The organism is Pseudomonas poae, from assembly GCF_001439785.1.
GTDB classification, from domain to species: domain Bacteria; phylum Pseudomonadota; class Gammaproteobacteria; order Pseudomonadales; family Pseudomonadaceae; genus Aquipseudomonas; species Aquipseudomonas poae.
In genome coordinates this window covers 230686-346028 of record NZ_JYLI01000001.1, presented here as the reverse complement: position 1 = coordinate 346028, position 115343 = coordinate 230686, and the positions used below count along the sequence as shown (strand labels likewise).

74 protein-coding genes and 1 pseudogene (1 of these 75 running past the window's edge) are annotated in these 115343 nt (G+C 62.2%); 30 read left to right on the top strand and 45 right to left on the bottom strand.

Translation table 11 applies throughout. The features are described 5' to 3' along the window. A protein-coding gene (locus tag TU75_RS01170) for an MATE family efflux transporter (protein ID WP_060547979.1) crosses the window boundary here: on the top strand, nt 1-456 show its 3' portion. 900 nt of this gene lie to the left of the window's left edge; the window shows 456 of its 1356 coding nt (coding positions 901-1356); its start codon lies beyond the left edge, outside the window; the stop codon is at nt 454-456. 40 nt (nt 457-496) lie between these two features. Here TU75_RS01170 and TU75_RS01165 read toward each other — a convergent pair whose 3' ends face one another. Together TU75_RS01165 and TU75_RS01160 are read right to left on the bottom strand one after the other, a co-directional pair. Beyond that, nucleotides 497-862 (bottom strand): type II toxin-antitoxin system HicB family antitoxin, encoded by a 366-nt coding sequence (locus tag TU75_RS01165; protein WP_060547978.1) that lies wholly within the window; start codon nt 860-862, stop codon nt 497-499. Further along, a complete protein-coding gene (locus TU75_RS01160) occupies nt 859-1110 on the bottom strand; it encodes a type II toxin-antitoxin system HicA family toxin (protein WP_015372254.1) in 252 nt (83 codons plus the stop codon). Before TU75_RS01160 ends, TU75_RS01165 begins: the two co-directional genes overlap by 4 nt. 210 nt (nt 1111-1320) lie before the next feature. On the opposite strand from TU75_RS01160, the gene TU75_RS01155 reads away from it, so the two are divergent. Continuing rightward, nucleotides 1321-15354: a non-ribosomal peptide synthase/polyketide synthase gene (locus TU75_RS01155; protein WP_060547977.1), complete on the top strand. Its 14034-nt coding sequence runs from the start codon at nt 1321-1323 to the stop codon at nt 15352-15354. Between the two features lie 3 nt (nt 15355-15357). Continuing rightward, nucleotides 15358-25845, top strand: a complete 10488-nt coding sequence (locus tag TU75_RS01150; protein ID WP_060547976.1) for an amino acid adenylation domain-containing protein — start codon at nt 15358-15360, stop codon at nt 25843-25845. Nucleotides 25846-26209: 364 nt separating this feature from the next. On the opposite strand, the gene TU75_RS01145 is transcribed toward TU75_RS01150, so the two are convergent. Continuing rightward, on the bottom strand, nt 26210-28642 hold the full coding sequence (locus TU75_RS01145) for a TonB-dependent siderophore receptor (protein ID WP_197676836.1): 2433 nt from the start codon (nt 28640-28642) through the stop codon (nt 26210-26212). Nucleotides 28643-28752: 110 nt separating this feature from the next. After that, nucleotides 28753-30405 carry a cyclic peptide export ABC transporter gene (locus TU75_RS01140; protein WP_060547974.1) on the bottom strand — a complete coding sequence of 551 codons (1653 nt, stop codon included), beginning with the start codon at nt 30403-30405 and terminating at the stop codon, nt 28753-28755. A 202-nt stretch (nt 30406-30607) separates the two neighbouring features. Between TU75_RS01140 and TU75_RS01135 the strand changes: the two genes are divergently transcribed. Continuing rightward, nucleotides 30608-31438 (top strand): formyl transferase, encoded by an 831-nt coding sequence (locus TU75_RS01135; protein WP_060548033.1) that lies wholly within the window; start codon nt 30608-30610, stop codon nt 31436-31438. A 289-nt stretch (nt 31439-31727) separates the two neighbouring features. Here TU75_RS01135 and pvdO read toward each other — a convergent pair whose 3' ends face one another. From pvdO to pvdM, 3 genes are read right to left on the bottom strand one after another with little or no spacing between them, the layout of a single operon-like run. Further along, a complete protein-coding gene (pvdO, locus tag TU75_RS01130; protein ID WP_060547973.1) occupies nt 31728-32600 on the bottom strand; it encodes a dihydropyoverdine dehydrogenase in 873 nt (290 codons plus the stop codon). A gap of 30 nt (nt 32601-32630) precedes the next feature. Continuing rightward, on the bottom strand, nt 32631-33899 hold the full coding sequence (gene pvdN / locus TU75_RS01125; RefSeq protein WP_060547972.1) for a pyoverdine-tailoring periplasmic protein PvdN: 1269 nt from the start codon (nt 33897-33899) through the stop codon (nt 32631-32633). A gap of 20 nt (nt 33900-33919) precedes the next feature. Next, nucleotides 33920-35269: a pyoverdine-tailoring dipeptidase-like protein PvdM gene (gene pvdM / locus TU75_RS01120; protein WP_060547971.1), complete on the bottom strand. Its 1350-nt coding sequence runs from the start codon at nt 35267-35269 to the stop codon at nt 33920-33922. A 142-nt stretch (nt 35270-35411) separates the two neighbouring features. Here pvdM and pvdP point away from each other — a divergent pair, with 142 nt between their 5' ends. Then, nucleotides 35412-37040 (top strand): pyoverdine maturation tyrosinase PvdP, encoded by a 1629-nt coding sequence (gene pvdP / locus TU75_RS01115; RefSeq protein ID WP_060547970.1) that lies wholly within the window; start codon nt 35412-35414, stop codon nt 37038-37040. Nucleotides 37041-37043: 3 nt separating this feature from the next. On the opposite strand, the gene TU75_RS01110 is transcribed toward pvdP, so the two are convergent. Next, complete coding sequence (locus TU75_RS01110; RefSeq protein WP_003236401.1) at nt 37044-37991, bottom strand: DUF1853 family protein; 948 nt, start codon at nt 37989-37991, stop codon at nt 37044-37046. Nucleotides 37992-38133: 142 nt separating this feature from the next. Between TU75_RS01110 and TU75_RS01105 the strand changes: the two genes are divergently transcribed. The 8 genes from TU75_RS01105 (at nt 38134) to TU75_RS01070 (ending at nt 46417) form a co-directional block, all read left to right on the top strand. Continuing rightward, nucleotides 38134-39024 carry an NAD(+) kinase gene (locus TU75_RS01105; RefSeq protein ID WP_003217892.1) on the top strand — a complete coding sequence of 297 codons (891 nt, stop codon included), beginning with the start codon at nt 38134-38136 and terminating at the stop codon, nt 39022-39024. Continuing rightward, the gene (locus tag TU75_RS01100; protein WP_060547969.1) at nt 39024-39995 is read left to right on the top strand and encodes a metallophosphoesterase; all 972 of its coding nucleotides are present in this window, start codon (nt 39024-39026) and stop codon (nt 39993-39995) included. Before TU75_RS01105 ends, TU75_RS01100 begins: the two co-directional genes overlap by 1 nt. Next, nucleotides 39992-40861 carry a rhomboid family intramembrane serine protease gene (locus tag TU75_RS01095; protein WP_003236397.1) on the top strand — a complete coding sequence of 290 codons (870 nt, stop codon included), beginning with the start codon at nt 39992-39994 and terminating at the stop codon, nt 40859-40861. The genes TU75_RS01100 and TU75_RS01095 overlap by 4 nt, the downstream gene beginning before the upstream one ends. Nucleotides 40862-40874: 13 nt before the next feature. Next, the gene (locus TU75_RS01090) at nt 40875-41135 is read left to right on the top strand and encodes a YeaC family protein (protein ID WP_060547968.1); all 261 of its coding nucleotides are present in this window, start codon (nt 40875-40877) and stop codon (nt 41133-41135) included. Beyond that, on the top strand, nt 41132-41962 hold the full coding sequence (locus TU75_RS01085) for a DUF2797 domain-containing protein (RefSeq protein WP_003236393.1): 831 nt from the start codon (nt 41132-41134) through the stop codon (nt 41960-41962). The genes TU75_RS01090 and TU75_RS01085 overlap by 4 nt, the downstream gene beginning before the upstream one ends. Nucleotides 41963-41975: 13 nt before the next feature. After that, nucleotides 41976-44633 (top strand): aminopeptidase N, encoded by a 2658-nt coding sequence (pepN, locus tag TU75_RS01080; RefSeq protein WP_060547967.1) that lies wholly within the window; start codon nt 41976-41978, stop codon nt 44631-44633. Nucleotides 44634-44680: 47 nt separating this feature from the next. Beyond that, nucleotides 44681-45787, top strand: coding sequence for a cell division protein ZapE (gene zapE / locus TU75_RS01075; RefSeq protein WP_060547966.1), 1107 nt, complete (start codon nt 44681-44683; stop codon nt 45785-45787). 138 nt (nt 45788-45925) lie between these two features. After that, nucleotides 45926-46417: a GNAT family N-acetyltransferase gene (locus TU75_RS01070; RefSeq protein ID WP_003236386.1), complete on the top strand. Its 492-nt coding sequence runs from the start codon at nt 45926-45928 to the stop codon at nt 46415-46417. A gap of 101 nt (nt 46418-46518) precedes the next feature. Here the strand turns inward: TU75_RS01070 and TU75_RS01065 are convergent, their stop codons facing one another. The 4 genes from TU75_RS01065 to TU75_RS27605 form a co-directional block, all read right to left on the bottom strand. After that, nucleotides 46519-46728: a hypothetical protein gene (locus TU75_RS01065; protein ID WP_060547965.1), complete on the bottom strand. Its 210-nt coding sequence runs from the start codon at nt 46726-46728 to the stop codon at nt 46519-46521. 145 nt (nt 46729-46873) lie between these two features. Next, complete coding sequence (locus tag TU75_RS01060; RefSeq protein ID WP_060547964.1) at nt 46874-49111, bottom strand: TonB-dependent siderophore receptor; 2238 nt, start codon at nt 49109-49111, stop codon at nt 46874-46876. Between the two features lie 121 nt (nt 49112-49232). Continuing rightward, nucleotides 49233-50975: a phosphoethanolamine transferase CptA gene (locus tag TU75_RS01055; RefSeq protein ID WP_060547963.1), complete on the bottom strand. Its 1743-nt coding sequence runs from the start codon at nt 50973-50975 to the stop codon at nt 49233-49235. Nucleotides 50976-51128: 153 nt separating this feature from the next. Next, entirely contained in the window at nt 51129-51305 is a 177-nt protein-coding gene (locus TU75_RS27605) for a DUF6026 family protein (protein ID WP_256094252.1), read from the bottom strand. 268 nt (nt 51306-51573) lie between these two features. Between TU75_RS27605 and gnd the strand changes: the two genes are divergently transcribed. Genes gnd through TU75_RS01040 form a run of 3 tightly spaced genes read left to right on the top strand, consistent with a single transcriptional unit; the run spans nt 51574 to nt 54907 of the window. Continuing rightward, nucleotides 51574-52557 carry a phosphogluconate dehydrogenase (NAD(+)-dependent, decarboxylating) gene (gnd, locus tag TU75_RS01050; RefSeq protein WP_003236376.1) on the top strand — a complete coding sequence of 328 codons (984 nt, stop codon included), beginning with the start codon at nt 51574-51576 and terminating at the stop codon, nt 52555-52557. Then, on the top strand, nt 52554-54077 hold the full coding sequence (gene zwf / locus TU75_RS01045) for a glucose-6-phosphate dehydrogenase (protein ID WP_003236374.1): 1524 nt from the start codon (nt 52554-52556) through the stop codon (nt 54075-54077). The genes gnd and zwf overlap by 4 nt, the downstream gene beginning before the upstream one ends. Beyond that, entirely contained in the window at nt 54074-54907 is an 834-nt protein-coding gene (locus TU75_RS01040) for a Cof-type HAD-IIB family hydrolase (RefSeq protein WP_060547962.1), read from the top strand. Before zwf ends, TU75_RS01040 begins: the two co-directional genes overlap by 4 nt. Nucleotides 54908-54961: 54 nt before the next feature. On the opposite strand, the gene TU75_RS01035 is transcribed toward TU75_RS01040, so the two are convergent. Next, entirely contained in the window at nt 54962-55222 is a 261-nt protein-coding gene (locus tag TU75_RS01035; RefSeq protein ID WP_003236370.1) for a hypothetical protein, read from the bottom strand. A 277-nt stretch (nt 55223-55499) separates the two neighbouring features. Here TU75_RS01035 and TU75_RS01030 point away from each other — a divergent pair, with 277 nt between their 5' ends. Then, the gene (locus tag TU75_RS01030) at nt 55500-56825 is read left to right on the top strand and encodes a sigma-54 dependent transcriptional regulator (RefSeq protein WP_060547961.1); all 1326 of its coding nucleotides are present in this window, start codon (nt 55500-55502) and stop codon (nt 56823-56825) included. A gap of 240 nt (nt 56826-57065) precedes the next feature. Here TU75_RS01030 and TU75_RS01025 read toward each other — a convergent pair whose 3' ends face one another. From TU75_RS01025 to TU75_RS00995, 7 genes are all read right to left on the bottom strand, one after another. Continuing rightward, a complete protein-coding gene (locus TU75_RS01025) occupies nt 57066-58376 on the bottom strand; it encodes a hypothetical protein (protein ID WP_015372235.1) in 1311 nt (436 codons plus the stop codon). A 52-nt stretch (nt 58377-58428) separates the two neighbouring features. Then, nucleotides 58429-59178, bottom strand: a complete 750-nt coding sequence (locus TU75_RS01020; protein WP_060547960.1) for a hypothetical protein — start codon at nt 59176-59178, stop codon at nt 58429-58431. Between the two features lie 37 nt (nt 59179-59215). Beyond that, entirely contained in the window at nt 59216-59893 is a 678-nt protein-coding gene (locus TU75_RS01015; protein WP_060547959.1) for a C39 family peptidase, read from the bottom strand. A 61-nt stretch (nt 59894-59954) separates the two neighbouring features. Further along, nucleotides 59955-60638, bottom strand: coding sequence for a hypothetical protein (locus TU75_RS01010; protein ID WP_003236359.1), 684 nt, complete (start codon nt 60636-60638; stop codon nt 59955-59957). A 67-nt stretch (nt 60639-60705) separates the two neighbouring features. Beyond that, nucleotides 60706-61272, bottom strand: a complete 567-nt coding sequence (locus tag TU75_RS01005) for a hypothetical protein (protein WP_060547958.1) — start codon at nt 61270-61272, stop codon at nt 60706-60708. Further along, on the bottom strand, nt 61269-61724 hold the full coding sequence (locus TU75_RS01000) for a hypothetical protein (RefSeq protein WP_060547957.1): 456 nt from the start codon (nt 61722-61724) through the stop codon (nt 61269-61271). The genes TU75_RS01005 and TU75_RS01000 overlap by 4 nt, the downstream gene beginning before the upstream one ends. A gap of 319 nt (nt 61725-62043) precedes the next feature. Continuing rightward, nucleotides 62044-63039, bottom strand: a complete 996-nt coding sequence (locus tag TU75_RS00995; RefSeq protein WP_060547956.1) for a FecR family protein — start codon at nt 63037-63039, stop codon at nt 62044-62046. 153 nt (nt 63040-63192) lie between these two features. Between TU75_RS00995 and TU75_RS00990 the strand changes: the two genes are divergently transcribed. Then, nucleotides 63193-63462, top strand: coding sequence for a PepSY domain-containing protein (locus TU75_RS00990; protein ID WP_003236351.1), 270 nt, complete (start codon nt 63193-63195; stop codon nt 63460-63462). A gap of 19 nt (nt 63463-63481) precedes the next feature. Here the strand turns inward: TU75_RS00990 and TU75_RS00985 are convergent, their stop codons facing one another. After that, nucleotides 63482-68620 carry a dermonecrotic toxin domain-containing protein gene (locus tag TU75_RS00985; RefSeq protein ID WP_060547955.1) on the bottom strand — a complete coding sequence of 1713 codons (5139 nt, stop codon included), beginning with the start codon at nt 68618-68620 and terminating at the stop codon, nt 63482-63484. A gap of 164 nt (nt 68621-68784) precedes the next feature. Here TU75_RS00985 and TU75_RS00980 point away from each other — a divergent pair, with 164 nt between their 5' ends. Continuing rightward, nucleotides 68785-69822, top strand: coding sequence for an Ldh family oxidoreductase (locus TU75_RS00980; protein WP_003236347.1), 1038 nt, complete (start codon nt 68785-68787; stop codon nt 69820-69822). Nucleotides 69823-69856: 34 nt separating this feature from the next. Here the strand turns inward: TU75_RS00980 and TU75_RS00975 are convergent, their stop codons facing one another. Then, complete coding sequence (locus tag TU75_RS00975) at nt 69857-70177, bottom strand: ElaB/YgaM/YqjD family protein (protein WP_003236346.1); 321 nt, start codon at nt 70175-70177, stop codon at nt 69857-69859. Nucleotides 70178-70340: 163 nt separating this feature from the next. Here TU75_RS00975 and TU75_RS00970 point away from each other — a divergent pair, with 163 nt between their 5' ends. Beyond that, a complete protein-coding gene (locus TU75_RS00970) occupies nt 70341-70595 on the top strand; it encodes a hypothetical protein (protein ID WP_003236345.1) in 255 nt (84 codons plus the stop codon). Here TU75_RS00970 and TU75_RS00965 read toward each other — a convergent pair. Next, nucleotides 70588-71496, bottom strand: a complete 909-nt coding sequence (locus tag TU75_RS00965) for a LysR family transcriptional regulator (RefSeq protein WP_060547954.1) — start codon at nt 71494-71496, stop codon at nt 70588-70590. The two genes, TU75_RS00970 and TU75_RS00965, sit on opposite strands and share 8 nt — an antisense overlap. Nucleotides 71497-71579: 83 nt before the next feature. On the opposite strand from TU75_RS00965, the gene TU75_RS00960 reads away from it, so the two are divergent. Beyond that, nucleotides 71580-72506 (top strand): carbon-nitrogen hydrolase family protein, encoded by a 927-nt coding sequence (locus tag TU75_RS00960; RefSeq protein WP_060547953.1) that lies wholly within the window; start codon nt 71580-71582, stop codon nt 72504-72506. Nucleotides 72507-72575: 69 nt separating this feature from the next. On the opposite strand, the gene TU75_RS00955 is transcribed toward TU75_RS00960, so the two are convergent. The 3 genes from TU75_RS00955 to TU75_RS00945 form a co-directional block, all read right to left on the bottom strand. Beyond that, complete coding sequence (locus TU75_RS00955; protein WP_003236341.1) at nt 72576-73037, bottom strand: LEA/WHy family protein; 462 nt, start codon at nt 73035-73037, stop codon at nt 72576-72578. A gap of 12 nt (nt 73038-73049) precedes the next feature. Next, the gene (locus TU75_RS00950; protein ID WP_060547952.1) at nt 73050-74477 is read right to left on the bottom strand and encodes a nucleobase:cation symporter-2 family protein; all 1428 of its coding nucleotides are present in this window, start codon (nt 74475-74477) and stop codon (nt 73050-73052) included. A 74-nt stretch (nt 74478-74551) separates the two neighbouring features. Then, complete coding sequence (locus TU75_RS00945) at nt 74552-75685, bottom strand: Gfo/Idh/MocA family protein (RefSeq protein WP_060547951.1); 1134 nt, start codon at nt 75683-75685, stop codon at nt 74552-74554. A 314-nt stretch (nt 75686-75999) separates the two neighbouring features. Here TU75_RS00945 and TU75_RS00940 point away from each other — a divergent pair, with 314 nt between their 5' ends. Next, on the top strand, nt 76000-77040 hold the full coding sequence (locus tag TU75_RS00940; protein WP_032871155.1) for a WD40/YVTN/BNR-like repeat-containing protein: 1041 nt from the start codon (nt 76000-76002) through the stop codon (nt 77038-77040). A gap of 15 nt (nt 77041-77055) precedes the next feature. Continuing rightward, nucleotides 77056-79431: an efflux RND transporter permease subunit gene (locus tag TU75_RS00935; protein ID WP_060547950.1), complete on the top strand. Its 2376-nt coding sequence runs from the start codon at nt 77056-77058 to the stop codon at nt 79429-79431. 81 nt (nt 79432-79512) lie between these two features. Here TU75_RS00935 and TU75_RS00930 read toward each other — a convergent pair whose 3' ends face one another. Then, nucleotides 79513-84393, bottom strand: coding sequence for a dermonecrotic toxin domain-containing protein (locus TU75_RS00930; RefSeq protein WP_060547949.1), 4881 nt, complete (start codon nt 84391-84393; stop codon nt 79513-79515). A 141-nt stretch (nt 84394-84534) separates the two neighbouring features. Here TU75_RS00930 and TU75_RS00925 point away from each other — a divergent pair, with 141 nt between their 5' ends. From TU75_RS00925 to TU75_RS00915, 3 genes are all read left to right on the top strand, one after another. Beyond that, nucleotides 84535-84825, top strand: coding sequence for a DUF5629 family protein (locus tag TU75_RS00925; protein ID WP_003236330.1), 291 nt, complete (start codon nt 84535-84537; stop codon nt 84823-84825). Next, complete coding sequence (locus TU75_RS00920) at nt 84812-85987, top strand: lactonase family protein (protein WP_003236328.1); 1176 nt, start codon at nt 84812-84814, stop codon at nt 85985-85987. The genes TU75_RS00925 and TU75_RS00920 overlap by 14 nt, the downstream gene beginning before the upstream one ends. Before the next feature lie 157 nt (nt 85988-86144). Beyond that, the gene (locus TU75_RS00915; protein ID WP_003236326.1) at nt 86145-86324 is read left to right on the top strand and encodes a hypothetical protein; all 180 of its coding nucleotides are present in this window, start codon (nt 86145-86147) and stop codon (nt 86322-86324) included. A gap of 8 nt (nt 86325-86332) precedes the next feature. On the opposite strand, the gene TU75_RS00910 is transcribed toward TU75_RS00915, so the two are convergent. Genes TU75_RS00910 through TU75_RS00900 form a run of 3 tightly spaced genes read right to left on the bottom strand, consistent with a single transcriptional unit; the run spans nt 86333 to nt 91799 of the window. Continuing rightward, nucleotides 86333-86926: a glutathione S-transferase gene (locus TU75_RS00910; RefSeq protein WP_060547948.1), complete on the bottom strand. Its 594-nt coding sequence runs from the start codon at nt 86924-86926 to the stop codon at nt 86333-86335. Then, a complete protein-coding gene (locus TU75_RS00905; protein WP_060547947.1) occupies nt 86923-90561 on the bottom strand; it encodes an AAA family ATPase in 3639 nt (1212 codons plus the stop codon). Before TU75_RS00905 ends, TU75_RS00910 begins: the two co-directional genes overlap by 4 nt. Then, nucleotides 90558-91799, bottom strand: coding sequence for an exonuclease SbcCD subunit D C-terminal domain-containing protein (locus TU75_RS00900; protein ID WP_015372224.1), 1242 nt, complete (start codon nt 91797-91799; stop codon nt 90558-90560). The genes TU75_RS00905 and TU75_RS00900 overlap by 4 nt, the downstream gene beginning before the upstream one ends. A gap of 609 nt (nt 91800-92408) precedes the next feature. Between TU75_RS00900 and TU75_RS27270 the strand changes: the two genes are divergently transcribed. Beyond that, nucleotides 92409-92789 carry a hypothetical protein gene (locus tag TU75_RS27270; protein ID WP_141719232.1) on the top strand — a complete coding sequence of 127 codons (381 nt, stop codon included), beginning with the start codon at nt 92409-92411 and terminating at the stop codon, nt 92787-92789. Nucleotides 92790-92830: 41 nt separating this feature from the next. Here TU75_RS27270 and TU75_RS00890 read toward each other — a convergent pair whose 3' ends face one another. After that, a complete protein-coding gene (locus TU75_RS00890; RefSeq protein WP_060547945.1) occupies nt 92831-93355 on the bottom strand; it encodes a hypothetical protein in 525 nt (174 codons plus the stop codon). 774 nt (nt 93356-94129) lie between these two features. On the opposite strand from TU75_RS00890, the gene TU75_RS27265 reads away from it, so the two are divergent. Continuing rightward, a complete protein-coding gene (locus TU75_RS27265; RefSeq protein WP_141719233.1) occupies nt 94130-94510 on the top strand; it encodes a hypothetical protein in 381 nt (126 codons plus the stop codon). Nucleotides 94511-94555: 45 nt separating this feature from the next. Here TU75_RS27265 and TU75_RS00885 read toward each other — a convergent pair whose 3' ends face one another. The 8 genes from TU75_RS00885 to TU75_RS00850 form a co-directional block, all read right to left on the bottom strand. Further along, complete coding sequence (locus TU75_RS00885) at nt 94556-95080, bottom strand: hypothetical protein (RefSeq protein ID WP_060547944.1); 525 nt, start codon at nt 95078-95080, stop codon at nt 94556-94558. 184 nt (nt 95081-95264) lie between these two features. Further along, nucleotides 95265-96905: a BatD family protein gene (locus TU75_RS00880; protein WP_060547943.1), complete on the bottom strand. Its 1641-nt coding sequence runs from the start codon at nt 96903-96905 to the stop codon at nt 95265-95267. Beyond that, nucleotides 96902-98635, bottom strand: a complete 1734-nt coding sequence (locus TU75_RS00875) for a tetratricopeptide repeat protein (RefSeq protein WP_060547942.1) — start codon at nt 98633-98635, stop codon at nt 96902-96904. The genes TU75_RS00880 and TU75_RS00875 overlap by 4 nt, the downstream gene beginning before the upstream one ends. Beyond that, complete coding sequence (locus TU75_RS00870) at nt 98632-99720, bottom strand: vWA domain-containing protein (RefSeq protein ID WP_003236439.1); 1089 nt, start codon at nt 99718-99720, stop codon at nt 98632-98634. Before TU75_RS00870 ends, TU75_RS00875 begins: the two co-directional genes overlap by 4 nt. Continuing rightward, nucleotides 99713-100207, bottom strand: a complete 495-nt coding sequence (locus TU75_RS00865; protein ID WP_003236440.1) for a DUF4381 domain-containing protein — start codon at nt 100205-100207, stop codon at nt 99713-99715. Before TU75_RS00865 ends, TU75_RS00870 begins: the two co-directional genes overlap by 8 nt. Then, on the bottom strand, nt 100204-101136 hold the full coding sequence (locus TU75_RS00860) for a DUF58 domain-containing protein (protein WP_003236442.1): 933 nt from the start codon (nt 101134-101136) through the stop codon (nt 100204-100206). The genes TU75_RS00865 and TU75_RS00860 overlap by 4 nt, the downstream gene beginning before the upstream one ends. Before the next feature lie 5 nt (nt 101137-101141). Beyond that, on the bottom strand, nt 101142-102101 hold the full coding sequence (locus TU75_RS00855; protein WP_003236444.1) for an AAA family ATPase: 960 nt from the start codon (nt 102099-102101) through the stop codon (nt 101142-101144). A gap of 293 nt (nt 102102-102394) precedes the next feature. Further along, complete coding sequence (locus TU75_RS00850) at nt 102395-102748, bottom strand: hypothetical protein (protein ID WP_003236446.1); 354 nt, start codon at nt 102746-102748, stop codon at nt 102395-102397. A 483-nt stretch (nt 102749-103231) separates the two neighbouring features. On the opposite strand from TU75_RS00850, the gene TU75_RS00845 reads away from it, so the two are divergent. Then, on the top strand, nt 103232-108100 hold the full coding sequence (locus TU75_RS00845; protein WP_003236448.1) for an NAD-glutamate dehydrogenase: 4869 nt from the start codon (nt 103232-103234) through the stop codon (nt 108098-108100). A gap of 136 nt (nt 108101-108236) precedes the next feature. On the opposite strand, the gene TU75_RS00840 is transcribed toward TU75_RS00845, so the two are convergent. From TU75_RS00840 to TU75_RS00830, 3 genes are all read right to left on the bottom strand, one after another. Next, on the bottom strand, nt 108237-108923 hold the full coding sequence (locus tag TU75_RS00840; protein ID WP_060547941.1) for a GntR family transcriptional regulator: 687 nt from the start codon (nt 108921-108923) through the stop codon (nt 108237-108239). Nucleotides 108924-108939: 16 nt separating this feature from the next. Further along, entirely contained in the window at nt 108940-109641 is a 702-nt protein-coding gene (locus tag TU75_RS00835) for a FadR/GntR family transcriptional regulator (protein WP_015372215.1), read from the bottom strand. A 68-nt stretch (nt 109642-109709) separates the two neighbouring features. After that, nucleotides 109710-111020 carry a C4-dicarboxylate transporter DctA gene (locus TU75_RS00830; protein WP_003236454.1) on the bottom strand — a complete coding sequence of 437 codons (1311 nt, stop codon included), beginning with the start codon at nt 111018-111020 and terminating at the stop codon, nt 109710-109712. A gap of 231 nt (nt 111021-111251) precedes the next feature. Here TU75_RS00830 and TU75_RS00825 point away from each other — a divergent pair, with 231 nt between their 5' ends. Then, the gene (locus TU75_RS00825) at nt 111252-111881 is read left to right on the top strand and encodes a DNA-3-methyladenine glycosylase I (protein WP_060547940.1); all 630 of its coding nucleotides are present in this window, start codon (nt 111252-111254) and stop codon (nt 111879-111881) included. 80 nt (nt 111882-111961) lie between these two features. Here the strand turns inward: TU75_RS00825 and TU75_RS00820 are convergent, their stop codons facing one another. The 3 genes and pseudogenes from TU75_RS00820 to TU75_RS00810 form a co-directional block, all read right to left on the bottom strand. Then, entirely contained in the window at nt 111962-112729 is a 768-nt protein-coding gene (locus TU75_RS00820; RefSeq protein ID WP_003236457.1) for an SDR family oxidoreductase, read from the bottom strand. A gap of 22 nt (nt 112730-112751) precedes the next feature. Continuing rightward, nucleotides 112752-113819, bottom strand: coding sequence for a phosphotransferase family protein (locus TU75_RS00815; protein WP_060547939.1), 1068 nt, complete (start codon nt 113817-113819; stop codon nt 112752-112754). A gap of 129 nt (nt 113820-113948) precedes the next feature. After that, nucleotides 113949-114900 (bottom strand): annotated as a pseudogene (locus TU75_RS00810) (2-hydroxyacid dehydrogenase). Between the last annotated feature and the right edge of the window lie 443 nt (nt 114901-115343).

Below are 115343 nucleotides of genomic sequence, written 5' to 3'. Positions count from 1 at the left end.
ATCCTGGGCGCTCAGGCGATTGGCGCTGGGCGTGTGGAGCGCATCGGCCCGATTCTGCGCGCCGGACTGTTGATCAATACCTGCCTGACCGGTGGCCTGATCGTACTGGGTTACGGCCTGTCGCATTGGTTGCTGGGGCTGTTCATCACCGACGACACCGCACGGGTCAATGCCGAACACCTGCTGCACATCATGCTGTGGAGCATCCTGGTGTTCGGTTTCCAGGCCGTGATCGGCGGGATCATGCGCGCCAGCGGCGTGGTGCTGATGCCGGTGGTGATTTCGATTGTCTGCGTGCTGTTCGTCGAGTTGCCGGTGGCGTACCTGCTCAATGCGCACTTCGGCCTCGAAGGCGTGTGGATGGCGTTTCCGGTGACCTACCTGATGATGCTTGCCCTGCAGATCGCCTACTACCGGTTGGTGTGGCGCAACAAGCAGATCAAGCGGTTGATCTGATAAGGGGGTTGCCGCCAGTTCCGGCTGGCGGCCAGGTCAGTCAACCAGTGGCCGGGCAGGGCGCCTTGCCGTGCTGTTGCAGAAACTCGTTCAATGCTTGCCGGGTCAGGTCGTTGAGCGTGACTTTCTTGCGGGTGGCCTCAAGGGCTGCCGCCAGGTGCAGGTCATGCCCGACCCGCACATTGAACGACCCCTTGCAGGGTTTTTCCGGTGTTTGCCCAAGCGCCTGGCAGGTGGCGAGATAATCGTCCACCGCCTCCTGGAACGCCGCGTCCAGCTCGGCGACTGTCTTGCCTTCGTAACTCACCAACGCCTTGATGAACAGGACTTTGCCGAACAGGCAGTTGTCTTCGAGGCTGGCTTCGATAGAGCCGATGTAGCCCTTGTGTTTCAGTTGGTTGTTCACTGAATCAGGTCTCCTGATTTCAATTGTTCGATGATCTGGCGCCGAATGTAATGCTTCAGTTCGTTGCCGGGGTGAGGCTTGTGCAAGGTGATCATTGCCGTCGGGTCGCCGATGTCGAACTTGACGCGGCTTCCAGCCCCTTCCAGTTGTGTGTAACCGAGACGACGCAATAGCGTGACGAGCTCGGGCCAGGTAAAGGCCATGTGCTCGTTGAGCAATTTGGCCAGCAGCTTTTCATTTTTGGACACGGCGATCCTTGCCTGTAACTAAATGTAGTTGCAAAAAGTGGTGTACGTCAATGCTAGCTCGGGTTCGCAATGCTTTCCTGCGATTGATGTAACCCTTGATGACAGCGCGCTGGCGCCTCCGCCTTCCCACGCTAATTTTTCCCTTCGCGGTTCGTTTTATAGGGACGACGTGCCTTTGTGCTTCCCGCCTATTGCTCCGGACCCTTTGAAATGAATGCTGAAGACTCCTTGAAACTTGCTCGCCGGTTTATCGGGTTGCCCCTGGAAAAACGCCAGCTGTTCCTGCAGGCGTTGCAGAAGGAAGGGGTGGATTTTTCCCGGTTTCCAATCCCGGCAGGCGTGGAGGCGCAAGACCGTCAGGCGCTGTCCTACGCGCAGCAGCGCATGTGGTTTCTGTGGCAGTTGGACCCGGCCAGCGGCGCCTACAACCTGCCCGGTGCGGTGCGGCTCAAGGGCGCGCTGAGTGTGCCCGCGATGGAGCAGGCCTTCGCCAGCCTGATCGCGCGCCACGAAACCCTGCGCACGGTGTTCCAGCGTCAGGCCGACGAGCGCCTGCTGCAGGTCGCCGTCGAACCGTCGTTGGTGATTGAACAGTCGGACCTCAGCGGCCTGGCGCCCGCTGCGCGCGAACAGGCGGTCGCCGCGGCGGCCACCGCTCAATCGCTGCTGCCCTTCAATCTGGAAACCGGCCCTTTGCTGCGCGTGCAATTGCTCAGGCTCGACGCCGGGGAGCACGTCCTGCTGCTGACCCTGCACCACATCGTCTCCGATGGCTGGTCGATGAACGTGTTGATCGACGAGTTCATCCGTTTCTACGACGCCCATGAACGCAACGAGACACCGCAACTGTCGGCGCTGCCGATCCAGTACAGCGACTACGCCCTGTGGCAGCGCCGCTGGCTGGAGGCCGGAGAGCAGGCCCGCCAGCTCGATTACTGGCAGGCGCGCCTGGGCGATGAGCACCCGGTGCTGGAATTGCCCACCGATCGCCCGCGCCCGGCGATGCCGAGCTACCAGGGCACACGCCACGCTTTCGCGATTGACCCCGCGCTGGCCACCCAACTGCGCCGCTGCGCACAAACACACAACGTGACCCTGTTCATGCTGTTGCTCGGTGCGTTCAACGTGCTGCTGCATCGCTACACCGGCCAGGGCGACATTCGCGTCGGCGTGCCGATTGCCAACCGTAACCGCAATGAGGTCGAAGGGCTGATCGGCTTCTTCGTCAACACCCAGGTGCTGCGCACCGAGCTGACCGGACAGACACGCATCGGCGAGTTGCTGCAAGGCATCAAGGAGCATGCGCTCGGCGCCCAGGCGCATCAGGAGCTGCCGTTCGAGCGCCTGGTGGAAGCGCTCAAGGTGGAGCGCAGCCTCAGCCACACGCCGCTGTTCCAGGTGATGTACAACCATCAGCCGGTGGTGGCCGATATTGCATCGGTGAGTACCGCTTCGGGCCTGGCGCTGTCCGAGGTGGAATGGCAGGGCCGCACCACCCAGTTCGACCTGAGCCTGGACACCTGGGAAAAGTCCGGCACCCTGCATGCCGCGCTGACCTACGCCAATGATCTGTTCGACGCGCCGACCATCGAGCGCATGGCGCGGCACTGGATCAGCCTGTTGCAGGCCATGGTCAGTGACGGCGAGCAACGTGTCGGCGAATTGCCGATGCTCGATGAGGACGAGCAAAACCTGCTGGTGCAGGCCTGGAACCAGACCGCCGAAGCTTACCCCAGCGAACGCGCGCTGCATCAGTTGATCGCCGAACAGGTGCAGCGCACGCCGCACGCGCCCGCGCTGGTGTTCGGCGCCACCACCTTGACCTATACCGAACTCGACAGCCGCGCCAACCAGTTGGCCAACGCCCTGCGCGAGCGCGGTGTTGGCCCTGATGTGCTGGTGGGCATCTGCGTCGAGCGCTCCGTCGAGATGGTGGTGGGCCTGCTGGCGATCCTCAAGGCTGGTGGCGCGTACGTGCCGCTGGACCCGGAGTATCCGCGCGAGCGCCTGGCCTACATGATCGAAGACAGCGGCGTCGCGCTGCTGCTCACTCAAGATGCCCTGCTGACGTTGCTGCCAACGGACGGCCTGCAGGTCATCGTGCTGGACGCTGCGCTGAGCGGTTTCGACACCTGCAGTACGCAAGCTCCCCAGGTCGACACCGATGCGCTGAACCTTGCCTATGTGATCTACACCTCCGGTTCCACCGGCAAGCCCAAGGGCGCGGGCAACAGCCATCGCGCGCTGGTCAACCGCTTGTGCTGGATGCAACAGGCCTATCGCCTGGACGCCAGTGACGCGGTCCTGCAGAAAACCCCGTTCAGCTTCGACGTCTCGGTGTGGGAATTCTTCTGGCCACTGATGACCGGCGCACGCCTGGTGGTCGCCGCTCCCGGGGAACACCGCGAGCCCGCGCGGCTGATCGAGACCATCGGCCGGCACGCCATTACCACCCTGCATTTCGTACCGTCGATGCTGCAGGCGTTTATCCATGAGCCAGGCGTGCAAGCCTGCGCCAGCCTCAAACGCATCGTGTGCAGCGGCGAAGCCCTGGCGCTGGACGCACAGCGGCAGGTGTTCGCCCGGCTGCCGGCGGCAGCCTTGTACAACCTGTACGGCCCCACCGAAGCCGCCATCGACGTGACCCACTGGACCTGCGTCGACGAGGGCGCCGACAGCGTGCCCATCGGTCGCCCGATTGCCAACCTCGCCACCTACGTGCTCGATGCCCAACTCAACCCGGTGCCTGCTGGCGTGTCCGGTGAGCTGTACCTGGGCGGCATTGGTCTGGCGCGCAGTTACCACCGGCGCCCGGGGTTGACCGCCGAGCGTTTTGTGCCCAGCCCGTTTACCGCAGGCGAGCGCCTGTACCGCACCGGCGACCGCGTGCGCCAGCGTGCCGATGGCGTGATCGACTACCTCGGTCGCCTCGACCATCAGGTCAAGCTGCGCGGTCTGCGCATCGAACTGGGCGAAATCGAAACCCGCCTCCTGCAGCACCCGCAGGTGCGTGAAGCCGTGGTGTTGGTACAAGGCGGCAAACAGCTGGTGGCCTGGCTGGTAGCGGAGGGCGAAGCGCCGACCGATCTCAACACCTGGCTGCTCGGCAGCCTGCCCGACTACATGGTGCCCACCCATTTTGTGCACCTGAGCAAGCTGCCGGTGACCGCCAATGGCAAGCTCGACCGCAAGGCATTGCCGGTGCCGGACGCCACGCCGCAACACGTCTTTGTCCCAGCGGAAAACGCCCTGCAAAAGACCCTGGCGGCGATCTGGGCCGACGTGCTCGGCGTGGAACAGATCGGCCTGGACGACAACTTCTTCGAGCTGGGCGGCGACTCGATCATCTCCATCCAGGTAGTCAGCCGCGCGCGCCAGGCGGGAATTCGCCTCAGCCCGCGCGACCTGTTCCAGTACCAGAGCGTGCGCAGCCTCGCGCTCGTGGCAAGCGTCGCGCCGGTCAGCCTGATTGACCAGGGCCCGGTACAAGGCGAGGTGCGCCTGACCCCGGTGCAGCAGCACTTTTTCGCCCAGGCGATCCCGGCGCGTCACCACTGGAACCAGTCCTTGTTGCTGACCTCGCGCGAAACCCTCGCGCCTGCTCGTCTTGAAGCAGCGCTGACGCAGTTGATCAACCATCACGACGCCTTGCGCCTGCGCTTTGTGCCGCAGGCCGACGGCTGTGCGCAAAGCCACGCAACGCCGGTCGCTGAAGCGGCGCTGTGGCAATCCCAGGCCAACAGCGATGCTGAACTGGCCGCCTTGTGCGATGAAGCCCAGCGCAGTCTCGACCTGGCGCACGGCCCGCTGCTGCGCGCTGCCCTGGTGACCATGGGCGATGGCACCCAGCGGTTGCTGCTGGTGATCCACCACCTGGTGGTGGACGGCGTGTCCTGGCGCATCCTGCTGGAAGACCTGCAACAGGCCTACCGTGATGCCGCGCTGCCGGCCAAAACCAGTGCCTATCAGCACTGGGCACAACATCTGCACGACCATGCGCAAACGCTCAACGAACAACTGCCGTACTGGCAGGCGCAAACCGTCGACACCGAGCTGCCTTGCGACCACCCCGAAGGTGGCCTGCAGAACCGTCTGGGCAGCAAGATCGAAGTACGTCTTGACGCCGAGCACACGCGCCAACTTCTGCAAGACGCCCCGGCTGCCTACCGCACCCAGGTCAACGACCTGCTGCTGACCGCGCTGGCGCGTGTCATCAGCCGTTGGAGCGAGCAACCGGCCGCGTTGATTCAACTGGAAGGCCATGGCCGCGAAGACCTGTTCGATAGCCTCGACCTGAGCCGCACGGTCGGCTGGTTCACCAGCCTGTTTCCGCTGCGGCTGGAGGCGGGCAGTGAGTTCTCCGGCGCGATCAAGGCGGTCAAGGAGCAACTGCGCGCGGTGCCCGACAAAGGCATCGGCTATGGCCTGTTGCGCTACCTGGGCACGCCCGACGCAGGCGCTGCCTTGTCGACCCTGGCCGCGCCGCGCATCACCTTCAATTACCTGGGCCAGTTCGATCGCCAGTTCGATGAGTCGGCACTGTTCGTTCCGGCCAACCAGGGCAGTGGCCAGGCCCAGGACCCCGAGGCGCCGCTGGCCAACTGGTTGACGGTGGAAGGGCAGGTGTACGGCGGTGAACTGGCGTTGCAATGGGGCTTCAGTCGCGAGATGTTCGACGCGGCAACCATCCAGCGTCTGGCGGATGAATACGCCGTCGAACTCAAGGCCTTGATCGCCCATTGCTGTGCGACGCCTGCCGGGCAAGTCACGCCGTCGGACTTCCCGCTGGCGCGCCTCAGCCAGCAGCAGCTGGATGCGTTGCCGGTGCCAGGGCCGGCCATCGCTGACCTGTATCCGTTGTCGCCGATGCAACAGGGCATGCTGTTCCATACGCTCTACGAACCCGAGGCGCAGGCCTACATCAACCAGTTGCGCCTGGATATCGAGGGCCTCGACCTGCTGAAGTTCGGACGTGCCTGGCAGGCTGCGCTGGATCGCCACGACATCCTGCGCAGCAGCTTCCACTGGCTGGGCCTGGACAGTGCCCATCAGTTGGTCCAGCGCCAGGTCGACTTGCAATTACAGGTGATCGAAGACCCGGACGCCGACGTCGATGCGCTGGCCGATGCCGAGCGCGAGCAGGGCTTCGTGCTCGACCGCGCGCCGCTGTTCCGTCTGCTGCTGGTGCGTCGCGCCGGGACCGCCTGGCACTTCATTTTCACCAGCCACCACATCTTGATGGACGGCTGGAGCAACGCCCAACTGCTCGGCGAAGTCATCGCCCATTACGCGGGCCACGTCGTGCCTGCGCCGTTGGGACAGTTCGGCGATTACCTCGGCTGGCTGCAACAGCAGGCGTCGGGCGAAGCGTTCTGGAAAGCCGCCCTTGCGCCTGTGCAGGCACCGACCCTGCTGGCCGATGCGCTGCGTGCGCCGGTGGACGGCGCGGGCATGGCCGACCATCAGGTGGTGCTCGGCAGCGAGTTCACCGTCGCCCTTGGCGCTTTCGCCCGCCAGCACAAAGTGACCCTCAACACCGTACTGCAAGGCGCCTGGAGCCTGTTGCTGCAACGCTACACCGGCCAGGATTGCGTGGTGTTTGGCGCCACGGTCGCCGGGAGGTCCGCGCCGCTGCCGGGCATCGAGCAGCAACTGGGCCTGTTCATCAATACCCTGCCGATCATCAGTGCGGCCTCGCCAGCTCAGTCGACAGGCGCGTGGCTGGGCGAGTTGCAGGCACTCAACCTCAGCCTTCGCGACCACGAACAGGTGCCGCTCTACAACATCCAGGGCTGGGCCGGCCAACAGGGTGGGGCGCTGTTCGACACGCTGCTGGTGTTCGAAAACTTCCCGGTCGCCGAAGCACTCAAGCAGGGCGCGCCTGCCGGCCTGAACTTCGGGCCACTGCACAACCACGAGCGCACCAGCTACCCGCTGACGCTGGGCATCGAACTGGGCGACAGCCTGCGTTTGGAATTGAGCTATGAGCGCGCGCGCTTCAGTGCTGCGCAGGTGGCGCGATTGAGCGCCAACCTGCAGCACCTGCTGGGGCAAATGATGGCTGATGCCGACAGGCCGCTGGGCAGTCTGCAACTGCTGGACGCCAACGCGCAGCGCGAAATGCTCGTCCTCAGCCAGCAGTCCGCTGCAGCGCCGCACCCTCTGCGGGTGCACGAGCGCATCGCCGCCCAGGCCCTGGCCACGCCGTTCGCCCTCGCCGTGCAGGCGGGCAACGAGCGGCTGGACTATGCCGCACTTAATGCGCGGGCCAACCGCCTGGCGCACCGTTTGCTGGAACTGGGCGCAGGTCCGGGACACAGGGTGGGATTGGCGTCGCGGCGCGGCCCACAGCTCATTGTCAGCCTGCTGGCGGTGCTCAAAAGCGGCGCCGCCTATGTACCGTTGGACCCGAGTTACCCGGCCGAGCGTCTGGCCTACATGCTGAGGGACAGTCGTCTGGACCTGTTGCTCAGCGAAACCGGCCTGCTGGCCGAGTTGCCGTTGCCGTCAGGGTTGACGCGCCTGACATTCAGCGCCGGCGGTGATGAGCTGGGCGATTATCCGGCAACCAATCCGCCCAACCATGCGCAGGCCGCCGACCTCGCCTATGTGATCTACACCTCTGGCTCCACTGGTCAGCCCAAGGGCGTGGCCATTGATCACGCCGCCCTCGGTCAGTTCTGCGACAGTGCCCACTGCTACAGCCAGCTGAGTGCAGAAGACCGCGTGCTGCAATTTGCCACGTTCAGCTTCGACGGCTTTGTCGAGCAGTGCTACCCGCCGCTGTGCGCGGGCGCGGCACTGATCATGCGCGGCGACGAGCTCTGGGACGCCGGGCAACTGGCGCGGGAAATCGTCGACCAGGGCGTGACCTTGGCCGACTTGCCCGCCGCTTACTGGTATTTGCTCGCCAAGGAGTGCGCTGCGCAGCGGCGCTCTCTGGGCAACCTGCGCCAAGTGCATGTGGGCGGGGAAGCCATGGCCGTGGAAGGCGTGCGCGCCTGGCATGCGGCCGGGCTGGGCGCTGTGCGCTTGCTCAACACCTACGGGCCGACCGAGGCCACGGTGGTGTCCAGCGTGCATGACTGCCAGTTGACCGACGCCGGCGACGCGTTTGGCGTGCCGATTGGCCGTGCAATTGCGGGCCGTGCGTTATACGTGCTCGACAGCGGTTTCGAGTTGCTCGCCACCGACGGCGTCGGCGAGTTGTGCATCGGTGCACACGCCGGCCTTGCCCAGGGCTATTTCGAGCGTCCGGCGCTGACCGCCGAACGCTTCCTGCCGGACCCGTTTTCCAGTGTCCCCGGTGCGCGGCTCTACCGCAGCGGCGACCTGGCCCGTTACACCGAGGCCGGTGCGCTGGAGTATGTGGGGCGCATCGACCATCAAGTGAAGATTCGCGGTTTCCGGATCGAGATGGGCGAAATCGAGGCCGGCCTGCAAGCCTTGCCGCAGGTGCGTGAAGCGGCCGTGCTGGCCCTGCCGGGCGCGACCGGTGCGCAGCTGGTGGCGTATGTCGTCGCAACCGAGGCACACAGCCTGGACACCCAGGCGCTGGCGGCGACCCTGCGCCGCTCATTGCCGGACTACATGGTGCCCGCGCAGTGGGTGGTCCTCGACGCCTTGCCGCTGAACATCAATGGCAAGCTGGATCGCCGCGCACTGCCGGCACCGGACCTGAACCTGACGCTGCAGGCTTACCGTGCACCGCAAAGCCCGCTGCAACAGCGCTTGGCCGGGATCTGGCAGACCGTGTTGCAGGTTGAACAGGTGGGCCTCGATGACCACTTCTTCGAGCGCGGCGGTCATTCATTACTCGCCACCCAGGTGGTCTCGCGGGTGCGCCACGAACTGGCGCTGGAAGTGCCGTTGCGGGCGTTGTTCGAACAGCCGACGCTGGAAGCCTTCGCCCTGGCCTGCGCCGGCTTGCAGGCCGATACGGCACCGGCTCTGACGGCCGTTGATCGTGATCAACCGCTGGCCCTGTCGTTCGCCCAGGAACGCCAGTGGTTCCTCTGGCAACTGGACACTACCAGCGCCGCCTACCACGTGCCCATTGCGCTGCACCTGCGCGGTCAACTGGATACAGCGGCCCTTGAGCGCGCCCTGCAGTGCCTGGTTCAACGCCACGAGCCACTGCGCACCACCTTTGTGGAGGAGGGCGAGCGTACCTGGCAGATGATTCACCCCTCTTTCGCCATGCCGATCGAACGACAACCCATCGACGCCCAGGCGCTCGAGCAGGCCGTGACGCAGGAAATCCAGCGGCCCTTCGACCTGCGCAACGGCCCGCTGATGCGGGTGAAACTGCTGGAAATCGACGCCGAGCACCAGGTGCTGGTGATCACCCAGCATCACATCATCTCCGACGGCTGGTCGATGCACGTGATGGTGGATGAGCTGGTGGCGCTGTATCAGGGCCAGGCGCAACGGCCGGCGTTGCCGCTCCAGTACGCCGACTATGCGCAGTGGCAGCGCGACTGGATGGCCGCCGGTGAGCAGCAGCGCCAGCTCGATTACTGGTGCGCGACGCTGGGCAGCGAGCATCCGCTGCTGGAACTGCCGCTGGACCACCCGCGCCCGGCGGTGCAAAGCCATCGCGGTGCGCGTCGGCAGATTCACCTGGACACTGCGCTGGTGACCGAACTCAAGGCACTCGCCCAGCGTCAGGACGTGACGCTGTTCATGTTGCTGCTGGCGTCGTTCCAGACCTTGCTGCATCGCTACAGCGGGCAGACCGAGGTGCGCGTCGGGGTGCCGATCGCCAACCGCAACCGCCTGGAAACCGAGCGCCTGATCGGCTTTTTCGTCAACACCCAGGTACTCCAGGCCAACCTGCATGGGCAGATGCCATTCGACCAGTTGCTCGCCCAGGTCAAGCAACGCGCTCTGCAAGCCCAGGCCCATCAGGACCTGCCGTTCGAGCAGTTGGTTGAAGCGCTGCAACCGGCGCGCAGCCTCAGCCATAACCCGCTGTTCCAGGTGATGTTCAATCACCAGGACAACCGGCGCACCGCCCCCCTGCAATTGGCCGGGCTGGACCTGCAGCCGGTGGACTGGGCAGCTCACACCACCCAATTTGACCTCAACCTGGAAACCGAAGAGTCCGCCGATGGCCTGTGGGCTTCGCTGACCTACGCCACCGACCTGTTCCTGCCCGCGACCGTGGAGCGCATGGCCGAGTACTGGCACACCCTGCTGCGTGCGGTGGTGCGCGATGCGTCCCAGGCCCTGGATGAACTGACCCTGCTCAGCGCGCCGCAGTGCCGGCAAATACTCGAAGACTGGAACCGCACGCAGGTCGACTACCCGCGCGAGCGCTGCGTGCACTCGTTGTTCGAGGCACACGCGCTGGCGCAGCCGGACGCGACCGCCGTGCAATTCAACGGCGACGCCTTGAGCTACGGTGAACTCAACCGCCGTGCCAACGGCCTGGCCCATCGCCTGATCGCGGCGGGCGTGGGCCCTGACGTGCTGGTGGCCGTGCATGTCGAGCGTTCGCTTCAGATGGTGGTTGGCCTGCTGGCGATCCTCAAGGCCGGTGGCGCCTATGTACCGTTGGACCCGCAATTCCCCGCCGACCGTCTGGCGTTCATGCTCGACGACAGCCGTGCGCGGGTGCTGCTGACCCAGCCGCCATTGCTCGGACGCCTGCCGCTGCCCGACGGTGTGCAGGTGCTGACGATGGACTGCGCCGAGAGCGCCGAGCACAACCCGCAGGTCGAAGTGGCGCCGCAGCACCTGGCCTACGTGATCTACACCTCCGGCTCCACCGGCAAGCCAAAGGGCGTGATGGTGCCGCATCAGGCGCTGTGCAGCTTTGCCAGCGGCATGGCCGCTACTCTGGAGATCGGACGCGAGGCGCGGATGCTGTCGCTGACGACGTTCTCGTTCGACATTTTTGCCCTGGAGCTTTACGTGCCGTTGACCGTGGGCGCGATGGTGCTGCTCAGCGATCAGGACATGGCCCTCGATCCCGAAGCGATCATCGACATGGCCCACGATCAGGCTGTCACCGTGCTGCAAGCCACTCCGTCCAGCTGGCGCATGCTGCTGGAAAGCCCGCGGGCCCAGTTGCTGAATGGCATTCAGTGCCTGTGCGGCGGTGAAGCACTGCCGGTCGACCTGGCCCAGCGCCTGCTCGATCTGCAAGGCCCGGTGTGGAACCTGTATGGCCCCACTGAAACCACTATCTGGTCGGCGGCGCATCGCCTGACCACCGCGCAGCCTTTTGTCGGGCGGCCGGTGGCCAATACCGCGCTGTTCATTCTCAATGCCGGGCTGACGCCAAGCCCGGTGGGTGCGGCAGGCGAACTGCTGATCGGCGGCGTCGGCCTGGCGCGCGGTTACCACGCGCGGCCGGCACTCACGGCCGAGCGTTTTGTGCCCAACCCCTACGGTGCGCCGGGCGAGCGCCTGTACCGCACCGGCGATTTGGCACGCTACCGCGCCGATGGCGTGGTGGCGTATATCGGTCGGGTCGATCATCAGGTGAAAGTGCGCGGTTTCCGTATCGAACTGGGCGAAATCGAAGCCTGCCTGCGCGAACAGGTCGGTGTGCGCGAGGCCGTGGTGCTGGCCGATAACGATCGCCTGATCGCGTATCTGGTGACCGCCCAACCGCAACCTCAGGCGTCCTATAAAGCCGCCCTGCGTGCACACTTGCCGGACTACATGGTGCCCGCGCAGGTGATGTTTCTCGACTGCCTGCCGCTGACCCCCAACGGCAAGCTCGACCGCAAGGCCCTGCCCAGGGTTGACGCCGCGCTGCCGAGCAAAGGCCATGTGCCGCCGGTCAGCGTGCGCGAGCAGCACGTCGCGGCGATCTGGGCCGAGGTTCTGGGCGTGCCGCAGGTGGGTCTCGACGATCACTTCTTCGAGCTGGGTGGCCATTCGTTGCTGGCCACCCGCGTGGTGTCCCGCGTGCGCCAGGCACTGGCGCTGGAAGTGCCGCTCAAGCGCCTGTTCGAACAGCCGCTGCTGGGTGATTTCGTGCTGGCGCTGGGCGAGGAGGCGGTGCTCGCACCGCCGCTGGTCCCGGTTGACCGCAGCCAGCCGTTGCCATTGTCCTACGCCCAGGAACGCCAGTGGTTCCTCTGGCAACTGGACCCTGACAGCGCCGCCTACCACATCCCCAGCGCCCTGCGTTTGCACGGCCCGCTGGATCTGGCCGCGTTGCAACGCAGTGTCGACACCTTGCTGGCGCGCCATGAAAGCCTGCGCACGCACCTGCGACAAGAGGGCGGCGCGACGGTGCAGGTCATCGAGGACTCGGGCCTGATCGATGTCGAAGTGAGCGACAGCGATGAAGCCCGCTTGAAAGCCGACGTTGCGCAGATCATCGGGCAGCCGTTCGATTTGCGGCAGGGGCCCGTGCTGCGGGTCAGGCTGCTGCGTCTGGCGGCCCATGAGCATGTGTTGGTGCTGGTACAGCACCACATCGTCTCCGATGGCTGGTCGATGCAATTGATGGTCGAGGAACTGGTGCAGATGTACGCCGCGTTCAGCCACGGCCGCACGCCGGACTTGCCAGCTCTGCCGATCCAGTACGCCGACTATGCCGTGTGGCAACGTGACTGGATGCAGGCCGGCGAGAAAGCGCGTCAATTGGCGTACTGGCGCGAGCAACTGGGTGGCTCGCAACCGGTGCTGGAATTGCCGTTCGATTACCTGCGCCCGGCCGTGCAAAGCCACCGTGGCGCGCGCCTGGGCATCGAGTTGCCGGCGCCGCTGCTGGCCGATTTACGCAGCCTGGCGCACAGCTGTGAAGTGACCCTGCCGATGCTGCTGCTGGCGTCTTATCAGGCCTTGCTACACCGCTACAGCGGTCAGGAAGACGTGCGCGTGGGCGTGCCGATTGCCAACCGCAATCGCGTGGAAACCGAAGGGCTGATCGGCTTTTTCGTCAACACCCAGGTACTCAAGGCCGATATCCACGGGCAGATGAGCGTCGAGCACCTGTTGCAGCAAACCCGCCAGCGCGCGCTGGAGGCCCAGGCTCATCAGGACCTGCCGTTCGAGCAACTGGTGGAGGCCTTGCAGCCCGAGCGCAGCCTGAGTCTGAGCCCGCTGTTCCAGGTGCTGTTCAACCATCGCCAGACGTCTGTCGACAGCCATTTGCAACGCCTGGACGATTTGAGTATCGAGGTGTTGAGCTGGGATGAAGACATTGCGCAGTTCGATCTGGCGCTGGACGTTGAAGAAAGCCAGCATGCGCTGCGCGCGTCCCTGAGTTACGCCACCGACCTGTTCGCGCCGGCGACCATCGAGCGCATGGCCGGCCACTGGCAGAACCTGTTGCGGGCGATGGTTGCCGACCGGCAACAGCCTATCGGCGCGCTCAACTTGCTGGATGCGGATGAGCAACAGCATATTCTTGATCTATGGAATCGCACCGACGCCGGCTTCCCGGCTGAGCGGCTGGTGCACGAACTGATCGCCGACCGAGCGCGGGAAGCCCCGCAGGCGGTGGCGGTCAAGTTCGACGCGCAGACCCTGACCTACGGCGAACTCGACAGCCAGGCCAACCGCCTGGCCCATGCCTTGATCGCCCAGGGTATCGGCCCGGAAGTGCGGGTGGCGATTGCCATGCCGCGCAGTGCCGAGATCATGGTGGCGTTCCTCGCGGTAATGAAGGCCGGTGGCGTGTATGTGCCGCTGGATATTGAGTACCCGCGTGACCGATTGCTGTACATGCTGCAGGACAGCCGCGCACAACTGCTGCTGACGCATACCTGTGCGTTGCAGCAGTTGCCGGTTCCTGAGGCGGTCGCGACGCTGGCGATTGATCGCACCGAGGACTGGGCCGGTGACAGCGACACGGCACCGGTTGTCGCGCTGGAGGGCGACAACCTGGCCTATGTCATCTACACCTCGGGTTCCACCGGCATGCCCAAGGGCGTCGCGGTGGCGCACGGCCCTTTGGTGGCGCACATCATCGCCACCGGCGAGCGCTACGAAACCGGCCCGGCCGATTGCGAGTTGCACTTCATGTCGTTCGCCTTCGATGGCTCCCACGAAGGCTGGATGCACCCGCTGATCAATGGCGCCAGCGTGCTGATCCGCGATGACAGCCTGTGGCTGCCCGAATACACCTATCAGCAAATGCATCGCCACAGCGTGACGATGGCGGTGTTCCCGCCGGTGTACCTGCAACAACTGGCCGAGCATGCCGAGCGCGACGGCAATCCACCGGCCGTGCGGGTCTATTGCTTCGGCGGTGATGCCGTGGCGCAAGCCAGCTACGACCTGGCCTGGCGCGCGCTGAAACCCACCTACCTGTTCAACGGCTATGGCCCCACCGAGACCGTGGTCACGCCGCTGCTGTGGAAAGCGCGCCGGGGTGACCCGTGCGGCGCCGTGTATGCGCCAATCGGCACGCTGCTGGGCAATCGCAGCGGCTACGTGCTGGATGCGCAGTTGAACTTGCAGCCCATCGGCGTGGCCGGCGAGCTGTACCTGGGCGGGGAGGGTGTGGCCCGTGGTTACCTGGAGCGCCCGGCCCTCACTGCCGAACGCTTTGTGCCGGATCCGTTCGGCCAGCCCGGCAGTCGCGTCTATCGTAGCGGCGACCTCACCCGAGGGCGCGCCGATGGCGTGGTGGACTACCTCGGCCGTGTCGACCACCAGGTGAAAATCCGCGGTTTCCGTATCGAACTGGGCGAAATCGAAGCGCGCCTGCGCGAGCAGGACAACGTCGGCGAAACCGTGGTGGTCGCCCAGGACGGCCCGACCGGCAAGCAACTGGTGGCCTACGTGGTGGCGGCAGAGGCGGTGGCCGACGAAGCCGCGTGGCGCGATACCCTGCGCCGCGCCTTGAAGGTGCGCTTGCCGGACTACATGGTGCCCGCGCACTTCGTGTTCCTCGCGCAGATGCCGCTGACCCCCAACGGCAAGCTCGACCGCAAGGGCCTGCCCGTGCCGGACGCCAGCCAGATGCAGCAGCGCTACGTGGCGCCGGTCAGCGAACTGGAACAGCAGATCGCTGCCATCTGGGCCGACATTCTGCACCTGCCGCAGGTGGGCCTGAACGACAACTTCTTCGAAGTGGGCGGGCATTCCCTGCTGGCGATCCAGATCACCTCGCGGGTCCAGGCCGAACTGGGCCTGGAAGTGCCGCTGATGGAGCTGTTCCAGACCGAATCGCTGCAGGCCTATGTGCAGGCCGCAGCCACTTTGCGCGCCGGCACCGTGGAAGATTTTGATGACCTTCGTGACTTTTTGAGCGAACTAGAGGCGATTTGACCCATGCTTTCCAACCCTAATATCGACCTGGTTTCGCGCTTTCTTCGCCTGCCGCTGGAACAGCGCCAGCAGTTTTACCAACGTCTGCACAGCCGTGGCATGAGCTTCGCGCAATTGCCGATTGCCTCGATCCGCGAGGACGGTCACAAGCTGCCGTTGTCCTTCGCTCAGGAACGCCAGTGGTTTCTCTGGCAGCTCGACCCACACAGCGCGGCTTACCATATCCCCGGTGCCCTGCGCCTGCATGGGCAGTTGGACCTGGCGGCGTTGCAGCGCAGTTTCGATACGCTGCTGGCCCGTCACGAGAGCTTGCGCACGCAACTGGTCGAAGACGGTGAACACCTGTGGCAACAGGTATTGCCCCAGGCGCGGGTCGAGATCCGGCAGGCGCGTGTCGACGAGTCGCAACTGATGGCGCAGGCGCACGCGCAGGTGGACCTGCCTTTCGATCTGCACCAGGCACCGCTGTTGCGCGTGAGCCTGCTGCAACTGGCCGATGATGAACAGGTGCTGGTGATGGTGCAGCACCACATCGTGTCCGATGGCTGGTCGATGCAACTGATGGTTGAAGAACTCGTGCACTTGTATGCCGCTTACAGTCAGGGGCACACGCCGCAATTGTCCGAGCTGCCGATTCAGTACGCCGACTACGCCCTGTGGCAACGCCGCTGGATGGAAGCCGGGGAAAAGGCGCGCCAGCTGGCCTATTGGCAGAACCTGCTGGCAGGCGAGCAGCCGGTGCTGGAGCTGCCGCTGGACCGCCCGCGCCCGGCGCAGCAAAGCCATCGCGGAGCCAGCTTGCAGGTGCATCTGCCGACGGCGCTGGTCGCCGGCCTCAAGCGGTTGGCGCAGCAGGAGGGCGTCACGCCGTTCATGCTGTTGCTTGCTTCCTTCCAGACCCTGTTGTACCGCTACAGCGGGCAGTCGGACATCCGCATCGGTGTGCCGGTGGCCAACCGCAACCGCCTGGAAACCGAGCGATTGATCGGGTTCTTCGTAAACACCCAGGTGCTCAAGGCCGACCTCGACGGCCAGATGAGCTTTGCGCAACTGCTGCAACAGACCAAGGCACGCGCGCTGGAGGCCCAGGCCCATCAGGACCTGCCGTTCGAGCAACTGGTGGTGGCGTTGCAGCCCGAGCGCAGCCTGAGTCAGAACCCGCTGTTCCAGGTGATGTTCAACCACCAGACCGACGCCCAGCGCGGCCATGAAGCCCGGCAGTTGCCGGGCCTGCGTGTGGCGGAGCTGGACTGGGACAGCCAGACCACCCATTTCGACCTGAGCCTGGATACCCACGAATCGGCCGACGGGCTGTGGGCGGCGTTCACCTATGCCACCGACCTGTTCGACGGCACGACCATCGAGCGCCTGGCGCAACACTGGCAGCACCTGTTGCACGCGGTGGTGGATGCCCCGCGCAGCGTGCTTGCCCAGTTGCCAATGCTGGGCGAGGCGCAGCGGCGCGTGGTGCTTGAGGACTGGAATGCGCCGGCTTGTGGCGTTGCCGCGCAGGCGGTGCACCGGTTGTTCGAAGCCCAGGCCGAGCGACAGCCTGAACGTCAGGCCCTGGCCCTGGATGACCAGGCCCTCAGCTACGGCGAATTGAACCAGCAGGCCAACCGCCTGGCGCATGTGCTCATGGCTCGGGGCGTCGGTCCGCAGGGGCTGGTGGGCATCGCGGTGGAGCGCTCGTTCGCGATGGTGGTGAGCCTGCTGGCGGTGCTCAAGACGGGCGCGGCCTACGTGCCGTTGGACCCCGAGTACCCCCGTGAGCGCCTGCTGCACATGCTGGAGGACAGCGGTGCGAGCCTTGTGCTGACCCAGTCCGGCTTGCGTGAGCGCCTGCCGCTGCCCGAGCGGGTAACCGCCGTGGAAATCGACCTGATCCAGGCGCAGTTGGCGGTGAGTGGCGCTGACAACCCGGCGACCGATGTCGAGCCGCAAAGCCTGGCCTATGTGATCTACACCTCCGGCTCCACCGGCAAGCCCAAGGGCGTTGCCATCAGCCACGGGGCTTTGAGCGAGTTCGCCGGCATCGCCGCCGATTACTCACGGCTGGTGCCCCAGGACCGCGTGTTGCAGTTCGCCACGCTGAACTTCGACGGCTTTGTCGAGCAGCTTTACCCGGCGCTGACCCTCGGTGCCACCGTGGTCTTGCGGGGGCCGCAGCTGTGGGACGGCGCTCAGCTGTATCAGCAGATCATCGAGCAGGGCATCACCCTGGCCGACTTGCCCACGGCCTATTGGAAACTGTTCCTGCAGGATTGCCTGCAAGCGGGCGCGCGTTCCTATGGTGCGTTGCGCCAGATCCATATTGGCGGTGAAGCCATGCCGCTCGACGGCCCACAACTGTGGCAACGCGCGGGCCTGGGCCATGTGCGCCTGCTCAATACCTACGGGCCCACCGAAGCCACGGTGGTTTCGAGTGTGCTGGACTGCACCGACCCCGGCGTTATCAACGGCGTGACCGCAAGCCCGATTGGCCGCGCAGTGCCCGGACGCGGGCTGTACGTGCTCGACCGCGACCTCAACCTGCTGCCCCCTGGCGCCGTGGGCGAACTCTACATCGCCAGCGCCCAGGGGCTGGCCAGTGCCTATCTGAAGCGGCCGGGCCTGACGGCCGAGCGCTTTGTCGCCAACCCGTTCAGCGACGTCGGCGCGCGCCTTTACCGCACCGGCGACCTGGCGCGCTACCGCGCCGACGGGATCGTCGAGTACGTTGGGCGGGTCGACCATCAGGTCAAGGTGCGCGGCTTTCGCATTGAGCTGGGCGAGATCGAAGCCCTGCTGCTGGCCCAACAGAACGTGCGCGAAGCGTTGCTGCTGGCGGCTGACAATCAGCTGCTGGCCTATCTGGTGCCCGCGCAACCGCTGGGCGAAGCCGAACGCGGCGAGACCGGCGCGGCGCTGATGGCCACCTTGCGCGAACACCTGCCCGATTACATGGTGCCGGCGCACCTGATTTTCCTTGAGCGCATGCCACTCAATCCCAACGGCAAGCTGGATCGCCAGGCGTTGCCCAAGCCCGACGCGAGCGCGGCGCAGCAGGACTGGCTGGCACCGGTCACGCCGCTGCAGCAACAGGTGGCGGCGATCTGGGCCGCTATTCTCGGCGCCGAGCATGTGGGCCTGAACCAGCACTTCTTCGAGCTGGGCGGGCATTCGCTGCTGGCGATGCAAGTGGTGTCGCGGATTCGTCACACCCTCGGCCTGGAAGTGCCGCTCAAGGCGCTGTTCGAACACCCTCGGCTGGCTGCATTTGTCGACGCGTTGCACACCCGGGACGCTGCTGTCTCCACGGCGCCGCCGTTGCTGCCGGCAGGGCGCGAGCAGCCCTTGCCGCTGTCCTACGCTCAGGAGCGCCAGTGGTTCCTGTGGCAACTGGAACCGTCGAGCGCTGCGTACCATATCCCCAGCGCCTTGCGCTTGAAAGGGCAGCTGGACATGGCAGCCTTGCAGCGCAGTTTCGACACCCTGCTGGCCCGCCACGAAAGCCTGCGCACGCGCCTGCGCCAGGACCCGGACCGCACGGTTCAAGTGATCGAGCCTCACCTGGCGTTGCCCATCACGCTGGCTGACGTCGATGAAACCCTGCTCCAGGCGCGCGTCGAAGCGTTGATCGCCGAGCCCTTCGACCTGCAGCAGGGCCCGTTGCTGCGTGTGGCGTTGCTGCGCCTGGCCGCTGATGAGCATGTGTTGGTGCTGGTGCAGCATCACATCGTCTCCGACGGCTGGTCGATGCAACTGATGGTCGAGGAACTGGTGCGGCTCTATGCCGCTTACGGCCAGGGCGAGGACCTGCAGTTGCCGACGCTGCCGATCCAGTACGCCGACTATGCCCAGTGGCAGCGCAACTGGATGGAAGCGGGCGAGAAGGAGCGCCAGTTGGCCTACTGGCGCGAGATGCTCGGCGGCGAGCACAGCGTGCTGGAGTTGCCGTTCGATCACCCGCGCCCGGCGGTGCAAAGCCATCAAGGCGCGCGGCTGGCCTTCGAATTGGCGCCGCAGCTGAGCGAAGGCCTCAAGGCCCTGGCGCGGCAGCAGGGCGTGACCCTGTTCATGCTGCTGCTGGCGTCCTTCCAGGCGTTGCTGCATCGCTACAGCGGCCAGGAAGAAATCCGTGTCGGCGTGCCGATTGCCAACCGTAACCGCAGCGAGACCGAGCGCCTGATCGGTTTCTTCGTCAACACCCAGGTGCTCAAGGCCGACCTGCACGGGCAGATGAGCGTCGAGCAACTGGTGCAGCAGACCCGCCAACGTGCGCTGCAGGCCCAGGCCCATCAGGACCTGCCGTTCGAACAACTGGTGGAAGCGCTGCAACCGGAACGCAGCCTGAGCCATAACCCGCTGTTCCAGGTGATGTTCAATCACCAGACCGACGTTGGCCAGGCCCAGGTCCAGCAGCAACTGCCGGGGTTGTTGGTGGAAGGGTTGACATGGGAAAGCAAGACCGCGCATTTCGACCTGGACCTGGATATCCAGGAATCCGCCGAGGGCATCTGGGCCAGCCTTGGCTATGCCACGGACCTGTTCGACGCCGGCACCGTGCAGCGCATGGCGCGGCACTGGCAGAACGTGCTGCAGGGCATGGTCGCCAACCCGCAACAAGCCCTCGGCCAATTGAACCTGCTGGAGGCTGGCGAACAGCAGCAGATCCTCGAACTGTGGGATCACAGCGCTGCAGGCTTCTCGTCCCAACGTCTGGTGCACCAACTGGTCGCCGACCGTGCGCAGGAAACGCCCGATGCCGTGGCGGTGAAGTTCGCTGACGAACAGCTCACCTATGGCGAACTCGACCGCCGCGCCAATCGCCTGGCCCAGGCGTTGATCGCCCGCGGTGTCGGCCCGGAAGTACGGGTGGCGATTGCCATGCCGCGCAGTGCCGAGATCATGGTGGCGTTTCTCGCGGTAATGAAGGCCGGTGGCGCGTATGTGCCGCTGGATATCGAGTACCCGCGTGATCGTCTGCTGTACATGCTGCAGGACAGTCGTTCGCGGTTGCTGCTGACACACTCGTCGGTGCAGCAGCGCCTGCCGATTCCCGAAGGGCTGCAAGCCCTGGCGGTGGACCAGTTGCATGCCTGGTCCGACGACAACCACGCCGCGCCGGATGTTGCACTGCACGGCGACAACCTGGCCTACGTGATCTACACCTCCGGCTCCACCGGCATGCCCAAGGGCGTCGCGGTCGCGCACGGCTCGTTGGTGGCGCACATCATCGCCACCGGCGAGCGCTACGAAACCGGCCCGGCCGACTGTGAACTGCACTTCATGTCGTTCGCCTTCGACGGCTCACATGAGGGCTGGATGCACCCGCTGATCAATGGCGCCAGCGTGCTGATCCGCGATGACAGCCTGTGGCTGCCCGAATACACCTACCAGCAAATGCATCGCCACAGCGTGACGATGGCGGTGTTCCCGCCGGTGTACCTGCAACAACTGGCCGAGCATGCCGAGCGCGACGGCAATCCACCGGCCGTGCGGGTCTATTGCTTCGGCGGTGATGCCGTGGCGCAAGCCAGCTACGACCTGGCCTGGCGCGCGCTGAAACCCACCTACCTGTTCAACGGCTATGGCCCCACCGAGACCGTGGTCACGCCGCTGCTGTGGAAAGCGCGCCGGGGCGACCCGTGCGGCGCCGTGTATGCGCCAATCGGCACGCTGCTGGGCAATCGCAGCGGCTACGTGCTGGACGCGCAACTCAACCTGCAACCCATCGGCGTGGCCGGCGAGCTGTACCTGGGCGGCGAGGGCGTGGCGCGGGGCTACCTGGAGCGTCCGGCACTCACCGCCGAACGCTTTGTGCCGGACCCGTTCGGCCAGCCCGGCAGCCGCGTCTACCGCAGTGGTGACCTGACCCGTGGCCGTCCGGACGGCGTGGTGGACTACCTCGGCCGTGTCGACCATCAGGTTAAAATCCGCGGTTTCCGTATCGAACTGGGCGAAATCGAAGCGCGCCTGCGCGAGCAGCCAAGTGTCGGCGAAACCGTGGTGGTGGCCCATGAAGGCCCGACCGGCAAACAATTGGTGGCCTACGTGGTGCCGCTGGACACGGCTTTGCTGACGGATGCCATCGCCCAATCGAGTGCGCGCGAAGCCTTGCGCAGCGCCCTGAAAACCCGTTTGCCCGACTACATGGTACCGACCCACTTGATGTTCCTCGAACGCATGCCGCTGACCCCCAACGGCAAGCTCGACCGCAAGGGCCTGCCCGTGCCGGATGTGAGTCTGATGCAGCAGGTGTATGTGGCGCCGCAGAGTGAGCTGGAGCGGCAGGTAGCGGCCATCTGGGCCGAGGTGCTGGGCGTGGAGCAAGTCGGCCTGGCCGATCATTTTTTCGAGTCCGGTGGCCACTCGCTGCTGGCGATGCAGGTGATCTCGCGCCTGCGTCATTTGCTGGGTGCAGAGGTGCCCCTCAGAACCCTGTTCGAGCAACCGCGCCTGAAGGGATTTGTCGAGGCGTTGAGCGATCCGCAGGCATCGTTGACGAGCGCGCCGCCGATCCTGCCGGTCAGCCGTCAACAGCCGCTGGCGCTCTCGTATGCCCAGGAACGTCAATGGTTCCTCTGGCAATTGGACCCGCACAGTGCCGCCTATCACGTGCCCAGCACATTGCGTCTGCGTGGTTGGCTGGACCCGCTGGCCTTGCAGCGCAGCTTCGAAACACTGGTGGCCCGGCATGAGAGCCTGCGCACTCAGGTGTATCAGGACGCAGGCCGTGCCGTGCAAGTGGTGCGTGAAGTGGGCGCAGTGGGCATCGTGCAGGCGCCGGCCACCGAAGCTGATTTGCAGCGTCTGGTCGAGGCCGAGACTGCGCGACCTTTCGACCTGCAACAGGGGCCGTTGCTGCGCGTGACGTTATTGCGCCTGGCCGAAGACGACCATGTATTGGTGCTGGTGCAGCATCACATCGTGTCCGATGGCTGGTCGATGCAAGTGATGGTGGATGAGCTGGTGCAGTTATACGCCGCTTATAGCCGGGGCGAGGACCTGCAATTGCCGGCGTTGCCGATTCAGTACGCCGACTATGCGCAGTGGCAGCGTGACTGGATGGCTGCCGGTGAGCGCAATCGCCAACTGGGTTACTGGCAGGCATTGCTGGGTGGCGAACAGCCGGTGCTGGAGCTGCCGATTGATCGACCGCGCCCTGCGGTACAGAGCTTCCGTGGCGCCAGTCTGGAGATCAACCTTGACCCGGCGTTGGTGGCAGGGCTCAACGCCCTGGCCCAGCGGGAAAATGTCACGCTGTTCATCGTCTTGCTCGCCTCGTTTCAGAGCGTGCTGCACCGTTACAGCGGCCAGCAGGACATTCGTGTCGGCGTGCCGATCGCCAATCGAAATCGAGTTGAGACCGAGCGTCTGGTGGGTTTCTTCGTCAATACGCAGGTGCTCAAGGGCGACATCGATGCCCAACTGACGGTCACTCAATTGTTGCAGCAGGCCAGGCGCCGGGCGCTGGATGCCCAGAGCCATCAGGACCTGCCGTTCGAACAACTGGTGGAGGCGCTGCAGCCTGAACGCAGCCTGAGCCATAACCCGCTGTTCCAGGTGATGTTCAATCACCAGAGCCAGGCACGGCTGGCCAGCACTGGCCAGCAACTGCCGGACCTGACCATTGAAGGGCTGGATTGGGGGACAAAGACCGCGCAATTCGACCTGAGCCTCGACACCCAGGAAACCGGCGATGGGCTGGGCGCGATCCTGACTTACGCCACCGACCTGTTCGACGCTGCCACGGCCAAGCGTATGGCGCGCCATTGGCAGAACCTGTTGCAGGCGATGCTGGGTGATCCACACCAGCGGGTCAGTCAATTGACGCTGCTGGAGCCTGTGGAAGAGCAGTTGATGGTCGAACAATGGAACGACACGGCGCAGGATTATCCATTGCAGCGCAGCGTGCAGCAGTTGATCGAAGCGCAGGTCAGCCGTGCACCGGATGCCCAGGCTTTGGTATTTGCCGCAGAGTCGCTGAGCTATGCGCAGATGAATGCTCGCGCCAACCGTCTGGCGCACCGTCTGATACAGCAGGGCGTAGGGCCCGACGTGCTGGTGGGTGTGGCGATGGAGCGTTCCATCGAAATGGTGGTGGCGCTTCTGGCCGTGCTCAAGGCCGGTGGTGCCTATGTGCCGCTTGACCCTGACTACCCGCGCGACCGCCTGGCCCACATGCTGGAGGACAGCCAGGTGCATCTGCTGTTGACCCAGGCGCACTTGATGCAGGCCCTGCCGATCAGTGATCCCGAGCGCTGCTTGCTGGTGGAGCAGGGTGATCGCTGGCTGAGCGACTATGCCGATACCAATCCTGACGTGGCCGTGGACGCTGAAAACCTCGCCTATGTCATTTACACCTCTGGCTCCACCGGCCAGCCGAAGGGCGCGGGTAACCGCCACTGCGCGTTGACCAACCGCTTGCTGTGGATGCAGCAGGCGTACGCGCTCGATGCCGACGATACGGTGCTGCAAAAGACACCGTTCAGCTTCGACGTCTCGGTATGGGAGTTTTTCTGGCCCTTGATGACTGGCGCTCGACTGGTGGTCGCCGCACCTGGCGATCATCGCGACCCGTCACGGCTGGTGGAGCTGATCAATCGGCAACAGGTGACCACCCTGCATTTCGTGCCTTCGATGCTGCAGGCATTCCTCCAGGATCCGCAGGCCGCCAGTTGCCAGGGTTTGCAGCGCATTATCTGCAGTGGCGAAGCGTTGCCTGTGGACGCCCAGCAACAGGTGTTCGCCAAGCTGCCGAACGCTGGCCTGTTCAATCTGTATGGGCCGACGGAAGCTGCCATCGATGTAACCCATTGGACATGTGTGAATGAGCAGCGCGACAGCGTGCCGATTGGTCGGCCAATCGCCAATCTGCGCACGCATGTGCTGGATGCGCTGTTGCAGCCGGTCGCCGCAGGTGTCGCCGGCGAGTTATACCTGGGCGGTGTCGGGCTGGCGCGCAGTTATCATCGACGCCCCGGCCTTACGGCCGAACGCTTCGTGCCGTGCCCGTTCCAGCCTGGCGAGCGGTTGTATCGCACGGGCGACCGGGTGCGCCAGCGTATGGATGGGGTGACCGAGTACATCGGGCGTCTTGATCATCAGGTAAAACTGCGCGGTTTGCGCATCGAGCTGGGTGAGATTGAAGCACGCTTGCTCGAGCATCCGCAGGTGCGCGAGGCGTCGGTGCAGGTCCATGAAGGAAAGTACCTGGTGGGTTATCTGGTGCTGCAGGAATCGACCCAGGCGTGGCGTGATGCCTTGAGCGCTCACTTGCTGGCGCATCTGCCGGACTACATGGTGCCTGCGCAATGGGTGCTGCTGGAGCGGATGCCGCTGAGCCCCAATGGCAAGCTGGACCGCAAGGCCTTGCCCGCGCCGGACGCCAGTGTGCATGAGCGACGTTTCGTGGCTGCGCGCAATCCGCTTGAGCAAACGCTGGTGGCGGTATGGCGCGAGATTCTGGAGGTTGAGCAGGTTGGTGTCGAAGACAATTTCTTTGAGTCGGGCGGGCATTCGTTGTTGGTGTTGATGCTTAAGGAGCGTATTCGCAAGGCGGTCGGCGTGGAGCTGTCGGTAAGTCAGTTGATGCTCCACCCGACGGTCGCAGGGCAGGCGGCGTGCCTTGAGGGAAGTGCCGGGCGGTCTTTGATCGTGAGGCTGAACAGCCAGACTCAGGGAACACCGCTGTACCTGTTCCATCCCAGCTACGGTTCGGTGCATTGCTACAAAGCGATTGCCCTTGCCTTGCGTGAGCAACGGCCCGTGATGGGGGTGATGTGTCGTGCCTTGGCCGAGGAGGGCAGCGAGGTGCCGGCCTGGGCGGCAATGGTTGAGGATTACACGGCGCAATTGTTGAAGGCCCAGCCCGAGGGGCCATTCCGCCTGGCCGGTTGGTCTCTGGGGGGCAACTTGGCGATGGAGGTTGCCTACGGCCTGGAGCAGGCGGGACGGCAAGTGGAATGTGTGGGTTGGATCGACGCTTCGCCGCCGCAGTGGGTCAAGCCGTTTTGGGACACGGCGGTCATGGTTGACGAGCGAGACGTTTCTGCCAATGACCGGCGCGTGGAGTTGCTGGAGGTGATGTTTCCCGAATCATCCCAACACATTCATGCGCAATGGTCAGCGCTGCAACGGGCAGGGGCTGAAGAGGGCGAGCAGTGGACTGAATTCAGCCGCTGGGCAGAGCAGAACCTGGGTGAGCGCTTCCATGAACTCAAGGATGAGTTGCTCGGTGGCCACGAGGCGCAGATATCCTGGGAAGTTGACCGCATTCTCGGCCAGCGCCTGCATGATGCCGACTTCAAGGCGATCAAGGCGCCGATCAGTTGCTGGTGGGCGGCCTTGAGTCGTACCGGGGTGCATCGTCAGTTGATTGAGGCAACCATGCTGGAAGTCACCGGGCAATCAGCAATAGAACGTTCGGTGCTGATCGAGACCAGCCATGATCGGTTGATCGATAACGCCGAGTTCGTTCGCAGCTTCGCCGCCGCGATGGCCTGATGTTGCAGGGGGTGCCCTGACTCCGTTCAGTTAAGGAAAGTGTGTGGGCTTATTGTGGCGAGCGGGCTTGCCCCGCGTTGGGGTGCGAAGCGCCCCCAATCCAGCAAAACGCGGTGTACCTGATACGGCTCAGGGCCTGGTTTTGGGGCTGCTGCGCAGCCCAACGCAGGACAAGCCTGCTCGCCACAGGGAATCTGCGTTTAACTGAACAGCATTAGGGCAAGCCCGCTCGCCACAGAGGCTCCAGTTTGCTGCGTGACAGCGCTAGATCGCAGATTGGGCGTGGCGGCACACACAAAAACGCCCCGGGCCTTGAAGGCTCGGGGCGTTTTAATTCAGACCGTCATCCGTTGATTGATGCGCCTCAGAAGTCCCAGCGGGTGCTGAGCATGAAGTTACGAGGTTCACCATAAGCGGCGGAGTTATAGAAGCCGATGTTGGTGTAGTAGGACTTGTCGAAGACGTTATTGATATTCAACGTGGCCGACACGTTTTTGGTGAATTGATAACGCGCCATCGCGTCCACCAGCCAGTAGGCCTTTTGAGAGAATTCCTCATAGCCGCCACGCGGACTGTTGTAGATATCCTGCCAGCCAACGCTCTGCCAGCGAGCGCCACCGCCGACGGTCAACTTGTCCAGATTGCCCTTGAGTTTGTATGTGGTGTAGAGGCTGACCTGATCTTCCGGTTCGAACGTGGAAATTTTCACGTCCTTGTCGTCACGCACAATCTTGTGGGTGTAACCGCCCTGGAGTTGCCAGCCCGGAGCGATTTCGCCTGACATTTCCAGCTCGTAACCCTTGGTCACGGCCTGGGTGCCCTTGAACGCATAATTCGACGGCGTAGGCTTCAAGTTGTTGTAGTCGTCGTCCGACACGGAACGGTTGTCTTCATGAATCTCGAAGTAGGCGGCGCTGGCGTTCACACGACCATCCAGGAAGTCTGCCTTGATGCCCAGCTCCCAGTTCTGGCCTTCGTCCGGCTCAAGCAGTTTGTCGTTCCTGTCGCGGTTGTAGCTTTCCTGTGGCATGAAAATGTCGGTATAGCTGGCGTAGACCGAGTAGGTATCGTTCAGGTCGTATACCGCACCGACGTAAGGCACAAAACGTCCCGACTCACGGTAGGTCGGGTTATTACCGGTCACCGTGTAGTTGACAACGCGGCCGCCAAGCAACAGCTTGAGGTCGTCGGCGAGGTTCAGGCGGGTAGTCATGTACATGCCGGTCTGGCGTACGGTGTCGTCGATTTTCGATTGCGACTGACCCCAGTCCGGTTCGCGGGCGTTACCGTGCCAGTTGTTGAAGTCGACCAGGTTGGGCGCAAGGTTCCAGTAACCGTTGCCCTTCCACTCCGAGGAGCTGATGGAGCCACCGAATACCAGTTCATGCTCGCGGCCACCCAGGCTGAAGGGGCCGCTCACATACAGGTCGCCCGAGTCACTGACGGTTTCACCGGTGTATTTGCCCGAGGTGAGCTGCGATGTACCGTCCAGAGCCGGGGTATCGCCCTGAATCGAACCCATCAGCGCGTGATAACCGTTGATCTTGTGGTCCAGCTGCAGCTTGGTGACCCAACCTCCACCGAGGTCATGCTCGAGCATGGCGAACGCGGTGCGGGTGTACTGCTCCCAACTGCTCCAGTCGGCGGCGTTGTTGAACGAGCGCTTCACTTTGTTGCGATTACCCTGGGCGTCGATCAGCGGGAAGCTGCCGGACCACGAAGAGCCTTTGGGCAGGCTGTCCTGATAGTCGCCGCCTACCGTCAGCATGGTATCGGGCGACAGGTCGAACTCCATGATGCCGTAGTAGGTCGGGCTTTTGCGCTCATAGCGGTCCATGAACGAGTGTTTGTCCTGATAGGCGGCGACGGCGCGGCCACGCACATTGCCGGTTTCGGTCAGCGGCCCGCTGACGTCCAGTTCGCTGCGGTAGTTGTCCCAGGAACCGGCGCCCAGTGAAGCGTGGCCCTGGAAGTCGGCGGTGGGTTTTTTACGCACCAGGTTGATGGTTGCGCCCAGCGAACCTGCGCCGGTCAACAGGCCGGTGGCACCCTTGAGCACTTCGACGCGGTCGTAGATCGCCATGTCGCTCAGGGTGTTGCCTGCCGAGTAGGCAACGTTGCGCGAGGTGGACGGAATCCCGTCGTACTGGAAGTTATTGATGGAGAACCCCCGGGCGTAGTAATTGCTGCGCTCGGTGTCGAAGGCGGAGACCGTAATGCCCGGCGTGTGGCGCATCACGTCATCCACGTTATTCAGACCGAAGTCATCCATGTGTTGACGGGTGACGACGGTGACCGACTGTGGCGTTTCCTTTGGCGTCAGGACCAGGCGTGTGGAGGTCGCGATGGACCCCGGCGTATAGGAGCCGGTGTTTTCGGTGACGTTGCCGAGCATGTTGCCGGTGACCTGGGTGGGGCTCAGCTCCAGTCCGGTCGCGGTCCCCGCAGCGGTGATGGTCAACGAGTTGCCGCTGAGGCTGTGGGTGGTCGAGGTGCCTGCCAGCAGCGTGGCGATCGCCAACTGCGGCTCCATCTTGCCCTTGACCGCGCGGCTGTTCTTGCCCTGCACATCCCCGGGGCTATACAACACCTGCACATTGGTCTGCCGGCCGAATTCCTGCAGCGCGCTCCCCAGCGGCTGTGCAGGAATATTCAACTCGATCTCCTGGGCCTGTACATAGCCTGCAATCGGCAGCGATACCGCAAGCGCCAGGGCACTCGGAAGAAGGTTGATGTTCAAGGCCCGGCGCATGGATAGCGCTTTGCTCAGGGGGCTGAGACCGAGTCGTGCTGGCATGGATGCTTTCTCTTCTATGTTTTTAAGTGGGCAATTCTAAGTGTTTATTGAGGTCAATTCTCATTACCACTAGTGAGACGTTCCTACTTGGGGAAACCGGAAAATAAAATTCACGCCGGTTCCAGCTCATGCATCACCTGGCCGGCGCGCAGGCGCACCAACTGGTCGGCGATGTCGAAATAGCGATCGTCGTGGCTGATGACGATGATGGTCTTGCCCAGGCGCTTGAGGTCTGGCAGCAGCTCGGTATAGAAAATGCGACGAAAGGCCGGGTCCTGGTCGGCAGCCCACTCGTCGAACACCAGCACCGGGCGTTCTTCGAGCCAGGCGTTTACCAGTGCCAGACGTTTACGCTGGCCGGTGGAGAGGTCGGTGGTGCTGAACACGCCGTCCTTGACGCTGACCTTGTGTGCGATCTCCAGGCGTTCCAGGTATTTGCTGGCGCTGTCCAGCGACTGGGCGGCGCTGCCCTGCACCAGGTCGTCGAACAGGTAATAGTCGGAGAACACCGTAGTGAACAACTGTCGATAGTCGTCGCGTTCGGCGGCGGTCACCGCTTCGCCGTTGAGGCGGATTTCGCCGGCCTGCGGCGGGTAAAGGCCCAGCAGCAGTTTGATCAGGGTGGTCTTGCCGCTGCCGTTCTCGCCGACAATGAACACGATATCGCCTTGCTTGATGCTCAGGTTGATCGGCCCCAGGTGGAACGGCTCGCTGCCTTCGACCGCCGGAGGGCTGTAGCTCACGCCCTTGAGTTCGAGGCTGTTGACCACAGGTTTCGGTGCTTCGCTGTCGTCCATCAGCAGGTGTGGTTCCGGCGACGAGAAGCGCTGCGACAGCTCGCTGATACGGCCGAAGGCAATCTTCGCCTTGCCCACCACCGGCAGGTAGCCCAGCAAATGTTCCAGCGGGCCTTTCATGTACAGCAGCACCAGTACGAAGCCGGTGATCACGGTCGGGTCCGGATTGGGCCTGTACGCCTGCATCGCCAGGGCCAGACCGATGACCACGAAGAACAGCATCGAGCCGAAGGTCTTGGCAAGAATGTAGATATTCACCGACCGCACCTGGATATCGCTGATCAGGTCGGCGGTTTCCTTGATTCGGTGGGTGTTCATGCGAAAGCGCCGTGGACGGTGCATGCGCAGCTCCTTGGCACCGGAAGCGATGGCGTTGTAGTAACGCTGCAACTCATCCTCATGCCCGCGTGCCAGGTCGAAACCCTGGATGCCCTTGCCGCCGGCAATGAACTGCACGGTGCTGCCGATGATGATTGCCACCACCATCATCAAGAACATCGGCACCGACAGGTACGCCAGGTAGCCCAGGCAACCGAGGGTGACCGTGGCGGCGATGGCCAGCGGGGTGAACGCAAAGGAGAAATCGCTGATGGTGTCCACATCATGGGTCAGCACCGGGATCAGGCGGTGGGAGCGATAGCGCTCGATCTGGCCGATGGGCGCGGACAGGACCTTTTCGCCCAGGTCCTTGCGCAGCGCCGCGATGATGCGCTGGCCCACATAGTTGGTGCCGATGTCGGAAATGATCGAGCTGACCAGTGCCACCACGCACAGCGCGGCAAAGGTCATGACCACGCCCTGGGTCATGCCGCCGGCCGAATGCAGGGCGTTGTTGATGGTGGCCAGCAGCAGAGTGATGGCGAGGCCGCCGACCATGCCCAGCGCAACGGACACCGTCACGATGGTGCGAAAGGGCCTGATCAGTGCGAGCAAGCCGTTGAAGGCGCCGCGTTTGGCATCGGTCATAAATACTTCCCGGAAAGTCAAAAAGAGGGGGCTGGGCACACAGACCCTTACCCATGACAAACGAAGCGTCGGGGCAACTATTTAACCCGGTGTGCCAGGCGGTGGACGGCGGCGGATAAATTGCCCGCGGGCTGGTTCGTTCTTGTTCTGTAGGCGCACGCGTAGCGACGCCGTGCGCGGTTTCTTCAGCGAGAGCGAAAACATGACAAAGAAAAATCTGGTGTATGTGTGGTCCCTGCGCAATGCCGCCGCCGACAAGGCCGGGCAGCCGGTGGCCTACAAGGACCACGAACGCTACATGACGTCGGTGCTGGAGTTTCTGGTGGGAGCGCTCAACGACACGCCGCTGGGCCAGGCCTATGACTTGGTGGGCGTGGTGTATGACGATGACGAACACAACCCTCGGGACCAGGCGCTGGTTGCCGATTACGGCTTTGCCTGCACACCGGGCCGCCCGTGGCTGTACCCGGCAGACCTGCGGGTGCAGGGCAAGTGGGTCAACGATCTGCTGCTGAGCGTGCCGTCCACCTACCGCCGTTTACCCCGCGGCAGCGCCGAGCACATCGCCGGCAAGCAGGACTTCGAGCGTCGTCTGCATGACACGCTGGTGGAGTTGAAGGCCGATATCGTGGTGCTCGATGGCTTGCTGGTGATCCTCGATGAACTGGTGCGTCCGGGCGCGCCGTTTGCGCGGCGGATCATGAATATTCATCCGGGTATCACCCGCATTGAGTCGCCGTATGAGCGTCGGGGTGCCTATGCGACGTGGAATGCGTTGCATGGCGCGCGTGGCGAGGCGGTGGTGGATTGGACCACCCGGGAAACCAGGCCTTGTGAACCGCTTTATCTCACCGGGGCCTCGTTTCATTACGTGGATAATGGGATCGACTCAGGGGAGGTGTTTCATGATGTGCTCAAGACGGAGATTTCGCCTGAGGACACTATTCTTGAGCTGCGCTGGAACAACTTTAATAACAGTTTGTTTCCGGCGTTGCAGGAGGGGTTGGCGTTGCTCGCTCAGCGGGCGGGTTGAAAGCAAGAGCGCAGTAAACTGAAGGCTCTGTGGCAAGCCCCAATGCCGTTCAGTTAAGGAAAGTGTGTGGGCTTATTGTGGCGAGCGGGCTTGCCCCGCGTTGGGGGGCGAAGCGCCCCCAATCCAGCAAAACGCGGTGTACCTGATACGGCTCAGCGCCTGATTTTGGGGCTGCTGCGCAGCCCAACGCAGGACAAGCCTGCTCGCCACAGGGATGTGGCGGCCTTTGAAAAAAATGCTTGGATTGGGGGCATCAAGTCAGTTGCCCCCACATTTGGATCTCTATGGATCAAAGCTCCCGCACAACCCTGAAGCCAATCCAGTCCCCTCGCGTCTGCGGGTAAATATTGTTCCGGTTACCCGACCGCGAAAACACCGGGGCCTCGCCCCAGTCATTGCCCCGAATCTGATACCCCTCGCAGTTCGGCTCCACCCACGCGCTGCCATCGGTGGGCGCGCCGATATAGTTGGGGTGTTCGCAATCGGCAACCCGCTCATACACATTGCCATGCATGTCATACAGGCCAAACGCGTTCGGCGGGTAGCTGCCCACCGGTGATGAATAGCTGTAGCCATCCGCTGGGCCATAGGTGTTGGCGTGCTTGGCGATGCTATAGCCCTTGCCTTCGTCGAACGGGAAGGGGAACGGTCCGCTGGAGCCGGCGCGGGCGGCGTATTCACGTTGTGACTCGCTGACCAGGTGGTAACGCTGGCCGGTTTTTTTCGACAGCCAGCTCACGTACTGCCTGATGTCGTCCATGTCCATGCACACCGCTGGCTGGCGCGGGCCCTGTGGGTAGCGCGGCTTGCTGGCGATGCACTCGCGGCCGGGGCGGGTGTCGCCGTCGGCGATCTTCACACCGCTCTGGCGGACGTAGCTGTCCCATTCGCCGGCGGTCACCTGAAAGCGGCTCATGGCGAAAGGCTTGGCGAAGGTCACCTCATGCATCGGACCCTCGTCGGGCTCGCGGCCGACTTCATCGTCCGGGGTGCCCATGGTAAAAGTGCCGACCGGCAACACCACCATTTCCGGACAGTCCTTGCAGTCCTTGAACACCTTGCCCGGTTGCGGCGTTTCGGCCCAGGCCAGGCTGGGCAACAGCGCGCCGCACACGGCGGTCAACGCCAGTAGGTTCAGGGGTTTGAGTCGCGATGGATTCATGTGGGCATCTCGTTCAAAGGGAAAAGGGCATCACACCCGCTGGCTCAGCAGGCTCATGAAACGCTGGATTTCATCCGTGGAATTGAGCAGGCCGGGAGACGTGCGCACCACCGGGCCGGCATCACGCTCCACCGCATCCACCACCACGCGATTTTTCATCAGGTAGGCCGCCACCGCGTCGCTGTCCTGGCCCTTGACCCGGAAGAAAGTGAAGCCGGCTGACAGCGCCGGGCTGCGTGGCGTTACCAGCTCGATCTGCGGATGGGCGAGCAGGCGGGTTTTCAGCTCGGTATTGAGCTCATGAATACGCGCCTGCACCTGCGCCTTGCCCAGTTGCAGGTGCAGCTTGAAGGCTTCATCCGCCGCCCAGCGATGCTCGAAAGCGTGATAGCCGCCGGGCGTCATGCGCGTGGCGAAATTGGTGTCTTCGGAGAAAGTCGCCACCATGGGCGTGACGTATGGGTTATCGCTGTCGCGCGCGCAGACCAGGCCGGTGCCGCGCGGGCCGAACATCCACTTGTGAGTGCCGGCGATGAAGAAATCACAGTGCATGTCGGGAAAGTCCAGGTTCTCGACGCCGAAGCCATGCACCCCGTCGACCACGTACAGCAGCCGGTCCTGGTCGTCGCGGTTACGGTTGTGTTCGTCCACCAGCGTGCCGATTTCGCCGATGGGCAGCTTCACGCCGCTGCCGGACTGCACCCACGTCATGCCGAGCACGCGGGTGTTGGGGCGAATGGCCCGTTTGATATTGCCAAGCACCTCATCCGCCGACACCTGGCTGGCGCGCTTGAACAGCTCGATGCGGCGCACCTGCGTGCCCTCCTTGAGCGTGCGAAAATCCAGCACGCTCTGGGTGGCGTAATACTCATGGACGGTGGTGAGGATCTCCTGGTCCGGCCGCACCTTGATGCCGCCATAGATCATCGCCAGGCCTTCGGAGGTGCTGCCGGTGAGGGCGATCTGCGCCGGCGTGGCCTGCAAATAGCGGCCGGCCCAGTCGCGTACCTGGCCTTCACGCTTCCAGGTTTCCTGCAGGTCCCAGTCCATCGCCAGGCCGGGGTTGCGGTCGATCTGCTGGCGATAGCGCTCGATGGCGTCGCGCACCGGTTTGGGGTGCGAGGTCACCAGGAAGTTGGAGAAATGCAGATAGCTCGGGTCCTGGTCGAACAATTGCTTCAATCCCGTCCAGGGGTCGATTGCCGTGGTGGCCAGCGCCGGGGGCATCAGCGAAGCGCCCAGGGGCAGGCTGGCAGCGAGCAGGCCCGCCTGTTTGAGAAAGGTGCGGCGGTCGGTCATGGGACTTGCTTCGTGGTTGATCAACGGTTGGCCAACGGCTTGGCGGCCTTTTGCACCTGGTCCCATACCCGCAGGAAGTTGCCTCCCCACAGCTTGGCGATATCGGCTTCGGAGTAACCACGCTGGATCAGCTCGGCGGTGACGTTGCGGATTTCGCCGACGTTGTTCCAGCCCTCGATACCGCCGCCGTCGTTGAAGTCCGAAGCAATGCCCACGTGATCGATGCCGATCTTGCGCACGGTGTAGTCGACGGCATCGCCCCAGTCCTTGAGGCTGGCCTTGGGTTCTTCTTCGAGAATGCCGTACAGCCCCTGGGCGTACTGGCCGAACTTCTGCTCGGGCCAGGCAGCGATGATGGCATCGCCCGGCATCAGCGCCATGGCCAGGTTAGGCAAGGGCGGCAGGTCGAAACGCGCGCGCAGAACATTGAGTTTGTCCTGGATGGGCTGGCTCAGCGGACGCAGGTAGGCGGGGAACCCCACCACCTGCACCACGCCGCCACTCTGTTTGATCAGTTGCAATTCTTTGTCGCTGAGGTTGCGCGGGATGTCCACCGACGCCCGTGGCGCCGAGTGCGAAGCCACCATCGGCGTGCGGCTCAAGTGCGCGACCTGCTCCAGCGCCTGGGTCGACATCTGCGACACATCGATAATCACCCCCAGGTCGTTCAGGCGCTGCACCGCTTGCTGGCCGATTGGCGACAGCCCGCCCAGGGCATCGGTGGAGTCATTGAAAAACGGCAGCGGCCGCGACGAATCCGACCAGGCGTTGTTGCCGATGTAGCTGAAGCCGAACATGCGCATGCCGCGCGCGGTCCACAGGTCCAGCTGGTTCAGGTCATCCCCTAGCGGATAGGCGTTGAGCATGCTGATGAAGATCGCGAATTTGCCCTCGCCGTGCAGGCGCCGCAAATCATCCGGGGTGTAGGCGATGCCGACCTGATTGGGAAAGTCACGCACCATGCCGGTGATGATTTGGTAGCGCACCTCCTGCTCGTGGCGGGCCTCTTCGACAAAACCATCGGTGGGCCTGTGTGGTGCGTGGTCGCCGTTCCAGATTTCCGGCCAGCCGAAAATCGTCAGCGCCGCGCCGGAGAGGCGTCCGCGTGCAGCCTTGGCCAGGTCGAACTGCCCGCTGCCATCCTTGTCGGCCTCATTGCCGGCGGTGCCGAAATCCATGGGCACGGTGATGTGGCTGTCGAACGACAACAGGCGGTCCTGCATTTCGTTGGCCTGCCGGATTACCTCCAGCGGGTAGCCGGCATTGCCCTTGAACCAGTGATCCCAGACCAGAAAACCGGCCCCGGCGCCAATGGCCAGGGCCAGCGGCAAGCCGAGATACAGCGCCTTTTTCGAACGTGGTTTTGTCATTGCCATCTCAGTCAGTTGAGGCCTTTGCTATCTGGGAAGGACGAGCCATGGCAGGGGAAATTTAGGCGGGCAGGGCGGGGCGGTAAATTTTGCCGGGCTGCAAACGTTCTAGCTCTGATTAAGCCGTTTCCTAAGGTAGACAATGACGATCTCTCGACGTGGGTTCATCGCAGGCCTGGCGCTGACTGGCGCGGCCGTGCCGGCGGCCTTTTACGCCCATCGCGAGCTGACGCGGGAAGAAGAGTTGCCCATCACCCCCGGCGAAGCCACGGTGGCGTTGGCCGATACTGCCGGCCAGCACCTGGCCAATACCTTGCGCGGGGTGTGGAGCCTGCGCCTGGCAGGCCGTGACGCCGGGCTCAAGGGCCTGCCGCTGCATGGCCTCGAGCTGCTGCTGGATATCGCGCCGCGTGGCCGTGGTCTGCGCGGCTACCTGGACACCGCCGCCAACCTGCGCGCCGAGGGCGAACCGCGCTACCGCGTACTGGGCGACCTGACGGGCGAAGGCACGGTGCTCTACTGGCGCCTGATCGACCGCGACTCTGCCGGCGGCGCCCCCAGCTATGAATTCAGGATGACCCTCGACGAGGTCTGGGCCGACTTCGCCAACGCCGGCAGCAGCACCCTCAGCGGGCAGATCCTCGACCTCGATCGTCCCCTGGCGCTGACCGAGCGCGACAACCGCTTTATCGCCCACAAACAGCTGTTCCCCGAAGCTCGCCAGCGCATCGGCCTCAACCCGACCTTGCTGGCGTGGCTGATCGCGCCCGAACACCGCCTGTTTCACCAGCTCTGGCACGCCACCCGTGACCAGTGGCACAAGCTCTCCGAAGAAAAGCGCGACGCCCTGCGCGGCATCGGCTGGCAACCCGGCCCACGGGGGCAGGAGCGTGACGCTCGCGGCAAGCGCAAAGACCGCAACGGCTCGGGCATCGACTTCTTCTTCATGCACCGCCATATGCTCGGCACCGCGCGCTCGATGCAAAACCTGCCGTCATGGCCGCAATTTCCCGCACCGCAGCCGGCGCTGGAAAGCGATCGCCCGGGCTTTTTGCGTTATTTCGACAACCACGACGGTTTTGCCCTGCCGCCCACCTGGTCGGCCCCGGATGACAGCGACTACACCCAGTGGGTCAGCGACATCAAGGCCGCCGAGACCTACCACAGCAACTTCCAGGTGTGGGAATCCCAATACCGCGACCCGCGCTACCTGGCGCGCTTGACCCTCGGTCAGTTGGGCTCGGAAATGGAGCTGGGCCTGCACGACTGGCTGCACATGCGCTGGGCCTCGGTGCCGCGCGACCCCTCCAACGGCGCGCCGGTGCCTTTCGCCCGCGACCCTGCGGACTTCGCCGCGCTCTGGTACGTGGCGCAAAACGATTTTCTCGGTGATCCGTTTTCATCCCATGTGAATCCCGTGTTCTGGCATTTTCACGGCTGGATCGATGACCGCGTCGAAGACTGGTTTCGCGCCCACGAGCGTTTCAATCCGGGTGAAGTCAGCCGTATGCAAGTCAATGGCGTGGCCTGGTTTGCCCCGGGACGCTGGGTGGAGGTGGGCGACCCGTGGCTGGGCCCGGACACCCATGGCTGCAGCACCACGCCGGGGTTGCAAAGGGGCAGGTCGATGGAAATGGACCCGGAAACCATGAAGCTGGCGTTGCGCATCACCTTCAGCGCTGAAGACGACGGGTTGCAGGGCCTGTTCAAGCGCGTGCCCAGGCGGCCCTGGTACGCCCGGCATCTGAAGGTCAAGCCGCAGTCGGTCTGACCCTCAGGGGTTACCCGGCACGTTCGGCCACAGGTCGGCGACCAGAAACAGTCGCTCGGCTTCCTCCCAGTCTTCGCCCTGTTGCACCAGCCGCACCAGCAACTGCGCGGGCGCCATGGGGGCCAGCGCCGCCAGCCACGCGCGCATCTGTGCCTCGCTCCACACCTCATCGGCCGGGTAATGCGCCGGCGCCAGCCAGGCGTGACGGGGCAGGGGTTGCCAGCGGCCCGGCGGGCGCGTGGCGACAAAATCCTGCCAGTCACGCTGATGCAACCAACTGCCGCGTAAATGCTGCGGATGCGCGCCCAGCGGCGGTTCGGCCGGGCCCGGCCATGGATACAACAGGTAACCTCCAAGCCACAGGTGCGCGTCGAACTGTTGAACCTGCAGCGCGGCCAGCGCTTCGCGGCTTTCCGGGCGGGCCGAGATCGGCAGTTGATGCTCGGCCAGGTGCGCCAGCTTGCGGTCGAGCCGGTCATGGCAGCCGGGGCCCAGCCATTGCTCGGTGGCGCGGCCATCACCGGCCTGGGGCCCGAGGTAGAGCTTGATCGCCAGTTCCAGATGGTGCACGCCATCGCGATCACGCAGCAGCATGTCCAACTCGCCCAGCGTATGCCCGGCCCGGCGAATCGGCAGGTTGGCGGCCAGCAAGTGCACGCCCGGTGCATGCTGCACGGCGAATTGCCACAGGCGCTCATAATAAAGGCCCAGGCGCCGTGTGCGGGCCAGACTGAGCCAATGCTGCAAGGCGCTGCTGTCGGCGTCCAGCTGGCGCAGCCAGTGTTCCAGCCGGCAGGGGGCCTGCACCCAATCGCTGCCGGCCAGCGGGTGGCGTTGCGGCCACGGCGTCTGCGCCAGCATCGGTGGCGCCAAAATCACCCACGCGAGGTCGCGCACCTCGGGGTGACGCAATTGGCGGGGCAAGGTGTGCAGGTCGGGGAACACAGTCATGCTCCGAGCATAGCCTTTTAAGTGTGGTGCAGGTGCGTGAGAACCATTGTCATCAAGTCTTTGCGCTGACAAAGGGTTTTGCCTGACGCGGCCTTTCACCCATAATCGTGGTTTTCGCCGCACCCGGAACCGCAGGAGCCCCATGGAGCAATTTCGCAATATCGGCATTATCGGTCGCCTGGGCAGTACCCAGGTGCTGGACACTGTCCGCCGGCTGAAAAAATTCCTGCTCGAACGCCATCTGCACGTGATCCTCGAAGACACCATCGCCGAGATTCTCCCCGGCCACGGCCTGCAGACTTCCTCGCGCAAGATGCTCGGCGAAGTGTGTGACATGGTGATTGTGGTCGGCGGCGATGGCAGCCTGCTGGGCGCCGCACGCGCCCTGGCGCGGCATAACGTGCCGGTGCTGGGGATCAACCGCGGCAGCCTGGGGTTTCTCACCGATATCCGGCCCGATGAGCTGGAGGTCGAAGTGGCCAAGGTGCTCGACGGCCATTACCTGGTGGAAAACCGCTTCCTGCTGCAGGCCGAGGTGCGTCGCCACGGTGAGGCCATCGGCCAGGGCGATGCGCTCAACGATGTGGTGCTGCATCCCGGTAAATCCACGCGGATGATTGAGTTCGAGCTGTATATCGACGGTCAGTTCGTGTGCAGCCAGAAGGCCGACGGCCTGATCGTCGCCACGCCGACCGGCTCCACCGCGTACGCGCTGTCGGCCGGTGGCCCGATCATGCATCCCAAGCTCGATGCCATTGTGATCGTGCCGATGTACCCCCATATGTTGTCCAGTCGGCCGATTGTGGTCGACGGCAACAGCGAGCTGAAAATCGTGGTGTCCAAAGACATGCAGATCTACCCGCAAGTCTCCTGCGACGGGCAGAACCATTTTACCTGCGCCCCCGGTGACACCATCACCGTGAGCAAGAAGGCGCAGAAGCTGCGCCTGATTCACCCGCTGGACCACAACTACTATGAAGTGTGCCGCACCAAGCTGGGCTGGGGCAGCCGCTTGGGGGGTGGAGGCGACTGATGCTCGATCCCGCGCGTAGCTACGACCTGATTGGTGACGTGCACGGTTGCGCTCATACCCTTGAGCACTTGCTCGATCGCCTGGGTTACCACAAGCAGGGCGGCACCTGGCGCCATCCGTCGCGCATGGCGGTGTTCCTCGGCGATATCATCGACCGTGGCCCGCGCATTCGCGAGGCGCTGCATATTGTCCACGACATGGCGGTGGCCGGTCAGGCGCTGTGCATCATGGGCAATCATGAATTCAACGCGCTGGGCTGGACCACACCGGCGCCACCGGGCAGTGGCAAGCAATTCGTGCGCGAGCACAACCCGCGGCATGCGCGGCTGATCCACGAAACCCTGACCCAGTTCGAGCAGCACCCGGGCGACTGGCAGGCTTTCCTTGGCTGGTTCTACGACATGCCGCTGTTCGTCGATGCCGGGCGTTTTCGCGTGGTGCATGCGTGCTGGGACGAAAGCTTTATCCAGCCACTGCGCGCCCGATTCCCCGACGGCTGCATCGACCAGGCGTTTGTGCAGGCCGCCGCCGTGCCCGGCAGTTTTGCCTGCAACGCCTTCGACCGCCTGTTGCGCGGCACCGACATGCGCCTGCCCGACGGCTTGACGCTGACCGGCGGCGACGGCCTGACCCGCTCGTTCTTTCGCACCAAGTTCTGGGAGGACGACCCCAAGACCTACGGCGACGTGGTCTTCCAGCCCGACGCATTGCCCGAGCCGGTGGCGCGCACGCCGCTGTCCTCGACCGAAAAAAATTCACTGCTGCGCTATGGCGTCGATGAGCCGTTGCTGTTCGTCGGCCACTACTGGCGCAGCGGCAAACCGGCGCCGATCCGCGACAACCTGGCTTGCCTGGACTACAGCGCGGTGCTGTACGGCAAGCTGGTGGCGTATCGTCTGGACCAGGAAACCCGACTGGATCCGGCTAAATTCGTATGGGTTGATGTTGAGCGCCCCGAGGTTATTGAATGAGTACCGTGGCTGTATTGCGCTTGCCCTTGAGCGTCGACCTGGGCGGTTTCGTCAAGCTGCTGCAGCGCATGCAAGTGCCCCATCACGTCAGTGAAGAGGCCGGTGAGCAGGTGTTGTGGGTGCCAGAAAGTATCAGCGAAGACGTGCACGTGCTGTATCAACGCTTTCCCGCCGGCGATCCGGACCAGCAACTGGATATTCCCGAGCAGGCGCCGGCGGTGCGTCCAGGTTTTGTGCAGCAATTGCGCCACAGCCCGGTCACCGCGCTGGTGCTGCTGGCAAGCCTGATCGTCGGCGCGGTGACCTTGCTCGGTGAAAACCTGCAGGCTGTCGGTTGGCTGACCTTCCTGCCGTTCCGGGTCATGGGCGAGTACATCCAGTTCACCCCGTTCGCCCAGATGCTGGCCGAGGGGCAATGGTGGCGGCTGGTTACACCGATGCTGATCCACTTCGGCATTCTGCACCTGGCCATGAACGGCATGTGGTACTGGGAGCTGGGGCGGCGCATCGAAGTGCGTCAGGGCAGCATCAACCTGCTGGGCCTGACCCTGTTGTTCAGCCTGGTTTCCAACTACGCCCAATACGCGTACGGCGGCCCCGGCCTGTTCGGTGGCTTGTCCGGCGTGCTGTATGGGCTGCTCGGGCATTGCTGGATCTTTCAACTGCTCTCGCCCAACCCAGCGTATCGCCTGCCCCGTGGGGTGCTGGCGATGATGCTGATATGGCTGGTGCTGTGCCTGTCGGGGCTGGTCTCGATGATCGGCTTCGGCGAAATCGCCAACGCCGCCCACGTGGGCGGGCTGGTCATCGGTTGCCTCACCGGCTTGCTGGGCGGCCTCTACAACCGCCGCAAAGCGTCTATTTGATAAGGAAGAGCTCATGTCCTCTTTTGCTGAAATGATCGAAAACATCACCCCGGATATCTACGAGAGCCTCAAGCTCGCCGTGGAAATCGGCAAATGGTCCGATGGCCGCAAGCTCACTGCCGAGCAGCGCGAGCTGTCGCTGCAGGCGATGATCGCGTGGGAGATCCACAACCTGCCCGAAGAGCAGCGTACCGGCTACATGGGCCCGCAGGAATGCGCGTCCAAGTCCGAGACGGTGCCCAATATTCTGTTCAAGTCGGATGCGATCCATTGATTGAAATTGGTCGCGGTGCAGTCAGCAAAATGTCGGCGCAGCTCGGTGAGCCGACCGTTCAGTACAGCTTTCGCCTGGGCGATACCGAGGTGCCGGTCAACCCGTTGATCGGCACGCACATACGCCTTGAGTTTCTTGGCGCCATCCATTGCAGCCATTGCGGGCGCAAGACCAAGACCAGCTTCAGCCAGGGTTATTGCTACCCATGCATGACCAAGCTGGCCCAGTGTGACCTCTGCATCATGAGCCCGGAGCGCTGCCATTACGACGCCGGCACCTGCCGTGATCCGGTGTGGGGCGAAACCTTCTGCATGACCGACCATGTGGTGTACCTGGCCAATTCGTCGGGGATCAAGGTCGGCATCACCCGCGCCACCCAGTTGCCGACGCGCTGGCTCGACCAGGGGGCCAGCCAGGCGCTGCCGATCATGCGCGTGGCCACGCGTCAGCAATCGGGTTTCGTCGAAGACCTGTTCCGCAGCCAGGTGGCCGACAAGACCAACTGGCGTGCGCTGCTCAAGGGCGATGCACAAACCGTCGACCTCAAGCAGGTGCGCGATGAGTTGTTCGCCAGCTGCGCCGAAGGTCTGGTGACGTTGCAGGAACGCTTTGGCCTGCAGGCCATCCAAACCATTGCCGACGTTGAGCCGATCGAGATTCGCTACCCGGTCGAGCAGTATCCGACCAAGATCGTCAGCTTCAACCTGGACAAGAACCCGATTGCCGAAGGCACGCTGCTGGGGATCAAGGGCCAATACCTGATCTTCGATACCGGCGTTATCAATATTCGTAAATACACGGCCTACCAGCTCGCCGTGCATCAGTAGAAGGATTCCCAGCATGCGCACCGAACAACCGAAGATGATTTACCTGAAGGACTATCAGGCGCCGGATTACCTGATTGACGAGACGCACCTGACCTTCGAGTTGTTCGAGGACCACAGTCTGGTCCACGCGCAGCTCGTGATGCGCCGCAACCCCGAGCGCGGCGACGGCTTGCCGCCGCTGGTGCTGGACGGGCAACTGCTGGAACTGCTGAGCGTGAACCTGGCCGATCAAGAGCTGACGGCCGCTGACTACCAATTGACCGACAGCCACCTGACCGTGCAGCCGACGAGTGCGGTCTTCACCCTCGACACCACGGTCAAGATCCACCCGGAAACCAACACCGCGCTGGAAGGCCTGTACAAGTCCGGCAGCATGTTCTGCACCCAGTGCGAGGCCGAAGGCTTTCGCAAGATCACCTATTACCTCGACCGCCCGGACGTGATGAGCATCTTCACCACCACGGTGATCGCCGAGCAACACCGTTACCCGGTACTGCTGTCCAACGGCAACCCGATTGCCAGCGGCCCTGGCGAAGACGGCCGACACTGGGCGACCTGGGAAGACCCGTTCAAGAAACCCGCCTACCTGTTCGCACTGGTGGCAGGTGACCTGTGGTGTGTCGAAGACAGCTTTACCACCATGACCGAGCGCGAAGTGGCGCTGCGCATCTACGTCGAGCCGGAAAATATCGACAAGTGCCAGCACGCCATGACCAGCCTGAAAAAATCCATGCGCTGGGACGAAGAAACCTACGGTCGTGAGTACGACCTCGACATCTTCATGATCGTTGCGGTCAACGATTTCAACATGGGCGCCATGGAGAACAAGGGCCTCAACATCTTCAACTCCAGCGCCGTGCTGGCTCGCGCCGAAACGGCCACCGACGCCGCGCATCAGCGCGTCGAAGCCATCGTCGCGCATGAATACTTCCACAACTGGTCGGGCAACCGCGTCACCTGCCGCGACTGGTTCCAGCTGTCGCTCAAGGAAGGCTTCACCGTGTTCCGCGACTCGGGCTTCTCCGCCGACATGAACTCGGCCACGGTCAAGCGTATCCAGGATGTGGCCTACCTGCGCACGCACCAGTTCGCTGAAGACGCCGGCCCCATGGCCCACGCGGTGCGTCCGGACAGCTTTATCGAGATCTCCAATTTCTACACCCTCACCGTGTACGAAAAGGGTTCGGAAGTGGTCGGCATGATCCACACTCTGCTCGGCGCCGAGGGTTTCCGCAAAGGCAGCGACCTGTACTTTGAGCGCCACGATGGCCAGGCGGTAACCTGCGATGACTTCATCAAGGCGATGGAAGACGCCAACGGCGCCGACCTCAGCCAGTTCAAGCGCTGGTACAGCCAGGCCGGTACGCCACGTCTGGCGGTGAGCGAAGCCTTTGATGCGGTGGCCAATACCTACAGCCTGACGTTCCGCCAGACCTGCCCGGCGACGCCGGACAAGGTGGAAAAACTGCCGTTCGTGATTCCGGTGGAACTGGGCCTGCTGGACGGCAAGGGTGCAGGTATTGCGCTGCGCCTGGCGGGCGAAGCAACCGCCGGCGCCACGTCGCGGGTGATTTCGGTGACCGAAGCCGAGCAGACCTTCACCTTCGTCGATATCGCCGAACAGCCCTTGCCTTCGCTGCTGCGTGGGTTCTCGGCACCGGTGAAACTGAGCTTTGCGTACAGCCGCGACCAGTTGATGTTTCTGATGCAGCACGACAGCGATGGCTTCAACCGCTGGGATGCCGGCCAGCAACTGTCGGTGCAGGTATTGCAGGAACTGATCGGCCAGCACCAGGCCGGCCAGCCGCTGAAGCTGGATCAACGCCTGATCGACGCGCTGCGCTCGGTATTGAGTGATGAAAGCCTGGATCAGGCCATGGTCGCCGAAATGCTCTCGCTGCCCGGCGAAGCGTATCTGGCGGAAATCAGCGACGTGGCCGATGTGGACGCGATCCACGCCGCCCGTGAGTTCGCGCGCAAGCAACTGGCGGACAACCTGTTCGAAGGCCTGTGGCTGCGTTATCAGGCCAATCGCGAGCTGTCCCGGCAGACGCCGTATGTCGCGGCGGCCGAGCACTTTGCCCGTCGCGCATTGCAGAACATCGCGCTGTCGTACCTGATGCTCAGCGGCAAGCCGCAAGTGCTGGCGGCCACCCTGGATCAATTCGATACCAGCGACAACATGACCGAGCGCCTGACCGCACTGGCGGTGCTGGTGAACTCGCCCTTCGAGGCGGAGAAGGCACAGGCGTTGGCGGTGTTTGCCGAGAACTTCAAGGACAACCCGCTGGTCATGGACCAGTGGTTCAGCGTGCAGGCCGGCAGCACCCTCCCGGGCGGGCTGGCACGGGTCAATGCGCTGATGCAGCATCCGGCGTTCACCATCAAGAACCCGAACAAGGTACGCGCCCTGATCGGTGCGTTTGCCGGGCAGAACCTCGTCAACTTCCATGCCGTCGATGGTTCGGGCTACCGCTTCCTGGCGGACCTGGTGATCGAGCTGAACACGCTGAACCCACAGATCGCTTCGCGCCAGTTGGCGCCGCTGACGCGCTGGCGCAAATACGATGCTGCGCGCCAGGCGCTGATGAAGGCCGAGTTGGAGCGCATTCGGGGTTGCGGTGAGCTGTCCAGCGATGTGTTCGAGGTGGTCAGCAAGAGCCTGGCGTAGCGTTCCCATAGAACAGGCAAACTCCGGTGTGGTCAGGGCAGGTATCCATGACGTTCGAATCGCCCCTGGCGTCCTACCAACACGCCATTGCCGAAGAGGGCTTCGTCTCCGATGAAGCCCAGCGCCGGGCGGTCGGGGCGCTGCAGGCCTGCCATGAGGCCTTGCACCAGGGCCGCGCGCCGATCACTGGCGTGTACCTCTGGGGCCCGGTGGGCCGTGGCAAGACCTGGCTGATGGACCGGTTTTACCAAAGCCTGCGGGTGCCTGCGCGGCGTCAGCACTTCCATCACTTCATGGGCTGGGTACATCAGCGCTCGTTTCAGCTCACCGGCATTCCCGATCCCTTGCAGGCGCTGGCCCGGGAACTCAGCCAGGCTGTGCGGGTACTGTGTTTCGATGAGTTGTTCGTCAATGACATTGGCGATGCGATCATTCTTGGCCGTCTGTTTCAGGTGATGTTCGAGCACGGCGTGGTAGTGGTGTGCACTTCCAACCAGCCGCCTGACCAGTTGTACGCCGGTGGCTTCAACCGTGAGCGTTTCCTGCCGGGCATTGCGGCGATCAAGCAGCATATGCAGGTGGTGGCCGTGGACGGCGGCGAGGATCATCGTTTGCACCCTGGCGTGGAGGTGCAGCGCTACTGGGTGAATCAGGCTGATGCGCTGGCGGCGGTGTTCCAGGCATTGAGCGACGTGCCAGCATCCGGCGGTGGGGCGATCAGCGTCGGGCATCGTTCGATCGTGACAGTGCAGGCCAGTGACACGGTGCTGTGGTGCCGCTATGCCGACCTGTGCGAGCAACCTCTGGCCGCGATGGACTTCATGCTGTTGTGTGACCGTTTCAAAGCAATTCTGCTGGGCGAGGTGCCCAGCCTCAGCGCACAACAGCGTCCGGGGCGCATTGCACGAGGCACTGAAGATGCCGCCATGCGCGTGGCGGCGGGGGATCGCGAACTGCCGCAGTTGTCGGTGCACGACGATAGCGTGCGTCGCTTCATTGCCCTGGTGGATGAGTGCTATGACCGCAAGGTGCCGCTGTTCATTGAGGCGAAGGTGCCGCTGGAGCGTCTTTATACCGAAGGTTATCTGGCGTTTCCGTTTCGACGGACGCTGAGCCGACTGCAGGAGATGCAATGGCAGCGTTTTGGCCTATGACAGATTTTTCGCTGCGCAACCTTCGCTTGTTCTTACATGCCTTTGTAGTAAATCTCCTTCATCCGCTGCTGACTCCGCGCTTACAATCGATGCCCTCAAAGGGAGCCGATTCCCTTGCTGTCGTGATCGAGGAAGCTGATGGACACCCCTGACATCCTGGTGCTGCAAGCCAGTTACACCAATCCTGTGCACGCCGAGGCGATTGCGCTGGTACTCAACCATTACGCCGAACACCCCATGGGCGGTGGGCACAGCCTGCCCGCCGACCTGCTGCAACAATTGCCGGCCGAACTGGCCAAACGCCCCCATGCTTTCAGCGTGCTGGCGTTTGTGGGCGGTGAGCCTGCCGGTCTGGTCAATTGTTTTGAAGGTTTTTCCACCTTTGCCTGCCGCCCGCTGGTCAACGTCCACGATGTGGCGGTGATGGAAGCGTTTCGCGGCCTGGGGTTGAGTCAGAAGATGCTGCAAAAGGTCGAGGAAATCGCTCGTCAGCGTGGCTGCTGCAAGATCACTCTGGAAGTGCTGGAAGGCAATGAAGTGGCACAGTCGGCCTATCGAAAGTTTGGCTTCGATGATTCAATGTTCGATCCGGCCAATGGCCGCATGCTGTTCTGGAATAAACCGCTTTAATAAATAAGTGGCAAAAAAAGGGCGCCATTAAATGGCGCCCAATAAACCGCTTGCCAAAGGAGCACAGTGGTAACGGGTAGTGCAGATTAACTAAACGTTAATTAAATGTTTGGCTGCTGTTGTTCGTCGGTATCGGCTTTTAATGTCCTGCCGTCAGCGGAAGCGGTTTGATCGGCGGTGCCTTGGGTCTTTTGTTGCATAAAGGCGAAGTCCTCATAGAACTGCCTCAAGCGCTCCGAGCCGCCCTCTGCAAAGGCGGCGGCAGAGGTCAGGGTCATCAGGCTGGCCAGCATCAAGGTCGACAGTTTCATTGCGGTATTCCCATTAAGAGTGATCGTTATTCGTTCGGTCCCTGAGCGAAGTCATGGGGCGATTGTGGGACGATTCAATTAAGTGGAAATTAACGCGAGAAACATTTAAACACTAACGGTGTTGTTAACTTTGCCGGCGCCGGGCTCAGAGTTTCCAGTCCATCGCCAACGTGATCGAACGTGGGTCGCCCCAATGCACACCGTTATAAAAGCCAACGCGTTCATAGTATTTTTTATCAAATAGATTATTGACGTTAAGCGACGCCGAAACGTGCTCGTTGAACTGGTAGCGGGACATCAGGTTAACCAACGAGTAAGCCTGCTGAGTGATCTTCGCTCGCGTGGTGATGCGATTGCCCTGAGCGTCGCGCTCGCCGGTCGGCCTGTTGCTCCAGGCGTAGGTCTCGCTCTGCCAGTTGAAGGCACCCCCGACCGTCAACTGGCGCCACGCGCCCGGCAGCCGATACGCACTTGACAGCCGCAGCAGGTTCAACGGTTGCTCGCTGTTATTGCGGCGGTCCTCGCCGTTCACCGAATGCGTGTAGGTGTAGCCCGCAGTGATGTTCCAGTCGGGCATCACTTCACCGGCCAGTTCCACTTCGAACCCGCGTACCTTGTTGCCCTTGCCGCCTGATGTATAAAACGACTCTTTGGTTCTCGGATCCGGCGGCACCGAGTCGTCGAGCTCCGCGACGTTGTCCTGGGTGCTCCAGAAGTACGCGGTGGCGAGATTCAGGCGCTCATTGAGCAGGCTGCCTTTGAGGCCCACTTCATAATTGCTGCCGACGATGGGTTCCAAGTATTTGCGGTTGGCATCGCGCGCGTCCTGGGGTTTGAAAATATCGGTGTAGCTCGCGTAGACCGTGTACTCCGGGGTCAGGTCATAAAGCAGGCCGGCGTAGGGCGTCCACATATCGTTGTGGGTCTGCCGGGTTTTGTCGGACTTGATCCATTGGTCATTGGCGTCGTACTGAGGGGAGGACGTTTCGATTTCCCAACTGCCGTAACGGCTGCCCAGTACCGCATGCAGGCGGTCGGTGAGGCTCAATCGCGTGGCCAGGTAGCCGGCTTGCTGCTGCTTGCGGCTGTGCTCCCCCTTGAGGCCGGTTGTCACATCGGCGAACTTGCCGATGCCACCCATGTGTTTCCAGTCCTGGATGGTGCGGTAGTCGCCCTCTATCAGGTCGCGTTGATGCGGGGAGGCGTCCCTCTGCTGGGATTGGCCGTAGCCCATCATCACTTCATGCCGACGACCCAGCAGTGAATAGGTGCCGGACAGGTTGAAGTCAAACACGTCCATCCTCGAGGTGCCCACCATGCGACTGGTCCAGGCCTCCATGCCGCTGCGATCTGCATTCGGGAAGCCTGCGCCGCCGTAGTACACCTTGCCGTCCGTGTCGCTTTGCCGATGGGTGTAGGCGGCTTTGACGCGCCAGTCGCCGCCGAGCCGGTGATCGAGGGTGGCGAAGGTGGTCTTGTCGGTCAGCGGCCAGGAGCTCCAGTGCGCAGCCATGTTGGTGGAGCGTGACAACCCGGCCTTGCCGCCCTGGCTGTTCCAGTAAGGCACGGTGCCCCAGGAGGTGCCTTGCACCTGTTTGTCCTGGTAGTCATAGCCCACCGCAAGCACCGTGTCGTCACTCAGGTCGCCTTCCAGAATGCCGTAACCCACGATGCGCTCCAGCCTGTAGTTGTCACGGTGTGATTGACTGTCGCGGTAGGCCAGCACGCCGCGCCCGCGCAGCCTGCCGTCAAAGGCCAGCGGGCCGCCCACGTCCACGTAGCTGTGGTAGTTGTCATAACTGCCGGCACTCACCCCGGCTTTAGCCTGCCATTGGTCGGTCGGACGCTTGCGCACCATGTTGATGGTGGCCGAGGGGTCGCCCGCGCCCGTGGTCAAGCCGGTGGCGCCGCGTACCACCTCGATTCGGTCGTAAATGATGGTGTCGGCATCGGACTTCATGTAGCCGAAGGTATTGAGCATCCCGTCGACTTGGAAGTTGGTGATGCCATAGCCGCGTGCAGAGTAGGCGGGGCGGTCCGAGTCATAGTGCTGCACCACGACGCCGGTGGTCTGGCGCAACGCTTCGGTCAGGGTGTTGAGGTTGAAGTCGTCCATCTGCTGGCGGGTGACCACCGAGACCGATTGCGGGGTTTCCTTGATGGACAGGTTCAGGCGCGTGGCGGTGCTCATGGCCCCGGTGGTGTAGGCACCGGTGTGCTCGGTATTGGTGCCCGGGTCCTCGGCGGTGACGCTGATGGCGGCCAGTTCGAGTGCTGTGGGCGACGCTTGCTCGGGATCGGTTTCAGCCAGCAGCTCAGGGCTGAGCACGCTGCCGAAGAGGCCGAGGGTGAGGGTGATGGAGCGGGTGAAGGGCGAAAGCATTGCGGCAGACTCCTTTTTTCTTTGTAGCCTTTTCGATAAAAAAGGCCTTGGCTCAAAGACGAAAGGAGTCGCGCAACTTTAGGTTTAAACGAGAATGATTGTTATCTTCTTGTTTCAGAGGCTACTTGAGCACCACCTCGTTCGGCTCGGTCTTCTTCGGCTTGATCAGGCTGAAGTCGATCAAGCCCTTTTGCTTGGTCTCGTAGGGATTGCCGATCATCAGCGGGCGTGGCGTAAAGCTGTCACTCACCAGGCTTTTGCTGTGGTCCCATTCGTCGAAGCTCAGCCCGGCCAGATCGGCCCAGGTGTGAATCAACTGTGAGCTGCTGTAAGGGCGTTGCAGGTCGCCGGCAAAATTCCAGTTGTGGCTTTCGCGCCATTTGGGCGAGGCGTAAGCCATGAACGGAATGGTGTACATCGGCGCGGTCGGCTTTGCTTCGTTGCGACCCAGTGTGCTGTGGCCTGCGGAGTCGAACACGTCTTCGCCATGGTCCGACAGGTACAACAAGAAGCCATTGGGATCGCTCTTGGCGTAGTCCTTGATCAGGCTCGACACCACGAAGTCGTTGTACAGCACCGCGTTGTCGTAGCTGTTGTACGTGGGCAACTGGGCATCGCTGACACCCTTGGGCACGCCCTGGCGGTCGGTGAACTTGTCAAAGCTTGGCGGGTAGCGGTACTGGTAGCTCATGTGCGTACCCAGCAGATGCACCACGATGAACTTGCGCTCGGCACCGTCGGCCATGGCCTTGGCGAAGGGCTCCAGTACGTCGCCGTCGTACTGGCGGGCGTTCTGGTTGCGATTATTGTTGAGATACACCTGCTCGTCGGCCTGTTCGGAAAAGGTCGTGAGCATGGTGTTGCGCTTGGTCATGGTCTGCTGGTTGGTGATCCAGTAGGTCTTGTAGCCGGCCTGCTTCATCACGCTGACAATCGATGGGGTCTTGAGGTACAGGTCGGGGTTTTCTTCGTCGGCGAAGGTCAGCACCTGTTGCAGCGCCTCGATGGTGTAGGGGCGCGGGGTGATGACGTTGTCGAACACCGCCAATTGATCACGCAGCTTGTCGAGTTCCGGCGTGGTGTTGCGCGGGTAGCCGTAGAGGCTCATGCGCTGGCGATTGGTCGACTCGCCGATGACCAGCACCAGGGTCGACGGCTGGCCGGCGTTGTTGTCCTTGAGGTTTTTCAGCGGTGGGATCTGGCTGGCGCTGGTGAGCATGCCCTGCATGTTATCCAGTTGTTCGGTGTAACGACGGTAGGCCACGATCATCTGCCACGGTACGGCCGGCTCGATGCGGGTTTCAAAACGGTCGATGGCCTGTTCCATGTTGTCGCTGGTGGCGATCTGCTTGACCAGCGGGTAACCGACCACCGCCAGCACGATGGCAGCGGCCGCCAGCATCGACTGCCCGCGCGGCAGATACACCGGGCGCAGGCGGGTCCACAAAAACACGGCGAAGGCGGTATGGGCGATAAACGCCAGCACGATCCACCAGGCGAAATATTGGGTCGCGTACTCGCCGGCTTCAGAGATGTTCGATTCGAACATGATGAAGATGACGCTCTGGGAAAATTCCTGCTGGTAAATGAAGAAATAACCCAGGCTGGCCATGGAACATGCCCACAGCACCACACCGATCAAGGCTGCCAGCAGGCGCGTGCGGCGCGGGAACAGCAGCATCGGCGCCAGCCACAGCGCACTCATGAAGAAGGCCTGGCGGAACCCGCTGAAGCCGGAAGTGCCGGTCAGCTGGATCAGCAGTTGGGTAATACCCGAGAAGTACCAGAAGAACAGAAACAGCCAACCGAAGCCGGCCCAATCAAAGCCTTTCGCAGACGCAGTGCCGCGCTTGAACATCGCCATCCAACACTCCAACCCAATTATTTTCAGCTGGCGCGCAGGAACGCGCGCAAACAGAGGCCGCCCTTGCATGGGGCAGCCCTTCGGGCGGGGAGTATCGGGGAGAGCGTGTGAAAACTTTGTCAGCGATCTGTAAGCATTATCTTACAGCGCGATTCAGCACAGCGCGGGGCGGGCGGCGGAGGTCTGTTCCAGCTGGCCTTGCAGATGCGAGCGCAAACGCAGGACTTCCTGCTGCAATTGATCGCGTTCGTCCTTCAACTGGCGCAATTCATCGCGACGGATGCTGACGTAGAGAGTCTGTGGCGGACGGGACATCTGTGCTGTGCTCATTGCTTGCCTCGCAAATAGCCGGTAGATCGCGGTGCCGGAACGCAGAATTGGAGTTCTCGGCATCAGTCGGAAGCAATTCTGAATTCTTTTTCACACCAATGGAACTTTTTTATTTTTGGCGGTCGTGTGACTTTTGCTGCCGTGATGGTGAAACGCTGGCATCTTTTTTAGCATGAAACTCCAGGTATCCGCTCTGGACTAACCCTCATTAGCCTCATTGCGCTATAAACTATGTCACACATTTTTTAGCAGTTAGGAGCATCAGCACATGCAACTGGGGATTATTGGACTAGGCCGCATGGGCGGTAACATTGCGCGGCGCCTGATGCTCAATGGGCATACCACCGTTGTTTACGACCGTAACGAAGCATTCGTCAAAGGCTTGAGCGAGGAGGGCGCCACGGGTGTCGCCGACGTGAAAGCCCTGGTGGCCGGGCTGCAGAAGCCTCGCGCCGTGTGGGTCATGTTGCCGGCAGGCGACCCGACCGAAGACACTATCAATGAGTTGAGCGAGCTGCTCGAAGACGGTGATGTGATCATCGACGGCGGCAATACCAACTACAAGGACGACGTGCGCCGTGGCAAGGCCCTGGCGGAAAAGGGTCTGCATTATGTGGACGTGGGCACCTCGGGCGGCGTTTGGGGCCTGGAGCGCGGCTATTGCATGATGATCGGCGGCGACGTCGAGACCGTGCAGCGCCTCGACCCGATCTTCAAAAGCCTGGCCCCGGGCGTTGGCAACATCCCGCGTACCAAGGACCGTTCCGCCAGCGCCGATCCACGCGCCGAGCACGGCTATATCCACGCCGGGCCTGCGGGCGCCGGGCATTTCGTCAAGATGATCCACAACGGCATCGAGTACGGGATGATGCAAGCGTTCGCCGAAGGCTTTGACATCCTCAAGACCAAGAACTCGGACAATCTGCCCCAGGATCAGCGCTTTGACCTCAACGTGGCTGACATCGCTGAAGTCTGGCGCCGGGGCAGCGTGGTGTCGTCGTGGTTGCTGGACCTGACCGCCGACGCACTGGCTACTGACCCGAAGCTCGACGGTTACTCGGGTTCCGTTGCCGACAGCGGCGAAGGCCGTTGGACCATCGAAGCCGCCATGGAACAGGCCGTGCCGGTTCCGGTGCTGTCCACCTCGCTGTTCGCGCGCTTCCGCTCGCGTCAGCAAAGTACCTACGGCGACAAAATGCTCTCTGCCATGCGCTTCGGCTTTGGTGGTCACGTGGAGACTTCCAAAAAATGACCGCCAACGGCAAGAAACCAGAGGCCGAACCCGCACCGCCCACGACATTGTTCCTGTTCGGCGCCCATGGCGACCTGGTCAAGCGCCTGCTGATGCCGGCGTTGTACAACCTCAGCCGTGACGGCTTGCTGGGCGATGGTCTGCGCATTGTCGGCGTTGATCACAACGCCATCAGTGACGCCGACTTCGCCAAGAAGCTCGAGGATTTCATTCGCACCGAAGCCGCGAGCAAGGTCAAGGGCAATGCCGAGCATGCCCTCGACCCCGAGCTGTGGGCGCAGTTGGCCAAAGGCATCAGCTACGTCGAGGGCGACTTCCTCGACGACAGCACCTACGCCGACATCGGCAAGAAAATCGCCGAGAGCGGCACCGGCAATGCGGTGTTCTACCTGGCCACTGCACCGCGCTTCTTCAGTGAAGTGGTGCAGCGCCTGGGCAGCGCCGGTTTGTTGACGGAAACCGACGAGAGCTTTCGCCGCGTGGTCATCGAGAAGCCGTTCGGCTCCGACCTGGCCACTGCCGAAGCGCTTAACGCGTGCCTGCTCAAGGTGATGAGCGAGAAGCAGATCTATCGCATCGATCATTACCTGGGCAAGGAGACGGTGCAGAACATCCTGATCAGCCGTTTTTCCAACGTGCTGTTCGAAGCGTTCTGGAACAACCATTACATCGACCACGTGCAGATCACCGCCGCCGAGACCGTCGGCGTGGAAACGCGGGGTAATTTCTTCGAGAAAACCGGCACCCTGCGCGACATGGTGCCCAACCACCTGTTCCAGTTGCTGGCGATGGTCGCCATGGAACCGCCAGCGGCCTTCGGTGCCGACGCGGTACGCGGTGAAAAGGCCAAGGTGATCGGCGCCGTGCGGCCCTGGTCGCTGGAAGATGCGCGGGCCAACTCTGTGCGCGGGCAGTACACCGCTGGCGAAATCGGCGGCAAGTCGCTGCCCGGCTATCGCGAAGAAGACAACGTGGCGCCCGACAGCAGCACCGAGACCTTTGTCGCCCTCAAGGTGATGATCGACAACTGGCGCTGGGTCGGCGTGCCGTTCTATCTGCGCACCGGCAAGCGCATGAGCGTGCGTGACACCGAAATCGTGATCTGCTTCAAGCCTGCGCCCTACGCGCAGTTTCGCGACACCGACGTGGATGAACTCAAGCCCACCTACCTGAAAATCCAGATCCAGCCCAACGAGGGTATGTGGTTCGACTTGCTGGCGAAAAAGCCCGGCCCGACCCTGGACATGGCCAACATCAAGCTGGGCTTTGCCTACAAGGACTTCTTCGAGATGCAGCCGTCGACCGGGTACGAAACCCTGATCTACGACTGCATGACCGGCGACCAGACCCTGTTCCAGCGGGCCGACAACATCGAAAACGGCTGGCGTGCGGTGCAGCCGTTCCTCGACGCATGGCAGCAGGACGACGGCATCCAGACGTACAAGGCGGGCGAGGACGGCCCCGCCGCCTCCGATGCACTGCTGGCCCGCGACGGTCGCACCTGGCACCGCCTCGGATGAGTGACGCCGCGATCCATCCCATCCGTTTTATCCTGAGTGACGTGGACGGCACCTTGCTGCATCCGGACCACCGCCTCAGCCAGCGCACCGCCGATGCGGTGCGGGCGCTGCGCGAGGCCGGGGTGTTTTTCAGCCTGGCCAGTGGCCGACCGCCCAAGGCCATGCATCACCTGATCGAGGCCTTCGGCATTGATGTGCCAGTGGCGGGCTTCAACGGCGGCACGCTGATCAACCCCGATGGCAGCATCCTGGTTGCCCACCACTTGCCGGCGGAGGCGGCGCTGATTGCCCTGGCGCTGTTCTCGGCCGAGCCGGACGTGGAGGTCTGGGTATTCGCCGACGGTGACTGGTTGCGGCGTGATCCGCCCGGGCCAATGGAGCCGCGCGAGGCCCAAGGGCTGGGCTATGGCCTCATCGTGGTGGAGAGTTTCGAGCCGTATCTGGATCGGGTCGACAAGATTGTCGCGGCCAGCAACAACACCCGATTGCTGGTGGAGCTGGAAGCGCAGTTGCATCCCAAGGTAGAAGGTCTGGCCCAGGTGTCGCGTTCGCAACCGGTTTACCTGGATGTGACGGCGATGCTGGCCAACAAGGGTGAGGCCTTGAAGACCCTGGCGGCCCACCTTGGGGTGCCGCTTGCGCAAACCGCCGCCATCGGCGACGGCGGCAATGACCCGGCCATGTTTCATGTGGCCGGGTTGTCGATTGCCATGGGCCAGGCCGAGGAAACCGTCAAACACCAGGCCACTGTCGTCACCGGCAGCAATCTGGAAGACGGCGCGGCGGAAGCGTTCGAACGCTTTATTCTCGCGCCACGCTCACTGTCCTGAAAAAGCGCAACGGGCGATCACTGGGTGCAGTGATCGCCCGTCAAGTGCGTCGTCTTACTTGGGCATCGCCCAGGATTGCAACTGATAGCCATGTTCGTCGAGTTCGGCGCGGGCCTGCAGCAACAGATCTTCCAGTTGCGCAGGATCAGTGTAAGCGCTCGACGACAGCTGCCGGCTGCCGATGCGGGTGTTGGTGCGGTCGATGACGCTCAGGCTGAGGGCGCCAACGCCGTCATGCCAGGCCACGCACTGAAAGGGCTGGAAGGCACGGTCTGCGATCAAAAGAGCTTCGTTGATGCGGAGCGGGGCGTTCATGTAAGTCTTCTCTCTGTATGCCCATTCAAGTCAGCACCGGCGGTTGGGCTGACCGTGCGGTGGGTTACTTGTACTGATGCACGATGCCCGGGTATGGGTCACATACTGACGTAATTAATTTTTACGGCGAGGTGCTGTGCAGGCGAAGGATGGCTTTTTGCCCGCACTTATAGCGAAATGTTACATAGCGTTCGTCAATAAATTGATAGCCTGTGATCAGGCGTCCCAACCCCTTGTTTATAAATAAAATTAACAATTTTGACGCCAAGGAATAGTCATGATTGTTACACCTGTTCAGCGACGCTTGCTTGTGGTTGACCCCTGTGAAGATTGTCACGGCCTGCTGCCCGGTTTGCGCGCCGCCGGCTGGGACGTGGACAGCTGCGCGCTGGAAGCGGTAGGCGACCGCTCCTGTGATATCGGCTTGTTGCGTTTGCAGCCGTATCACCTGGAGCGGCCCGAAGCCGTCAAGGAACTGATCAGCCGCAGCGGCACCGAGTGGATTGCCGTGCTCGATCAAGACGTGTTGCGCCTGCAGAACGTTGGCGATTTTGTCTGTGAGTGGTTTTTCGACTTCCATACCCTGCCGTTCGATGTGTCGCGGGTGCAGGTCATCCTCGGCCGTGCGTTCGGCATGGCGCGCCTGCGCGGCAAGGGCAACACGCCGGTGGACGGACCCGAGCACGAATTGCTCGGTGACAGCCGGGCGATCCGCGAACTGCGCAAATTGTTATCGAAGTTGGCGCCCACCGAGTCCCCGGTGCTGATTCGCGGTGACAGCGGCACCGGCAAGGAACTGGTCGCCAAAACCCTGCACCGCCAATCCCAGCGGCATGCCAGGCCATTCGTGGCGATCAACTGCGGCGCGATCCCCGAGCACCTGATCCAGTCCGAACTGTTCGGCCATGAAAAAGGTGCGTTTACCGGCGCCCATCAGCGCAAGATCGGCCGCATCGAAGCCGCGAATGGCGGCACCCTGTTTCTCGATGAAATCGGCGACCTGCCGATGGAACTGCAAGCGAACCTGCTGCGTTTTCTTCAGGAAAAGCAGGTCGAGCGCGTCGGTGGCAGCCAGCCGATCCCGGTGGATGTGCGGGTATTGGCGGCAACCCACGTCGACCTCGAAGCGGCGGTGGCCAAGGGCACTTTTCGCGAAGACCTGTATTACCGCCTGAACGTGCTGCAAGTGGCCACTGCGCCGCTGCGCGAACGGCACGGTGACGTCGCGATGCTGGCCAACCACTTTTCGCGCTTCTACAGTCAGGAAACCGGCCGCCGCCCGCGCAGTTTCAGCGAAGAGGCGCTGGTTGCCATGGGGCAGCATCCCTGGCCGGGCAACGTGCGTGAACTGGCCAACCGCGTACGCCGAGGCCTGGTGCTTGCCGAAGGCCGCCAGATCGAGGCCACCGACCTCGGCTTGCTGGGCAAGCGGGCAGTGTCGCCAGCCATGGCCACCCTGGAAGACTACAAGCACCGCGCCGAACGCCAGGCGTTATGCGACGTGCTCAACCGGCACAGCGATAATCTGAGCATTGCCGCACGGGTGCTGGGCATTTCCCGGCCTACGTTTTACCGGTTATTGCACAAGCACCAGATTCGCTAGGCCTAGCCCACTCCACGTCCAAACCCTGAGGCTAGCGGGCTTGTCGCGGTTAAGCGGGTTTTCCGTAGCGAGCGGGCTTGCCCCGCGTTGGGGTGCGAAGCGCCCCCACTCCAGCAAAACGCGGTGTACCTGATACGGCTCAGGGCCTGGTTTTGGGGCTGCTGCGCAGCCCAACGCAGGACAAGCCTGCTCGCCACAGGGGTGAGAGGTTGTGGCTAACAGAAGCCACAATTGCTGCTATCAGAAGTAATACGGAAATTTCAGGCTGAACGTAAAGTCCGGCGCATCGTCTGTCATGCCGATCGCGAGGTTCGGCACGATGGTCAGGTTATCCGAGGCCGCAATCGTCATGCCCACGTTGAAATAGCCCGCGTTGGCATCGCTGGACACCACCGACTGCCAATCCTGCCCGCTCTGCTTGACCTTGCTTTTGCGCTGTATCACGTCGGACACCGAGAACGACATGCTCATCTTCTCGTTCAACGCGAACGCCACGCCCACGCCGAACTGGAAGCTGTCGCCCAGTTGGATCTTGCCGGGGACTTTCTGGTTGACGTTGGGGCTGATGTCGCTGAACGAGTCTTCGAAGTTATGGGTGTAGGACAGCGAACCGAACAGCACCGCCGGATCGAAGGTCTTGACCAGCGAGATGCCGGGTGTCACTGACCACACGCCATTGCCGGTGGGCAGGCTCTCCGGAATGGCGAGGTTGTCGTTGCCCGGTTTCGGGATCAGCTTGATGCCATACGGGTCTGCCCCGGTCGGGGCCTTGACCCGCACCGACACCACCGCATCGGGTAGGTGGGCGCTTTCGTCGAGGAACTTGTAGGAGACGCCGGCGTTGACATCGCCGATGGTCGGGTCGCGGGTCACCGAGCCTTCCGACATGGCGGTGGAGCTGCCGCCGGCGCCGCCCGACTGGTAGGTGGATTCGCGGTACACCACCGGCACGTTCAGGTCGAACTGCCAGCGGTTGTCCAGGTTGTAGCGCCCGGTCAGGTCCAGGGTCCAACTGTCCGACTTGATGCGGTCCAGGTTGATATTGCCGAGGAAGATCGAGTCCAGCGCGAGAAAGCCGTTGAGGGACAATTGGCGTGCATCGTAGCGCGCGTAAGTGATGCCGGTTTCCAGACTGAACCTGCCGTTGCCGAAAAATCCACTGGCTTCGTTGTACAGGTTGCTCACACTTTGCGCCGGGGCCGAGTCGTCCTTGAGGTTTTGCCCGTAGGAACTGCCACCGCCCGCGCCGCCGGAGGCCGCCGCCGCACCCACGCCTGGCGTATGGCCGGCCACGGTGGCGCCGCCTTTCTGGAAGTCGGCAGGGGATTTGGCCAAGCGTTTGGGGGCGGGTGTTGCGGGTTGATCTTCTACTTGCCTAACACGTTGCTCCAGTACGGCCAGTGCTTTTTGCTGCACTTCATAGCGTTGCTTGAGCTCCAGCAGTTCCTGTTTCAGTGTTTCGATATCAGCGTCCGGTGCGGCATAGAGCACGGAGGCGGGCAGGAGTGTACTCAAGCAAACCACGGCACGTAGTGATACAGATCGATGCATGAAATAAGCCGTCCCATTTTTTGATGCGAAAGTGTCGAAGGCTCAGCGAAGTTCAATAACCGGAGGGGCGAAGGCCCTTGAGTTGATCCAGGTTGAGGTTCTGCGTGACGTTGTTAAAACCGTTGTTGCCCATGACCACATTGAGTTGGGTCAGGTTGTTTACGGCATTGCCGTTGCCTTGAATGACGGTGCCTTGCAGCACGTTGCCGGCGCCGATCTGTTGCACGACATTGCCCTGGTTGCTGCTGGCCTGGAGCGCCATTTGCAGCCCGCCATTGTTCGCGCTCACTGTCACCTGGCCTGCCGCCGTGCCACCGGTAACCGGTTGGCCCGCCAGCAACGCCTGACCGGACTGCGCGTAGTTGGCCGGGGCCAATCCGTTCTTGCTCACATTGATATCCACGCCGTTGGTGGCCGTGTTGCCGTCTCCGGCCGCGCGAACGCTCTGCACCACGCCCTGGCCGGTGCCCAGGCCCGCGCCACCTGTGACCGTGCCGCTGCCTTCAGGCTGCCTGCCGCCGCCCGTGCCATCGTTACCGGAGATCTGCACATAAAATTGCGGGGTGACGGTGGACGCATTGACCTGCATGGCCGCGCTGCCGGTCACGGTGGCGCCGGCGGCGTTGGTCCAGGTGCTGCTCATGACGATGCCAAAGCTGACAATGCGCCCCGGCATCACATAACGCCCGCGCAGGTCGGCCATTTCAGCGTCCTTGAGCTCGATCGGCTTGAACGCCGAGGACGCATGCGCCGGTGCAGCGGCGGCCAGGCAGATGACCGTCAACCAACGGAAAGTGTTCATCGTGTGCTCCTGGAGCGTCCTGCCCCTTATTGCGCTTCTAGAAGAAGTCGCTCTGGATAAAACCGAATTCCATCAATTCGCTGTCGCGTACCGGGCTGAACGCGTTGAACTGGTTCCTGGCGGTCAGCGGCACACGCGGGGTGAGCAGGGCGTTGGTCTTGTCATAACCTTCACCGATCACGGCGAACACGATGCCATTCCAGCCCTTGACGAAATCGTCCCTGGCGTAGCGCTTGTTGCCCAGGACCGGATCGCCGATGTACACCCACTCCTTGTCGGCCCGCTGCAACACCACAAAATGCTTGTAGCCGCGAATTTCCAGCAGGACCACGACCGGCACCTTCACGGTGATCAGCACGTCAGGAGCGATGCGATAGCCCTTGGCGCGCATGTTGATGCTTTCCAGGTAGCGCTTCATGTCGAGCATCGAGAAGCCCTGGGTGCGCACCAGCTCCTGGTCGGCGTTGACCAGCATGCCCTTGATGATGTGGTCTTCATCCACGTCCATCCAATAGGCCTGGCGCAGGATGGTCGCCAGTGCGGCGGCGCCGCAGCTGAAATCGGTTTTCTGTTCCACCAGGTTGGCGAACTTGCGCTCGCGGATGCTCTCGACCTTTTTGTACACCACCGCACCGTTGGGCATGACGACCGCCATTTGCCCCGCCCAGGTCGGGCCGGTGAGTGTGCACAGAAGGAAAAAAACAACGCGGCGCATGATCAGGTGACCTGTTGGACGCTGGAATGAAAGGGGCCTTGTTGCCAAGGCCCGATCTGCATCAGAAGCGAGTGATTGCTACGTTGTTCTGACCCTGGTTGTTGCTGCCCGACAGCACGTTGGAGTTCGACACGCCGGAGCTGTAGTTCAGCGAGTTGTTCACGCTGGCGTTGTTGGTGACCACCGACTTGGCGCCCCAGCCATGGCCGCTGCTCAGGTTCACGGTCAGGTTGCCCGACACATCCTGCACGCCGGACACAACGGCTGCGCCGCTGTCGCCATTGCCCGAAGCAATGGCAACGCTGTTGCTGCCCTGGTTGGAGGTGCCGGTGGCTGCGTTCAGCTGAATCACGCCGGAAGCATTGTTGCCGCTGCTGTTGAGCGAGGCATTGTTTTGCGAGCCGCCGTTGATGGCCACGTTGCCGCCGTTGGACTGCGCGGTGCCGGTGCTGGCGAACACGAAGTCAGCATCGCCGGAAACGATGGCCACGTCGTTCTTGCCCTGGTTGTTGTCACCGCTCAGCACGTTGCCGTTGGCCACGCCGCTGATGTGGTTGTAGGAGTCAGTGGTCGACGCGTTGTTTTCGGTTTTGTCGTTGAGGACGGTGTTGCCCTTGTTGCTCTGGCCGTCAACGGTGGTTGCAGCAGCGGTGGTAGGCGCGTGGTAACCGCCTGCCTGGGCTGCAACAGCCATGAGCGCAGCGAGAGCGAAAGCCAGTGGTTTGAGGGCTGTGGTGGTTTTCATGGTGTATCTCCTTGCTTCTAATTAGTGGTTTAAGTGTTGATACGGTCCGGCAGGCGGCTCAGCTCCATCAGTTGAGTCGCACGTTCAGGGTGTTAGCCACTCGGTTCCCCACCCCGGCGCTCTGGTTGACCTGTACCACTCCACGGCTGCCGGTGAAGGCCTGGTCGCTGGTAACGACCTGGCGGCTGCCAGTGGTAGAGGTCAATCCCGAGTCTGTTGCAAGCGCAACGGTCTGTTGCGACATGACGCTGTCGTCGATGCTTTGCGGGCCACTCGTGAGGCTGACGCGCACGGCATTGATCATCTGGTTCTGGGCCCCGGCCGACTGATTGACGCTCAGTGCACCGTTGCCTTGGCTGAAAGCGTTGCCCTGAATCGCAGCGTTGGCGTTCAGGGAGCGGTCGGCGGCGGCGCCGCTGATTTTTTGCGTGACGGACACAGTGGCCTGGGCGTTACGGCCCACGGCGATGGCGAGGTTGTTGCTCAGCTGTTGTTGGTCGCCGGCGGCCTGGTTGATCGAGACCATGCCGTTGTAGTGCTTGCCCGCGTTATCGATGGTTGCGTTGTTGCCGGTGGTGTCGGCCATGGCTGCCGAGCAGCCAAGCACGCTCAGAAGTATCCAGAAGCGATTCATTTCATCGCTCCGCCGATCATGCCGCCAAGGTTGCTCAGCGGTGCCAGGCCGCGTGAGACCGCGCCATTGACCGTCCCCGCGATGCCACCGCTGCCGCCGCCCTGGCCCGCTGCGCCGGCAACGCCGAGGCTGTTGCCGGCACCGATTGCGTTCAACCCGTTCAGGTCGCCATTGGGCATAACGCTGCGGGTAACGCTGGAGCCGCTGCTGATACCGGCGATGTCGTGGTCGCTGAGTTCGTTGGTGACGGCGCGCACTTGCCCGGATGGATTGGCATTGGCGGTGGTGGGGTAGGGGTCGACACCGCGTTCACGGCCTATTGCATAAGGTTGCACCTGCCGTGTGATCACCATCTCCCCTTCACCTGACGCCAGCACCGGCAGGCTTACGCCGGCACTCAGTGCGCAGCCAATCAGCAGGAGGCTCAGTGAGCCAAAATTGTGTGTGTCCACGGTGGCAGTCCCTAGTCTTCGCGCTGACCCTAAACAGCGCTGACAGGCATAGAGCAGAAGGCGTGCCGCTTTTTATTAGATGTTTATATTCAAAGGGTTAGCGTTTTTTGTGGGCAAAGTGATGGCATTGCTGTTTCAGGGGTGAAACAGGGGGCGGGCGATGAAGCAGAGCCCGTACCGCCTGCGAGCTGTATCAAGGATGAAACACTGCGCAGGGCACGACGACGAATCTGCTCAAGGTGGGCGATTGCAGGCGGGGAGGTGTTTCAAAAATGGACACGCGGGCCCACGCGGACCCGCAATGGCTGGCAAAAAAGGCTCAGCCCTTGGGGGCTTTACGCGGAATGGAATTGAGTACGGGGTTGCCGTCCTGGTTCTGGGTCAGGTAGACCGGCAGTACCTTGGGCAGGGAAGGGATGAGGTTGTTGACCTCATTGATGTTGTAGATGCCGCCAATGCGAATCGCCCCGGTGGGCGTATCGGCCAGCATCACCGGTTTGCTCAGGTAGCGATTGATCAAGGGCAGCGCATCGGCCAGGGCCAGGTTGTCGAGTACCAGCTTGCCCTGCCGCCAGGCCAGCGCCGAGTCATCCGGGTTGATCGCGCGGACCTTGGGGGTTGCATCGCCATGCTGATAGCTGGCCTGCATTCCCGGGGTCAGCGGCACACTGCCGTGCACCGTGTCGCTGGAAATCTTCACCGAGCCTTCGAGCAGCATCACCCGTACCTGGTCTTCATACTTCCACACGTTGAACTGGGTGCCCGTCACACGTACCCGGCCGTCGCCGGCCCGCAGGATAAAAGGGTGGGCGCTGTCATGGCTGACTTTGAAAAACGCTTCGCCTCTGTTCAGCGTCAGCCGGCGCTGGTCCTTGTAGTTGCTGTAGACCAGTTGCGTGCCCAGGTTCATTTCCACCTGGCTGCCGTCGCCCAGGGTGACCACGCGCACATCATGGGTTGTTTCGAAGCGTTCATAGGCGTTGGGTAGCCAGCCGGCTTCCCATCCGGTGAATGCCGCCAGCGGCAACGCCACCAGGCAAATCGCAGCGGCGACGGCATAGGCGCGCAACCGGCTGCGCGGTTTGAAGGGCACCAAGACAGGGCTGATTTCAGGGCGAGGCAGGTGCTCGGCAACGTCCCAGATCTCCAGCATGGCCGCGTATTCAAAGGCGTGCAGTGGATGAGCGTCATGCCAGCTCTGGAACGCCTGGCGCTCGGCGCCGGTGCAATCGGCCGCATGCAGGCGCATGCACCAATGCGCGGCGGCGTCGGTGATGGCGTCATATTCTGCTTCTGAAACGGAATCTTCGCTCATTGACTCATCCTGATTTCGCACATTCTAACCTCCCCGAGCGGACCGCGAGAACAGCATCATGGCGAATGCACATCAATTGGAACTTATTCTCGTTAGCGCGCACCTAAAAATCTCAGGACTTGAGTCTGTCTTTCCCACGATGGAGTAACCACTATGCTGAAGAAAACCCTCATCGCGCTGTGTGCAACGTCCGCCCTGCTGAGTGCAGGCGCCGCGCTGGCCGATAAGCCGGGCGCCGGCTGGATCCCGATCGAAAAAGCCATCGAGGTGGCCAAGACCAAGGCCGGCTATGTCGAAGTCTATGCGGCCGAAGCCGACGACAACGGCTATTGGGAAGTCAAGGGACGCAAGTCCGATGGTGTGGTGTATGAAGCCCGCATCGACGGCGCTTCGGGCAACGTGCTGCGCGACCAGAAAGACTGATACACCGCCGGGAGCCTGTTCAGGCTCCCGCATCCAACGCCCGGCCCAGGTGGGTGATCAGGTAGGTGATGGAATCGGCATTGGCCAGAATAGTGTCGATGCGTTTGTCCACATTGCTCATGAACACTGATCTGGCATCCTGCAACGTTCGTGCGCCGGTGGTGCTCAATACCTTGTCCTTGAGCGACGCACTCGAACTGCTTTTGCCGAAATCCTCCCACTGCTGACTGAATTCATCCCACGTCTTGAACAGCATCGAGGCCGGGGTCAGCGTCGACAGCGCGGTTTCCCGCAGGTCGGTCAGCGTGGTCTTGAGCCGCGTAGCCCCGCTGATGTTGACGTTGATCAGGTCCGCAAACGGTCGCATCGTGTCGAGGTAGGCCAGGTCTTCGGTGGCAGAAGTGATGTGGGTTATCTCGTGAATCAGGGTGGCCGCGCGTGCATGGGCGGCGATGTCGAACGGTGCGTTCAGGCGATTCTGATAGACGTCCAGCAGCGGATCGAAAAAGCGGTCCATCAGGTATATCTTGCGTTGCGCATCCGCAGGCAGGATGAACGCGCACGCATCCGACGGGTTGTAGCGGTCGGTGCCACTGACAAAACGCATCGAGTCGGGCGCGATCAGGCTGGGGTTGACCAGCTCATTGAGCACTTCATCGATGCGTCGTTCGATTCGCCCCAATTGGTCGGGGCTGAGGGCGACGACGCCGAACATATCGCCGAAAAACAGCCCCAGCCGGCTCAAGGGGTCGCGCGTAGGGGCGAAATGCACAATGTTGCGTTTGCAGGTCACGGTGTAATAGGTGGCGACATTCAGAGCCTCGTTGATGCAGCGCGCCTTCCAGCTCGATACGGCGTTGATTGCGCGCATGCCAATTGCCTCCACATTAATGCCTTGCTGCTCGACCGTTGGAGGATAGAAACGGTCGGCGAGACGGGTCAGGATTTTGCCGTAGCGCGGGTTGTGTCGGGTCAGGTCAAGCACCCACTCACCCTTGGCGTTGCGTTCTATCCAGGGGCCGCGATCCTCGCGGGTGCCCAAGCGCCAGTGATCACCGGCTTTGCTCACGGCGTATACCTTGCCTGCGGCGGGCACAAAATGGCGTGTTCCATACTTCTCTTTGTAGGTATGGGTCTGCGCATCCAGGTTCGCGGCGTCAAGCGCGACGTCGTGGGCTTCGAACGTCTTCAAACACGTGCGCGCGGGGTCCGTCACGGCGTAGGTGTCCAGCGTCATCGCCTTGGGCGAAGGGGGCGACGGCCACGGCGACGGCGACGGCGGCTGTTGGGCCGCAGACGCATCGGGCAAAACCGTTTCCAATTCACCGCGCAAGGCGGCCAGTTCGGCCACGCCGGCGATAAAGCTCTTGAGTGCACGTGTCCAGCGATGTTGTTGAAGGTCTTCGGCCGAGGTTTTGAACAACGCATAGCTGCGCCACACGACGAGGGGGTAGGCAAGCTTGCCCGCCATGAACATCAAGCCCCTGGGGATTTCCTCGGTCAGCAGGCTGCTGATTGCGTCCCACAGGTGTTGCCCCGATGCCGTGAATTGACAGGTGAGCATGCGATTGAGCATCTCACGGTTGTCGTCGAACAAGCGGTGCAGCAGGTTGCCGCTGACAGACGACGTACCCAGACGAATTTCCGAGTTTGGCCGACGTAGCAGGTTGCGATAGGTGGCCTGATGCACCGTCTGCATTTGGCCGATTACCCAGTCCTGCAGTGCGCCGGGCGAGGTGAACTCATGCAGCAGCTCGCTTTCATTCTTGTACGCTTTCAACACATGCCGGGGGCTATAGGGCGCGTACAGCACCAAGGGGTCGTCGGCTTCGGCACCGATCAGGTAGCAGCCCAGGGCCGTCACCACGGAGGCGCCTTTGGTGGCGATCAGCTCCAGCGGTCGAACCAGTGCCTTCACACCGCTGACGGCGGCACGGGCCACGGCGTCGGGCATATCGAAGGCTTGCTGGATCAGGCGCCAGGCTGCATCCGACAGGCGTTCATCAAGCTTTTGTTCGTGGGCGTACTGCAACAGTTGCCACGGCATTTGCCGGCAGAACAGCTGGCGGCGCTCGCGGGTGTCGTCGGTGTCGCCATTCAGGTGGGTGCCGAGCAAGCTCTGGTAGAGGCTCTTCACATCCACCTGCCGCACCAACTGCACCACAGCGTTTCCATCCAGCGTGGCCGGCAGTGGTGTGGCAGAGCGCGACGTTGCGCGGATATCCTCGGCGCGCAATTGCGGCAGGTGGCGCAGGGCGAAGTCGGTAAGGCTCTGGGTGTGGCCGCGAAGCTCGATGCGCGGTGCGATCAGCACGTGTTCCGGGTCTACCGTCTGCTCGGGAAAGCGCGCCGCGAGCAGGGTTTTCAAAGTGCTTGCGACCTTGTCACGCAGGGGCGTGATGCCGTGCAGATAGTCGCGTTCCTGCGGCGCGCTCAGGCAGTACTGTTCGAGCAGTTCCACATGCAGGCGCTGGTCTGCCTGCGCGGCCATGCCAAGCCAGACCGGCAAGGCCTGCTGATTGATCAGGCTGCGGGCGATGTTGATGGCGCGGCCCAGGTTGGACGGCGGTGCGCGGTGGATCAACGCGTCCATGCAATCCTGGAAGCGTTGTGCACTCAGCCCCATCGAGAGCAGGTGGTCGATCTCGTCCAGCACAAGACGGCTGTACGTCCGTTGGCGGTCGTTGAGCAGGTGATCGTCGATACGCTGCAGCGGGCCGAGGGTAAAACGCTGATGGGGCGCGCGCTTGGACGGGGGCAGGTGCTCGACCAACAGCAAGCGGTCATGCGCATCCTGCAATCGTCGGTCCAGGCTGTCGCGCAAGGTTTTGACCGAGGTAAAGCCCTCATAGCCGCGTCCCGGCGTCCACAGCACCGCCGCACCGGAATGCTCGGGGTCGATGCCGCCGCGCTCGGTCATTACAAAACAGTTGGCCAGGGGCACGGTGTGTGTGCCGACGTTCAGGCTCAGCCCGCAGGCGTCCGGGATAAAGCCGTTCAGGCCATGCCGCGTCAGCCGGGTCATGCTCTCGTTGTTGAGCACACTGCCGAGCAGGGCCAGGTGTGTCGGGGCCAGAGTCGCGGACAGGCGCCTGAGTTGCGCTTCGCCGCTCAACCCCTCGAACAGACCCTGGGCCAGACGTGGTCGATTGTTTTCGATCAGCAGGTGGGGGAGTGCGCGCAGGTCATTGTCGACAAAACTGCCCAGCACCTTGTCGATGACCGTATTAAAGCTGGCGACTGTCAGATTGGGCAATTTCAACGCGATGAGCACTTCAGGCTTGCCATAAAACCCGCGCATCGCCGACGCGGTCAGGGCGTCGGCCTGGCGGGCCAGGCGTGCGATAAAGTACTCGACCATGCCCTGAGAGGTTTCAGGCACGCGAGTCTCGCGTTCTTGCGCCGCCGTTTTGTAGGTATTGAGATAGACGTCATTGGCTTTCAGGTGCGTGTGCCCCTTGGCCAGTTCTGCGTCCAGCGCATGGGCGGCCAGATCGCGTAGCGTCACCTGTTTGCTGCGCTCCAGGGCCAGCGCATCATGCATCACACGCAGCCGTCCGAGCTGCAGCCTGGCGTGCTCCGCCAGCACCGTGCTCGGTCGTCCGTTGCCGCTGGTAACGGGGTGCACGCTCCAATGTCCTTCGGCGTTCTGCTCCAGCAGTCGGCTGTCGAGCATGGCGCGAATGTCCAGCGCGGTGTCGAGCAGGGCGCCCAGGTTGATGGCGCCGGCGCTGCGTCGATACAGACCCAGCGCATGCTCAAGGTTGCTGAACTGTTTGGCGGCGATGTCCTCGATCATGTCCTGAAAGACGTCACCGGCGACGGGCTTGCCGGTGACTTGCACCTGATCCATGCCGATAAACACGCTGCGCTCATCCAGCGACAGAAAGTTGAACAGCTCGTCTTCATGTCCGGCCGTCTTGAGCATGGCCTGCAGCATCGTCTTCAGTTCCTCCAGATTCCCGAGTACCTGCAAACCTCGCGATTGGGTATACAAATAAGCGTGCGAGTTGCTGATCAGCAGGGTGCTGGCCAGTTCGACGTAGTGTTGGTAGGGCGCGTGAACCTGAACCTTTTCAATACTCAGGGTGCTGGCGTAGGCCGTGCGCGCGGCCTGGTCCGCAAGGAATATCGCGCGCAGCGTCTGGCTTTCTTCAGTGCTCACGATCAGATCCAGATGCTTGAACAGCAAGTCGACGCGAAACTTGTCACTGATCACTTGGGCAAAAAACCGCAGGCGTGACTGACCCTCGCGGTAGTCTTCATGCCAGTAGGTCTGCAGCAGGCTGTGCAACAACGCCGAGAGGGTGCCGCTGGTTTGCGCGACCAGGCTGTCCCAGTCCTGCTGGTCTTTGGCCTGTTGCTGTACGGTGTGGTGGCTGGCATCGTGGCCCGGATTGGCGAACGTACGGCTCTGGTCCGTTGGCCAGCCCTGCCTGACGTAAAACTGCAGCAACGCCTCGCGCAGGGGCATGGAGGCACCCAGCCGATGTTCTTCATCGGTGGCGACTTTGCCGAGAAAGTCCACCCGGGTGTCGCTCTGGTCAAGGCTGGGGAAGTAACGCCGGGCCATGATGTTGAGCAGCGTGTCGAGCATCCAGCGCAGGGTGGGAACCTTGCGCAACTGATCGAGCAGGGCGACGACGTTTTTTTGCTGGGCGTCGAGAATACCTTGGCGCTGGTCCTCCATCACTGCGCCGGGAACGGCGGCCGTGTTCACCGTCAGCGTGTCCTCGCTCGGCAAGGCATCTCGTTCTTCGATGGCCAAAAATTGCAGCAGCTCTGTGCGCTGGTCGGGCTGTTTGAGGCGTTCCTCTACGGCCTCAAGCAGGTCGGCCCGGCTGTCGAACAACTCCAGGCCGCCATAGGGCGTGAAGAGCACGGCTTTTGCCTCGTCAGGCGTCGGGCTCATGATGAAGGCGCCGGCCAGCACTATCGCCGGTTTGCCGCTGATAGCCACCAGCAGCCGTTCCACCTTCATTGGGTGACCGCGTGCTTCCTTGTTCTGGCGCGCCGCGTCCGTGGCGTAATACAGCGTCAGCAGCCAATCCAGGTCCTTGACCGAAAACCCCAGGGTGCGCTCGCGCTCTGAGGGGGTCTTGCGACTGACCGGTCGTTGAAGCTCATCGAAAAAGTAAGGCGGGTTCACTTGGGCCATGGCGCACGTTCCATCTGCAGGGCTGTCAGTCGTCACCGTAATGGCCGCCGCAATGCCTGGGGTGTTACATAGCTGAAGCAGACGTTGACAGCAGCCACGGGCCGCGTTGTTTAATCGGCGGTGTGCATTCTCGTTGTCTCGCCCTTATAAAATCGGAGCTACAGATGTCTGCCCAGTCCCCGATCGTCGACCCTCCTTCAGCGTTCATCGGTTTTGAGGCGTTGGTGGCGTTGCTGCACGGCCTGTTCGTCAAGCACGGCACCTCGCCCGAAGTGGCCGCGATCCTTGCCCGCAATTGCGCCAGTGCCGAGCGCGACGGCGCCCATAGCCATGGCATTTTCCGTATTCCCGGTTACCTCAGCACACTGGCCAGCGGTTGGGTCGACGGCCAGGCCGTGCCGCAGGTGACGGATGTGGCTTCAGGCTTCGTGCGCGTGGACGCCGGCAACGGGTTTGCCCAGCCCGCTTTGGAGGCGGCGCGCGCGCTGCTGGTGGACAAGGCCCGCAGCGCCGGGATTGCCTTGCTGGCGATTCACAACTCCCATCATTTCGCCGCACTGTGGCCGGACGTCGAACCCTTCGCCGAAGAAGGCCTGGTGGCGCTGAGCGTGGTCAACAGCATGACCTGCGTGGTGCCCCATGGCGCCGACCGGCCGCTGTTCGGCACCAACCCCATCGCGTTTGCCGCCCCCCGTGCCGACGGCCCGCCGATTGTGTTTGACCTTGCCACCAGCGCCATCGCCCATGGCGATGTGCAGATCGCCGCGCGCAAGGGCGAGCGCCTGCCCCCCGGGATGGGCGTCGACAGCCTCGGCCAGCCCACCCAGGATCCCAAGGCGGTGCTGGAAGGCGGCGCGCTGTTGCCCTTCGGCGGCCACAAGGGCTCGGCGTTATCCATGATGGTCGAGCTGCTGGCGGCGGCCTTGACGGGCGGCAATTTTTCTTTCGAATTCAACTGGGCGGACCATCCGGGGGCGCGCACGCCCTGGACCGGGCAATTGCTGATCGTGATCGACCCGAGCAAAACTGCCGGGCAGAGCTTCGCCGAGCGCAGCCAGGAACTGGTGCGGCAGATGCATGCGGCAGGGTTACGGCGGTTACCGGGGGATCGGCGCCATCGCACGCGGGCGAAGTCGCTGGAAGCGGGTATCGAGATTGACGCGCAGGATCTTCAACGGTTGCAGGACTTGGCGCGAAGCTAAAAGGGGCTGCGCATCAGGCGCAGCCCCCCGGCAATCAGTTACGACGACCCAGCAACAGGCCAACCACCAGACCGAAGCCTGCGGAAATTGCCACGGTCTGCCACGGGTGACCACCGATGTAGGTCTCGGTGGCATCCACCACCGGCTTGCTGCGCTCGCGCACGCTGGAAACCGAGTCCAGTGCCTGCTTGAGTTTGATGGCAACCTGCTCGCGCAGGGTTTCGCCTTCTTCGCCCACCAGGGCTGCGCTGCTCTTGAGCAACTTGTCGGATTCTTCGATTAGCGCCGTCAGTTCACTGAAGGCTTGATCCTTGATTTGTTCTTCGGCGGCTTGGGCAGCGGTTTTGCGGGCCATTGGGTGACTCCTTGCAGGTGAATGTGACAGTGAACAATGGAGTATCCGGCGTCGACAAAAGTTGCAGTTTTTTTGCCGGTCGCCGGTTTGCAGCAAAAACCGAATCAGGATCGTTCGACCTACGGTGTAAGATGACACCTATTTGTGCAGCAGGTAATTCAACATGAGCTTCAATCTCGCCAACAAAACCCTCGCCGAACGCGCCGAGCTGGAAGATGAAAAGGCCCGTCTCTACGACCTGTGGCAGAGCAATCTGGGCAAGGCCAAGGGCGAAGCCGCGCGGTTGTTTGGCGAGCGCGCCAAGCGCAAGGGCAAATGGGCCGAATGGGTGCGCGCCGAGCTTGATGGGATGTCGCCACCGGAGTTCTCCGGCATGGTGCGCAGCGAAGTCAACAAGCTGATGGCGGCCGCTAAATAAAGCACGCCACAATCGCCTCGCGCACCTTGAGCAACATCGGGTCCAGCTGCGCCTGGGTGCGCCAGCCCAACTCCACCGGGTAGCGCGGCAGCGCCAGCGGGCAAGGCAGCATGCGCAGGCTGGTCATTTGCGCAATCGCCTGCGCCGCATGCCCGGGAATGGTTGCGACCGCCTGGCTGCCCTTGAGCAGAAAAGGCAGCGCCGCGAAGTGGCTGGTGGATGCGCACACCCGCCGGCTCAACCCCTTTGCGGCCAAGCCTTCGTCGGTAATTCCGATAAACCCGCCCGACGACACCAGCACATGCTCGCGCGTGACGAAGTCCTGCAGGTCGATGCCTGGCTGACCGGGCGCCAGACTGTTGGCATCCACCAGACACCGATAGTCACCGTCACCCACGACTTGGCGACTTAGCCGGCGCTCGGCAAAACCACCGGCGGTGATGGCCAGGTCCAGGGTGCGATCGAGCAGGGCGCCAGCGACGATCTGGCTATGGGTCTGACGGAAAATCACCCGCAGTTGCGGCGCGCGGTGTGCGATCTCATCCATCAACCGCCGGCCGTAGGCAATCTCGAAGTCATCGGACAAGCCCAGTACCACGGAGCGTCCCTGATAGTGCGCGTTATCCGGATTGACCATGGCCAGACTCTGCCTGCAACGGTCCAGCGCCTCACTGATCACCGGTTTCAGCTGATTGGCGCGCAAGGTCGGCGCCAGGCCACGGCCGGTGCGTACGAACAGCGGGTCGCCATACACGTCGCGCAACCGGCGCAACCCGGCGCTGATGGCCGATTGCGTCACACCCAGGCGCAACGCCGCGCGGCTGGCGCTGCACTCGTCATGCAGGGCTTCGAAGGTTTTCAGCAGGTTGAGGTCGACCTGGGCGATATTCGTCTGGTTCATATCATTCAGCAGTGAAGTGGGCTTTATTCATGATCCCGGCTGGCCGGAGAATGGGCAACCCCCTTGATTCCGGAGTGATCGTAATGCCTGTTTCTACCGTGGCTGCTTTGCAAATCGGCTCCCTGCCTGGCGGCAAGGCCGAGACCCTGGCGCAAATCCTCGGTTACGAGGAGCAAATCCTGCGCAGTGGTGCGCAATTGGTGGTGATGCCTGAGGCGCTGCTGGGTGGCTACCCGAAGGGCGAGGGTTTCGGCACGCAATTGGGTTATCGCCTGCCCCAGGGGCGCGAGGCCTTTGCGCGCTATTTTGCCAATGCCATCGACGTGCCCGGTGCCGAGACCGAGGCGCTGGCCGGCTTGTCCACGCGCACCGGGGCCAGCCTGGTGCTGGGCGTGATCGAGCGCAGTGGCAGCACGCTATATTGCACCCTGTTGTATTTCGAACCGGCGGGAGGTCTCGTTGCCAAGCACCGCAAACTGATGCCCACCGGCACCGAACGACTGATCTGGGGCAAGGGCGACGGCTCGACCCTGCCGGTCATCGACACCGCCGTGGGCCGCATCGGCGGCGCGGTGTGCTGGGAGAACATGATGCCGTTGTTGCGCACGGCGATGTACGCAAAGGGCGTTGAAGTGTGGTGCGCACCCACGGTGGACGAGCGCGAGATGTGGCAGGTGAGCATGCGCCATGTGGCCCATGAGGGCCGCTGCTTTGTGGTCAGCGCCTGCCAGGTGCAGGCCTCGCCCGACGCGCTGGGGATTGAGGTTGCCAACTGGCCCGCGAACCGCCCGTTGATCGCCGGCGGCAGCCTGATTGTCGGCCCCATGGGCGACATCCTTGCCGGCCCGCTGCTGGGCGAAGCGGGGCTGTTGATCGCGCGGATCGACACCGATGAGCTGGTGCGCGCGCGTTATGACTACGACGTGGTGGGCCATTACGCCAGGCCGGACGTGTTCGAACTGAGCGTGGACGAACGCGAGAAACCTGGCGTGCGTTTTATCACCGACTAGCGCTGCGGCGAGTCAAGCCGTGGCCCGTGTCACGCCTGCTCACCACAGGCCACGATTATTTTTCCTGTGCTACCAGGTCGCCGTGTTCGGCAGGTTCAGCGTGCCACGGTCCACAAAACGCTGGGTGCCGAACAGCCCGCCCGCCAGCTTGCCGCGCAGCACGTACGGCAGGTTGTTCAGGCTTTGGGTCTGGCTCAGGCCCAGGGTCTGGCGCAACACGGAAAATGCCGAGACGCTGACCGGAACCGTTACGACCGTCTCGGAAAAACGCGGGATATTGCCGACTTGATCACTCACCCCGGACGCCAGCGGCCGCCCGTTGACCTCCAGGTCCAGCGCCACGCCGTTGTATTCAATCGCTGTTTCATTGGGGTTCTGCACCCGCAGTTTCACCGCGAAGCGCACTTCCAGGTCCTGGCTCTGCAGGGGCTCGATGCCCACCACGGTGATGTTGACCGGATCGCGACTGGGCAACAGCGCGCAGGCGCTCAAGGTCAACAGCAGTAACGATAGAACCATGAGCTTGCGCATCTGAATCTGCTCCTATTTCGTGACGTCCGGGTCCTGCATCACCTTGAGGGTGGAGGATTCCGGATCAAATTCATCGTCTTCCAGCGCTATGAACGTCTCGGGCAGGAATACGTTCAGCAGGATTGCACAGAACGCGCCCACGGTGATCGGCGATTCGAAAATGTCGTGCAACGCCTTGGGCAGGTCGCGCAGCACTTCGGGCACGGCGGCCACGCCCAGGCCCATGCCAAGGGAAATCGCCACGATCAGCACATTGCGCCGGTGCAGGCCGGCTTCGGCGAGGATTTTGATCCCGGCCACCGCCACGGTGCCGAACATGATCAGCGTGGCGCCGCCCAGCACTGGCTTGGGCATCAATTGCAGTACCGCGCCGATCATCGGGAACAGCCCCAGCAGCACCAGCAGGCCGGCGATAAAGTAGGCAACGTAACGACTGGCTACGCCGGTCAACTGAATCACGCCGTTGTTCTGCGCGAACGTCACCATCGGCAAGCTGTTGAAGGTAGCGGCCATGGCCGAGTTGAGCCCGTCGGCCAGCAGTCCGGACTTGATTCGCTTGATGTACAGCGGGCCCTTGACCGGCTGCTGGGAAATCATCGAGTTGGCGGTCAGGTCGCCTGCCGCTTCCAGTGGCGAAATCAGGAAGATCACCGCCACCGGGACAAACGCCACCCAATCGAACGAAAATCCATATTTGAACGGCACCGGCACGCTGATCAACGGCACCTGGGGCAGGGCGGCCATGTCGACGCGGCCCAGCCACCAGGCCACTACGAAGCCGAGGGTCAGGCCGATCACAATCGAGCCCAGACGCAAGAAGGCATTGTTGAAGCGGTTGAGCACGACGATGGTCAGCAGCACCAGCGCGGCCAGCCCCATATTGCTGGCCGCGCCCAAATCCTTGGCGCCAAAGCCGCCGGCCATGTCGGTAACCGCCACCTTGATCAGCGACAGCCCCATCAGGGTAATGATGGTGCCCGTCACCACCGGCGTGATCAGCTTGCGCAGCTTGCCGATGAACTGGCTGAGTGCCACTTCAATAAACGCGGCGAAAAAGCACACGCCAAAAATGGTCGAGAGGATTTCATCCGTGCCGCCGCCTCGCGCCTTGACCATGAACCCGGCGCTGAGAATCACGCTGATAAACGAAAAACTGGTGCCCTGCAGGCACAACAGGCCCGAGCCGATGGGGCCGAAAGTGCGCGCCTGCACGAAGGTGCCCAGCCCCGAGACGAACAGCGCCATGCTCACCAGGTACGGCACTTCGCGTTCCAGGCCCAGCACGCCGCCAACGATCAGGGTCGGCGTGATGATGCCGACAAAGCTCGCCAGCACATGCTGCAACGCGGCAAACACCGCTGCCGTGAAGTGTGGACGGTCTTCGAGGCCGTAGATCAGCTCGGATTTATAGCGCGGGCGTGGGGATTGAGCGTCAGACAAAATGCGGGCTCGGGTCAGAAAAGGGAGGCGCAGGATGCCAGAAAGTCCTCAGCGTCTGAAGTGTAAATAGCTATTCAAGCCGCCGTCTCGCCGTTCACCTCGCTGATTTTGACCCAACGCTCCTCCCGCGCCGCCAGGCGAATCGCGGTCGCCAGTCGCTCCACTTCCCATGCGTCGTCAAAATCGCTGCCATTCGCGCCTTCGCCAGCCAGCGCCATGATCAATTCCTGCACTTCCAGAGTCTTCAATTCGTTGTAGCCCAACTGATGCCCTGCCGCCGGGCTGAATGCGGCGTAGCCGGGCAAATCAGGACCGGCCAGCACACGTTCAAAGCCCGTTTGGCCGGCGCGGTACACGCGCAGCTCATTCAGGCGTTCCTGATCGAACGCCAGGGTGCCGTGGGTGCCGCTGACTTCGAAACTCAGGTGGTTCTTGTAGCCGTGTTTGAGCCAGCTGCTGCTCACCGTACCGCGCGCGCCGTTGGCGAAGCGCAACAGCGCGTGCACTTGATCATCCACCGCGATGGTTTTGAGACTGTCGCTGCCTTTAACCGCCGGGCGTTGGGCGTGCACGGTGTGGGTGTCGGCGCACACGCTGACTACATCGCCGATCAGGTAACGCGCCATCGACAGCAAGTGGCTGCCCAGGTCCGCCAGGGCACCGCCGGCATGTTCCACTTCGCAGCGCCATGACCAGGGCGAATCAGGGTCGGCCATGAAGTCTTCGCTGAACTCGCCCTGGAAGCTGATGATCTGGCCCAGATCGCCGTTGGCGATCATCTGCCGCGCCAGGTCGATCATCGGGTTGTGCTGATAGTTGTAGCCGACCCGCGTGACTACGCCTGCTGCATGGGCGGCGCGGCGCATGGCATCGGCCTGCTCGAGGCTGACCGCCAGCGGTTTTTCGCAATACACCGCCTTGCCCGCCGCAATCGCGGCCATGGCCATGGGGTAATGCAAATGGTTGGGTGTGGTGATGGCCACGACGTCGACATCAGGGTCGTCGATCAGCGCCTGCCAGTCACCCTGAGCCTGGGCAAAACCCCAGGCTTTGGCGCAACGCGCGGCGCGCTCACTGTCAGCATCGGCCAGGGCGGCCAGCTTGAGCTGCACCGGCAGGTCGAACACGGTGCGGGCATTGTTGAACGCCAATGCGTGGGCGCGTCCCATAAAGCCTGTGCCGATCAAACCGATTCCGAGTTCGCGCATCGCCGTGTTCCTCTGCATTTTTATTTTCAGGAACGTTATTAATGGAATAAAAATTCTCTTAATTCAATACGTGGAATAAAAATTCATTGCCGCCCAATCAATCACTCTGGCGAATGCAGCTATATTCAGACGCTGACGAAAAGCCATCAGTTAACAAAAGATAACGTACCGCCGATTGTCAGGCGATTCCAAAGCCCGCTAGGATGGCCCGTGCTTGCTTCAGGCGCTCTAGAGTGCAGGTTTCAGCGCCCGGAAAGACGAGACCACCTGACAAAAAATAATAAATGGGAGAAAGGTCTATGAGTGAGCCTGTCATGGGTTGGGTTGTTTGCCGCCCACGCGCCGCACGCAGGGTTGCGATGCTGGCCACAGCGCTCTCGCTGCTTGGTGCTGTCGCGTTGTCGACCGCCGTCCAGGCTGCCAGCGATACCACCGCGCCCGCGGTGTCTGCGATTGAATCCTCCAAGGCCATCAAAGGCCTGATGATTGATGTGGTGCACGCCGGCAAACGTCTGGTGGCGGTCGGTGACCGCGGGCATATCCTCTATTCCGATGACCAGGGCAGCCACTGGACTCAGGCCAAAGTACCCACCCGGCAATTGCTCACAGCGGTGTTTTTTATCGATGACAAGCACGGTTGGGCGGTCGGCCATGACGCGCAGATTCTTGCGAGTACCGATGGCGGTGCCACCTGGGTTCAGCAATTTCAGGACCTCAAGCGCGAAGCCCCGTTGCTCGATATCTGGTTCAACGACGCCAGCCATGGCTTGGCCGTGGGCGCCTACGGGGCGCTGATCGAAACCACCGACGGTGGCACTACCTGGAACGACGTCAGCGACCGCCTCGACAACGAAGACCAGTACCACCTCAACGCGATCGCCGCGATCAAGGACGCCGGCCTGTTCATCGTCGGCGAGCAGGGCAGCATGTTCCGCTCCAGCGATAACGGCCAGACCTGGGAAAAACTCGAAGGCCCATACGAAGGCTCGCTGTTCGGCGTGATCGGCACGGCGCAACCGCAGACCCTGCTGGCCTATGGGCTGCGCGGCAATCTGTACCGCTCCAGCGATTTCGGCGGCACCTGGGAGCAGGTCGAACTGAACGCGGCGCGCGGAGCGCTGGAGTTTGGCCTGTCCGGCGCCACCTTGCTGGATGACGGTTCCATCGTCGTCGTCGGCAATGGTGGCAGCGTGGTCGTCAGCCATGACGACGGGCTGACCTTCAGCGTGTTCAATCGCCCGGACCGGATCTCGCTCTCGGCCGTCACGGCGGCGGGCAATGGCAACCTGATTCTGGTCGGGCAGGGCGGTGTGCGTGTGGCCACATCGGCTGGCGCCGAACCGACAAAACAATAATAAGGGCGGGACAGCATGAGCAGTCATCACAACGATAAAGCGACCTTCCTTGAACGCCTGATCTTCAACAACCGCCCGGCAGTCATCGTGATCTGCCTGCTGGTGAGCATTTTCCTGTTCTGGCAGGCGACCCTGATTCGCCCGTCCACCAGCTTCGAAAAAATGATCCCCCTCAAGCACCCCTTCATCGAAAAGATGATGGAGCACCGCAACGACCTGGCCAATCTCGGCAACACAGTGCGCATCTCGGTGGAGGCCAAAGACGGCGACATCTTCACCCAGGATTACATGGAGACCCTGCGCCAGATCAACGACGAGGTGTTCTACATCTCCGGCGTCGACCGTTCGGGGCTCAAGTCGCTGTGGAGCCCCAGCGTGCGCTGGACCGAAGTCACCGAAGAAGGGTTTGCCGGCGGTGAGGTGATCCCGCAGAGCTACAACGGCTCGCCGGCCAGCCTCGATCAACTGCGCAACAACGTGCTCAAGTCCGGCCAGGTCGGACGTCTGGTGTCCAACGATTTCAAGTCGAGCATCGTCGATATCCCGTTGCTGGAGTCCTACCCGGACCCGCAGGATCAGGGCAAGTTGCTGGCTCTGGACTATCGCAAGTTTTCCCATGAACTCGAAGACAAGATCCGCGACAAGTTCGAAGCGCAGAACCCCAACGTCAAGATCCACATCGTGGGCTTTGCCAAAAAGGTCGGCGACCTGATCGACGGCCTGGTGATGGTGGTGCTGTTCTTCGGCATCGCGTTCGTCATTACGCTGGTCCTGTTGTTGTGGTTCACCAACTGCCTGCGCAGCACCATCGCAGTATTGAGTACCACCCTGGTGGCGGTGGTGTGGCAACTGGGCTTGATGCACTTTTTCGGCTTCGGGCTCGACCCGTATTCGATGCTGGTGCCGTTCCTGATTTTCGCCATCGGTATTTCCCACGGCGTACAGAAAATCAACGGTATCGCCCTGCAGTCCAGTGAGGCCGACAACGCGCTCACCGCAGCGCGGCGTACCTTCCGCCAATTGTTCCTGCCGGGCATGATCGCGATTCTGGCCGATGCGGTGGGTTTCATTACCCTGCTGATCATCGACATCGGCGTAATCCGTGAGCTGGCCATCGGCGCGTCCATCGGCGTGGCGGTGATCGTATTCACCAACCTGATCCTGCTGCCGGTGGCGATTTCCTACGTGGGCATCAGCAAGCGCGCCATCGCCAGAAGCAAGAAAGACGCGAACCGCGAACACCCGTTCTGGCGCCTGCTGTCCAGATTCGCCAGCGCCAAAGTCGCGCCGGTCTCGATCCTGCTGGCGCTGGTCGCGTTTGGCGGCGGTCTCTGGTACAGCCAGAACCTCAAGATCGGCGACCTGGACCAGGGCGCGCCGGAGCTGCGTCCGGACTCGCGCTACAACAAGGACAACAACTTCATCATCAGCAATTACTCCACCAGCTCCGACGTGCTGGTGGTGATGGTCAAGACCAAGGCCGAAGGCTGCTCGCGCTATGAAGCCATGGCGCCCATCGACCAGTTGATGTGGAAGATGCAGAACACCGAGGGCGTGCAGTCGGCGATCTCGCTGGTGACCGTGTCCAAGCAGATGATCAAGGGCATGAACGAGGGCAACCTGAAATGGGAAACCCTGTCGCGCAACCCCGACGTGCTGAACAACTCCATCGCCCGCGCTGATGGCCTGTACAACAACAATTGCTCGCTGGCGCCGGTGCTGGTGTTCCTCAACGACCACAAGGCCGAAACCCTCGACCGCGCGGTGCACGCTGTGCAGGACTTCGCCAGGGAGAACAACAAGGACGGCCTGGAATTCATCCTCGCCGCCGGTAACGCCGGGATCGAAGCGGCCACCAACGAGGTCATCAAGGCGTCGGAACTGACCATTCTGATTCTGGTGTACCTGTGCGTGGCGACCATGTGCATGATCACCTTCCGCTCCTGGGCGGCAACCCTGTGCATCGTGCTGCCGCTGGTGCTGACCTCGGTGCTGGGCAACGCGCTGATGGCGTTCATGGGCATCGGCGTCAAGGTCGCGACGTTGCCGGTGGTGGCGTTGGGTGTGGGCATTGGCGTGGACTACGGCATCTACATCTACAGTCGCCTGGAAAGCTTCCTGCGCGCCGGCCTGCCGCTGCAGGAGGCTTATTACCAAACACTTAAGTCCACCGGTAAAGCCGTGCTGTTTACCGGCTTGTGCCTGGCGATCGGCGTGTGCACCTGGATCTTCTCGGCGATCAAGTTCCAGGCCGACATGGGGCTGATGCTGACCTTCATGTTGCTGTGGAACATGTTTGGCGCGCTGTGGCTGTTGCCGGCGCTGGCGCGGTTCCTGATCAAACCCGAAAAGCTGGCGGGCAAGAAAGGCAACTCGTTGTTCGCGCACTGAGTGGGTCACTCGCGGCCAGGCCTCGCCGCGCCGATCCGCCCCAAGGCCCGACCTCCGGGTCCTGGGGCGACCGTTACGGTTTCAACCCGCAGTAGACGGCGCGATGTTGAGGAACAACCGGTCTGTCGGCGGCTCGATCAACACATAGAGGATCTTGCCCAAGGGCTCGGCGCCGGCTTCCTGCTGAGCACGCAGTTGGACTTGCACATGCTGTTTGAGCAGATCCTTTTGCGTGAATTTGCGTTGCTCGGGCAGTTTTAGATGGGCGCGGGTGTAAGCCGTGGGCGCAGCCTGCGCCGATGCGTAATGAAAGTGCGCGTACCACAACACCGCTGCTGGCTTGCGGGCCTTGTCGTAGACGGCGTACTCGGTAAAGAAGTCGCCGCTCAAGGTGGGGCGCAGTGGGTCAGCCTGGCTGGTCAGGTTGATGTCGATTTCCTTGTGGCGCCACAGGTAATCGATACCTTCCAGGGTTGGCCATTGTTGCTTGTAGGCATCGCTGGTGACGCGCTGGGCCTTGCGATTCATGTCACGGGCGTTCGCCCTGAAATCATCGATCAGATCCTGCGCCGCCGGACTGCCGGGATGTTCGCGAGCAATGGTGTCCGCAAGCGCGTCAAGCTTGCTCGCCTGTGTGCTGAGCAACGCATCCCAGTCCGCGGGGTTGACCTCCTGACGGGTCAGCGGTGATAGCAGTTTCTGCTGCTGGGTGCCGATGACGCGCTCAATCTCCTGACGTTGTCGGATCAGCTCCAGACCCTGGCTTTTCAGGGTGGTCAGCGATTGAACCGTGGGCGCCGGTTCAGGCGTCACGGGCGTGTCCTGACGTGCCTGCGCCCAGCCGTCCGCCTGCTGGTCATACCTGGCAATGGCTTCGCCGGTCATCGTGTCGGTGATGACCATGTGTGTTGTGCCGCTCGCCGCACCTGCCGACTGCAGGTCACCGACGTAATAGCGGTGCTTGCGGGTTTTGAACACCCGTTTTGTGGCGGCCTTGGGAGGCAGCCTGTTTGCCGCAGGTTGCCGGCTTTCCAGCTCTTCCTGCTGGCTAACAACTGCTTCCAGCTCGCTTTCGGCCAGCCGACGAGCACTGTCCAGTTGCTTGAGCAGGCGTTCGGACGTCGTATGCAGGCGGCGCGGGTTGATCGTCTTGAGCGTCTGTGTGGCGTGTTCATAGCGCCGGTACATGACCAGCACCGTATCGTAGACCTGGCGTTGTTCTGCCAGGGTATAGCCTGAACTGCTGCGCACTTCGATATGGGACAGCACGGCTTTGGTCAGGTCCCGGTATTCCAGGTGTTCGACGTACAGGGCTTCCTGTGGCGTGCGTGTCAGCCCAGGCTCGAACGGTTCCACCATTACCCACGACAACGGGATCAGCGCGTTGAGTTTCAGGCTTTCGGAGAAGAAGTGCTGGGGGTACTTGATCCCGGCCAGCAGTGATTCTCGTATGGCACGGCCCGCTACGGAGTCCTGTTCCAGTTGATTCAGGGTGGCTTCCATCGCCTGGGAGAGCGTTGCCATGCGTTGCAGTGTGTCGGCCAGTTCTATCGCTCTGGCGACATGCTCGTTATAAGCGGTCGGATCTCCCAGCCATTTTTCCGGGAGCATGCGTGAAGCCAGCTCTGACATGGGCTCTCCACTGCCAGTGAAACGCAGCGTGTCGGCCCATCCCCTGAGGTAGGTGTGAATGGCTAACTGGTTACCCCACAGAGTCTGCAGTGTTTTGGCCCGGTCGCGCACGTGAACCCCGGCACCCCCGTACTTTTCCAGAGATCGACCCACCTCAACCAGCTCCAGGCGCAGGGGGAGCAACTGCTCATAGCGTGCCTGCAAAGGCTCCAGTAGCACTTCATACTGGTTGCGCAACCTGGCATAACCCTGCATTTCAAGTTGATGCCTTTTCACCAGCGCGGTTTTTTGCACGGTGTCAGCGTGCTCGAGCAGTTTCCACACTGTTTTGAGTGTGTTGCCCTGTTTGATCAAGTCGTCGTAGGCCGCCTGCATCCGCGTCAGCGATGCATTGAACTCATTCATCTGCTCGGTGATTTCCAGGGCGAGCGATTCCATTTTTGCGACCATTTCACGCGTTTTACGCTGGTTTTCCTCGCGTAGCTGCGCAAGACGTTTGGGGCCGCCGCCCAGCAGCTTCAGCCCGCGATCCAGGGTCCAATGGCCCTTGCCATCGGTTTTCAGCCTGATGCCGGGGTGTGCGGGCTTTTCGGGGTGGACAATAAACACTTCGTTGAACCCTGGAACGATGTTGACCCGGAACAACAACCCGCCCACCGACGCGTGCCAAACGCGATCTATCTTGTACAGCCCCTTGAGCGCGCCGATTTCGACGGGAGAGGGCGCAGGGTCCGGCCATGCCACTTTGTAGTTGAGAAGTTTGTCCCGCAGGCGCGCCGATGCGGTATCGCCGGCCAGTGAATGGTCAAAGTCAACCAGCGTGCGACCGCCACCCGGTGGTTCGGAGGGCAGGCCGACCACCCCACGCTTGATCACGGGCAGTGGTTTTGCCGCATGGTCCGCCGCGCGCCGCAGGGGCAGTCGGGCGAGGGTCGTCTGGTCAATCGGCGAACGTTGCGGTGTTGGCGATGCCGTAGCCTTATGCACCAGCACCATGGCGGTGTTGAGCAGTACGTCGATCCACGCCAGTTCCCGCGCAGTCGAGTCATCGCTGACCAGGGCCGGCAAGTCCTGGGCAAGACTCTGGATCAGTTGCACAAACCATCCCACCACTGCTGCCGGGCCGCGTACCAGCATCAATAAGGTATTGAAGCCCAGTTGCGCGCCTTCCAGGATCAGCGCCCAACGGCTTTCGGCATTGGAGGTCGACTCGCGGTCCGCCTGCTCCAGCAATTGGCGCGCTTCGCTGGTAAACAGGTACTCCATGAGTTGGCCGTTGGTCAGCGACTGCAGAAGCTCGGCGTTGCTTTCATCGTCAGTCGCAGCCAGTGTCGCCGGCGCGGGCACGGCGGGCAACGGGTCGAACTCCGCACCGATGCCGATGATGCGCACGTAATGGGGTTCGCTGAAGCCGCCATTGTCGTAGACGGTTCTAGCGTTTTCATCCAGCCACGCCAGCACGCTGTCCTGCAGTTCGCCCGGTTTCACGATGGCCTGGAGCAACCGCTCGCGACTGCTGAATTGCAGCAGTGACTGGCGGTAGGTCGGGCGATACAGCAGGTGCGGGCCGTCCTCTCCGTTACGCGCCTCGATGATGAACATGTGCTGCACCGCATCCGATTTCGCCCCAGGCTTGCGCTGAAAGGCCAGTGGGCGCATGACGATTTCGCGGTTATCGACATACCGTTCGACGCGGCTGGCAGCGAGCACTGCAGCCACGTAGTCGGCGCCCGTGGCGGTCAATCCCGCTTCGCCCTTGATCGCATGTTCCAGCGCCTGGCTTTTCAACTCGAGCGGGCGCTGGGAGATGAACCTGCTTTTACGTTGCTTCGCCTCGTCGGTATCGGTGAGCAATGCTTGGCGAATATAGCGGGTGTAGTTCAGGCCGATGTCCACCCGTTGCACCAGCCGCTCAACGTAGTCGGGCGTCAACCACGCTTCGATGGCCTGCCCGGAGGTGTCACGCAGGGTCATGGAGCCGCGCGGCTTGCCGGACAGATTTTTCAAGGCCAGGTCCACCAGGCTCATGCGCTCCGTTTCGACATAGCCCCCGCTGAGCGTGCCGTACGGCACTTTAAAGGTCAGTTCCAAATGGTCGGCGGTGTAGTGCGCAGCGTCTGTTTCACAGCTGCGTTTTCCGGTCAGCCAGGCGTTGCGCTCCAGGCACAATTGGTTGTCCAGATGGCGGCGGGCATACGTGCGGATGTCGTCCAGCCCCTCCAGCCACGTCTTTGCGTTGTCCAGCCGCCTGGCGCTGGCCTGTTCGAGCAGGCAGCCGTGGTAGGCCAGACGCAGGTCCGGCGAGGCGTGCTGCAGCCAGTCGGGCAGGACGGCTTCGATCCGCTGCAGGGGCGGCGGTGGCGTAACCGCAGCTTCGTCCAGTTGCGCGGCCGGGTCAGTGATCGATTCGAACAGCGCTTCCAGGCGATCCAGCGTGATCGCTTGCGTCAGGTCTACGGCTGCAATGTCTTCGAGTTGGCCATTGAGCACCAGTGCGGCCTGCACCTCGAAAATATTGCCGTCGGGCTCATAAAGTTGCCAGGTAACGCTGTCGGCGGTGAACCGTTGTGCCATGCGCCGCCCCCAGGCTTGGCCAAACGCATCCAGGCTCGGGTACGCTTCGATGCGTCCCGACAGGCCGCACAGCCATACCTGTTTACCATCGACCAACACAATATCGCTCGATTGCACGGTGACTCGGGTTTCGCCCTGAACCAGGCGGGTCTCCACGCTGTAGGCATGCAGCGAAGATTCTGCTCCGGCGCGCTGGCTGCGGGTTTCGCGCGCAGGGTAGTCGGCCAGGTGGATGAGTCGTTGCAACGCGGGCACATCATCGGCCAACTGGCGGATGGCCGCGGCGCGCAGCTGGCCCTGCAAGATTGCGGAGAACCAGTGCCAGCGGCTGCCTCCGGCATCGCCGGGCTTATTCCAGTAGGCCGTCAGCGCGTCTTGAACGCCCACGTGCACGATAAACGGCAACTCGCGGATGACCGCTTCGACCACCGCCAGCTTATAGCTGCGCGTGCCGTTGTGTTCAAAGCTCAACCGCGTGCCGCTGGCATCACTCAGGTAAGCGTCGAGTCCGTCGCGTGCAGTGAACTCAGGGAAAATGCCGGTGGCGATGTACTCAAGCGCCACCTCGAGCAACGGGCTCAAACTACGCCCGCCGCCCTCACGGGGCAGCGCCAAACGCAACTGTGCGACGGGCAGCGTCAGCGGCGGGTATTTTTCCTGAAGGTGATCGGCGAGCATCTGCGCCACCACCGTTCGCAGGGTCGGGCGTGTGCGGAACTGGGCCTCTACGGCGCGTTTGATCAAGGTATCGGTCACGGGTATTCCTTTACGAAAGAGAAGGGGACCCGTGTACGTTAGGGACCGTCGCGCCGTGCGGGCGTTAGCCGGTTACCGCCACCCTCTGACGCGCGAACTCGCCTATCATGTGCACCTTCCTTTTCAGATGACCGATGCGTAATGACTGCCGACAACCTCACCACCGCCCTCACCACCGCCGACATGCTTGAGATCGACGGGTTGCACGCCTTCGAATTTGAGCTGTCAGAAGAAAAGCTGCAGATCACCGCCATGGACGGCCGTGCTGAAAAGCGCTGGACGTTCAGCCTGGAGCAGGTCGAACACGCCACCTTTGACCAGACCCTGCAAAGCTGGACCCTGACCGGTGACTCGGGCGAGCATCGCCTGATCTGCATGAGTGCGATCACCGGCAACAATAACGATGAGGACGACGAGCATGATGATGCGTAAATTCTGGCCGCTGCTGATGGCGGGCAGTGTCGGTGCAATGTCGGTGCAGGCTGCACCGGCCGACACCCATGACCTGTTGGTGGGCAGCTACACCGCCGGCAGCAGCGAAGGTATCTACCGCCTGCAGTTCGACAGCCGCACCGGCCAGTTCAACGGCAAGCCGGTGCTGGCGGCCAAGGCGGCCAATCCGTCCTGGCTGACCCTTTCCAAAGACCAGAAGCGCCTCTACGTGGTCAACGAAAATGGCCCGGGCCAGCAGGACGCGGTCGGCCGCGTCAGCGGCTACAGCATTGACCCGCAGAATCATCAGCTCAGCCTGATCAACCAGGTGCAGAGCCTGGGCAATGAGCCGACCCATTCCAGCATCGCGGCTGACGGGCGCTATCTGTTCGTCGCCAACTACTCGGTTCTGGAGGATCCGGGCGGCAGCCTGGCGATTCTGCCGCTGGACGCCAGCGGCAAGCTGTCGGCACCGGTGCAAATGAGCGGACACCCGGCCAGTGGCGTGAACCCTGAACGCCAGGCCTCCAACCATGTGCACTCGGTGGTGGCGTCGCCCGATGGCAACTACGTGTTCGTGCAGGACCTGGGTGCCGACAAGGTGTTCGTCTACCGCTACGACCCCAAGGCCAATCACGAACAACCGTTGACCCCGGCCAAGCCGGCGTCGGTGCAACTGCCGGCGGGCAGCGGTCCGCGTCACCTGCTGTTCAGCGCCGACGGCAAGCATGCCTGGCTGACCACCGAGATGAGTGCCCAGATTGCGGTGTTCGATTATCAGGACGGCCAGCTCACCCAGACCCAACTGGTGGAGTACGCCACTGGCCAGCCGGTGACCGATAAGGCCGGTGCAGCGTTGCATGCCTCCAGCGACGGCAAGTTCCTGTACGTGAGCAATCGCGGTACGGCCAATCAGTTGCTGGTGTTCAGCATCGACCCGGCCACGGCGCACCTCAAGCAGATTCAAAAACGCTCCGTCGAGGGCGACCACCCGCGTGAATTCAGCCTGGACCCGAGCGGCAAGTTCGTGCTGATCGCCAACCAGAAAAGCAATGAAATCGTAGTGGTCGAGCGCGACCAGAAGACCGGCCTGCTGGGTAAAACCGTGCAGAAACTGCCTATTGATGCGCCCAGCGACCTCAAGTTTCTGGTGCGTCAATAAGCCACAGGCCCCGCAACGCGGGGCCTGAGCTTTTCCATTAATTCTGTTAATAGCGGCTACTGTTTCAAAGCATTTCCAAGGTTCAACGCCTCGGGCGTAAGTTGAGTCCCAAGGCCTTCCCCGGCCACTCAACCAAACGAACACGAGGGTTACCGCCATGAACTTGAATCTCTTCTCCATCATCGCCGCTTCTGCTGTCTCCGCCACTGTTGCCTTGCCAGCGGCTGCCAGTGTGGACGTCACCGACAAAAAATCCAGCACCAGCGCCTATACCCAGAAGTACCTGCAACAAAGCGCCAACTTCTATGCCGCCCTCGATCACAAGACCCTGCGATAAGCTTGAACTCAGGGTTTGGCCATTACCGCTACAAACAGCGGCGATTCCAGAAAGCGCTGCAGCCAGGTATGTAATCGGATATAGGGCGTACTGGCGAACCACTCGCGATCCACATGGGCAAACTGGCGCACGAACGGTGCCAGTGCCACATCTGCCAGGCTCAAATGCTCGGCCAACAAGCAGCTACGCCCCGCCAGTAAATGTTCCAGCTTCTGCAGGAACACCTCACCCTCGGCCCGATAATGTTCCATCGGATGCTCCGGGTAACGCTCGGCGTACTTGTATCGATTCAAATGATGTTTGAAGTCCTGGTCATTCTCGGCGATCAACGCCAGCGCGGCCGGGTCATCCTGCCGCAACCAGTCATCCGGGTCGTGCTGCGCCAGGGCCCACTGCATGATCGCCAGGCTTTCATCGATCACTTGGCCACCCACGCTCAATACCGGCACCGTGCCCTTGGGCGATAGCGCCAGCATTTTAGCCGGCTTGGCCCTCAGGCTCACCTCGACAATGCGCACCGCCACCCCGGCGTAGCGCAGGGCCATGCGAGCGCGCATTGCATAAGGGCAGCGCCGGAACGAATACAGCAGCGCCTCGCTCACGTGACCTCCAGGGTGCTCAAGCCGTTGCCCTGACGCTTGACCTGGATCTGCACCGGAATGCGCTCGTGCATTTCCTGCACATGGGAAATCACCGCCACCTTGCGGCCCTGGGCCTGCAAGCCGTCCAGCGCGTCCATCGCCAGTTGCAGCGACTCCGGGTCCAGGCTGCCGAAGCCCTCGTCGATAAACAGCGACTCAATCTTCAGCGTGCTCGACGCCATGGACGCCAGCCCAAGGGCCAGGGCCAGCGACACCAGAAACGTCTCGCCGCCAGACAACGAATGCACCGAGCGCAGTTCGTCACCCATCTCCGTGTCCATCACCAGCAGCCCGAGCATGCTGCCGCCGCGCTTGAGGCGATAACGACGCACCAGTTGGCGCAGCTGCACGTTGGCGTGGTGCACCAACAGGTCGAGGTTGTAGGCCTGAGCGAGTTTGCGGAACACGTCGCCGGTGGCCGAGCCGATCAGTGCATTCAGGCGCGCCCAGCGTTGCCATTCTTCATAGGCCTTGGTGATTTGCGCGGCCAGTGCACTGTTGGCGTCCTGGCGGCGCTGGTCTTCAGACTGGCGCGCGCGCAGCTCGGCGCAGCATTTTTCGCCCTCGGCCAATTGCTGGTTCAGGGCTGCGAGGTTGCTGTCCAGCTGTTCGGCTTCCAGGTTGCCGTTGTGCAGAGCCTGATGGTCGGCCAGGCGCTGTTCGCGCTCTTGCAGTAACACCCTGGCTTGCTCGACGGCTTTTTCACTGGCCTGCACCTGGTGGCGCAGCGCACTGAGCTGAGCGTCGTCGAACCCCAGCAGGCGTGTGAGTTGGGTGTCATCCAACTCGGCATGCAATGCGCGCCACTCGCTCAAGCGTGTGTCGAGCGCCGCTTGTTCGCTGTGCAGCGCCGACTGACGTTCTTCACGGGCCTTGAGGTCAGCCGCCAACTGGATCAGCTCGTTATGAATGGCCTGCAATTGTTGACTGGCATCGGTTTCGCTCTGGCGTGACTGCACCACCGCCTGTTCCAGCTGCTGTTGCCAGTGTTCGGCACTGGCGTAGTCGCCCAGCAAGGTCGCAAGTTTTTCCTGGGCGGCCTGTTGCTGGGTCGCCAGCTCATTGAACTGCTGGCTGAGCGCGTCGAGCTGCTGCTCACGATGCTGCTGATGGGTGTGCTCTTTCTCGATGGCCTGCTGACGCGCCTGCTGTTCGGCCAGTTCGTCACGTTGATGGCCCAGTTGCTCAAGCCGCTGGCTAACGTGCTGGTCGAGCAACATGAAGGTTGCCGCCGGATCGCGGCGCAGACCGTCGAGGGTTTCGGCGGGCAACAGGCTGGCGAAGGCGTGCAATTCTTCGTCCAGGCGTTCGCGGTCGTTGGCCAGCTCGCGTTGCTGGTCGAGCATCAGTTGGCGCGCTTGCTGGCTCGCTTCCTGGGCGCTTTGCAGCTGCTGTTGCAGGCGCCCGGCATTGTGTTGCAGGTTGAGCAGTGCGGCCTGGCGCTGTTCGTCCTGGCCGATGCTCTGGGTCAACTGGTTGAGCTGCTGGGCCAGCCAGGCACTGCGTTTGGCCGCTTCCTGATTGAACAGCGAAGCCGCCAGCGGGTGCGCCTCAAGGCTCGGCTTGAGCGCAGTATGCTGGGCGCTCAGGTGGTCCTGTTGTTGCAGGAACTCTTTCTGCTGGGCGATCAGGCCGCCGACCTCACCGCGCAGCTCGGTGAGCTTTTCCTTGAGCGTGTCGACGGCTTTCTGCGCCGTGGCCTCTTCGGTTTCATCGTGGCGACCCAGGCTGTGCAGCAGCGCTTCGGGCTGGTGATACGGGTGTTCAGGGCTGCCGCACACGGGGCAGGGCTGGTCGTCCTGTAACTGTTCGCGCAACTCCTCGACGCTGGCACTTCGCGCCAGGCGTTGGCGCTCCAGCAGTTGCCGGGTCACGGTGAGGGTCTGTTCGGCGACCGCCAGTTCGGCCTTGGCTTGCAGGCCGGTCTGGTTCAGTTGCTCGCGTTTTTGCGCCGCGTCGACGAGCTTCTGCGTGAGGGCGGCGGCTTGCTGGTCCAACTGCTGCTGGCTGTCCCACAGGCGCGTCAGGTCTTCGAAGGCGCGCTGTTGCTTGCGATTGTCTTGCAGCAGGCTGGCCAGCAGTTGCACCTGTTCGGCTACAGCGTGGGGTTCGGCGCCGGCTTCCTGAAACAGCAGGTCCAGCGCTTCGCGCTGTTCGGCGAACGTTTGTGCAGTGGCAGTGGCGCGTTGTTCCAGCTGGGGCAATTCGGCCTGGCCTTTGCTCAGGCGATTGCCGATCAGCATCAGCTGTTGCAGGCGATCGCGGTAGGCGTTCCAGGCATCGCTCAGCGGGGCAAGGACGGCGCTGCGTTCAAGCTCGGCGGCCAGGCGTTGAAGGCGCTGTTCGACGTCGGCGTGTTTGTCCTGCATGGCTTTGAGCCGGGCCTGGCCTTCATGGCAGGCGCTTTGTTGCTGGTGTTTTTCTTCGGTGCGCTTGGCGAGTTCGCGAGTCAGGTGGGCGAGGGTGCTTTGCTCTTCGACGGCCTGGCGCAACAGAGGCGCGGCGTCGGCCTGGTTTTTCAGGGCATGGGCCAAAGCGCTTTGCGCGCTGGTTTGTTGCAACTGTGCCTGCTGCTGACGGGTATGCAGCGCGTGTTGCTGTTCAATAAGCTGCTGAATCTGCGCGGCCAGTGGCGTGAGCAAGGTATTGAGTTCGGCTTGGCGCGCGAAGTGATGACGTTGTGGCGCCAACTGCTCCAGGTGGTTCAGGTCCTGGCGTTGCGGGCTCTGGGCTGTCCACTCGGCGTGTGCCTGTTGCAGTTGTTGGGTGGCGCTGAGCTGGCGCTCCTGCCATTCGCGCAGTTCCTTGAGCCAGGTGTGTTGCAATTCGAGCTGCTTGAGCTGGGCCTGCTGAGTCTTTAACTGTTGCTGTGCGTCGCTCAGTTGCTGGTCCAGTTCGGCACGGGCTTCGGCGGCCAGCGGGACGATGCCGGTGGCTTGATCCTGCAACTGCTTGTGTACGTCTCGCGCGTCTTTGGTCTTGTCGAAGGCGCGGCGACCAAGCTGGGTGTACAGCGCGGTGTCGGTGAGCTTTTCGAGCAGCTCGCTGCGCTCGTTGTCGTTGGCCTTGAGGAACGCGCTGAACTCGCTTTGTGCCAGCAGCACCGCACGGGTGAACTGCTCGAAGTTCAGGCCCAGGGCCAGTTCCAGCTGAGTTTTGTATTCGGTTTTCTGGCTGGCCAGCACTTGATCGCTGTCCAGGTCCAGCAGGCTTTGCCGACTGTTCTGCAGCTTGCCACTGGCCTTGTCGCGGGCGCGGTTGGCCTCCCAGCGCGCGCGGTAGCGACGGCCGTTGACGCCGACAAAATCCACTTCGGCATAGCCGCCCCCCGTGCCGCGACGGATCAGCGTGCGCGGATCGCCAATGGAAATGTCAGTATCGGCATCCGGCATTTTCGCCTGGCCGGTGTCGCCCAGCCGCGGCACCGCGCCAAACAACGCCAGGCACAAGGCATCGAGCAGGGTGCTTTTACCCGCGCCGGTGGGGCCTGTGATTGCAAACAAGCCGGCGCTGGCTAGCGGCTCGGCGGTAAAGTCGATTTCAAACGGGCCTGCCAGTGAGGCGAGGTTTTTCAGGCGGATGGCAAGAATTTTCATGGCTGTTGCTCCTCCTGTTGCACTTCCTGGAGCAGCACGGCGAAGTCATTGAGGGTCTGCTCGTCCACTTCACTGCCGTAGCTGTCGTGCCAGGCGCGGCTGAACAATTCCTGGGGCGTGAGCTGGTCGAGTTCGATCAGTCGTGCGTCGTCGTTGTCGTCCTGACCGCGCTTGCCGGCGTATTCGGCGGCGATCCGCACCAGGCGCACGGCCTTGCCCTGCAAGGCGGCTTCGATTTGCTGGCGCAGGTCCGGCTGCGGCTCATCCAGGCGCACACGCACTTCGAGCCAGGGATGACGCTGGGTTTCGGCGAGCAGGTCAATGTCGGGCAGCTCTGCCAGCGCTTTGAGAATGTCAGCCAGCGGCGCGGCGTCCAGGCGAAGCAGGTTGACCGCGCGCGGGATCAGCAGCGGTTCGACGCTGACCAGTCTTTCGCCCTGGAACATCACGTCGAGAATCTGGTGTTTGTAGCCGATCTCGGAAAACGACAGCGGAATTGGCGAGCCGCTATAACGAATGCGCTCTTCGCCATTCACCTTTTGTGGCTTGTGCAAATGGCCGAGGGCTACGTAACCGACCGTTTTATCGAAAAGACTGGCAGGCAGCGCCTCGGCGTTGCCGATGATCAGGCTGCGCTCGGAATCTTCCGAGACCGAACCGCCGGCCATATGCGCATGGCTGATGGCAATCAGCGCCTGGCCTTTTTTGCGCTTGGCGTTGGCGGCGGCGATCAGCCATTCATGCACTTGGCCGATACCGCGCAAGTAATCGTCGCCCAAGTGGGCGCCGGTGACCTCCGCCGGGCGCAGGAAGGGCAGTGCGAGGCACCAGCCGGCAATCTTGCCTTTGGCCGTGGGCAAGGGAATCAGCAGGCGCTCGGCATCCAGTTGCCCGTCATCCAGCCACAGCACCCGGCCCAGCGCATGGGTGCGCAGACGGCGCATCAACGGCGCGGGCAACTCGATGCGCGAGCCGGAGTCATGGTTGCCGGCGATCATCACGATGGTCAGTTCGGGGTTTTGTTCGTGGGCGCTGATGATGAAGTCATACAGCCGCTCCTGAGCCTTGAGCGGCGGGTTGACCGTGTCGAAGATATCGCCGGCGATCAGCAGCACGTCAGGGCTATGAGCCTTGAGCTGACCCAGCAGCCACGCCAGGAAGCAGGCGTGTTCGAAGTCGCGTTCCTGGCCATGGAGGTTTTGGCCCAGGTGCCAGTCGGAGGTGTGAAACAGACGCAAGGCGAACTCCGTGGAGAAGATGGAAAGGAGGGGAGTTTACCTGCAAAAGCGCGGGGTATGCCTGCGGCCTGTACAGACCAAAGGTGGGAGGCTCCACCAAGTCTTCGACTTGGCGGCGTCGCGCAGCAAACTGGCGCCTCTGTGGCGAGCGGGCTTGCCCCGCGTTGGGGTGCGCAGCGCCCCCAATCAAGGGGAACGCGATGTACCTGACACTGCCCTGAGCAAGGTATTGGGGCTGCTGCGCAGCCCAACGCAGGACAAGCCTGCTCGCCACAGGAATGTGACTGTTTGAACTTTCAGGTTTAAATCAAAAAGTTATTTTGTGTTTGGTAAACGTGGGATCGCTCTCGATAGCGGCGGCTCTGCGAGTCTCGATATGAATAACCTGGGCATTAATAAAAGTCTGCTTGTCTCAGTGTCGAATTAAAGTTTATTCAGGCAGGGTTTGGGATTAGGAAAAGACTTACACGCTCCTACTCTTAAAGATGACGGAGCAGTCCTTATCGTTTTTAGGAAGCGTCCGGCATATTCGGGTTAATTATTCGTGCATCATTTTTCAGCGTCTTCTGTCCGAAGAGGCCGTCCTGATAGTTTATTGTGGAGAGCGTTATGAAAAAACTTATCGCGTTACCCTTCGCAGTGTTGATGTTGGCGTCCATGCAGGCCTCTGCCTTGTGTTTGAGTGTTAACGATAGTTATACCGGAACTGTCCCGCCTGATACCGAAGTGACGGCATATGGACCATTTTCCATCACACCTGCCAATGGATGTTTAACAGCCAGTATTGAGGCGATGGTGTTTGCTGGCGGTGCCGGAAAAGCCCCTGGCATATTTATTGAGCGCGAGGTAGGCTCATCATGGAAAAGAGAAACGTACAGCATCGGAAACAACGCGTCGTATGTCGGTTCTTTTGGCAGTTATCGCGTAAGGGTGAGTAATGATAGCGGCGTTGCAAAAGCGTACTCGGGGACCGTCAGGTACGGTCGTTAGGCGCTGTAGCCAGTGCGCCTACACGGCGCACTGCGCTTTGTTCAAGCCTTTTCGTTAACCGACAAAGTGCTGCTGGAAGAATTGACAAAGTACGCCAGCGCGTTGATAGCCTGATTGGCATTGACCATGCCCTGCAGATAATCCATGGCACCTTCTCTATACGAGCGCAGCGGCTCACTTTTACGGTAATCGATTTCATCCTGCATTTTTTCATTGAACAAGGCGATAGCGTTGAATTTAACGTCGGTTTTTGTTTGATAGCCGTTAACGTCAGATGCACCGTCTCCAGCAATAAACAGTCCAAACGCTCGCCGGCTTATCATGCCCTCATCGTAAAGCCGTCTGCCTACTTTCTTGAACTCATCGGTACTGATCGAAGTCATGTCATAACCTTTCAAAAAATCCTTAAGTGCGCTGATTCTCTCCTCATCTTGCAATTTCAAAGCCTGCGCTGCCTCGGAGGCGTCAGTGACGGTAAAGGCATTAGTGGTCATTTGCGGATTTTTGATGACATAGGCAGCGCTTTCACGGGATGGGTGAGTCGATGGTGTCAAGATGATAGCCATTTGCAAGCTCCATTAGTTGAACATTACATCCTGTTATCGGCGGTTGAGGTGCGCACTTAAGTGTGATGAAAGTATTTGTACTGTGTTGTGCTCATTTAAATAAAGTGCCTCTGGCTACAAGCACCACGGGCTAACGGCTTAGGAAGTATCCTGCGCGTTAAGGCGAAATGGACTACTAGCCAAAGACGGCTATCGTCGGGAGCGGTGATGATGGTCGGGGTGGCACCAGCGTGGGGTATGCCTGCGGCCTGTACAGACCAAAGGTGGGAGGCTCCACCAAGTCTTCGCGCAGCAAACTGGCGCCTCTGTGGCGAGCGGGCTTGCCCCGCGTTGGGGTGCGCAGCGCCCCCAATCAAGGGGAACGCGATGTACCTGACACTCCCCTGAGCAAGGTATTGGGGCTGCTGCGCAGCCCAACGCAGGACAAGCCTGCTCGCCACAGGAATGTGGCTGTTTGAACTTTCAGGTTTAAATCAAAAAGTTATTTTGTGTTTGGTAAGCGCGGGCTCGCTCCCGATAGCGGCGACCCTGCGAGTTTCGATATGAATGACCTGGTATTAATAAAAGTCTGTTTGTCTCAGTGTCGAATTGAAGTTTATTCAGGCAAGGTTTGGGATTAGGAAAAGACTTACATACTCCTACTCTTAAAGATGACGGAACAGTCCTTATTGTTTTTAGGAAGCGTCCGGCATATTCGGGTTAATTATTCGTGCATCATTTTTCAGCGTCTTCTGTCCGAAGAGGCCGTCCTGATAGTTTATTGTGGAGAGCGTTATGAAAAAACTTATCGCGTTACCCTTCGCAGTGTTGATGTTGGCGTCCATGCAGGCCTCTGCCTTGTGTTTGAGTATTAACGATAGTTATACCGGTGTCGTTAAGCCTAAAACTGCAGTGACGGCATACGGGCCTTTTTCCATTACCTCCGCTAACGGTTGCTTAACGGCAAGTGTTGATGCAATGGTTTCGATCGGCGGTGCTGGAAAGGCCCCTGAAATATATATTGAGCGCGAAGTGGGTGCGTCATGGAAAAGAGAGACTTACAGTGTCGGAAATAATGCGTCGTATGTTGGGCCTTTCGGTCGCTACCGCGTGATACTGAACAACGATAGCGATATTCCAAAATCCTACTCAGGAACGGTAAGGTACGGCCGGTAGGTAGCTGGCGCTGGTAGTGCGCTGCACAGCGCGCTACCAGCAGGATCAAGCTCGCTCGTCCACCGACAGGGCGCTGTTCGATGAGTTGACAAAATACGCCAGCGCGTTGATAGCCTGATTGGCATTGACCATGCCCTGCAAATAATCCATGGCGCCTTCTCTATACGAACGCAGCGGCTCACTTTTACGGTAGCCTATTTCATCCTGCAGTTTTTCATTGAATAAAGCGATGGCGTTGAACTTTACATCGGTTTTGGTTTGAAGACCGTTAACGTCAAAAGCGCCATCTCCTAGAATGAACATTCTAAAGGCGCGCAAGCTGATCATTCCCTCATCATACAGTCGACTACCCACCTCCTTAAGTTCATCGGTACTGATAGAAGTCATGTCATAACCTTTCAAAAAATCCTTAAGTGCACTGATTCTTTCCTCATCTTGCAATTTCAAAGCCTGCGCTGCCTCGGAGGCGTCAGTGACGGTAAAGGCATTAGTGGTCATTTGCGGATTTTTGATGACATAGGCAGCGCTTTCACGGGATGGGTGAGTCGATGGTGTCAAGATAATAGCCATTTGCAAGCTCCATTAGTTGAACATTACATCCCGTTATCGGCGGTTGAGGTGCGCACTTAAGTGTGACGAAAGTATTTGTGCTGTGTTGTGTTCATTTAAATAAAGTGCCTCTGGCTACAAGCACCAGGGGCTAACGGCTTAGGAAATATCCTGCGCGTTGAGGCGAAATGGACTACTAGCCAATCTATTTGGGATAGAGCGGCGGCAAGCTGGTGCTGTCCGTTGCTGGATCCTGCTCGCGGTCCGCCATTGGAATGGCCTTGACCGCACGCCACAGGTCTTCCCCCAGCCAGTAGTGGCCTCCTTCGCTGTACAGCGCGCCATTCAACCCATCCAAGGCATCCGATAACGGCACGAAGCGCGCCGCCATCTCGGCGAGGGTTTCCGGTTGCTGGCGGGCCCAGGCGTCCAGCGCCTGGCGCGTGGCCTGGGGGTCGTTGGCCTGGGTGGCGCGTTTGAGGTCGTCGAGCAGGCTGCGCGGGCTCGGGCCGGTTTGCGCGGCACGCAGCACGGCCGGCTGCGAGCGGGCGCGCCACCACAGGCCGAAGCCGAGCAGGGTGGTGCAGGCCAGCAGCAGGGTGCTCAACTGCCACAGCCACAGATGGCTATCGTCGGGGGCGGTGATGATGGTCGGGGTGGCAGGCGTGTCCACCACCAGGCTCGGGTTGTTGGCCACTTGCAGAGTGCGGGCCGGCAGGCTGGTGCGCTCAAGGTGGTCTTCGTGGGTGTTCCACCACACTACTTCCAGCGGCGGCAACTCCAGCGCGCCGACCCGATTGGGCACCAGGGCCTCGCGGTCTTCACGGCTGCCGACCAGACCACGGTCGCTGTTCTGGTTGCCCAGCACGGGCTGGTCCGGATAACGACGCAGGCCGGCGATGTCGGTGCTGGGCAGGGCCGGCAGTTGTGCGCTGGACAGCCCTTCGGCCTTGACCGTGAGGCGGCGGGTCAGCGAGTCACCCACCTGTACATGCTCGGGCTCCGGGTTCCAGCTTTCCGTGAGGGTCAGGCTGCGCGCCGGCAACCAGGGCGCATCCGCCGGGTACAGGGCGGGTTTGGGCTTGACCGTCAACAGCATGGGCGCGGAGCTGACATGGATCAGCTTGCCCGGCTTGGTGCCTTGCAGGGTGTTCTCCTGCGCCGGGCGCGACTCCACCAGCGTTGCGCTGAAGGTCTGCGCGGGAATCTCCACCGCGCCGCTGCGCTGCGGGTAGATGGCGTAGCGCGTTTCGATCACGCCATGACGAATGCTGTTGATGACTTTCTCGTAAGTGCGCGACTCACCCAGTTGCTCGATACGCGCGTCCGGAATCTGCAATGGCGTGAGGCTGCTGTCGTCATACAGCGACACCGAGTGGTACACGCGCACAGTCATCAGCACCTGGGCCTGCACGTAGGCCGTGTTCTGGTCGAGGCTGGCCTGGACGAACACGGGTGCAAGTTCCGCGCTGGTGTTCTGGCTGGCGGTTTCCATCACTTGCAGGGCGATTGGCTGGGTCCTGTACTCGCCCACCTGCAGCGGCGGGATCACCACCTCGCCGTTCTCCTTGGGCAACAACGTGATGATCCAACGCGTAGTCGCGTGGTTGTCGCCGCCCAAGGTGGTGAGCTGGTTGATCTGGCGCGTGCCGCTGACTTCGAACTGCGCGTCCAGAGGCGACAGGTCGGGCTTGCCGAACTGGGTGACGTCGCTCGATTCCACCGTCAGTTCCACCGTTTCCCCGGAGTTGAGGCGGCTGCGGTCGACGCTGGCGACCAGGCTCGCTGCCTGGGCGGAGCCTGCCGTCAGCGCGAGCAGAAGCAGAAGGGGGGGGCAGCGGTTCATCGCGTCTTGTCCTGATGCTGTTGCTGTTCGTACCAGAATTTGCGCCGCAGCAGCTCGCCGGGGTTGTCCGGGATCTGCTGCAGCCATTGTTCCAGGGCCTGACGGTGTTCGCCGTCGAGGCTCGCGTCATTGGCGTTCAGCGGCGGGGTGGTGGTTTGCTCATCGCCCAGCTCGCTGCCCGGGACTTCATTGCTGCCGGACTTCGACGGTGTACCCGGTTGGGTATCGCCGGTCTGGCCCTGGCCCTGGGACGATTGCTCGCCGCCGGTGGCACGTTGCCCGCTGTCGCCCGGTTGCGCAGTTTGGCCGGGTTGGGTGGTTTCGTCATCTTCGTTTTTTGCAGGCTCAGGCGGCTCGGGGGGCGTCTGCTGCTGCATCAGGGCTTCGACCAGGGCCTTGTTTTGCAGCGCCGGTTGCAGGTCCGGTTGTGCTTCCAGGGCCTGGTCGTAGGCGTCGATCGCCGCTTCCAGCTCGCCGGAGCGGGCCAGGGCGTTGCCTCGATTGTAGTGGGCGCTGGCGTCAGTGCCCTGGGCAAAACGCTTGATGGCCTCGGCATAGTTGCCCGCCTCATACAGCGCCACGCCTTGCCACTGCGGGTCGGCAAAATGCTCGGCGGCTTCGGCGGGGCGTTGCTGTTGCAGCAACTGCTGGCCTTGTTGGTCGGCGCGCAGCCACAGGTCTTGCAACGCGAAGGCGTAGCTGGGCTGCGGCGCGGCCATCAGCAGCAGCGGCAGGCAGAACAACCAGCCACGCCGACCGGCGCAGGCGGCCAGCAACAACAGCGGCAGCAGCAGCCAGTAACCCTGGTCGGCCCAGCTGTCGAGGTGCAGCCGTTGGCCGTCGCTGCGCGCCGTTTGTGGCGGGTCGAGCACGCCGAGCTGACGCAGGTCTTTGTCGTCCAGGCGCGCGGCGCGGTAGCGACCGCCCATCTCGCTGGCGAAAGCCTTGAGGGTCGGGCTGTCGAGCCGCGGGATCAGGATCGCGCCTTGTTCGTCTTTGAGGAACTCGCCGCTTTCCTGGGTCACCGGTGTGCCTTCGCGGCTGCCGATGCCAAGAATCGACAGCGCCGGTGACGCATTGCCTTGCAGCAACAGCCGGATGCCCTGGCGCTCCTGTTTGGACAGCGACGAGCCGATCAACAGCAGGCGCCCCTGGCCGAGGCCGCCGTGCTTGAGCAGGGCCAGGGCCTTTTCCACGGCGAGGTCCGCGCGATGGCCGGGCTCGGGCATGATCGAGGGACGCAGGGCTTCGAGCAGGTTGCGGCTGGTGCCGAGGTCGTCCGACAGCGGCACCAGGGTGTGGGCACTGCCGGCGTATACCACGATGGCGGTTTGCGCATCGCTGCGCGCCTGCAGCAAGTCATACAGCTTGCGCCGCGCCTGTTCGAGGCGATTGGGCGGGCTGTCGGTGGCGAGCATTTCCGGGGTCAGTTCCAGCAGCACCACTAACGGGTCGGCAGGCTTCTGGCTGGTTTGTTCCACGCGCTGCCAGCTCGGGCCGAGCAGCGCCAGCACGGCCAACAGCCATGCGAGACCCAGCAGCACCCACGGCGATTTGCTCTCGCGCCCATTGCCGCCGCTGAGCAGCGCGGCGTGGAACGTGGGCGGCAGGATCATCTGCCAGCGCCCGGCGCGTTTTTGCCGGTGCCACAATTGCCACAGCAGCCAGCCAAGCAGCGGCAGCAGCAACAGCCACCAGGGACGGAACCAGTGCGGCCACAGGTCGATCATCGACGCCTCCGCAGACGCAGGCGTTTGAGGCGCTGGCGCCATTCAGGGCGCTGCGGCAGGAACATCCCCCGCCTCGGCAGCTTGTTCAACAACCGTTGCAGGGCGTTGTCGGGCCAGCGTTCATGGATCACCAGCAGCATGCTCAGGATCAGCGCCAATGCCAACGGCCCGCTGTACAACGCCTGGGCCGGGCGGGCCTGGGTGGGTTGCTGTTCGACCGGTTCAAGTTGGTCGAGGGTGTCTTTGACTTGTTGCAGTTCCTCACCATCCCGTGCGCGGAAATACCGGCCGCCGGTGGCTTGGGCGATGGCCTTGAGCGCCGGCTCGTCGAGGTCCAGGCTCGGGTTGACGCCGAGGATGCCCAGGGAACCGGTCTGCTCGGGGTCGGCGCCGATGCCGATGGGGTAGATCTTCACGCCTTCTTCAGCGGCCAGGCGCGCGGCGGTCAGTGGGTCGATCTGCCCGCCATTGTTGGCGCCGTCGGTGACCAGAATCAGCACGCGGCTCTGCGCCGGACGCTGGCGCAGGCGCTTGAGGGCCAGGCCGATTGCGTCACCGATCGCGGTGTTCTTGCCGGCGATACCGATACGCGCTTCGTCCAGCCAGGTACGCACGGTGCGCCGGTCAAACGTCAGCGGCGCCTGCAAATAGGCCTGGCTGCCAAACAGGATCAGCCCGACGCGGTCGCCTTCGCGGCCTTGCAGGAAATCGCCGAGCAAATGCTTGACCAGAGTGAGGCGACTGACGTCCTCGTCCTGCCAGTGCATGTCGGGAAAGTCCATGGAACCGGACACGTCCACCGCCACCAGCAGATCGCGGCCACTGGCGGCAATCGGCAGTGGCTCGCCGAGCCATTCGGGGCGGGCGGCGGCGGTCAGCAGCAGTAGCCACAGCACCACGAACGGCGCTTGCTGGCGCCAGCCAGGCAGGTTGATGCGCGCGCGACGCCGGGCCAGGCCTTCGAGGTCCTCGAGGTAGCTGACGTTGAGCGCCGGCTCGCCACTGTCGGCGATGGGTAACAGCAATCGCATTACCCAGGGCAAGGGCAACAGGGCGAAGATCCACGGCCAGGCGAACTCAAACATGTTTGCGAATCCAGGTGTCGACGGCCTGGGTCAGGCCAGCGATGGCCTTGTCGTCGAGTTTGCATTCGGGCTTGTAGGCGCCTTCGACCAGCACCATCCAGCGCGTGAGGCCGGCGGCCGGGCAGCGGTTGTCGAGAAACGCCAGCCATTTGCGGCCGTTGAGGGTGTGGCTCTGGCTGTAGGGATAGTCGTTGCGGCACAGGCGCTTGAGCAGGCCGTTGAGCTGTTGCAGCCAGGCACCGGCGGGTGCGCCGTCATACGGCTTGGGCATCAACGCCAGCTCGGCCAGGGCGGCGATGCGCAACGGGTCCAGCGGTTGCTCGGCGCGCGCTACCGGGCGGCGGGTGGGCAGGAAGCGACGCGCCCACCACAGGCCCCAGCCGAGCAGCGGCACTGCCAGCAGCAACAGCCACCAACCCGGCGCGGGCGGCCACAGGCCGATGGGCGGCGGAGTGATCAGCGGTTGCAGTTGCTCGAGGCTGCTCATTGCTTTTTGACCGGGCGCTGCGGGTTAAGATATTCGCGCAGTTGCTCGACCATTTCGCTCTGGGTGCTCAAGGGCATCAGCAATACCCGCAGTTTCTGCGCGAGCCGTTCCCAGCGGGCGGTACGCGCCTCGGCCTGGGCCTTGTAGGCCTGGCGCAGGTCGAAGTTGAGCGTGTCCAGTTCCAGCTGCGCGCCGCGTTGCGCGAACCTGAGCAGCCCGGCGGCGGGCAGGGCGTGGTCGAGTGGGTCGGAAATCGGCAGCAGCAGCAGGTCGCAATGGCGCGACAGCAGGCTCAGTTGCTGTTCGGCGCCTTCGGTGAGGGCGCGCTCGTCACAGATCACGATGCCCAGGCTGCCCGGGCGCAATACTTCGCGGCCACGGCGCAGCGCCATGCCCAGGGCGTCGGCTTCCGGAAGGCTTTCGGTGTTCAGGCTCTGGTTGACGTGCACCAGGCGGTTGAGCAGTTGCAGCAGGCTTTGCTTGCTGCGTCGCGGTTTGATTTCGTAATGCTCGCTGTCGCCGAACACCAGCCCGCCAACACGGTCGTTATGCCCCAGCGCGGCCCAGCCAATCAAACTGGCCGCCTGCGCCGCCAGCACCGACTTGAACATCTGCCCCGAGCCGAAAAACAGCCGGCAGCTTTGCTCCACCATGATGAAGATCGGACGTTCGCGCTCTTCGTGAAACAGCTTGGTGTGCGGTTCCTGGGTGCGCGCGGTGACGCGCCAGTCGATGGTGCGCACATCGTCGCCGGCCTGGTACACGCGCACCTGATCGAAGTCGACACCGCGCCCGCGCAGCTTGGAGTGGTGCAGGCCGATCATCGGACTGCGCTGGCCGGGCGTTGAAAACAGCTGCACTTCGCGCACGCGATGACGCATCTCGATCAGCTCGCTGAGCGTGACGCGGATGCCGGCGCTGGTGTTCATCGGCTTCAAGCGACGGCAACGACGTCGAGAATGCGTTGCACCACGCGGTCCTGGTCGATGCCGGCGGCTTCTGCCTCGAAGGACAAAATGATGCGATGGCGCAGCACGTCGAACAGCACCGCCTGGATATCTTCGGGGCTGACGAAGTCGCGGCCGGCGAGCCAGGCGTGGGCACGGGCGCAGCGGTCGAGGGCAATCGAGCCACGGGGGCTGGCGCCGTAGGCAATCCACTCGGCCATTTCCGCGTCGAACTTGGCCGGGGTGCGGGTGGCCATCACCAGTTGCACCAGGTATTCCTCCACCGCATCGGCCATGTACAGGCCGAGGATTTCCTTGCGCGCGGCGAAGATCGCCTGCTGGCTGACGCGGCGTTCGGGCTTGGTTTCGCCGTTGAGCGCCTCGCCGCGCGCCTGTTGCAGGATGCGTCGCTCCACGGCGGCGTCGGGGAAGCCGATCTTGACGTGCATCAGAAAGCGGTCGAGCTGGGCTTCGGGCAGCGGGTAGGTGCCTTCCTGCTCGATGGGGTTTTGCGTGGCCATCACCAGAAACAGCGGCGACAGGTCGTAGGTGCTGCGGCCCACGCTGACCTGGCGCTCGGCCATGGCCTCGAGCAGAGCCGATTGCACCTTGGCCGGCGCCCGGTTGATTTCGTCGGCCAGCACGAGGTTGTGGAAGATCGGGCCTTGCTGAAACACGAAGCTGCCGGTTTCCGGGCGATAGATCTCGGTGCCGGTGATGTCGGCGGGCAACAGGTCGGGGGTGAACTGGATCCTGTGGAACTGCGCTTCGATGCCTTCGGCCAGCTCTTTGATGGCCTTGGTCTTGGCCAGGCCCGGTGCGCCTTCCACCAGCATGTGGCCGTCGGCCAGCAGCGCAATAAGCAGGCGCTCGATGAGTTTTTCCTGGCCGAGAATCTGCGTGGAAAGAAAGGTTCGCAGCGCAAGCAGCGCTTCACGATGTTCCATCGATGGCGGTTCCTGGGAAGAAGAGCCTTGGGTGTCATGAACGCTGCCAAGGCCGGGGGCGTCTACTTTAATGCATCGAAGGGGGCGGCGACTAACGACGTAACGGGTATTTTTGGCAAATCTTGTAGGATTTTTGTGTGGGCAGCACCAATCGCATTGAACACACATGCTGTTGTGAGCGCCGTCCCTGTGGGAGCTGGCTTGCCTGCGATGGCAGCAACCCGGCCTGACTGACAGACCGAGTTGCCTGTATCGCAGGCAAGCCCGCTCCCACATTTGAGCGTAGACACCCTTTAGACTCGGATGAAAGTACCGGTACCCTCGAGGATGTTTTGCAGGGTTTCTTCGACCTCAACCAGGTCCGATAGGGGCGTGGCGTGAGTGATTTCCAGTTGGTCCTTGCCCCCCAGCGCATCGGCATCGCCGGCGGCCAGCTCGACCAGCAGCGTCGTATTACCCAGTGTGACCTTCAGCCCGTCCAGGGTCGATGGCGCGTAGTCCCAGGTCAATTCAACCTCGTCTTCATCCGGGTAGCGGGTCAGCATGAACATCTCGCCGTTTTTGCCGTGGCAGCACAGCATGGCCATGTTGTCTTCCTCGTCATCGCACGGGGTGGCCATCAGGGCGTCGGTTTTCAGTTGCAGCATGGGGCAATCCTGTCTGGAGGCGGGGCGGTATGCGATTAATTGTGCCACCGCGACGAATTTTGTGCTGCAAGCTGTGTCACACCCAGTGCATGACCTGGCAGCGTCAATCGGTCATTTTCGGTACTCGTGCCTGAGAAAACCGCTCGTTTAACTGCCGGTTGCGCCTGTTGCAACCCAAGCGCTGCTTGCCGATGACCGAATATGTCGCCGCACCGCAAGCAGGCGGGTTCCCACACTCGTTAAGCTGCGCGACGGGTGTGCCCCGGCCGGGCGTCTGACCTGCCCGTCGTACCGTCATCCGGCTGTGGTTCATCCAGTGGAAGTTGTATGTGACCTGACTGTCTTGTCCAGCTTCACCCACCTGTCGCTCTGATTCGTTTATGGTGCTTGTCATCGTTACCCACGAACAGAGCTGACGGTCTCCCCGCACGGGGATAACACGCGACGCTTCCATCAATAACAAGCCCAAGCGGAGTACCACAGATGGCGTTCTTCACCGCAGCCAGCAAGGCCGACTTCCAGCATCAACTGCAAGCGGCACTGGCGCAGCACATCAGCGAACAGGCACTGCCACAAGTGGCGCTGTTCGCTGAGCAATTCTTCGGCATTATTTCCCTGGATGAACTGACCCAGCGTCGCCTGTCCGACCTGGCCGGTTGCACCCTGTCTGCCTGGCGCCTGCTTGAGCGCTTTGATCCCGCGCAACCGCAAGTGCGCGTTTACAACCCCGATTACGAACGTCATGGCTGGCAGTCGACCCACACCGCGGTCGAAGTGCTGCACCGTGACTTGCCCTTCCTGGTGGACTCGGTGCGTACCGAGCTGAACCGTCGTGGCTACAGCATCCACACCCTGCAGACCACCGTGCTCAGCACCCGTCGTGGCAGCAAGGGCGAGCTGCTGGAAATCCTGCCCAAGGGCACCCAGGGCGAGGGCATCGAGCAAGAGTCGCTGATGTACCTGGAAATCGACCGCTGTGCCAACGCCGCCGAACTGAGCGTGCTGAGCAAAGAGCTGGAGCAGGTGCTCGGTGAAGTGCGGGTAGCGGTGGCCGATTTCGAACCGATGAAAGCCAAGGTCCAGGACCTGCTGGCCGGTATCGATGCCAGCCAGTATGCGATTGACGGCGAAGAAAAAGCCGAGATCAAGAATTTCCTCGAATGGCTGGTGGGCAACCACTTCACCTTCCTGGGCTACGAAGAATTCGTGGTACGTGACGAAGCGGACGGCGGTCATATCGAATATGACGCCAGCTCTTTCCTCGGTCTGACCAAGCTGCTGCGCGCCGGCCTCAGCGCCGACGACCTGCGCATCGAAGACTACGCCGTGGCCTACCTGCGCGAGCCGACCGTGCTGTCGTTCGCCAAGGCGGCGCACCCAAGCCGCGTGCATCGCCCGGCCTACCCGGACTACGTGTCGATTCGCGAGATCGATGCCGACGGCAAGGTCCTCAAGGAACACCGCTTCATGGGCTTGTACACCTCCTCGGTGTACGGCGAAAGCGTGCGGGTCATCCCCTATATCCGCCGCAAGGTCGCGGAAATCGAGCGCCGCTCGGGCTTCCAGGCCAAGGCGCACCTGGGCAAGGAGCTTGCCCAGGTGGTTGAAGTGCTGCCCCGTGACGACCTGTTCCAGACCCCGGTCGACGAGCTGTTCAGCACCGTGATGTCGATCGTGCAGATCCAGGAGCGCAACAAGATCCGCGTGTTCCTGCGCAAAGACCCATACGGGCGCTTCTGCTACTGCCTGGCCTACGTGCCGCGTGACGTTTACTCCACCGAAGTACGCCAGAAGATCCAGCAAGTGCTGATGGATCGCCTGAAGGCCTCCGACTGCGAGTTCTGGACCTTCTTCTCCGAGTCGGTGCTGGCCCGTGTGCAGCTGATTCTGCGGGTCGACCCGAAGAACCGCCTGGACATCGACCCCCTGCAACTGGAAAAGGAAGTGGTGCAAGCCTGCCGCAGTTGGCAGGATGATTACGCAAGCCTCGTCGTCGAAAGCTTCGGCGAAGCCCACGGCACCAACGTGCTGGCGGATTTCCCGAAAGGCTTCCCGGCCGGCTACCGCGAGCGCTTTGCCGCGCATTCCGCCGTGGTCGACATGCAGCATTTGCTCAGCCTCACCGAAGCCAACCCGCTGGTGATGAGTTTCTATCAGCCGCTGGGCCAGGTCTCCGGCCAGCGCGAGCTGCATTGCAAGCTCTACCACGCCGACACCCCGCTGGCGCTGTCCGACGTGTTGCCGATCCTGGAGAACCTCGGCCTGCGTGTACTGGGTGAATTCCCGTATCGCCTGCGCCATGCCAATGGCCGTGAGTTCTGGATCCATGACTTTGCGTTCATCGCCGCCGAAGGCGTGAACCTGGATATCCAGCAGCTCAACGACACCCTGCAGGACGCGTTCGTGCACATCGTGCATGGCGACGCCGAGAACGATGCGTTCAATCGCCTGGTACTCACCGCCGGCCTGCCATGGCGCGACGTTGCGCTGCTGCGTGCCTATGCGCGTTACCTCAAGCAGATCCGCCTGGGCTTCGACCTGGGCTACATCGCCAGCACCCTGAACAACCACACCGACATCGCTCGCGAGTTGACCCGGTTGTTCAAGACCCGCTTCTACCTGGCGCGCAAGCTCACCGCCGAGGACCTGGAAGACAAGCAGCAACGCCTGGAACAAGCGATCCTCACTGCCCTGGACGACGTTCAGGTGCTCAACGAGGACCGCATCCTGCGTCGCTACCTGGACCTGATCAAGGCCACCCTGCGTACCAACTTCTACCAGACCGACGCCAACGGCCAGAACAAGTCGTACTTCAGCTTCAAGTTCAACCCGCACGCGATCCCCGAGCTGCCCAAGCCGGTGCCGAAGTTTGAAATCTTCGTGTATTCGCCACGGGTTGAAGGCGTGCACCTGCGCTTCGGCAACGTCGCTCGGGGCGGCCTGCGCTGGTCCGACCGTGAAGAAGACTTCCGTACCGAAGTGCTCGGCTTGGTAAAAGCCCAGCAGGTGAAGAACTCGGTGATCGTGCCGGTGGGCGCCAAGGGCGGCTTCCTGCCGCGTCGCCTGCCGTTGGGCGGCAGCCGGGACGAGATCGCGGCCGAGGGTATCGCCTGCTACCGCATCTTCATCTCCGGCCTGCTGGACATTACCGACAACCTGAAAGACGGCGAGCTGGTGCCGCCGGCCAACGTCGTGCGTCACGACAACGATGACCCGTACCTGGTGGTGGCGGCGGACAAAGGCACGGCGACCTTCTCCGACATCGCCAACGGCATCGCCATCGACTACGGCTTCTGGCTGGGCGATGCGTTCGCCTCCGGTGGATCGGCTGGTTACGACCACAAGAAGATGGGTATCACCGCCAAGGGCGCGTGGGTGGGTGTGCAGCGTCACTTCCGTGAGCGCGGCATCAACGTGCAGGAAGACAGCATCACCGTGGTGGGCGTCGGCGATATGGCCGGCGACGTGTTCGGCAATGGCTTGCTCATGTCCGACAAGCTGCAACTGGTCGCGGCCTTCAACCACCTGCATATTTTCATCGACCCCAACCCGAACCCGGCCACCAGCTTCGTCGAGCGCCAGCGCATGTTCGAGCTGCCGCGTTCGGCCTGGACTGACTACGACACCAGCATCATGTCCGAAGGCGGCGGTATCTTCTCGCGCAGCGCCAAGAGCATCGCCATCTCGCCGCAGATGAAAGAGCGCTTCGCCATCTCTGCTGACAAGCTGACCCCGACCGAACTACTCAATGCCTTGCTCAAGGCGCCGGTGGACCTGTTGTGGAACGGCGGCATCGGCACTTACGTCAAGGCCAGCACCGAGAGCCACGCCGATGTGGGCGACAAGGCCAACGACGCCTTGCGCGTCAACGGTAACGAGCTGCGCTGCAAGGTGGTGGGCGAGGGTGGCAACCTGGGCATGACCCAGCTGGGTCGTGTGGAGTTCGGCCTCAATGGCGGCGGCTCCAACACCGACTTCATCGACAACGCCGGTGGTGTGGACTGTTCCGACCACGAAGTGAACATCAAGATCCTGCTCAACGAAGTGGTGCAAGCCGGTGACATGACCGACAAGCAGCGCAACCAGTTGCTGGCGAGCATGACCGACGAAGTCGGCCATCTGGTGCTGGGCAACAACTACAAGCAGACCCAGGCGCTGTCCCTGGCCGCCCGCCGTGCCTACGAGCGTGCCGCCGAGTACAAACGCCTGATGAGCGACCTCGAAGGCCGTGGCAAGCTGGACCGCGCCATCGAGTACCTGCCGACCGAGGAGCAGCTCACCGAGCGCGCCGCCAACGGCAAGGGCCTCACTCGGCCGGAGCTGTCGGTGCTGATCTCGTACAGCAAGATCGACCTCAAGGAAGCCTTGCTCAAGTCCCAGGTGCCGGATGACGACTACCTGACCCGTGACATGGAGACCGCGTTCCCGCCGAGCCTGGTGGCCAAGTTCTCCGAGGCCATGCGTCGCCACCGTCTGAAGCGTGAGATCGTCAGCACCCAGATCGCCAACGACCTGGTCAACCACATGGGCATCACCTTCGTGCAGCGCCTCAAGGAGTCGACTGGCATGAGCCCGGCGAATGTGGCCGGTGCATATGTGATCGTGCGTGACATCTTCCACCTTCCGCACTGGTTCCGTCAGATCGAAGCGCTGGACCACCAGGTGTCGGCCGATGTGCAATTGGAGCTGATGGACGAGCTGATGCGCCTGGGCCGTCGCGCCACGCGCTGGTTCCTGCGCAGCCGTCGCAACGAGCAGGACGCTGGCCGTGACACCGCGCACTTCGGTCCGCATCTGGCGGCGCTGGGCCTCAAGCTCGACGAACTGCTGGAAGGCCCGACCCGCGAAGGCTGGCAGACCCGTTACCAGGCCTACACCGAAGCCGGGGTGCCGGAATTGCTGGCGCGCATGGTGGCAGGGACCACCCACCTGTACACCTTGCTGCCGATCATCGAAGCCGCCGACGTCACCGGGCACGATGCCGCCGAAGTGGCCAAGGCCTACTTCGCCGTGGGCAGCGCCCTTGACCTGCCGTGGTACCTGCAGCAGATCAGCGATCTGCCGGTGGCCAACAACTGGCAGGCCCAGGCCCGCGAAGCGTTCCGCGACGATGTGGACTGGCAGCAACGGGCAATCACCATCTCGGTCCTGCAAATGGCTGACGCGCCGCAGGAGATGGAAGCCCGCGTGGCGCTGTGGCTTGAGCAACATCAGGACATGGCTGATCGCTGGCGCGCCATGATGGTGGAAATTCGTGCTGCGGTCGGCACGGACTACGCCATGTACGCGGTGGCCAACCGTGAGTTGCTGGACCTGGCGTTGAGTGGTCAGTCGGTGCTGCCGCCGGTTTGATCAGGCAGTAAGACAAAAGCCCCCGTATCGTGAGATGCGGGGGCTTTTTGTTGGGCCACGCTTTATCAAACAACAGAGAACCCATATGGGAGGGAGCAAGCCTCCTCCCTCAGGTGGATCTCGATTTGTCTGGGGTTCAGTGGCGTTTGAGCAATTTGCTTTCGAGGTAATCCAGGTGCTGGGTCATCAGCTTCACGTCCGCGTTTGAATCGCGCTGTTCAACGGCATTCACCATCGCTTCATGGTCCTGCCACGCGCAATCTGTGCAGGCCTGCGCTTTATATTGGGCAATCACCAGCGACGTCAACGGCACCAGGCTGTTGAGGAACTGCACCAACGGGCCATTGCCTGCCATCACCGCCAATTGCATATGGAACTCCCCGGACAACCGAATCGCTGCCCCCCGCTGATCCCGTTCAATGCACTCACGTTCCCGTGCAATCAACCCGCGCAGTTTGCCAATGTGCACCGGCGTGGCCTGGGCGCAGGCCAACTGCACCACGGTCACTTCTGTCAGTCGCCGTGCTTCGAGAATCTGCCGCGTCTGCTGCGCATCCGGCGCGGCGACCTGGGCACGCTGGTTGGGACGCAGGACAATCACCTGCTGATGGGACAGCCTGGTCAGCACCCGACGAATCACGCTGCGGCTCACGCCGAAGGTTTCAGCCAGGCTCTCTTCGGTAAAGCGGCTGCTCGGGACAATGCGGTGTTCGAGGATGGCGTCGAACAGCCGTGAGTAGATGTCGTCTGCCGAGGGCTTTTTATCGGCGATCAGCTGCAGTGCCGGTTGGCTGGGGTAGCAGTGCAAGGCGTGGGCGGTCATGGCCGGTCTCCAAAAATCAGCTGCCCGGATGATCGTCCGGGATGGTCAGGGCAATGCCCATGCGCAGGCCTTCCTGAAGGATATGGCGACGCATTTCGGCACTCGCCTGGGCGCTGTTCTTGTTGCGGATAGCGCGCACCACGGCTTCGTTTTCCCGCAGGCGTTCGGCCAGGTGCTCCGGCGAGTTGCGCAACACCTGGGCGCTCTGCTTGAGCGCGTTGCTGGTTTGCTGCACGACGTTCTGGAAAATCGGGTTGGCGGTGAGCGCGAACAGCGCTTGATGAAAATCGATGTAGGCGCTCATGCCTGCTTCGGCGTCACCCGCGTCGAGGGCTTCGCGCATGTCCATCAGGTTCAGCCGCAACTGGCCGACTTCCTGGCTGCTGATCGATTGCGCCACCAGGCCCACAATGAACGGTTCGAGGGTGTAGCGCAGTTGCAGGATATCTTCCAGGCTGGCATCGGCCACGGCGTCGCTCGGTTGCGCCTGGCTGACGCTGCTTTCCAGCACCACCACCCCTTTGCCGGGCATGGACCGCACCAGGCCGAGGGTTTCCAGCACGATCACCGCTTCGCGCAGGCTGGGCCGGCTGATGCCCAGTTGCTCGGCCAGTTCACGCTGACCGGGCAGCATTTCACCGCGCCGCCACTGGCCGCGTTTGAGTGCGGCACGCAGTTTTTCCACGACTGAATTGACGACGGTTGAGGTGCTGATCACGTCGATGCCTCCTTGAGGTGTTGCGAACACAATGCCCACATTGGATCAGTGTGGTGCCTGAGAGCGGGTTAGAACTCCTGATGCGCCGGCAGCACCGGCTTCTTTGTCTGGAAGGCATAACCTTGCTCGCCGTCCAGCACCTTGTTGGCGCGTTGGATATCAATGTCTTTTTCCCAGCGCGCGATGGCCACGGTGGCAACGCAGTTGCCGATCAGGTTGGTCAGCGCGCGGCCGATGCCCATGAACCAGTCCACCGCCAGCACCAGCACCAGGCCCACCACGGGGATCGCCGGGATGGCGGTGAGGGTCGCCGCCAGGATCACCAGCGCGGAACCGGGTATGCCGTGGGCACCCTTGGAGGTGATCAGCGAGACCAGCAGGATGGTCATCAGGTCGGTCATCGACAGCGGCGTGCCGGTGGCGTTGGCGATAAACACGATGGCCAGGGTCAGGTAGATTGAAAACCCGTCGAGATTGAATGAATAGCCGGTGGGAATCACCAGGCCCACGGTGGAGCTGCCGATGCCCAGGTGCTCGAGTTTGCGCATCACTTGCGGCAATACGGCGTCGGAGGAGGCGGTGCCCATCACGATCAGCAGTTCCTCGCGCAGGTACTTGAGCAACGGCAACATGCGCAGGCCCGACAGGCGCATCACCAGGCCGAGGATCAGCGCGACGAAGGCAAAGCAGGTCAGGTAAAACAGGCCCACCAGGCTGCCCAGGTGCTGCAGCGAATCCAGGCCATAGGTGCTGGTGGTGAATGCGATGGCACCGAATACGCCGATCGGCGCCAGGCGCACGATCATGCCCATGATGCGGAAAATCACATGGCTCAGTTCGTTGATCAGCCGTGAGATGCCCGAGGCCGCTTCGCCCACCAGATTCAGCGCGCTGCCGAACAGCACCGAGAACAGCAGCACTTGCAGCACGTTGTTGTCGGCAAAGGCGCCGATCACCGAGTTGGGGATCAGGTCCATCAGAAACTGGCCGGTGCCCTTGAGGTGCTGGCCCTTGTTCGCCAGTTCATTGAGGCCTGCCGAGGAGAGCTGGTCCAGATGAATATTGGCACCCTGGCCGATACCGGTGCTGAACGCCATGATCAGGCCGATCACCAGGGCGACGGTGGTCAGCACTTCAAAGTAGATCACCGACTTGAGGCCGATGCGCCCGACTTTTTTCAAGTCGCCGGCGCCGGAAATGCCGCTGACCACCACGCAGAACACGATCAGGCCGATCAGCATTTTGATCAGCTTGATGAAACCGTCACCCAGGGGTTTGAGTTGCGTGGAGAATTCGGGGAGGGCCAGGCCGCAGGCGATGCCGAGCATCAGGCCAATCACGACTTGCAGGAAGATCGAACGCGAGCACCATCTGAGCATGGGAGAAATCCCTATTCGGTGCCCTGGTGGTTCCAGGGCTTAATTGTTGTGGTCATACCGGTAAGTCCAGTGCGTGGCCAGTCTAGGCCAGGTATTTTTGAAATCACAAGCAAATATTTGGCGGTTGACAGGTCCCGGTCAGACCAGTCGGTCGGTAAGGGGGATGCTTGAGCGGTTGGCGGGGTAGAAAAGTTTTCGCTTATGATCCGCGCTCGACGCGCGAGGTGATGCATGGATCCAGCAGGACTGACAATGGACGAGACCGGGCGCAGCTGGTGCACATGGCGTACGGCCGCGCCGGAGTACCTGCGTTACCACGACCATGAATGGGGCGTGCCGGTGGCGGATGATATTCGCCTGTACGAGAAGATCTGCCTGGAGGGGTTCCAGGCGGGGCTGGCGTGGATCACGATTCTGCGCAAGCGCGAGCAGTTCCGGGCAGCGTTCGATGGCTTTGATTTTCGCCGCGTGGCGCAGTACGGCGAGGCGGATATCGAGCGGCTGATGCACGACCCCGGCATTGTGCGTAATCGCGCGAAAATCATGTCCACCATCAACAATGCGCGCAGGGCCTGCGAGCTGGTGGATGAGACCGGCTCGCTGGCGCGCTGGCTATGGGCGTTCGAGCCTGGCCCGGACGAGCGTCCGGCACGGGTGGACATGGCTTACTGGACCGCCAACCCGACATCGCCTGCGTCGGTGCGGCTGTCCAAAGCCTTGAAGAAACGCGGCTGGAGCTACGTGGGGCCGACCACGATGTACGCGTTGATGCAGGCGATGGGGATGGTCAACGATCATCTGGAAGGGTGTGCCTGCCGCGAGCAGGTCGAAGCGCTGCGGCGCCAGTTCAAACGGCGTTGAGTTTACAGCTTGAACTCGGTCAAAACTGTGGGAGGGAGCAAGCCCCCCCACACAGGGTTTTGTGTAGGTTTCAGACAAGGTCAGGAGAGGAAGCCGCCGTCCACATTCAGCGAGACCCCGGTGGTGTAGCTCGACGCGTCGCTGGCCAGGAACAGCACCGCGCCGGCCATCTCGCTCGGGTCGGCCACGCGCTTGAGCGGGATCTGCGCCAGGGCCATTTTCAGGATGGCATCGTTCTTGACCAGCGCCGAGGCGAATTTGGTGTCGGTGAGGCCCGGCAGCAGGGCGTTGCAACGGATGCCGAACTCGGCGCATTCCTTGGCGAACACCTTGGTCATGTTGATCACGGCGGCCTTGGTCACCGAGTAGATGCCCTGGAACACGCCTGGCGAAATACCGTTGATCGACGCCACGTTGATGATGCTGCCGCCACCGTTGTCGCGCATCAGTTTGCCGGCTTCCACCGACATGAAGAAATAGCCGCGAATGTTCACGTCGACGGTCTTCTGGAAGGCGCCGAGGTCGGTGTCCAGCACGTTGCAGAACTGCGGGTTGGTCGCGGCATTGTTGACCAGGATATCCAGGCGGCCGAACTGCTCGCGAATACCGGCAAACACCTGGGTAATCTGCTCCATTTCGCCGATATGGCAGGCCACTGCGGTGGCCTTGCCGCCGTCGGCGATGATTGCGTCGGCCACGTGCTGGCAGCCTTCAAGCTTGCGGCTGGAAACGATCACATGGGCGCCTTGCTGGGCCAGCAACCTGGCGATGGCCTCACCGATACCGCGGCTGGCACCGGAGACAAAGGCGATCTTGCCGTCGAGGTCGAACAGTTGGGTCTTGGACATGAGGGTTCCTTGTTGTGAACGATCAGAGCGCGGATTTACCGATGACATTCAGGCTCATCTGCTCCAGCAGCTTGTTCATCTGAATGAACTGCGCAAAGCGTTTGTCCTGGGTCTGGCCATGGAAGAAGCGGTAGTAGATCTGCTGTACGATGCCGGCCAGGCGGAACAGGCCGTAGGTGTAGTAGAAGTCGAAATTATCGATCTGGATGCCGGCGCGTTCGGCGTAGTAGTCGACAAACTCGCGTCGGGTGAGCATGCCCGGCGCGTTGCTCGGCTGGCGACGCATCAGTTGCACCGGCGCAGGGTCGGCGGCTTCGATCCAGTAGGCGAGGGTGTTGCCCAGGTCCATCAGCGGATCGCCCAGCGTGGTCAGTTCCCAGTCCAGCACGCCGATGATTTGCATCGGCGTGCGCGGGTCGAGTATCACGTTATCGAAGCGGTAGTCGTTGTGCACGATGCTGGAGGCAGGGTGGTCGGCCGGCATCTTGTCATTGAGCCAGGCGCGTACGGCTTCCCACGTTGGCGCATCGGGGGTCAGCGCTTTTTCATAGCGCTCGCTCCAGCCGCGAATCTGGCGTTGCACGTAACCTTCAGGCTTGCCCAGGTCAGCGAGGCCGCAGGCGCTGTAGTCGACCCGGTGCAGCTCGACGAACTTGTCGATGAAGCTTTTGCACAGCGCTTCGGTGCGGGAGGCGTCCAGGCCCAGTTCGGGCGGCAGGTCGGAGCGCAGAATGATGCCGTTGACGCGCTCCATCACATAGAACTCGGCGCCGATCACCGATTCGTCGGTGCAGTGCACGTAAGCCTTGGGGCAGTAGGGGAAGCCGTCCTTGAGCTGGTTGAGAATGCGGAACTCGCGGCCCATGTCGTGGGCGGACTTGGCCTTGTGGCCGAAGGGCGGGCGCCGCAGGACGAATTCCTGATCCGGGTATTCCAGCAGGTACGTGAGGTTGGACGCACCGCCGGGGAATTGGCTGATGGTGACCGCGCCACTCAGGCCCGGAATGTGCGCCTTGAGGTAGGGATCGATCAGGCTGGCATCCAGTTCTTCGCCTGGGCGAATCGTTGTCGATTGGTCGTTCAGCGCCATGCTTATCCCTTCTGCTTATTCTTGAGGCCTTGGACTATTGGCTAATCTAATGCGCCGCGCCGCCTAGCGACAAGGTCGGGGCGGCTTAATAGGTTAGCGTGTTGGAGGATGATCAACGTGCCTGATCGGTCATTTAGTGGGCGCTGGCAAAGCGACGGGCGTGAGTACCGGGCGCCCGGCGAAATATTCCGTGAGGTTGTCGGCCACGCGTTGCACGGTGTCGTGGGCGGCTTCCGGAGACAGGCCGGCGACGTGGGAGGTCAGCACGGTGTTGCCGAGTTTCTTCAGCGCGTCGGGCACCTTGGGTTCGTCATCGAACACATCCAGCGCCGCGCCGCCGATGCGGCGTTGCTCAAGGGCGGCGATCAGGTCGGCGGTGACCACCACGCTGCCACGGCCGATATTGACCAGGTAGCCATTGGGGCCGAGCGCGTCCAGAACGCGGCGGTCGATCAAGTGACGAGTGCTGGCGCCGCCGGGGGTGGCGAGGATCAGGAAATCCGCCGTGCGCGCCAGTTCCACCGCCGTGGCGCAGTAGGTGTAGTCCACGTCATCGGGGCTGGCGGTTGTGGTAGCTGATCTGCATGCCGAACCCGAGGGCTGCGCGCCTGGCGATCTCCAGGCCTACCGCGCCGAGCCCGAGAATGCCCAGTTGTTTGCCGCCCAGGGAAGGGCGCATCACCTTGGGCCATTCACCGCGACGCACGGCGGCGTCGTTCTGGGGGATGCCGCGCACCAGCGACAACAGCAGCGCCATGGCATGGTCTGCCACCGACGGAGCATTCACCCCGGCGCCATTGGTCACGACGATTCCGCGATTGCTGGCGGCCTGCAGATCCACGTGTTCATAACCGGCGCCGATCACGCAGATGATTTCCAGCGCCGGCAACGCGGCGATTTCTTCGGCATACAGACCGAGCGGGCCACGGGTCAGCACAGCCTTGATCTGCGCACCGTGGGCCTTGATCGCCTGGTCACGTTCGGCCGGGGTCGGCGCGAGGATCACATGAAAGTCATTGCTCTCGATGATGTGCAGGTATTCGTTGATGGTCTCAACCAGGACCAGAACAGTGGTGGTCATCGCAACGCTCTTGTTGAGGGGTTTGAGCGAATGAGTATGCGGGATTTGTGATGTGGATCGTTTTGTCGGAGTGGAAAAATTTCTTTTTTCGTAGGGCGGATCTGAATTTATTGACCATTCGTCCAGCGTCGCTTTATTGAGCCAGTCTTCGTCATCTTTCTTTCCAGCAGAGACGACACGGATGCTTGTTCCTGCCACACCGGTTGATGTCGAATGGACGCCTTATGGATACAAACATTGCCCTTCAGCGCTCATTCCCTGGCGAGCAGTAATCGCAAGTACGCTGGTTGGGCCAGCTAAATACCGACCTGGAGTTGCTATTGAAAGCTTGAAAGGGACGCCTATAAAACTGGTACGCCGACGACCAAGGGAAAGCCCTGGAAGGTGATGGAGTACCGGCACTGCATAGGTGCCAGCCATGGCAAGCTCAGTCGTTGGGTTCG

Coding starts and splice junctions, on each gene's coding strand:
- TU75_RS01155 (WP_060547977.1), top strand. CDS start 1,321: ATGAATGCTGAAGACTCCTTGAAACTTGCTCGCCGGTTTATCGGGTTG.
- TU75_RS01150 (WP_060547976.1), top strand. CDS start 15,358: ATGCTTTCCAACCCTAATATCGACCTGGTTTCGCGCTTTCTTCGCCTG.
- TU75_RS01145 (WP_197676836.1), bottom strand. CDS start 28,642: ATGCCAGCACGACTCGGTCTCAGCCCCCTGAGCAAAGCGCTATCCATG.
- TU75_RS01140 (WP_060547974.1), bottom strand. CDS start 30,405: ATGACCGATGCCAAACGCGGCGCCTTCAACGGCTTGCTCGCACTGATC.
- TU75_RS01135 (WP_060548033.1), top strand. CDS start 30,608: ATGACAAAGAAAAATCTGGTGTATGTGTGGTCCCTGCGCAATGCCGCC.
- pvdO (WP_060547973.1), bottom strand. CDS start 32,600: ATGAATCCATCGCGACTCAAACCCCTGAACCTACTGGCGTTGACCGCC.
- pvdN (WP_060547972.1), bottom strand. CDS start 33,899: ATGACCGACCGCCGCACCTTTCTCAAACAGGCGGGCCTGCTCGCTGCC.
- pvdM (WP_060547971.1), bottom strand. CDS start 35,269: ATGACAAAACCACGTTCGAAAAAGGCGCTGTATCTCGGCTTGCCGCTG.
- pvdP (WP_060547970.1), top strand. CDS start 35,412: ATGACGATCTCTCGACGTGGGTTCATCGCAGGCCTGGCGCTGACTGGC.
- TU75_RS01110 (WP_003236401.1), bottom strand. CDS start 37,991: ATGACTGTGTTCCCCGACCTGCACACCTTGCCCCGCCAATTGCGTCAC.
- TU75_RS01105 (WP_003217892.1), top strand. CDS start 38,134: ATGGAGCAATTTCGCAATATCGGCATTATCGGTCGCCTGGGCAGTACC.
- TU75_RS01100 (WP_060547969.1), top strand. CDS start 39,024: ATGCTCGATCCCGCGCGTAGCTACGACCTGATTGGTGACGTGCACGGT.
- TU75_RS01095 (WP_003236397.1), top strand. CDS start 39,992: ATGAGTACCGTGGCTGTATTGCGCTTGCCCTTGAGCGTCGACCTGGGC.
- TU75_RS01090 (WP_060547968.1), top strand. CDS start 40,875: ATGTCCTCTTTTGCTGAAATGATCGAAAACATCACCCCGGATATCTAC.
- pepN (WP_060547967.1), top strand. CDS start 41,976: ATGCGCACCGAACAACCGAAGATGATTTACCTGAAGGACTATCAGGCG.
- zapE (WP_060547966.1), top strand. CDS start 44,681: ATGACGTTCGAATCGCCCCTGGCGTCCTACCAACACGCCATTGCCGAA.
- TU75_RS01070 (WP_003236386.1), top strand. CDS start 45,926: ATGGACACCCCTGACATCCTGGTGCTGCAAGCCAGTTACACCAATCCT.
- TU75_RS01065 (WP_060547965.1), bottom strand. CDS start 46,728: ATGAAACTGTCGACCTTGATGCTGGCCAGCCTGATGACCCTGACCTCT.
- TU75_RS01060 (WP_060547964.1), bottom strand. CDS start 49,111: ATGCTTTCGCCCTTCACCCGCTCCATCACCCTCACCCTCGGCCTCTTC.
- TU75_RS01055 (WP_060547963.1), bottom strand. CDS start 50,975: ATGGCGATGTTCAAGCGCGGCACTGCGTCTGCGAAAGGCTTTGATTGG.
- TU75_RS27605 (WP_256094252.1), bottom strand. CDS start 51,305: ATGAGCACAGCACAGATGTCCCGTCCGCCACAGACTCTCTACGTCAGC.
- gnd (WP_003236376.1), top strand. CDS start 51,574: ATGCAACTGGGGATTATTGGACTAGGCCGCATGGGCGGTAACATTGCG.
- zwf (WP_003236374.1), top strand. CDS start 52,554: ATGACCGCCAACGGCAAGAAACCAGAGGCCGAACCCGCACCGCCCACG.
- TU75_RS01040 (WP_060547962.1), top strand. CDS start 54,074: ATGAGTGACGCCGCGATCCATCCCATCCGTTTTATCCTGAGTGACGTG.
- TU75_RS01035 (WP_003236370.1), bottom strand. CDS start 55,222: ATGAACGCCCCGCTCCGCATCAACGAAGCTCTTTTGATCGCAGACCGT.
- TU75_RS01030 (WP_060547961.1), top strand. CDS start 55,500: ATGATTGTTACACCTGTTCAGCGACGCTTGCTTGTGGTTGACCCCTGT.
- TU75_RS01025 (WP_015372235.1), bottom strand. CDS start 58,376: ATGCATCGATCTGTATCACTACGTGCCGTGGTTTGCTTGAGTACACTC.
- TU75_RS01020 (WP_060547960.1), bottom strand. CDS start 59,178: ATGAACACTTTCCGTTGGTTGACGGTCATCTGCCTGGCCGCCGCTGCA.
- TU75_RS01015 (WP_060547959.1), bottom strand. CDS start 59,893: ATGCGCCGCGTTGTTTTTTTCCTTCTGTGCACACTCACCGGCCCGACC.
- TU75_RS01010 (WP_003236359.1), bottom strand. CDS start 60,638: ATGAAAACCACCACAGCCCTCAAACCACTGGCTTTCGCTCTCGCTGCG.
- TU75_RS01005 (WP_060547958.1), bottom strand. CDS start 61,272: ATGAATCGCTTCTGGATACTTCTGAGCGTGCTTGGCTGCTCGGCAGCC.
- TU75_RS00995 (WP_060547956.1), bottom strand. CDS start 63,039: ATGAGCGAAGATTCCGTTTCAGAAGCAGAATATGACGCCATCACCGAC.
- TU75_RS00990 (WP_003236351.1), top strand. CDS start 63,193: ATGCTGAAGAAAACCCTCATCGCGCTGTGTGCAACGTCCGCCCTGCTG.
- TU75_RS00985 (WP_060547955.1), bottom strand. CDS start 68,620: ATGGCCCAAGTGAACCCGCCTTACTTTTTCGATGAGCTTCAACGACCG.
- TU75_RS00980 (WP_003236347.1), top strand. CDS start 68,785: ATGTCTGCCCAGTCCCCGATCGTCGACCCTCCTTCAGCGTTCATCGGT.
- TU75_RS00975 (WP_003236346.1), bottom strand. CDS start 70,177: ATGGCCCGCAAAACCGCTGCCCAAGCCGCCGAAGAACAAATCAAGGAT.
- TU75_RS00970 (WP_003236345.1), top strand. CDS start 70,341: ATGAGCTTCAATCTCGCCAACAAAACCCTCGCCGAACGCGCCGAGCTG.
- TU75_RS00965 (WP_060547954.1), bottom strand. CDS start 71,496: ATGAACCAGACGAATATCGCCCAGGTCGACCTCAACCTGCTGAAAACC.
- TU75_RS00960 (WP_060547953.1), top strand. CDS start 71,580: ATGCCTGTTTCTACCGTGGCTGCTTTGCAAATCGGCTCCCTGCCTGGC.
- TU75_RS00955 (WP_003236341.1), bottom strand. CDS start 73,037: ATGCGCAAGCTCATGGTTCTATCGTTACTGCTGTTGACCTTGAGCGCC.
- TU75_RS00945 (WP_060547951.1), bottom strand. CDS start 75,685: ATGCGCGAACTCGGAATCGGTTTGATCGGCACAGGCTTTATGGGACGC.
- TU75_RS00940 (WP_032871155.1), top strand. CDS start 76,000: ATGGGTTGGGTTGTTTGCCGCCCACGCGCCGCACGCAGGGTTGCGATG.
- TU75_RS00935 (WP_060547950.1), top strand. CDS start 77,056: ATGAGCAGTCATCACAACGATAAAGCGACCTTCCTTGAACGCCTGATC.
- TU75_RS00925 (WP_003236330.1), top strand. CDS start 84,535: ATGACTGCCGACAACCTCACCACCGCCCTCACCACCGCCGACATGCTT.
- TU75_RS00920 (WP_003236328.1), top strand. CDS start 84,812: ATGATGATGCGTAAATTCTGGCCGCTGCTGATGGCGGGCAGTGTCGGT.
- TU75_RS00915 (WP_003236326.1), top strand. CDS start 86,145: ATGAACTTGAATCTCTTCTCCATCATCGCCGCTTCTGCTGTCTCCGCC.
- TU75_RS00905 (WP_060547947.1), bottom strand. CDS start 90,561: ATGAAAATTCTTGCCATCCGCCTGAAAAACCTCGCCTCACTGGCAGGC.
- TU75_RS27270 (WP_141719232.1), top strand. CDS start 92,409: ATGAAAAAACTTATCGCGTTACCCTTCGCAGTGTTGATGTTGGCGTCC.
- TU75_RS00890 (WP_060547945.1), bottom strand. CDS start 93,355: ATGGCTATCATCTTGACACCATCGACTCACCCATCCCGTGAAAGCGCT.
- TU75_RS27265 (WP_141719233.1), top strand. CDS start 94,130: ATGAAAAAACTTATCGCGTTACCCTTCGCAGTGTTGATGTTGGCGTCC.
- TU75_RS00885 (WP_060547944.1), bottom strand. CDS start 95,080: ATGGCTATTATCTTGACACCATCGACTCACCCATCCCGTGAAAGCGCT.
- TU75_RS00880 (WP_060547943.1), bottom strand. CDS start 96,905: ATGAACCGCTGCCCCCCCCTTCTGCTTCTGCTCGCGCTGACGGCAGGC.
- TU75_RS00875 (WP_060547942.1), bottom strand. CDS start 98,635: ATGATCGACCTGTGGCCGCACTGGTTCCGTCCCTGGTGGCTGTTGCTG.
- TU75_RS00870 (WP_003236439.1), bottom strand. CDS start 99,720: ATGTTTGAGTTCGCCTGGCCGTGGATCTTCGCCCTGTTGCCCTTGCCC.
- TU75_RS00865 (WP_003236440.1), bottom strand. CDS start 100,207: ATGAGCAGCCTCGAGCAACTGCAACCGCTGATCACTCCGCCGCCCATC.
- TU75_RS00860 (WP_003236442.1), bottom strand. CDS start 101,136: ATGAACACCAGCGCCGGCATCCGCGTCACGCTCAGCGAGCTGATCGAG.
- TU75_RS00855 (WP_003236444.1), bottom strand. CDS start 102,101: ATGGAACATCGTGAAGCGCTGCTTGCGCTGCGAACCTTTCTTTCCACG.
- TU75_RS00850 (WP_003236446.1), bottom strand. CDS start 102,748: ATGCTGCAACTGAAAACCGACGCCCTGATGGCCACCCCGTGCGATGAC.
- TU75_RS00845 (WP_003236448.1), top strand. CDS start 103,232: ATGGCGTTCTTCACCGCAGCCAGCAAGGCCGACTTCCAGCATCAACTG.
- TU75_RS00840 (WP_060547941.1), bottom strand. CDS start 108,923: ATGACCGCCCACGCCTTGCACTGCTACCCCAGCCAACCGGCACTGCAG.
- TU75_RS00830 (WP_003236454.1), bottom strand. CDS start 111,020: ATGCTCAGATGGTGCTCGCGTTCGATCTTCCTGCAAGTCGTGATTGGC.
- TU75_RS00825 (WP_060547940.1), top strand. CDS start 111,252: ATGGATCCAGCAGGACTGACAATGGACGAGACCGGGCGCAGCTGGTGC.
- TU75_RS00820 (WP_003236457.1), bottom strand. CDS start 112,729: ATGTCCAAGACCCAACTGTTCGACCTCGACGGCAAGATCGCCTTTGTC.
- TU75_RS00815 (WP_060547939.1), bottom strand. CDS start 113,819: ATGGCGCTGAACGACCAATCGACAACGATTCGCCCAGGCGAAGAACTG.